Origin of the sequence: Flavobacterium cupreum (genome assembly GCF_003996965.1) — a bacterium.
Classification (GTDB): domain Bacteria; phylum Bacteroidota; class Bacteroidia; order Flavobacteriales; family Flavobacteriaceae; genus Flavobacterium; species Flavobacterium cupreum.
The window spans coordinates 57,672-173,014 of sequence record NZ_QWDM01000011.1 but is presented as its reverse complement, the minus strand read 5'-3'; the positions used below and the strand labels follow the sequence as shown (position 1 = coordinate 173,014).

Sequence of the window (115,343 nt, the reverse complement as noted above, 5' to 3'; positions counted from 1 at the left end):
TAGTATTAATCTTACTTTTTTTGTTTTAATTTCTTAACTTGACTCAAAAACATGAGACATAATTATAAGAACTTAAAGATTTGGCAAATTGGAATTTCAATCGCTAATGATATCTCGGATTTATTGTTAGAATTTCCAAAACATGAAAGATATGATTTAAGTTCTCAAATTAGCAGATGTTCTGTTTCAATGCCTAGTAATATTGCTGAAGGTTCTTCAAGAACAGATAAATCTTTCAGTCATTTTTTAGACATTTCTCTAGGCTCCTCATTTGAACTAATCACGCAATTATTAATTGCTACGCATAGAAAATACATAAACAAAATACAATTTAACCAATTAGAAATTAAAATAGAAGAATTTCAAAGAATAACAATGAGCTTCCAAAACGGATTGAAGTAAAGTCTATTCTCTATATTCTATTTTCTTTTCTCTAAAAAGAATAAAAAATGGCAGATACAATCGAAAAAAACGTAACCCGTGGTGGTCAGTTTTTAGTTAAAGAAACAAAATGCGAAGATGTCTTTACACCAGAAGATTTTTCGGAAGAGCAGTTAATGATGCGTGACTCTGTAAAAGAGTTCGTAGACAAAGAATTATGGGCGCATAAAGATCGTTTCGAGAAGAAAGATTATGCGTATACAGAAGCTTCTATGCGTAAAGCAGGTGAATTGGGACTTTTAGGAGTTGCCGTTCCGGAAGAATACGGTGGATTGGGAATGGGATTCGTTTCTACTATGTTAGTTTGCGATTACATTTCGGGTGCTACAGGATCTTTCTCAACTGCTTTTGGTGCACATACCGGAATCGGGACAATGCCAATTACCCTTTATGGATCTGAAGAACAAAAGAAAAAATACGTTCCTAAACTGGCTTCAGGAGAATGGTTTGGAGCTTATTGTTTAACGGAACCAGGTGCAGGATCTGATGCTAACTCAGGAAAAACAAAAGCCGTTTTATCTGAAGACGGAACGCACTATAAAATTACAGGACAAAAAATGTGGATTTCAAATGCAGGTTTCTGCAGCGTGTTCATCGTTTTTGCCCGTATTGGTGATGATAAAAATATTACAGGTTTCATCGTAGAAAACGATCCGTCTAACGGAATTTCCATGAATGAAGAAGAGCATAAATTAGGAATCCGTGCTTCTTCTACGCGTCAGGTTTTCTTCAACGATACAAAAGTACCGGTTGAAAACATGTTGTCTGAAAGAGGAAACGGTTTCAAAATCGCTATGAATGCTTTGAACGTTGGTCGTATTAAACTGGCAGCAGCTTGTCTGGATGCACAACGCAGAGTGACTTCAAATGCTGTAAAATATGCTAACGAAAGAATTCAGTTTAATACTCCAATTTCATCTTTTGGAGCGATCCGTTCTAAATTAGCTGAAATGGCAACGAATGCCTACGCCGGAGAAAGTGCTTCTTACCGTGCTGCAAAAGATATCGAAGACAGAATTGCTGCCCGTGAAGCGGAAGGAACTTCTCATCAGGAAGCCGAATTGAAAGGTGTTGAAGAATACGCTATCGAATGTTCTATCCTTAAAGTAGCAGTTTCTGAAGACGTACAATCTTGTGCTGATGAAGGAATCCAGATTTTCGGTGGAATGGGATTCTCTGAAGACACGCCAATGGAAAGTGCCTGGAGAGATGCCCGTATTGCCAGAATCTACGAAGGAACAAACGAAATTAATAGAATGCTTTCTGTAGGTATGTTAATCAAAAAGGCTATGAAAGGTCATGTTGATTTATTAGGACCGGCTATGAAAGTTTCTGAAGAATTAATGGGAATTCCATCTTTCGACACGCCTGATTTCTCTGAATTATTTGCGGAAGAAAAAGGAATCATCGCTAACCTGAAAAAAGTTTTCTTAATGGTTGCAGGAAGTGCCGTTCAGAAATACGGACCGGATTTAGATTCTCACCAACAGTTATTAATGGCTGCTTCTGATATATTAATCGAAGTATATATGGCAGAAAGTACTATTCTTAGAACGGAGAAATTAGCCAAAAATCAAGGTGAAGCTAAAGTACAGGAGCAAATTGCAATGGCAAAATTATACTTGTATAAAGCGGTAGATATCGTAAACTCAAGAGGAAAAGAAGGAATCATTTCTTTTGCTGAAGGTGACGAGCAACGTATGATGTTAATGGGATTAAAACGTTTTACAAAATATACAAACAATCCAAATGTGGTAGCTTTAAGAGAGGTTATTACTTCTAAATTAGTAGCAGAAAACGAATACTGCTTCTAATACAAAAATAGTTTTTAGCTTTTAATTTGTTTAAACCCGCACTTGTCCGAAACAGTGCGGGTTTATTTTTGATTTTTTTTACCCTAATTTTTTTTACCATATTGCAGAGGCGCACAGCAGTGCGTCTAAACAATGACGAGACGCACTGCTGTGCGCCTCTACATTATCTTTGAGATCATTTCACAAATCTTTATTAAAATTACATTTCTGTTACATATCTGATAGTGAATTTTCAATTCTAATGTTTTATATTTAGCATTTCAAAAAACTAATAGCTTAAAAATGAAACAGATTAACCTGATTGCCTTATTTTTTCTGTGCTTGTGTGCCACAAATACGTTTGCGCAAAAAAATAAAAAAATGGACATTATTGCCTATTACACCGGTGATGATAAATTGATTAACGAATACGAAGTAAGTAAACTGGACCAGATTATTTTTAGTTTCTGTCATTTAAAAGACGGAAAACTAAGTGTTGATTCTCCTAAAGATTCTACTACCATTAAATATTTAGTTTCTTTAAAAACCAAAAATCCACAGCTTAAAATTGTTTTGTCACTTGGGGGCTGGGGAGGTTGTGAGCCTTGTTCTGCTGCTTTTTCAACAGCTGAAGGCAGATTGAAATTTGCAAAATCGGTAAAAGAAGTAAGTACCTATTTTAAAGTAGACGGTTTAGATTTAGACTGGGAATATCCTGCCATTGAAGGACTTCCGGGACATTTGTTTCAGGCTGCTGACAAACCTAATTTCACCGAATTAATCAAAATCTTACGTTCTACTTTAGGCAAAAAATACGAACTGAGTTTTGCGGCCGGAGGATTTCAAAAATATTTAGACGAATCTATAGACTGGAAAGCTGTCGCTCCGTTAGTAAACCGCATTAACATCATGAGTTACGATTTGGTTAACGGCTATTCTAAAGTTACCGGACATCATACCCCGTTATACAGTACCAATCCGAAAGAAGAATCGACAGACAGAGCCGTAACCTATTTATTAAATCAGGGAGTTCCGGCAGAAAAATTGATTATTGGCGGAGCTTTTTATTCCAGAACATGGAAGAATGTTGAAAACGTAAACAACGGTTTATATCAGCCCGGAGAACATATTGAAGGGGTCAATTTTAAAAACTTCGCCTCAACGTATACAGAAGCCAATGGATGGAAATCTTTTTGGGATGAAAAGGCAAAAGCACCCTATTGGTACAATGCAGCATCCAAAACATTTGCTACATCAGATGACATTCAATCAATAAAAGCAAAAACCGAATATGTGAAAGCGAAAAAACTGGGCGGAATAATGTTTTGGGAACTTACTCTGGACAGTCCTCAAAACGGAATGGTCAATGCCATCTATGAAGTTAAAACTGCAAAATAGATTCATTTAAATAAATAATAAACGGCTGCAATTTTAAAATTACAGCCGTTTTTATTTTCTGTACAAACTATAACTACATTTTCGTTTCCGGTGCCTTAATTTCACCATCGTAAGAAATGGAAGCCCTGTTATTACTGGTAACAGACACATTTGTTCCGCCATCATAAAAAACAGTAAACAAAAGATTATAGACATCATCTTTACCTTTTACAATCATTTTTACGAGGTAGCTTTTTTTCTTCTTTTCTATCGTAATATTCTCCGGCTTTCCTTCAAATTTTATACCTCCGTCAGAAGATCCGTAAGCAACTTTATAAGCACGTCCAAAAAACGGCAGATCACAAACCACATTCTCTTTGGTAACTTTTATAGTGTACGTATTGTAATCGAGAATAATCATTCTGTACCCTAACGGATTGGCCTTCTCAGCATTGAAAACAAAATTCTTTGACGTAATGAGGTTTTCGGTTTCTTTCTGTTTTTGAAGCTCTCTTGCTGCCCTAAGCTCTTTTTTAGATTTTTCCTGCGCGGGAACAGCAAAACTTAAAAAGCAACATAGCACTAATGAAAAAAATGATTTAGCTTTCATAAAACAGATTTATAGGATTACTTAAGAAAACAAGGATAAAAACATTCCTCTTTATCACTTTAAATACTAAACAGCAATGAATTAGAAAATTATATTTCAGCTTTTTTGAATAAAAACCGATACGAATTTAGGCAATATTTTTGGCTTCCTTTCTCAAAAAATACTTAAATATGGCTTCGAGTTTTAGAATTTTTTTAACTTTTGGCTCCAAGTTAATCGGTATTTTTATGTTAAATTTACTTAATCTTTAATTTAAAAGCCTTCCATATGAAAAAAGTAATTCTTTCTTTCGCTATAATTACTGCCTTAATAATTGGCTGTAAGACCAGTACAAAATCAAATGACGCCAAAACCCTGACGGTTAATTTAGAACCTAAAAGCAATAGTACTGTAAGCGGTACTGCTACTTTTACGGAGAAAAACGGCAAAGTAACTTTTGTAGCAAAAGTGGCTGGTCTGGAACCAGGTGTTCACGCCATCCATATTCATGAAAAATCAGACTGTACTGCTGCGGACGGAAGTTCTGCCGGCGGACACTGGAATCCTACTTTTAAAAAACACGGAAAATGGGGTTCAGCCGAATACCATAAAGGTGATATAGGAAACTTTACCGCTGATGCAAAAGGAAACGGAACGATTACTTTAACCACTGACGAATGGTGCGTTGGCTGTGGTGATGCCACAAAAGATGTATTAGGAAAAGGTTTAATCGTACACCAGGGAACAGATGACTTTACGACACAGCCTACGGGAAATGCCGGAGGAAGGGTTGCCTGCGCCGGAATCATCAAATAAAAAAACAATAACCACTATTTTTCACAAAATCTAGTGGTTATTTCATTTAAAACTAATCTTAACACAAGAAAAAGATATAGCTTTGCATCCTCAAACTAAAGTTAATGATTAACGCATCGGCATCAGGCTGGATAGATAAATTTTTTAGCGAACAAAAGTTTTCAGAAGCTATTCCTTTTGAGACTATCGATTCGTTTTATTATAAAGTCAGGGAAACCGGCTTTATCTATGGCCATATCATATCTATAGATTCCCAGATTCCTATTCCGATAAAAGGCTGGTTTAAAACTGAAATTTCGAAAGTAGCCCTTTTAAACACTTTATACAATGTTTTTTGTTTAGAGAAAAGAAACTCTGAGCCCAAAAATTTTATCACTGAAGCCTTAAAATTCTACAAACAAATGAATCCGGAAGGATTTAACCTGTTTAAAATTTTACTTCCAAAAGATACTCCTTCATTTGCTTTAGAAAACATTATCGATGAGAGGGTTCAGACCAATGACAGCATTATAAGTAAAAACTTCTCGCATCTGGTAACCAACGCTTTATTATTTATAGATGTATTGGCTTTCAGGCAATATTTAGCGCATGGGGAAATTCCCGAAAAATATTTGAAGCGAATTGAAGAAACGGTTCTTGGCATTGTTGCCTTGGCCTTAAAAACAAAACCCGTTAAATCGCAACATGACGATTTACTGATTAAACTTTTCGAAGCTTCCATACGCTATTCAAAATTCTCAAAAGTTACAGTAGATACTTTAGAGACCCTGCAACTCGGGTATTTCAGTAATAAACTCGAACAGTATTATTTAATAGACATGGCCGGAATGGCGCTGTGGAGCGATGGTGTCGTAGAAAACGAAGAAGCCTATTTCCTGTATTCCTTGGGTTCCATGATGGGTGTTTCTGACGATTTTGTTACCCAAAGTATTGACACTACCCATACTTTTATTACCACGCATAAAAAGAAAATTCCTTATTTTAATTACTCTAATCCGGTCAAACACTTTTATGATCAGATGACGCATACCGTTGTAAAACTGATTGTAAGGAATAAAAACCGATTGGTTAAGGAAATTGTTCAAAGCAAAGAACTAATGGTTCTGCTGGCGTATTCGACAACCAGGGACCTGGATGCCAAAGAAAAGAAAAAGGTAAAAAAACAATTGCTGGATATCTGCAAAACGATTCCGTCATTAACGATATTTCTGCTTCCGGGCGGCAGTTTGTTACTTCCGATTTTAATCAAGTTCATTCCAACTTTATTACCGTCTGCTTTTAATGAAAATCTGGACGAAAACGAATAAAAAAAATCGCCCCTTTGAGGCGATTTTTTTTATTTATATTTTAAAGATCCAATTGGTAAACTGCATCAAGTTCTTCATTCGAACTTATATTTACATCCAAATCGGTTACAAAACCTGAATTTAAACCGTAAACCCATCCGTGAAGCATTAGTTCCTGACCATTTTTCCACGCTCCCTGTACAATCGAGGTTTTTGCCAAGTTGTAAACCTGTTCTTTAGCATTAATTTCAACAAAAGCATTAAAACGCTCTGTCTCGTCTTCAATTGAATTTAGGTATTTGTCGTGCAAACGGTATTCATCCTTAATATGACGAATCCAGTTATCAATAATTCCAACAGACTGGTTACCCATTGCCGCTTTTACACCACCACACCCGTAATGTCCGCAAACAATAACATGTTTTACTTTTAGTACGTTTACCGCATAATCTAAAACACTCAGCATATTCATATCAGAGTGCACTACCATGTTAGCGATGTTTCTGTGTACAAAAACTTCACCTGGTTTAGCACCAATAATTTCATTTGCAGGAACACGGCTGTCCGAACATCCGATCCATAACAATGGCGGAGTTTGGCCTTTGGCTAAATCTGCAAAATAATTAGGATCTAAAGCCAATGATTTTTCAACCCACTCTTTATTATTTTCTAATAATTTGTTATAAAACTCTCTCATTATTTTTTTATTTTTTTGAACGGTATTTCTAAATGATTAACATTTCAAAATAACTTTACTGTAAAGTTACCCTATTATTGCTACATACTCCCTTTAGAAATACCTTTATATGTTTAATTTTTAAAATCTTCTTTTATCACTTCTTTTTTAACCAATGCTCTCTTGGCAACATCATAATAATGTTCGATCGACACGTGGTTATTAATATCCGGTGAATTTTCCAACTGATAGGCTTTCTTGAAGCCTTTTAGTTTTACTTTGATATTTTCATCCACAGCGCGGGTTTCCTTAAACTCACGAATCAAATCCAGAACATCATGTGCAATATACTCCGTATCGTGTGCATTAATGATTACTTTAGAATTTTCCGGAATTTCACTCAATGTCAACTTAATAGCCGCTTTATTCAAAAATGAAACTTCTTGTGCTAAGTCGATATGAATAACATCTCCGTCTTCGTATTCTTCTTTTTTGAAACTGTACGCTCTTTTAAGGTTACCTCTCAATACGAAAATAATACTGATGATGATTCCCAAAGCAACACCTTTCAATAAATCTGTAGCGACTACAAAAACTAAAGTGGCAATAAATGGAACAAACTGATATTTTCCTTTTTCCCAGAAATGCAGGAACGTTGCCGGTTTTGCTAATTTATACCCAACCAAAATCAACACAGTGGCTAAAGTTGCCAGTGGAATTTTATTCAAAATTGTCGGTATAGACAAAACGCTGATTAGTAAAAGCACCCCGTGGATGATGGCCGACATCTTAGATTTTGCTCCTGCATTGTTATTTGCAGAAGATCGAACCACCACTGAAGTCATTGGCAGACCACCTAAAAGTGAACTTAAAATATTACCAATTCCCTGAGCTCTAAGTTCCACATTGGTATTGGTGTAACGTTTCTGAACATCCATTCTGTCAGCAGCTTCAATACATAATAGGGTTTCGATAGAAGCCACAATAGCAATAGTAACAGCGACAATCCACACCTGCGGATTCGTTACCGCAGCAAAGTTGGGCATAATCAAAATAGATTTAAATTCATCAAAAGATTTTGGAACCGGCAAAGAAACCAAATGTTCTTTGGCAATTGCCAGCGAGCTTCCTGAAGAAACAAAAATCTCGTTAAGAACTACTCCGGCAATAACAGCGATAAGTGCGCCCGGAACTAATTTTAAGTTTTTCAGGAACGAAATCTTATCCCATGAAATTAGTATGACCAAAGAAACCAGGGAGATCACCACTGCGCCTAACTGAATGTGGTTTAACAGATCAAACAGAAACGAAAAAGTATTACTTCCGTCGTTTTGAATAAAAGCCTGATCCCCTTCAAAATCGGCATCGTAACCAAAAGCGTGTGGCAATTGTTTTAAGATGATAATGATTCCGATACCTGCCAGCATCCCTTCGATAACATTGGTTGGAAAATAATTTGAAATACTTCCGGCTTTTAAAAATCCTAATGCTAACTGAATTAATCCAGCAATAAAAACAGACAGTAAAAACACATCGAAAGCGCCAAAATCAGTAATAGCGGTTAAAATAATAGCTGTCAGACCAGCTGCCGGTCCTGATACACTAATGTGGGACTGGCTTAAATAGCCTACTACTATACCACCAATGACACCTGCGATAATTCCGGAAAATAACGGAGCTCCTGAAGCCATTGCAATACCTAAACACAATGGAAGAGCAACCAGGAAAACCACTAAACCTGAAGCAAAATCAGATTTAAGGTTGGCAAAAAGATTAATTTTTTTTGTCATAATACAATACTAAAAATGGATACATTAAAGATCTGCTGCATTTACGATAAATACAGTTGGTTTAAAATAATCGGAAGTATTATGCCAAGTTGGGAGGAGGAGCAAAAATGCTTGGGGAGATATTATCTAATTTTACAATATTGCCAGATAATATGATTTTAGACTCGTTAAAAACCGGCGTAACCAGTTCATGCTGAAATATAGCTGCATAAACTGCTGCTTTGAGTTCTTTATGCGCTTGCTCTTCTTCAGAAAAACTGAAGGCTATAGCTGTATTACTGCTTTTTTTTATTACCGTAACAATAGTTGGGGTTGACAAAAAAGCAATAAATATGAATAGTAATATGCGAGCGATTAATTTCATTGAGGCAAAAATAGCGTTAAACGAATAAAATCAAAGCCTGAAGGCAAAAAATTTATACAAATTTAACATTCATAAAAAATCAGAATGACAAAATTTCATCATTCTGATTTCAACTTATTTATAATGAGAATTTTACAACGTCTCTTCTAACCAGGCATTCATCATCCAGATGGTCTTTTCCTGCTCCGCAATGAAATCACTCATCATAGAATTTGTTCCCTCATCATTAATTTCACCTGATTTGTTCAGGATTTCTCTCTCGATTTTTAGTAAGTCAGATAAAGAATGTACGATTAACTGCACCGCTTTTTCATCATTGGAGATATTTTTTCCTATTGCCAATTTGTTATTTTTGATATAATCTTCAAAAGTATGAAGCGGGGTTCCGCCAATAGTTAAAACTCTTTCGGCTATCATATCAATTTTTAACTGCGCGTCTGTGTACAATTCTTCGAATTTCACATGAAGATCAAAGAAACGTTTCCCTCTGATGTTCCAGTGAATTCCTCTTAAGTTTGATAATAGACCTGAAAATTGGACAATAATATATTTAATTCTTTTACTATTGCTTCTGACTCTTTTACCGGTAATCCTAAAATATTTGTTTTCATAATCTTGTTTTTTACAATAATTTACTACAAACCTATAGTAAGTTCCTTAAATTTTATATCAATAAAAATTATATTTTCTTATTTTTGCATCAAAAAATACTATCAACATGACGATAACTCAATTACAATATGTGTTAGCTGTTGCCGAACATAAAAATTTCACCCTTGCCGCAGAAAAATGTTTTGTAACCCAGCCTACATTAAGTATGCAAATTCAGAAAATTGAAGAAGAACTTAAAATCCTGATTTTTGACAGGACTAAAAAACCGATACAGCTTACCGATATTGGACAAAAGATTGTCAATCAGGCCAAAAATATTGTAAACGAAGCCGACAGGATTAAAGATATTGTAGAACAGCAAAAGGGTTTTATTGGCGGGGAATTTCGTCTGGGAATTATTCCCACCATCATGCCGACACTTTTACCCATGTTTTTAAATAATTTCATTAAGAAATATCCAAAAGTAAAACTACTGATTGAAGAGTTAAACACAGATGAAATCATTACAAAATTAAAAAATGGCCATTTGGATGCTGCAATCGCCGCAACTCCGCTGGAAGACGAAAAGATCAAAGAGATCGTTTTGTATTTCGAGCCGTTCGTGGCTTACATACCGGAGCATCACGCCATTTTTGAAAAAACAGAAATTGAAGTTTCCGATTTAAACCTGAATGAAATACTTCTTTTACAGGACGGACACTGTTTTAGGGACGGAATTTTGAATTTATGCAAAAATGGTTCTGACAGCGACCAGAATAATTTTCAGATTCAAAGCGGAAGTTTTGAAACCCTTATAAAATTAGCAGACGAAGGCCTTGGTACAACGTTACTTCCGTACTTGCACACCTTAGACTTAAAAGATTCCGATAAACTGAAACTGCGTAACTTCAAGGAACCAAAACCGGCCCGCGAGGTAAGTTTAATTTACCCGAAAAGCGAATTAAAAATGCAAATCATTGACGCGTTAAGATCCACAATCGCCGGAGTTGTAAAAGGAGCCATTGTTTTTCAGAATGTTCAAATCATTAGTCCGCTACAAAAGAAATAAAAATAAAAAAGGAGCCAATTGGCTCCTTTTTTTATACTTTGATGAGTAGTAAACTTTGTTTTAATTCTGGCTTTTCAATAATGAAATTTAATAACCATTCCTGTAATTGTTCCATTTCGTAAGGTAACAGTGTTTTGATAGCTTTTTCTAACTCTTTGCAGAAAAGTATCGGATCGAAACTCACTCTTTCAAGTATTGATTTCGTGTAATCAAACATCATTTTTGACATAATAAAATAAGATTGTTGGGGTTATCTCTATTTTTAAACTTGAGCAAATTTAAACAAATATGATATATAAACACTGATTTTAACTTATTATTTTAAAAACTTTAGTAACGAATACGTTTTCTTAATATGTATAAATCAATTTAGAATGATTATAAACAACTCGCTCAGACCTTTTTAAAGGCACGGAACATTTCTCTTTTCCCCGGGGGACCAGCTAATTTTTCTACCGTAAATCCAACAGCAATCATACTTCTTTTAACAACTCCTCTTGCAGCGTAAGTAACCAAAACACCATCAGGCTTTAAACTATCGTACATTTTCTGAAAAATTTCGGTGCTCCACAGTTCAGGCTGTACCCTGTATCCGAAGGCGTCAAAGTAAATCAAATCAAAAATTTCAAAATCGTTTATTTCATCAAAAAATTGTTTCCTTTTGGTTAACGAAAAATCCGAACTGATGCTGATCTCCTTATTCCATTCACTTTCATGCATTTTTGCAAAGACATCTATAAAAGCATCGGCCTGTAATTCAGAGACATAATTCATTTCCAGAACCTCACTTGCATCCACCGGATAGGCTTCTACTCCAACATAATTTATTTTTTGCTGTTTTTGAATGCCTTCCAGAAAAGTAATAAAAGCGTTCAGTCCGGTACCAAAACCTATTTCCATAATAGTAACCGGATTATGCTCAAATAAGGAAAGTCCGTTTTTAATAAATACATGTTTTGCTTCCTGAATGGCCCCGTGCTTAGAGTGGTAACATTCATCCCATTCCTTCAAATGAATTGTGGTTGAGCCGTCTAGCGTTTTAATTATTTCTCTTTTCACCTTTTTAAGAATTTACGATGCGATTTTGCTGGTTTTCAAGTTGATTTAGGAGTCAAATTTAGTCAAAACAAATGCGTAAAGCCTTAAAAATCGATGGTTTTTTCATAAATTCTTTATAAAACTATGCCAATTATTTGAGTTTGTTATAAGATAAATAAATCTCAGTCAAACGAGGTAATTAATGCAGTTTTAGTAAGTAAATTATATATTTTTACTTAATTTTGCATTTGTTAAAAACTATTTTACACCAGATCATTACTTTAGTTTTTCTATCGAAATGAAAATTCTATAAAACCTTTACATTATTATGAGTACAACTCAAACAAGCAAAATTGAAATCAGAAAAGCTACTTCGTCAAAAATAAGCGCAGTTGACTTTGAAAACCTAAGCTTTGGCTCTGTTTTTACAGACCATTTATTTGAATGTGATTTTAAAAATGGCCAGTGGCAGACTCCTGTCATTAAGCCTTATGCTCCAATTTTGATGGATCCTTCTTCAAAAGTCTTCCATTACGGACAGGCGATTTTCGAAGGTATGAAAGCTTATAAAGATGAAAACAATGATGTCTGGTTGTTCAGACCTGACGAAAACTTCAAGCGTTTCAACAATTCTGCTGTACGTATGGCTATGCCTGAAGTGCCGGAAGATGTTTTTATGGAAGGTTTGAATGAATTGCTGAAATTAGACCAGGAATGGATTAAGAGAGGAAACGGAAGCAGTATGTACATTCGTCCTTTTATGATTGCAACCGGTGCCGGTGTGGTAGCAAACCCTTCTGATGAATATAAATTTATGATTTTACTTTCTCCTGCACAATCGTATTATGCCGGTGAAGTAAAAGTTATTATAGCGGAACATTACAGCAGAGCTGCCAATGGCGGAATCGGGGCTGCAAAAGCTGCCGGAAACTATGCTGCTCAGTTTTACCCAACCAATCTTGCCAACAAAGACGGATTTCAACAAGTAATCTGGACCGATGATGCCACGCACACAAAACTGGAAGAAGCAGGAACAATGAACGTTTTCTTCAGAATAAACGATACTTTACTGACTGCTCCGACCAGCGAAAGAATTTTGGACGGTATCACCAGAAAAAGTTTAATCGCTATGGCTGAAAAAGAAGGATTGAATGTAGACGTTCGTCCTGTGATTGTTTCAGAACTGGTAGAAGCTGCGAAAAACGGATCACTGAAAGAAATTTTCGGAGCCGGAACCGCTGCTGTTATCAGTGTTATTAAAGGATTCTCTTATCAGGATGTATACTACGAAATGACACCAATTGAAAACTCTTATGCTTCCCTTTTAAAAGAAAAGCTAACAAGTCTTCAAAACAAGCTTTCCGAAGATACTTTTGGATGGACGGTAAAAGTGCAATAAGCAAATAACCACTTAAATATAAAAAACCCGACAAATTTTAAAATCTGTCGGGTTTTGTTATAATTATAGTAGTAATTAAATAATTTATAATTCAGCCTTTATAGCCCTTTCCTATTTTAAGAAAAAATAATTATTTATCAAAAAAACGCCTTCACTTTCTATAAATACTATAACTCTTTCTCTATTACTGAGACATAATTAGGTGCAACCTGAATCACTTTTTCAGCTAATTCCAGTGTATCATCCTTCCACCAATATTCATGATACTTTTCAGGATTTTTAAATTCATAGATCGCTATTAATCCTAAAAGTGCACATGGGCTATCTGCTAAGAAATCCCAACCATCTTTTTCTGCCCAATACAAATCCCCCATAACATCTTTCTCTATCCATATTCGATAGCCTTTTTTTACTAAAATGTTAAAAGCAGTATTATGTACATTTGAATATTCTGACAAGACAGGCATAACTGTTTTTTTTTATAAATAATATTAAATTCGATAAAATTCTTAATTTACATTTTGCAAAAAAAATAAGACTATTCATTCAAATATAAATAAAAAATTTACAAATACAGTATTACTAAGAAATAACTACGATTAAGTTAAAATCACTAATAAATTTTAAACTACTAAGGATTTTTTATAACAGTTTCGAAAAATCCGGTTTAAAATAATTCGGGCCTTTCATAACTTTTCCATCTTCCCTGTAAATAGGTTTTCCATCTTCGCCAAGCTTGCTCATATTACTGCGCTGAATCTCATCAAAAACAGCTTCGATTTTATCCTGCAAACCGTGCTCGATAATAGTGCCGCACAGAATATACATCATATCTCCCAGTGCATCAGCGATTTCAACTAAATCATTTTTCTGAACCGCATCAAGATATTCCTCATTTTCTTCTTTCATCAGATTATAGCGAAGGTATTTTTTGGTCTCGCCTAAATCTGCAATCGGTGTTTCGCTGTGCCCTATCTTAAAAGCAGTGTGGAATTCCTTAACTGCATCTATTTGCTTTTTCATGATTTTATTTAATTAATTGAACTACCAAATTAGTAACTATTCCTATACAATTCTCTAAATTTGTCAAAAATAATTTCAACTATGTTTAGTCAAGGACAATTAATATTCGCGCTCTGTTTTTTTATTGCATTTGTAATCGTAATGGTATTTGCTTATCGAAAAGATCTGGCATTACACAGAATTTTCTATAAAGGAAATTACAAAGTACTGATTGGTTTCCTTCTTTTTATTGCCATATTATTTGTCATCAAAATATTTTTAAAAAGGTAATTATCAATTTTTTCCTTATATTTAGAAATCAAAAATAAACCCCGGAGATTTTCGCTTATTATTTTCAAATTGTTGTATTTAAACCTGATTTGATCCGAATAGAAGCAAAAAGTGTTATTTAAATTTTATGCGGCCCGCAGGACTAGTAATAAAATTTATAACTTTACGACACCAAACAACCTACCCAATGAAGATTTTAAAATATCTGTTTCTTTTAGCGTTACTAAGCCTAGTTGCCCTTACAGTTTTTGTAGCTACTCAAAAAGGAGATTTTTCAATAGAAAGAAGTAAAGTAATCAATTCACCCCGAAATACGGTCTATAATTATGTAAATGATTTTAGAAATTTCCAGGATTTTGAATCATGGTCCGTGGAAGATCCAACGATAAAAATGTCATTTCCTGCAAATACCATCGGAAACGGAGCCTCGTTTTCCTGGGAAGGCACTGAAGGAACAGGGAGTTCGGTTACCCTAAAAACAAAAGAAGGAGAAAAAATTCATCAAAAAATGACTTTTAACGGAACCGAAGCAGATGTCAACTGGACTTTCAAAGACACGCTGGCCGGTAAAACAAAAGTGACCTGGAAAGCCAAAGGAACCATGAGCTTTATGTTTAAAATTTATACCGCACTAAATGGCGGGTCTGATAATGTGATCGGAACTGTTTATGAAAAAAGTCTTGTAAATATTGATAAAAACCTGAATTACGAAACTAAAACTTATGCAATTAAAGTCAATGGTGTTGTAAAGAAAACAGAGACACCGTATATTAAACAGACTTTTACGAGTGAAATTGAAAAAGTAAACAAAAACGCCAGAGTTGTAATTCCGAAACTGCTGCACTTTAGTGAGACAAATGGGCTAAGCACGAACGGAAAGCCATTTATCATTTACCACACTTACAATACAGCAACCGGCTTGGCTAAAATCTCGATTTGCCTGCCGATAAATAAAGATATTTCAATAAGCGCCGGAAGTGATATTTTATCCGGAAAACTAAATGGTTTTGAAGCGGTAAAAACAACCTTAACCGGTGATTATTCACATACAAATGAAGCAATTGCAAAAACAAGGGCTTTTATAAACAACGAAAAAATCGTTCCGGATTTAAGCTGGTCTCATCTTGAGATCTTAACCGTTAGCAAACTGGATACAAAAAGTCAGTCTAAGTTACTGACTGAAATCTATTTTCCGGTACAACCTAAGGTAGTTCCGGCTGCGACTGTCCCGGTTTCCACACCGCAAACAGAAGGAGCCACAACTACTCCTGCTACTGTAAAACCGAATACGACTGTAAAACCTAAAAAACCTGCTTCTCCGCCGCCAACAACACCTCCGGCTGAACAGGAAGAATCAGAATTCTAAAAAAGGATAAAATCCGATTAAACCTTTTGTTTTAAATTCATTCTAACCAGATAAATCAACAAGTTTGACAAACGAGAAGGAATTTATAGCACAATTATTAAATCCACAAACGCAGAACACAGCGTTTCAAAAACTCTTGTCCGATTATCAAAGGCCGTTGTATGCTCATATTCGAAACATTGTTCTGAATCATGATGATGCCGACGATGTGCTGCAGAATACTTTTGTAAAAATTTTTCAATATTTAAAGAATTTCAAGGGAGAAAGCAAGCTTTTTTCCTGGATGTATCGTATTGCAACCAATGAAGCTTTGACTTTCCTGAACCAGAAAGCAAAACTAAGCGGTCTAACCTCTGAGGCTTTGCAAAATAAAACGATCGAAAATTTAAGAGCCGATGTTTATTTTGACGGAGATGAAATACAATTGAAACTCCAGAAAGCGATAGTAACATTGCCCGAAAAACAGCAACTGGTCTTTAAGATGAAATATTTTGAGGAATTAAAATATGAAGAAATCGCAGAAATCCTGGGAACTTCCGTCGGTGCACTGAAAGCATCTTACCATCATGCCGTAAAAAAAATTGAATTATATGTTACGTCAAATTAAACCTTTTGTTATAAAACATATCTTATAGACATTATGAAAGCATTTAAATTAGAAAACGAACCGAAGATAACGACAGGATTCAAAACGCCTGAAAATTATTTTAATACTCTTTCGGAGAAAGTTTTACAGCAAATTAATGAAAGAGAAGTAAAAGTGATCCCTTTTTACAAACGCAAAAAGGTCCTTACCATGCTTGCTGCGGCCGTGATTGTTATTGCCCTGATGATTCCGATCGTAAACAACTATAACAACACCTCAAAAGAACTGGACGAAAACACCTTAGAAACATATTTAGCGTATCAGTCTAATCTGAATCAGTATGATTTAATCAACCAGCTTGACACCAAAGATATTGAGTCGCTTAATAAAAATGTGGCACTTGAACAGGAAACACTGGAAGACATTTTATCTTCCAATCCAAATATTGAAAATCTAATTTCAGAATAAAACAAAAACTTAAAAATATGAAAATCAAAAATATATTTCCGCTACTTCTGTTTTTAGTTAGTTTTTCCTTTTATGCACAAAGTGATAAAACAGATGAGAAACGCGAAAAAATCAAAGCTTACAAAGTCTCTTTTTTAACAACAGAACTTGAACTCACGTCTACAGAAGCGGAGAGATTCTGGCCTATTTATAATGCGTTTGACGACAAGCAATTTGAATTGCGCCACGACAAGATGAAAACGTATTTACGCAAACTGGATGATGACAATATCAATTCACTTTCAGAAAAAGAAGCGGCAGCATTACTTTCACAGATTGAAAGCACAGATAAAGAATTATATCTTTTACGTGAAAAATACATGACGAATCTTAAGAAAGTACTTTCAGCAAAAAAAATACTGAAGCTTAAAAAATCAGAAGATGATTTTAACCGAAAATTACTAAAACAATATCGGGATAAAGCGGCTAAAAACTAATAGCACAAGAAACAACAGCGATAAGGACCCTATATAATAATACTTACTTTATTATTTAGGGTTCTTATTATTTTAATTGAAATGCAATCTGGCTAACTTATTATAACCTGCTGCAATTGCCGTATTTTTATTGATAAAACGAATGGTAAAGAATTTACTGTCATTTGACAATTCTTTCCAGGAAACACCTCCATCTGCAGAATACTGAATACCTCCTGCACCAACACAAACCAGTTCTTTAGCATTTCCTCCTGGCACATATTGTATACAGGAAGCATAGCCAAAACCCTGATCCTGGCCTATTAGCTCCCAGGTTTTTCCGCCATCTTTAGTAAATGCCTTATTATCTTTCTTATGCTCGGGAAGTTCATAGTCTCCACCGGCAATAAACCCATGTTTGGAATCGTAAAAATCAGCTGTAAAAATACCCGTCATGGTTTTCCCCTGAACTATAGGCGTATCCATAACTTTCCATGTTTTTGCTTTATCCGGAGAATAAAAAACGCGTGCCTTTTTTCCTCCCGAAACCAGCCAGGTATCGTTTCCTTTAATGACTATATTTGAATTACTGGCTGCAAAAGCGGCTTCGCCTTTGGCATTTGTAGGCAATTTATCGGATAATAATTTTGTCCAGGTTTCCCCTCCGTCGCGGGTAACAATAATCGAAAAAGTATCTTCTGTAGGATCTCCGATTGCAATACCTTCTTTATCGTTCCAGAATTGCATGCTGTCGTAAAATACTTTCGAATTGACTTCTTTGTAAACTAATTTTACTTTTTGGGTCTTTTTCGACACCTGATACAATAAGGCAGGATTGGCAACACTTAATAAAAAAATATTTTTGGAAGTCTGGGCAATACTTCTGAATTCCAATTTTAAAGTATCACGATAAATATGATCTTCAAATTTTTCTTTTGTCCCTAAATCATACCATCCAAAACGGGAATTATCCCCTCCGTACCATACCTTATCTTTGTCTATTGAAATGGCTCTGATACTAATTTTATCCTGAAATAAAGTTTCTATTTGTACTGAGGTGAAGTCAGTGTTTACGACATCTTTTTCATTATTATTCAATGTTTTAAAAGACATAAATAAAACAAAAGCACCCAAAAATAAAATTACTTTTTTCATATTAATCACTTTTTTTTCTTGCTAAAATACAATTAATTATAACATATAAAATATGTTTTGTTTTTTTTTCTGGCACAGTAATTGGATACCTCCCCATATTAATCTTAATATGATTTGTCATGAAATCGAAACTACTTTTTATAGCATTACTAGCCATAGGTTTTACTACAGTTGAGGCGCAAAGCCAAACTACTGTTTATGCAAAAAATTCAGACATAAGCGACAATTTAGACCTAAGGGCTGTTGCCTCAATATTTGGAGAATCGGCCAATCTTCAGGATTTCGAAAGACGCCTGAATGACCCTAAATATCAAATCTCTAACCTTGACTTAAATGATGATGAAGAAGTGGACTACCTGCGCGTAATCGAATCTGTAGAAGACAGGACCCACGTTGTTATCATACAAGCCGTACTGGATCGTGATGTTTATCAGGATATCGCTACTATTGATATCGAAAGAGACAACTCCAATAAAGTAGTTGTTCAGGTGGTAGGAAACTCTTATTTGTATGGGGATAATTACATTTATGAGCCCGTTTACAATGTAGCTCCGGTAATTTACACGTCATTTTGGATCACTAATTACAGACCTTATTATTCTACATGGGGCTGGAACTACTATCCGACTTATTATACCGCGTGGAGACCTTACCCTATTTACAGATACAGAAGAAATATCAATGTTTGTATCAACGTAAACAACCATTACAATTATGTAAATACAAGAAGAAGTTACAGGGCTCCGGCGTTGTATCAGACAAGACGTTCTTACGGATATGAAACAAGACGTCCCAATTATAGTTTTTCTCAAAGACATGCCAATACCAACAACAGGTACGAATTAGATCAGAGACGTGTGGCAACCAGAGAATCCAGCAGAAACCAGAATGTTAACAATACCAACAGATACAACTCCGGAAGAACAACTGGTACCGATAACAGAAACACTGATAACAGAAACACTGACAATAGAAACGTCTCAGCGACCAGACCAAATTCAGACAGAAATTATAATACCAATCGTGCAACACCAACCGGAAGAGATAATGCAGCAAATGTAAATACACCTTCAAGAGTTGAAAACACACAAAGGAATGAAGTGAGAAGAAATCCGAATGAAAACAATTCGAGAGTGTATTCTGAAAACAGGGGAAATGCTAACAGACCTGCCCCGGTGCAACGAACGGAAGCTCCAAGAACCAGTTCAGAAAACAGAGGAGGTTACGAAAACAGAGCAAACAGCTCACGAGCACAGGCACCTCAAAGAGCTGAATCTCCACGAGTAAACCAGGAATCAAGAGGCAGCCAGCCACAAAGAGAAAACGGTTCAGGGTCAAGAGGCGGAAACAGAAGAGGTTAATTCTGTTCCTTAAATATCTAATAAAAATCAAAGCACAATTTTACGATTGTGCTTTTTTTTATCTTTTTAATTTTAATTGACGCTAATTTATTTTAAAACAGTAAATTTGCAACCGTCTTTTATAAAAACATACATGAGCGCAGCGCATAAAAACTTACACAGTAAGTTGTCTATTGGAGGTTTACTAATCACATTAGGGATTATTTATGGAGATATTGGTACTTCTCCTTTATATGTAATGAAAGCCATTCTGGGAGAACACATTATTAGTGCTGACATTGTCTTAGGAGGCATTTCATGTGTTTTCTGGACATTGACATTACAGACTACAATAAAGTACGTTCTCATCACCCTTAGCGCCGATAATCACGGTGAAGGAGGGATTTTTGCATTGTATGCATTAGTCAAAAAAACCAAAATAACGTGGCTCATTGTACCGGCAATTATCGGAGGTAGTGCCCTGCTCGCAGATGGGATTATCACGCCGCCAATTTCGGTTTCATCGGCTGTGGAAGGAATAAAAACCTATTACCCGCAGATCAATACTATTCCGATTGTTATTGGAATTTTATTTGTTCTCTTTACCATTCAGCAATTTGGAACTAAATTAGTCGGTAAATTCTTTGCTCCGATGATGCTAATATGGTTTACCATGTTAGGAACTTTAGGAGTGATTCAGATTTCAAATCACCCTGAAGTTATAAAGGCACTTAACCCTTATTATGCCTATCACCTATTACAAATACATCCTGAAGGCTTTTTTGTTCTTGGACTGGTATTTTTATGTACAACCGGAGCAGAAGCATTGTACTCAGACATGGGGCATTGCGGAAGAAAAAACATCCGAATCAGCTGGATTTTTGTTAAGCTTACCTTAGTATTAAATTATTTTGGTCAGGCTGCTTTTTTGATCCATCATGAGGGTCAGACACTACAGGCTTTAGGAGGAGAAAACGGGAATCCGTTTTATCTGATTATGCCGGACTGGTTTCAGCCGGTGGGAATTGTTATCGCAACTTTGGCAGCCGTAATTGCTTCACAAGCCTTAATAAGCGGGTCCTTCACTTTGATCAATGAAGCCATGCGACTTAATTTCTGGCCGAAAGTAAAAATCAAATATCCGACCGAAGTAAAAGGTCAATTGTATATTCCGTCAATCAACTGGTTATTGTTTTTCGGTTGTGTTGGAATTGTCCTTCATTTCGAAAAATCAAGTAATATGGAGCATGCGTATGGTCTGGCAATTGTGTTATGTATGATCATGACCACTATTTTGCTGAACTATTACCTGATCATGAAACGTATTAAGTTAATTTTCATGGTACCATTAATTACGATTTACTTACTAATTGAATTTAGCTTTTTGATTGCCAATGTTACTAAATTTGCCGAAGGCGGTTATGTAACTTTAATCATTGCAGCTGTTTTAATTTCGATTATGACGATCTGGTATCTGGCCAAGAAAATCAATAAAAACTATACTAAAATTGTCAAAATTGACGACTATAAAAAAGTATTGATGGAATTAAGCGAAGACTTATCTATTCCAAAATATGCTACGCATCTGGTGTACATGACCAATGCGAACCGTGTGGACGAATTAGAACAGAAAGTAATGTACTCTATCCTGCAAAAACGCCCGAAAAGAGCTGATATATACTGGTTTGTACACGTTAACATTTTAACCGAGCCTTACAAAACACAATATAAAGTTACCGAAATTGCAAAAGACGATATTTACAGGGTCGATTTTAATTTAGGATTCAGGGAACCAACCAAAATAAACCTGATGTTCCGTGAAGTCATCAGGGATATGGTAAAGAATGGCGAAGTAGATATTACCAGCCGATATGAGTCTTTAAACAAAAATAATATTATCGGAGACTTTAAATTTGTATTGTCTGAGAAATTCCTTTCGAATGACAACGACTTAAGATGGCACGAAAACATCATCATGAACTCTTATTTCTTTATTAAAAAATTAAGTTTATCTGAAGAAAGAGCTTTTGGTTTAGACAGCAGTTCCGTAAAAATAGAGAAATTCCCGATGGTGCTTCATGCCCCGGAAAATATTGGATTAACGCGAATTATAAAATAAAGTTATTTCAAAATAAATTCAGAAAAACACTCTTTTAAACTTTATTAGAGTGTTTTTTTTTCTTTTTAGTGAAAGTCAAAATAACAATCAAAATTAAAAATTTAACTTTCAATCAATTAATAGTACCTTTGCAACTCAAATAATTAAAATGAGATTACACAGAAATTTAGTTTATACTACCATCGATTCCTTAAATGCGATCTTCAATGAAGGAGAATATGCAGACAAAGTGGTAGCAAGAGCCTTAAAAAAAGACAAACGTTGGGGAAGTTCCGACAGGAAGTTTGTTGCTGAAACGATATACGAAATTGTTCGTTGGAAACGATTATACGCAGAAATTGCCGAAGTAAAAGAACCTTTTGACAGAGATAATCTGTGGAGAATGTTTGCGGTTTGGGCCGTTCTTAGAGGATACCCTATTCCGGATTGGAGACAACTGGAAGGAACACCGGAAAGAAAAATCAAAGGTCGTTTTGACGAACTTTCTAAAATCAGGGCCCTGAAAGAATCTATTCCGGACTGGATGGATGAACTGGGAGTTAAGGAACTTGGCGAAAAAGTCTGGTCAACCGAGATTGCTGCACAAAACCAGCCTGCAAAAGTTATTTTAAGAACCAATACACTTAAGGGAACGAAGGAAAACCTGAGAAATACCCTGATGGATTTGAATATTGAAACAGAATATTTAAAAGATCAGCCGGAAGCTTTAGTTTTAAAAGAAAGAGCAAATGTATTTTTGACGGACGCTTTTAAACAAGGGCTTTTTGAAGTTCAGGATGCAAACTCACAGCTGGTGGCCGGTTTTCTTGATGTAAAACCAGGAATGCGTGTTGTTGATACTTGCGCAGGAGCCGGAGGAAAAACATTGCACATTGCTTCTTTGATGGAAAACAAGGGACAACTGATTGCAATGGATTTATACGAAAGCAAATTGAAACAATTGAAATTAAGAGCAAAAAGAAATGGCGCTTTTAATATTGAATACCGTATCATTGACACTACAAAAGTGATCAAAAAATTGCATGAAAAAGCTGATCGTGTCCTGATAGATGCTCCCTGCAGCGGTTTAGGAGTTTTGAAAAGAAATCCTGATGCCAAATGGAAACTCCAACCTGAATTTATCGATAACATCCGTAAAGTTCAGGCAGAAGTATTAGAAAGCTATTCTAAAATTGTAAAACCAGGCGGAAAATTAGTGTACGCAACTTGTTCTGTTTTACCATCTGAAAACCAGGAGCAGGTAGAAAAATTCTTAAAAACTGAAATCGGAAAGCAATTTACATTCGTAAAAGATCGTAAAATTCTGGCCTCAGAATCTGGCTTTGACGGGTTTTACATGGCCTTAATGGAACGCAAAAATGCTGTTGCTATAGAGGAGTAAATACAATAAGCACAAAATAGGAAAGCCTTTAGAAATTAAATCTAAAGGCTTTTTTTTATTGTTTTTTCATTATGTAAGTTATATAAGTTCATTTAATAGAAAAACTTAAACTTGCGAAGTATAATCCCTGCAGCTCAACATTGGCAATAATAGTTTCATTTTTATAAATCAGAACACAAAAACAGCAAAAACTGCTTAAATGAACTTATATGGTAAACTAGTCGAGGCTGCGCTTACGCAATAACTTTCCGTTTTCGTTTTCTTTAAACTTTGGAACAAAAACAATTTCTTTTGGTTTTTCATACTTGCCTAAACCATCAAAAAAATCAGTTGGAAAATCCTGTTTTTCGCCTTCGATAACCAGAATCAGTTTTTCGCCGAGAACAGAATCCGGAATTCCTGTTACAAAAAATCTTGACTTAATTCTGTCAAGTAATTTAGCCTCTATTTGTTCCGGAATGAGCTTCACTCCTCCACTATTAATGACATTATCGATTCTTCCTAAAAATAAAAACTGGTTTTCCCTTACAATCTCAACCAGATCATTGGTAACCACCGGATCTTCGGACATAACCGGAATCGTAATCACCAGACAACCACGGTCATCCTGCTCTATTTTTACGTTGGGCAGCACTGTAAAAACGTTCTCTCCAACTTTTCTGGCGGCAATATGCGTAATGGTTTCCGTCATTCCATACGTTTCGTACACCTCGGTTTTCAGGGGCAGTACTTTTTCTTCAAGCGCGGCATCCATTTTAGCACCACCCACAATTAGTTTCTTTACATTTTTCAATGCTTCAATCGAATTTTGGACCTGCAGAGGCACCATCGCCACAAAATTATATACCGTTGTGTTTAAAGCTAAAGGCGTTGTACCCGGAGTCACAATATCCAGATCAAGACCTAAAATCAAACTTCTTACGAGCATCATTTTCCCTGCTATAAACTGAACCGGTAAACACAATAAAGCTTTGTCTCCAGGCTCCAAAAGAAAAAAATCCCCTGTAGCTAGAGCGGAATGGATCATAGCGCGTTTTTCCAGACGAACCAATTTGGGAAGCCCCGTTGTTCCGGAGGTTTTCATTTCGATGAATTCCTTATTGTCGAACCAGTCCAGAAGAAATTCACCAATAGCCTGCTCGTTTGAATCTCCTTCTTTGATATAACTGTAAGCGACACGGCATAAATCTGCCGCGTTGAGATGATATCCGTTTATCTTAAAATAATTATGGACATTATTATGTGTTAATTCTAACATGAAAGTTTTAATTTGATGATTTTACAATACTAGTTTTACCTGTTAATTTTTCTTTCCAATTGTTCCAGCCATATTTTTTAGTAAAAATAAAGAGCAGAATCGGGTAGATAACCACAATAGGCAAAATCACGTCGAAACCAGCAGAAGGTTCGGACATATCTTTGAAAACAGAATGCGTCTGAAAAACGGACCAGTCGGAAGTAACTAACAGCGCCCCAATCAGGTTATTGGCAGCGTGAAAACCTAATGATAATTCAATACCTTCATCCATCAGTGTCAGAATGCCTAAAAAGAAACCTGTACCGATGTAATATATCATAATCACATAACCCATTTTAGCGACTTCAGGATTAAAGATATGCATGGAACCAAAAATCAGAGAAGTCAGCACTAACGGAAACCATCTGTTTTGGGCCAGATTAGCAAACCCCTGCATCAGATAACCTCTGAAAACATATTCTTCTGTACTGGTCTGTATCGGAATCAATATACTACCGATAACAACGAGAATAAGAAATGGAACTAATTTAAAATTCCACACAAAATTTTCAGGAGATTTAAAATATACTACTAAAAAACTAATCACAGAAAAAAACGACCATAATCCAAAAGAAAACAAAACCCGGGACCAGTCTATTTTACTGCGGGATGTTGTTATGGACAAAAGAGTCTGATGATGCAGGTACTTTACCACAAAATAAATTCCGGCGAAAGCAAAAGCGAAAGAAATCATTATCAAAAATAACGTCAAATTGGGTTCAAACATTTTTAAAGCAGCATCACTGTCCGTTGGAAAAGATTTATTTGAATTGAAAGTTTTGTAGAGAACCGCAATAGAAAAAGGAATCTGGCCAATAAATGAAGCAGTAATAATAAAAACAGATCCTAAAAGATATTTCCAGAATTTATTTTCGGGTTTAATTCCTTGTTCTAAAAACATATGTATAAAAGTTTAAAAATGAGAATTCAGTTTAATAAGTAAGTCTTATTTTTGGTATTGCTAAAATACCGAATTTTTTACTTTAACTATCCTGTAATAAATTAAAAAAATAAAATGATAGAAATTTACCATAATCCGCGTTGCGGAAAATCAAGAAACTGTCTTGCCTTTTTGGATCAGTCCAATCAGGATTACAAAATCATTCCGTACCTGACAGAAACACCTTCCTCTGCTGATTTAAAATCCTTACTTGGGAAGCTAAACTTAAAACCCCTTCAATTAGTGCGGGTTAAAGAAAAAATCTGGATCGAAAATTATAAGGAAAAAACAATGACTGATGATGAAATCATTCAGGCTATGGCCGATCATCCCATCTTAATAGAACGTCCGATTGTGATAAAAGACGGAAAAGCCATAATTGGAAGGGATCTTGATGTGGTAGCTTCTTTTTTAGATTGATTATAAAGAACAGCATTAACATTTTTTTGTGACTTTTCTCTTTAAACCAAAAGCTAAATTTGCGGTCTAAGAAGAAAAAGAAACCAAAAAAAACAAATGAAACAAATCAAATTTGCTGTATTACTTGTATTGCTTTTTACAAGTTTTTACAACTATGCACAACAACCGTCCTCTGGCAGCAACAAGGTAAAAGTTACCGGAAAAGTTTTCGAAAAGGTAAGCAGACAACCATTGGAGTATGCTACAATTTCGCTTATGGCCCCAAACGATACTAAAGTTATTGCAGGTGGAATTACAAATCCAAAAGGAGAATTTGAAGTGGCTGTTGCTCCGGGAACTTACGATATAAAAATTGAAGTTATTTCGTTTAAGGCAACCGAAATCAAACAAAAAAACATTCAGGGTGATACCAATCTGGGAGTGGTAAATCTTTCTGAAGATGCCGCACAACTGAACGAGGTTGTTGTTCGTGCAGAAAAATCTACCGTAGAAATAAAACTCGATAAAAAAGTGTACAATGTGGGTCAGGACATGATGGTAAAAGGCGGAACTGTAAGTGACGTTTTGGATAATGTGCCTTCTGTTTCTGTCGATACCGAAGGAAATGTAAGCTTAAGGGGAAGTGATAATATCAGGATTTTAATTGACGGAAGACCTTCAAATGCCATCAATGTAGCCGAAGCTTTACGCCAGCTGCCTGCCGATGCGATTGACAAAGTAGAAGTTATTACCAATCCGTCTGCGCGTTATGATGCCGAAGGTGGTTCAGGTTTAATTAATATTATCCTTAAAAAAGGAAAAAACCAGGGCCTTAACGGAACTTTTATTGCTTCTACAGGACTTCCTGAAACCTATGGTTTAAGTGCGAACCTGAATTATAAAACCGAAAAACTAAACTATTTTACGACTGCAGGGTACAACTACAGAACCAATGAGGGTGCCGGTGTAACCAATTCTGAATATTTAAATGAAGATGGTACTACTAAAAGTTATTTAGATGAAGACCGTGATACCAAAAGAATCCGAAAAGGATTTAACGGAAGAGCGGGAGTTGAATGGATTATTAATCCAACCACTTTTTGGACGAATGCCATCAATTACCAAAATAACTCAGGTGAAGACAAAGATTTAATCAACTATAATAATTTTGATGCCAATCGTACTTTCACCGGCAGCACTTACCGATTAAACAAAGGAATTACTGATAGTGATAATATAGAATATACTTCTAATTTAATCAAAAATTTCAACGACAAGGGACACAAACTAACCGCTGATTTATCGATTTCTAAAAATAATGATGATAGCAATAGTGATATTACAGGTACACAAAGATACAACAGCACCCTAAACGATCAGGTACAGAAACAAGTGCAGATCCAGACCGATTATGTGCTACCAATAAGCAAAGGAAGTCAGTTTGAAGCAGGATATAAAGGAAGTTTTAGTAATCTGAACAATGAGTATTATGTTCTTGATCCTCTTGGAGCAACCATTACTAATTTATCTAACACTTTAGAGTATAAAGAAAACATCAATGCACTTTACACGCAATATGGTTTTAAAGTAAACAAATTCTCATATTTATTTGGATTACGCTGGGAAGACACCAATATCGAAGTTAATCTTTTAGATACTAAAGTATTCAATACGAAGAAATACAACAATTTGTTTCCAAGTGCTTTTATTAGTTACGAGATTTCAGATCAGAGCAATTTCTCGGCAAGTTACAGCAAACGTCTTTCAAGACCACGAGGACGATTCATGAATCCTGCTGTCAATTACTCCAGTAATATCAATATTTTCCAGGGAAATCCCGATTTGGATCCTTCCTTAACGGATAAATTTGATCTTGGTTACATCAAACGCTGGGACAAAGTTACTTTTAATACATCAGCTTATTTCGAAAACACCAAAGATGTATTTAGTTTTGTTCGCTATCCAAATGGACAAATGGTCGGCGGAATTCCGGTGATCGTTAACACTCCGATTAACGTAGGGAAAGAACAAAAGTTTGGTTTTGAATTTACTCTTAACTACACCCCGTATAAATGGTGGAGATTAAATAGTAATTTCAATCTTTATAATGTAAAAACAACCGGAGAGAATACCTATACTGATATCGTAACCGGAAATCTTATCACTCAGGATCTGGACAATCAGGCTAATTCCTGGTTTGCAAGAATCAGTTCAAAAGTAACTTTGCCATACAAAATTGACTGGCAGCTGACTTCTATGTACAACGGTTCTCAAAAAACAGCACAGGGTAAAAATTTAGGGCAATTCGGAATGAATACTTCTTTCAGTAAAGATGTCTTAAAAGATAAAGCAACGATTGCTTTTAACGTGAGCGATATTTTCAACTCCAGAAAAATGAAATCCTATACCTATCTGGATGAAGTGAATTCATATAGTGAATTTCAATTCCGTAAACGTCAATTCAACTTATCTTTTACGTATCGTTTTAACAAAGCCAAAAACGAAAGAGATAAAAATGCTGCTCCGAAAGAAGGAGGAAATGAAGGCGGTGGAGAATTTCCGGGATAATTGGAGTTAAACTTTCAAAAAAATTAAATTCCAAATTCCAATTTTCGAATACTTAATTATAAAGTTTTAGAAAATTGGAATTTGGAATTTTTTTATTGAAGTTTGAATTCTTTCTATAGGAATTTGCATTTTTCGAAATAAAAAAAAAAGGACTCGTAAAAACGGGTCCTTTTTTTATGAAATCAATTTAATATTTAATTGATTGTTCTTGCTTTTTCTTTGCTCTCATTTCTTTGAACATTTCCCAGCTTGCTCCCGTAACCCAATAAGATACGAAACCAACTAAGAAGAACATTAACCAAAACCCTATAGTTAGAATGGTTAAGAAAAGTAAAAAACCTAAGTACTGTGAAAATTCAAACATGTTTTCCGGAATTTTTGAATGTAAGCACAAATGTAGCTTTTATATTTTTCCTTGCCAATAAAAACCAAATCAATTTTTATAAAATCACAATTATCCGTATATTTAAACTCATTTTAAATAAGGGCTTTTTTTTTAGTTTTCAGTCTCGGTCTCATTTTGCAGTTGTAGCAGCAGTCGCAGTTTACAGCCTTAGTGTTCTCAGATCACATTTTAAAGAATACATTTTACAAATATATTATACAATCAAACAAATGAAATACAGAATAGAAAAAGACACCATGGGAGAAGTTCAGGTCCCGGCCGATAAATATTGGGGCGCGCAGACAGAACGTTCCAGAAACAATTTCAAAATAGGACCTTCGGCATCTATGCCAAAAGAAATTATAGAAGGCTTTGCTTATTTAAAAAAAGCAGCTGCGTATGCCAACTACGATTTGGGTGTTTTGCCCCTCGAAAAAAGAGATGCCATTGCAGCAGTATGCAACGAAATATTAGAAGGAAAATTAGACGATCAGTTTCCGCTGGTGATCTGGCAGACAGGTTCAGGTACGCAAAGTAACATGAACGTAAATGAAGTAATCGCCAACCGTGCGCAGGTTCTTAAAGGTTTTCAGATTGGTGAAGGAGAGCAATTCATAAAAGCAAATGATGATGTCAATAAATCACAATCCTCCAATGACACTTTCCCAACCGGAATGCATATCGCCGCTTATAAAATGATTGTAGAAACCACCATTCCGGGTGTCGAAAAATTAAGAGATACATTGCATGCAAAAGCAATAGCCTATAAAGATGTAGTGAAAATAGGCCGTACCCACCTTATGGATGCCACGCCGCTTACCTTAGGCCAGGAAATATCAGGTTACGCTGCCCAATTAACTTTCGGATTAAAAGCATTGAAGAATACACTGTCTCATTTAGCTGAAATTGCACTCGGAGGAACAGCGGTAGGAACAGGACTTAACACTCCGGAAGGATATGACGTGAAAGTAGCGGAATATATTGCGAATTTCACCAATCATCCTTTCGTTACTGCTGAAAATAAATTTGAAGCTTTAGCAGCGCATGATGCTATTGTAGAAACACACGGAGCCTTAAAACAACTGGCCGTTTCCTTAAATAAAATTGCGAATGACATCAGAATGTTAGCTTCAGGGCCGCGTTCCGGAATCGGGGAAATTCATATTCCCGAAAACGAGCCGGGATCCTCCATAATGCCCGGAAAAGTAAATCCGACGCAATGTGAAGCTTTAACCATGGTTTGTGCACAAGTGATCGGAAACGATATGGCCATTGCTGTTGGTGGTATGCAGGGGCATTATGAACTGAATGTTTTCAAACCTGTTATGGCTGCCAATTTCCTTCAGTCAGCCCATTTACTGGGAGACGCCTGTGTTTCATTTGATGAACACTGCGCACAGGGAATTGAGCCTAACCACAAACGTATCAAAGAATTGGTAGACAATTCACTGATGCTGGTTACCGCGCTAAATACCAAAATCGGATATTATAAAGCCGCTGAAATTGCTCAGACCGCACACAAAAACGGCACAACCCTAAAAGAGGAAGCCGTTCGTTTAGGTTATGTAACTCCCGAGGATTTTGATGCCTGGGTAAAACCGAACGAAATGGTGTAAAAAAGTATTCAGTCTCAGTCTCAGTTATCAGTGGTTGGAATGGTAAATTTACACTACCCTTCAAGACTGCAAACTGAGACTGAGACTGAGACTAAAAACTTATTCCCCGTCTACATAATCCTGTAAGTAGCTGAATCTCGGAGTCAGTTTCCCTTTCTCCGTTATTTTGGCTCTTTGCAGAATTCCGTCTTGATCTCCATTGAAGAAAGCGGGAATTACATGTTCCATAAATTGTTCGCCGAAACCTTCACTGGCATCTTTTGGAATTTCACATGGCAGATTATCAACCGCCATTACAACAACGGCACCGGGATGGAAAACATCCACCTCTTTACCTTCAGCCGGCCAATATCCGTAAATTGGCTCTGCAATCGTAGAAGCACGCAAGGTACAGGCAATCGGACCGTTAACATCACAGGAAATATCAGCTACCACTTTTATTTTGCAATCACTGGCATTCAACATTTCCCTTGTCAAAATTACCGGTGCTTCACTGGCGTAAAAATGTCCCGTAAAATAAATATCAGTGACTTTAGTAAATTTTTCAAAATCAGAAACGTAGGCCTCCGGATGTGCCAAAAAATCATTAAAATCAAGAACCTGTCCGTCAATTCTTTTATTGTATTCCAAAACATCCAACTGCACGTAAACCGCTTGTGTATAGTTTTTGGTTAAATAATTTTCAACCGTAATTTCTTTTATTTTTATGGCGTCCAGAATTTCTTTCGCTCCACTTCCTACTTTACCGGTTCCGGTAATCACGAATTTTAAAGGCGGTAAAGTAATACGTTTTAAATGCATAATCAGGGCATCTTTTCCGGCAAGAGTTTCCGCTTTAGGCAATTTAAACAATTCGAATTTTATTCCGAAGGCTCTGATTCCATTATAAACGCCTACCATTCCGGCATATTTTCCAAATCCGATCAGCCTTCTGTTGTTGCTGTCTACGATAGTTTCATGATCGTATAAATCGATATTTTTCTCTAAGATAGCTTTTAAGAGCTTTCTATTATAAGGTTGTTTCTTGATGGTATGGGAAAAAAAGAAATACGATTTATTTGGTATCAAATTTTCTACCGGAACTTCTTTCACTCCAAATAAAACATCGCAGCCGGAAACATCATCTGTAATAGTTATACCTAAACTTTGGTACTGAATATCAGAAAATATTCTAATATCTGAACTTTCAACTTCAACTGTAGCGTCTTTATAAAGCTGTTTCAGTTTTGTCAGTTCATTTGGTGCAAACACTACACGTCTGTCCGGTGGGTTTTTTCTTTCTTTTATAATGCCAAATTTCATTTATATTGGATTAAAGTAAATATTAATATAACTTTTTAAGCTCAATTTGTTTCAAATATAACAAAATAAGTTAAATTTTTGTTGTAATTATATGAATTCAAACAGTTTTATAATGTTAAAAGCTGATGCACAATCAACTACAAAAAAAAGAAGTTAAAAAAAAGTTAAAAACTATATTCTGCAGATTAAAAAATGGCAAATCAAAAGTATTGAATTCTATATATTTGTTTTTAAAGAATGATGAAAATGAGCTTCCTTAAAAAAACAAATATACCACAAATACTTTTTCTAATCTTAGTTTTAGGATCGTGCGGAAAAGATATCAAGAATAGAGAAAAAGAAATTACAACGGTTGAAGATACTTTACCCAAGATGAAACCGTTAGGGCCTGAAAAAAAAATAAGCCAGGCCTATATTAATTCAGTTGCGGGAAGAATAAATCACTTTTATACTAAAAACTGGAAAAACAACAGTATGAACGGCGGTTTTCTGGTAGCCAAAAACGGCCAGATTATCTTTGAAAAATATAATGGTTACGCGGATAAAAATGAAGGAACTACGATAAATGCAGATACTCCGATTCATATTGCCTCTGTCAGCAAAGTTTTGACGGCGACCGCAGTTTTAAAACTGGTCAATGCCGGAAAACTGGATTTGGACCAAAAAGTAAATACTATTCTAAAAACCTTTCCTTACCCGGAATGTACGGTTCGAATGTTACTGAGCCATCGCAGCGGAATGAGAAATTACGCTTATTTTACGGACAGGGATAAATCGGTTTGGGACAGGCACAATCAATTGACCAACAAAGATATCTTAGAGCTTCTGGCAACTAAAGATATTGGATTAGAAGCCAGAACAGGTACCCGTTTTGCGTATTGCAATACCAATTATGCCATGCTGGCGCTTATTATTGAAAAAATAACCGGTCTGACTTATAAAGAGGCCATGACGCAAATGATTTTTAAGCCACTCGGAATGACGCATACTTTTGTTTTCGATTGGGAAAAGGACAGAAAAACAATCGTTCCGTCTTATAAAGGAAACAATGTAGAAATTGGACTGGATTATATGGATGCCGTTTATGGCGACAAAAACATTTTCTCGACTCCGCGCGATTTATTAAAATTTGACCGTGCGAGAAATTCACCTGACTTCTTAAAACCTGAATTGTTAAAACAGGTTTATACCGGTTACAGCAACGAACGTAAAGGCACCAAAAATTATGGTCTTGGAATCCGAATGATCAATTGGGAGACCGGACAGAATTTTTACTTTCACAACGGCTGGTGGCATGGCTACACTTCATCGTACATCCCGTTACAGAAAGAAAACATTACCATTATTGCCTTATCGAATAAATTTACGAGAAACACGTATGCGGTACGTAAACTGGCTCCGGTTTTCGGCGATTATCCGTTTAATTTTAAGGACGAAGAATAAAGAATATTTTTCTGAAAATTTTATTACGAAACTAACTTCAAATAGTATAAATTTGCAAACTCATTTTTGGGGTCGACTGGTTTTGACAGCAAGTCGAATTGAAAAGTAAGCACGTCGAGCATTGAGACCTTGCTCGTAAATATAAGATCTTACAATTTTACACGGCGAAAATAACTACGCTTTAGCTGCATAATCCGAATTATAGTAAGATTAGCCACGTCCCTATCAGATAGGGAAGCTGGATTCTCCTTGAAAGCCTTGGTTTGTGGCGTTCAGTAAAGGGGAACCGTAAAAATAGACCTAGATTTCCATGAGCTTCGGGTGGATTTCGAAATTAAGAAGATAAGTGTTGAGTGGTTGTTCCTGACCTAGCTCAACATCGAAAATCCAATCAGGAAATAAACGCGTAGAAAGCTCTTTAGTTGCTTGTTTGGACCCGGGTTCGATTCCCGGCGACTCCACTAAACAAAATCGCAATTATCAAATACATTGATAATTGCGATTTTTTATTTTTAATTCCTCCCCGGCATTGACCCCTATTTCATAACTTCCCTTTGTTCATTAATTCTGATTTTTACAGGAATATCCTTTAACACTGTTTGTTACAATTTAGAACACAAAACCAACGTCAATTTGTTACGAATTGCACTAATTTTGACAAACGTAAGATATAAAAACCACGATTTATACTTTCGATTAAAAGCGTTTGCCTGCTCCACAGCGAACAGGATGATTCCCAAAAACAAATAATAATCCTAAAAAGATCATTTTATTGGATGACGATTCATCGCTTTTATAACGATTTGCAACTATAAAAGAAAATTAAAATGGTACATGAAAGAGTAATGGAAAAGCTGGCCATTTTGTCGGATGCGGCAAAATATGATGTTTCTTGTTCGTCTGGTCAGAGTAATAGAAAGAATAAAGACAAAGGACTCGGAAATTCCAGCGGATCCGGTATTTGCCATTCCTACACCGAGGACGGACGTTGTGTGGCTTTACTTAAAATCTTACTGACCAATCATTGTATTTTTGATTGTGCGTACTGCGTCAGCCGAAAAAGTAATGATGTGAAACGGGCTGCCTTTACGGTGCAGGAAGTTGTGGACCTTACGATTGGATTTTACAGAAGAAATTATATTGAAGGTTTATTCCTGAGCTCCGGTATTTTTGACAATCCTGATTTTACGATGGAACGTTTGGTCAGAATTGCCAAGAAATTGAGGTTAGAGCATAACTTTAACGGCTACATCCACCTGAAAGCGATTCCCGGAGCCAGTGACGAATTACTCAAAGAAGCGGGAATGTATGCCGATCGCTTAAGTGTGAATGTTGAAATGCCAACCGAACAAAGCCTGAAATTACTCGCACCTGAAAAAAACCATAGCGATGTCATGAAACCCATGCACTACCTTAAAAATGAAATTGCCGGCCATAAGGAAGAGCGAAAATTAAACTTCAAAGCACCGCTCTTTGCTCCCGCTGGACAAAGTACACAAATGGTTATTGGGGCAACAAAAGAAAGCGATCTTGAAATTTTAGGAATGGCGGATTATTTTTATCAGCAGATGAACATGCGTCGGGTGTACTATTCCGGATATGTACCGATAAGTTACGACAACCGTCTTCCTGCTATCGGGACGCCGGTTCCCATTATCCGTGAAAACCGTCTGTATCAGGCCGACTGGTTAATTCGCTATTATGGTTTTAATGTCAATGAGATTGTCGGATTCGATCAGCCCAATCTGGATCTGGATATTGATCCCAAACTCGGATGGGCGCTGCGTAACCTGAATCAGTTTCCGGTAGATATTAACACGGCTGATCTCGAACTCATCAAACGCATTCCCGGGATAGGCTTTTTAAGCGCCAAAAAAATTGTCGCAGCCAGAAAGTTCAAAAAACTCACTGCGACGGACTTACAGAAAATGGGGATCGCTTATAGCCGTGCTAAATATTTTCTGGCATTTGCATCGCCCTTTCAACTGCAGAAGGATTTTACTGCCATTCAAATCAAGGATCATATTTTAGATGCTCAAAAAAGCAAATACCAAAACGATTTCTCCAATCAACTTTCTCTATTCGGCACATGACACAGGTAATATATGACGGTACTTTTGAAGGATGGCTCACCGCTGTCTTTGAAATCTATGAGTTCAAACTACAAGACATCGTTTTTGCAAAACAGGAACCGGCGACCAGTTTACTTTTTGCGGACACTTATTTTGTGGTAACGGATCCTGAAAAAGCGAAAAGGGTTTCCGATGGCTTAAAAAGTAAGCTTTCAAAGGAGGGATTTAAAAGAATCTACAGCACTTTTTTATCCGAAACAGCACAGTCGGAAGATCTTATGTTTCGATTTGCCAGCTATGTCTTCGCCTCCGAAAAAAACATAGAAGAAGATTTATCCAACACTGAAGTCTGGGGCATCCGGAAAGCGGCCCAGATAACCCGAAGAGAAAGCCACCGAATGAAAGCTTTTGTCCGTTTTAAATTCACTAAAGACGAGTTGTATTATGCCATCATTGAACCGGAGTGTGATGTGCTTCCGGTGATTGAAAATCATTTTAAGAGCCGCTATGCCGATCAGCGCTGGCTTATTTATGATTCGAAACGCAAATACGGCATTTATTACGACCTCGAAAAAGTCTCGACAGTGGAACTGCAATTTAGCGACGATGTAAATTCTGCTAAATTTTTAGCTGAAATTTGTGATCAGGAAGAAGCCTTTTTTCAAAATTTGTGGGTGCAGTATTTTAATAATGTAAATATTGAATCCCGAAAAAATACGCGTCTACACCTTCGCCACATGCCTAAGCGCTACTGGAAAAACCTGACGGAGAAAGTGGCAAACCTCAAAAAATAAAATAATGAGGCGTATGAAAATTAAATTAGAACAATAAAAAAATCTAAAAGCGCTAATTATTCGTACATATAAGAGAGTTGTTTCCAAACATATGCATGATTTTGTTGAAAGTACTTCTAAAAAAATTAACTTTGAAAGAAAAACATGAAAAATACAATGATTAAAATTTTAGTGCTCTCAGCAATTTTTTCTTTTGCCAGCTGTAGTGTAACTTCCGGCAGCCATTCGCACAGTTCTAACGGAAAAGTAAAACGCGTGCCACCCGGACAGGCCAAAAAAATGAACGGCGATAAGAGCGCCAAAAAATACGCTCCCGGACAAAACAAATAGCCCGCCAAACTAGTTTAATCACCCGGTTATTTATCTGAAATCTATTTTTGATTGCTTAATTTTTAACTTCGGCTTAGTTTTTGTTTTTAACCTAAATTATTAATCTAATATAACTATGATTATGAAATCTTTAAAACATTTATTGACGATATTTTCTTTTTTCGCCTTGAGTTTTTCTTATGCTCAGGTATCTGTTAATGTAAATATTGGAACACCGCCTGCATGGGGTCCCTCCGGATACGATAATGCCCGTTATTACTATTTACCGGATCTGGATACTTATTATGATGTAAATACGTCTAATTATATTTATGTAAGTAACGGACAATGGATTCGTGCAAGATCATTACCAAGAGTTTACCGCAATTATGACCTTTACAACGAGTACAAAGTAGTCCTTACTGATTACAGAGGAGACAGACCTTATGACAATTACAAAGTTCATAAAGTAAAATATGGCAAAGGGTACAAAGGAAGTCCGCAAAAAACAATTGGACAAAGACCTGGCAAGGGTAACAATAAACATGACCACGATCACGGTCCCGGAAAAGATAAAGGCCACGGAAATGGTCATGGTAAAGGAAAACACTAAGTTAAAACCATACTATTAAGACTGCAATCCGGTCTAATTCATAAAAGACCTGTAAACAAATTGTTTACAGGTCTTTTTTTATGCCAGAGGTTCACTTAAAATACTTTTCTAATTTGAAATAAGAATGGTAACTTAGTAAAAACCAACTGCAGTACCTGCACGCTGTTCAAAAAAACGCTTAATGAAAATACTCTGGAAATATTTACAGCCCCATCGCAATCTTGTTTTTCTTTCTTTATTACTCGCCGGAATAGCGCAGCTTCTCACTTTGGTAGATCCGGTAATATTCGGAAAAATTATAGATCAGTATGCCACCAATAAAAATAACCTCTCTGAAAATGAACTGCTTTCCGAAATATTGTACTGGCTGGGAATTGCACTCGGAATAGCCGTATTCGCAAGACTAAGTAAAGCAGCACAGGATTATTTTACCAGAAAAGCCGTTGCCGGATTTGGAATGTCTATTTTTAACGATGGACTGAAACAAACGCTCAGGCTCTCCTATCAGGAATTTGAAGAAAGCAGAAGCGGTACTACCCTATCCGTGCTCCAAAAAGTAAAAACAGATTCCGAACGTTTTATCAATTCCTTTATCAACGTCATGTATTCCTCGCTCATTGGCGTTGGGTTTCTTATCTGGTACAGTATCAATAAAAACTGGCTGCTGGTTCCTGTTTTTTTTGTTGGTGTGGTCTTACTGGGATCGCTAACAGGACTGGTTTCGAAAAAAATAAAAGGCATACAGAAATCCATCAACCGACAAACCGATAAGCAGGCCGGAGTAATTACAGAAAGCCTTCGAAACATAGAACTCGTCAAAAGCCTTGGCCTTACTTTCGCCGAAATTAAGCGAATGAATCAGCAGACGTTACGGATCTACAATCTGGAGATGCAAAAGGCAAAAAAAGTGAGTGTCCTTTCTTTTCTTCAGGGCAATATGCTCAATCTCCTCAAACAATCGATTCTTTTTATTTTATTGTGGCTTATTTTCAGGAAGGTACTTACGACAGGCGAACTGATTGCGATGCAATTTATATCGACTGCTATTTTTACCCCTTTGCAGGATTTGGGAAATATGATCATCTTATACAGAGAGGCAGATGCTTCTTTAAAGACTTTTGACCGTTTAATGAACAGGCCCATAGAAACACGCCCTGAAAATTCTATTGAAGTTGATAAACTGGAATCCCTTGAATTTAAAAACGTCATCTTCAAACACAAAACTGCCGGTTACAATGCGATTGATGATATTTCCTTTAAAATCAGCCTGGGTAATACCATTGCCTTTGTGGGACCATCGGGTTCCGGAAAATCTACACTTGTCAAATTGCTCGTGGGGCTTTACATTCCGGTAGAAGGAGCTATTTATTTTAATGAAATTAACTCCGACCAGATCCGTTACAATCCTCTGCGAAGACAAATTGGTTTCGTCACGCAGGATACACAGCTCTATGCCGGATCTATCAAAGACAACCTGCTTTTTGTGAATCCTGCTGCTACCGACGAAGAAATTAATGAAGCCTTAAAGAAAGCATCGGCATCGGCACTAATTGCAAAAGCTTCCCATGGCCTGAATACACTATTAGGAGAAAGCGGAATGAAGCTTTCAGGGGGTGAAAAACAACGCCTTTCCATAGCCAGGGCATTGTTACGTAAACCGCAGCTGCTTATTTTTGATGAAGCGACCTCTGCCCTGGATTCCCTGACCGAAGAACAGATCACGGCAACTATCCGGGAAATTTCGCAAAGCAGAAAACGAATGACCATTTTAATTGCGCACCGTCTTTCTACCATCATGCATGCGGATACCATTTATGTTTTGGAAAAGGGAAAAATTTCCGAAACAGGAAGCCATGAGGAATTGCTGGAGAAAAAAGGCCTTTATTATTCGATGTGGCGCCAACAGGTCGGCGAAAGAAGATAATAACAAGTTGATATGCTGTCAGATGAGGGAGATTTAAATTATATAACAAAGCCGGATAATTATATAAAATTAAAATAGGGATCGTCTGTATTTTTGAAATGTCTTTTAAGAGATAAAAACAGGATTTCACCACAACCTTTATCATAAATACATTCGACCATGGCTTACGCAAATAATGATTTAACCCGCTTTTTAGACGCACAAAACAAATTATATCTTACTGCCTTTTCGGAAATTAAAAAAGGGAAAAAAGAATCACACTGGATGTGGTTTATCTTTCCCCAGATAAAAGGACTGGGTAAAAGCAGTATAGCCGATTATTATTCTATTGCAGATCTGAAAGAAGCGACAGCTTATCTTCAGCATCCTATTTTAGAAAAACATCTCGTCGAAATCGCACAGCTTTTATTGCAATGTAAAAAGAAATCTGCCGAAGGTATCCTTGGGGAGTTAGACGCCCGAAAATTGCGTTCCTCACTTACACTCTTTAGTCAGGTTGAAAATGCAAATCCTATCTTTAAAGAACTTTTAGACACTTTCTTCGCAGGTCATTTAGATCCGTTGACATTGTCTATCGCTCATGCAACGATGCCGGTTCTTGAAAAAGTGGCTTAGTTTACAAGTGAATTGAAATATTCTTAGTCTGATTTTATCTAAAAAACTGAAGTTAATTAAAATTCAACTCTTAACTTTATACCAGGCCGCCAGCAACTTTAGTTACCGGCTTGTATAATTAAAAATTCAGAAAAAAATGACGACCGAAAATAACGATACCCTTTTTCCAAAAGGCAACAAATTACCTAATGACTGGTTTAGCGGAGAAGCTTTTTTAACAGCACTAATCGCGAGAGACAAAAACAACGAATTTTCGGCAGGAAGTGTCAGCTTTGATGCCAAAGCGCGAACTAACTGGCATACACATCCTAAAGGTCAGGTCTTACTTGTTACTGAAGGCCAGGGATATTATCAGGAAAAAAATCAACCGGCCAAGATTATTAAAAAAGGGGATGTGATCAATATTCCGGAGGATGTCGAACACTGGCATGGAGCTTCAGAAAATACAAACATGACCCATATTGCCATTACAAACTACAAAGACGATTTGCAGGTCACCTGGCTTCAGGTTGTCACAGATGAAGAATACCAAAGTGCCATAGCATCAATTAGCAATAAGTAGCCGTAAAATTAGTATTTCAATCGAAATCGGTATGCTTTCGAAAATTAAATTAAGTATTAAGATTTTGCTTTACATATAAACTTAAAAAAACCTGTAAATATATTGTTTACAGGTTTTTTACTTTAAAGTTTGGGCTAATTTTAAAAATTGTACTCATTTTCTCTCTATTTTAGCATAAAGAAATAAATATCAAACCAAAGACACATCAACTACTTACCATATTAAAGCCTGATAATATGAATAGCAATTCCTTATTTCGTCCTGTATTATTGATCGTACTGCTGCTTTTTCTTTCTGATGTAAAGGCTCAGGGAAAGGGTTTTCAGGTACTCTTTACCACTGAAAATGATTTTTTAGCCATTAATAATAAAGATGAAAATTATACCGGAAGTGCCAAATTAGAAGTGCAGTTTGCTGAACTGGTAAAATGGTTTCCTTTTTTTAAATACAAAAAACCGGAAGAATCACTGACGATTCAGCACATTGGCATTGGAGGAACAGCGTACACACCCCAAAATTTAGCAGCATCAGAACCTATAACCAACGACAGGCCTTACGCTTCCCTCATGTTCCTGAATTTCGGAAACACTTCCTATAATCTGGTCACGGGAGCCGTGTTGCAAAGTGAAATTGTCATTGGTGCCATAGGTACTTCCCTGCCCGGCAATGCACAATCTTACATTCATAAACATCATTGGTTCGGATCCACACGGGATGTGCCCATGGGCTGGGACAATCAGATAGGATACAAAGGATCTTTTATTTTTAATTATAATGCACGACTGGAGTATCCCGTCTTTGCGGGACTTAATCCCGATGGAAAATGCAGCTGGCTCCAATTGCGTTTGCGTGCCGGAGCAGAAGCCGGAAACTATACTGCCAATGTAAAAGGAGGAGTAAAAATAAATCTGTTTAATCTAAACAGCGGCATTATGCAGGACTATTCTCCCAGTGTTCCGGGCACTTTTCTAAAAAAAACAAATCTTATTTTTCCTGCCATCCGAATGAATGTTTTTATCACACCTGAAATCAGGGCTGTGGCTTACAACGCTACGTTAGAAGGGTTACTGTTCAGCGATCACAGCATTTATAAAATTCCGCATAGCGATGTCAATCGCATTGTATTTGATGTTAGTGCCGGAGTAAATCTATTGATCAAAGACCGGTTTTATTTAAAATATGCCCTATACGGAAGAAGCAGGGAATATAGCGGAGGTAAAGATTTTCATTACTGGGGCGGCATTTCACTGGGATATTCTCCGGCCCGATGGAATCGATAGGAAATGTTCCTGGCAAGACCTATTTTCCTTTTAACAAAAACCTTCAAATTCATCCTTTCCTGTCTAAAACCGGATAATCCTTTAACAGCTTTCCCTTCTCTTTTTTTGTAATTTTACAGCCATCCAAATCTTCTCTATGAAACGTTCCGGTACGGCAGATCTTCCTTTACATTATGGACATGTTCCTTTATGGCTCGCTGACCGTATGTCAAAACTTGGCTTTGCGATCGTCGAGACCATTGCCATGGAATTTTCAACCTCTGAAGTTATCAGCAAGCTGAGCAATCCGTTCTGGTTTCAGAGTTTTGGGGCAGTTATGGGCATGGACTGGCACTCTTCGGGAATAACGACTTCGGTTTTGGGTGCTTTAAAAAAATCCGTCAATCCACATTCAAAAGAACTCGGAATTTATATCTGTGGCGGAAAAGGCAAACATTCCATGCTCACTCCGAAAGAACTTTTGTTTGTAGGCGAAAGAACCGGGCTTGACGGTAATGATCTGGCGAATTGCAGCAGGCTTACTGCCAAAGTAGACAACACGGCCATTCAGGATGGTTTTCAGTTGTACCAGCATAATTTTATTGTGGATAATAAAGGACAATGGGCGGTGATCCAGCAGGGAATGAACCCGAATTCCAAAACGGCCAGAAGATACCACTGGCATTCCCAGGATTTAAAATCCTTTATCAACGAACCTCATACCTTTATCTATGGCGAAAATCAGGGTTCCATCCTTAATCTTACCGCCGGAACCGCAGAGAAATCCAGGGCTGGTATTTTAGAATTATCGAAAGAATCCCCGACCAAAATCATGAAGGAAATGCAGCATCTCTCTATGCCGTCCCATCACGATGTCAGAATGGAAGATGTTAATATGAAACGACTCGGTGCCATGTTATGGGCGACACACGAAAACAAACCGAAAGATTTTGAGGAACTGCTGCTTCTAAAAGGAATGGGACCAAGAGCCTTACAATCCTTAGCCTTAGTAAGCGAAATTATTTACGGAACACCAACACGTTTTGAGGATCCTGCCCGCTTTTCTTTTGCGCACGGCGGAAAAGACGGTCATCCTTTCCCCGTTCCGTTAAAGATTTACGATGAAACAATTACGACTTTACAAAGAGCAATTAACCGTGCCAAAATTGGCAACAGTGATAAAGTCGATGCGATTCGAAAATTATCTGAAATTTCCCGAAACGCAGAAGAAGGTTTTACCCCAAATACTAATTTTGATGCTTTGATTCAAAAAGAAAGAAACGAATCACATCTCTACGGTGGAAGAACTATTTTTGGCGAGGCCAAACCTCCAAAAACCAAACCTGCAAATCCAGGAAATCAGTTAGAATTGTTTTAGTTTTTTAAAATTTAGAAAAACTAAAAACCGTAATACACTCATAAACAGATCTGTATTTTCAATTTTAACACCCTTCTTACCCCAAACATGGGAATTATGTAAATCACAAAATAATAAAATTATCTTAAAGAGGGTTATATTTATATTGCCTTAATTTTAACATTAAAAAATTTACATTATGAAAAACCCATTTCTAAAAAAGCAGAATATTTTCGTATATCTTTCTGTTTTATTCTTAGCACTTACCCAGTTATCCTGCAATAATGACGATAACAATAATGATGGTGATGACGACGATGATGTACCTGTCGGGACACTTCCTCCGGTAGAAACGAAACCTGCAAACTCCACTTATGCTCCGGCATTTAAAGGACAAACCAGAATTGCCGGGATAAAAACCGAAACAGCTTATACCAGTAAAGTTTTTGCAGAAGGTCTGACCAATCCATGGGGAATGGATAATTTACCTGACGGAAGAATTATAGTAACTCAAAAAGCAGGTACCATGAGAATTGTTACTCAGTCCGGAACTGTTGGCGCTGCGATTACCGGAATATTACCTGTAAATAATGCAGAACAGGGAGGTTTACTTGATGTTGCCGTTGATCCTGCCTTTGCAACGAACAGAATGATCTATTGGAGTTATGCTTTTCAGGGAAGTGGCGGGACTGCTACCGCTGTTGCAAAAGGAAAATTGTCTGCTGATGAAACCAAAATCGAAGGTGCCGTTACAATCTATAAAGCTATTCCGGAATTTAACAGTGCAAAACACTATGGCTCACGTTTAGTCTGGGATGCACAGGGAAATCTTTTTGTGAGTACAGGAGAACGTTCTGAACTGGAATCAAGACCTTTGGCTCAAAAGTTAGATGCTGCTCTGGGTAAAATTGTACGTATTACCAAAAACGGTGAACCTGCTGCGGGAAATCCTTTTATCGGACAAACTGGAGTTTTGCCTGAAATTTATTCCTACGGACACAGAAATCCTCAGGGACTTGCCATACATCCTGTAACCGGAGAACTTTGGGAGTCAGAACATGGTCCGCTTGGAGGTGATGAAATCAACAGAGTTGCAGCTGGCAAAAATTACGGCTGGCCAACCATTACCTATGGTCTTGAATACAGCGGTGCAAAAATCGGGGATGGTATTACAACCAAAAGCGGTATGGAACAACCGGTTTATTACTGGGATCCTGTAGTTTCGCCAAGCGGAATTACTTTTTACTCAGGAAATTTAATTCCGGAGTGGAAAAATAATTTATTTGCTGCTGCATTAAGCGGTCAGCATGTGGTACGACTTGTACTTAAAGACAATGTGGTAGTGGCCGAAGAAAGATTACTTACAGCTGCCAACAGCCGTTTTAGAGATGTCTTAGAAGGAAAAGACGGCGCTTTGTATGCTGTTACAGATGGTGCAAATGCTAAAATCTATAAAATTGCAAAATAAGAAGAACAATTTATCAGAGATGAAGAATGAAGTTTTTCATCTTTGATCAATGACCATAATCATTAACTGAAAAGTCTTTTTATGTACTTTTCAGTTTTTTTATTTGGATATATGTATTCAACTACGTAGTTTTGTACCTATATCTAATCTGAAATAAAAATGGAAATAAAACTTATCCAGAATGAATATGAAAAAGAAATCGTTGATTTGATTTTAAATATTCAGCAGAAGGAATTCAATGTGCCGATTACCCTTGAAGATCAGCCCGATTTATTAAACATCAAAGACTTTTATTTCGAGTCGGGAGGCTGTTTCCTGGGTGCTTTTATTGATGGAAAACTGGTGGGGACTATAGCTTTGGTAAAATTCAGTGCAGAAGCCGGAGCCATCAGAAAGATGTTTGTGCGAAAAGAATTCAGAGGAAAAGAATATAGTATCGCCCAGCAACTATTGGAACAATTAATACAATATAGTGAAGAAAACGGCTTAAAAAACTTATATTTAGGAACCGTTACTATATTACAGGCTGCATTGCGATTTTATGAAAGGAATAATTTCATTACCATCCCAAAAGAAACACTACCGGATGATTTTCCAATAATGAGACCTGACAATGTGTTCTGTCACTTACAACTAAATCAGACCAAATGAATATAATTGATGAAATAGGAACTCTTGCGCTGTCAACCCGATTACAGCGCTTAAGTGAGCAATTGCGTAAAGATGGTGCTTTGGTTTATAAATCTTTTGATATTGATTTTGAGCCTAAGTGGTTTCCTGTAATTTATACTTTACATATCAAAGAAATGCTGAGCGTGGTTGAAATTGCAAACGAAATTGGTTATTCTCACCCTTCGACGATCAGTTTACTGAAAGAGCTTGAAAAACTAAAAATCATCAGTTCTAAAAAAGATAAATCAGACGAGCGAAAAAGATTAATTGTGCTGACTCCAAAAGGAAAAGAACTGGTTGAAAAAATGCAGCCGGTGTGGACGGTCATGAAAAACACGCTGGCCGAAATTGCTGATAACCAAAACAATCTTTTAAAAGCCATCGAAGAAGCCGAACAAAAATTAGCGACACAAGGCTTTTTTCAGCGTGTTTCGGAGCGCAGCAGGTAAATATTACAGTTTACCTGTTATTTTTTTTCTATGGTTGTGACCCCATTTTGCCAGTGATTCGATCACTTCTTTTAAGGTATGCCCATATTCCGTCAGCTCATATTCGACCGTTATGGGCTGTGTGTTTAAAACCGTTCGCGTTACTAATTGGTTTTCTTCCAGATTTTTGAGTTCCCTGCTCAGCATCTTACCCGAAATGCCTTCCACTTCCCTTAAAAGATCGGTAAATCGTAAAGTATTAAAACAAAGGGAAGCAATAATCGAAATCTTCCATCTTCCGTTGAGAATATCCATGGCATCGTGCACAGCCATGATGTTTTTGTTGCATTTTTGCTGGTCGTGTTCTGGCTCTTTTATCATAGTATGTTAGTTAGTTACCCCGATGTCACAGTTACTTTTGGTAATCAGATGACAAAAATAAACTTAAAGTCTTTACTTTTGACAGGAATTTTAAACTTTAATAAAAATATGGCCTTAATAGAAGCACTTCAGTGGCGTTATGCTACCAAAAAAATGAACGGACAAATTGTTCCGCAGGAGAAATTAGATTATATCCTTGAAGCAGCAAAACTAGCTCCTTCCTCATCCGGTTTACAGCCTTATCAGATTTTCGTAATTTCGAATAAAGAATTACAGGAAAAAATCAGGGCTGTCGGTTTTGACCAGAGTCAGATTACTGATGCATCGCATGTATTGGTTTTCGCAGCCTGGGATAGCTATTCTTTGGAAAAAATTTCAGCGGTATTCGACAGAACCGTTAAAGAAAGAGGATTACCGGCAGAAGCCATGGACGATTATAAAAAAATGCTTTGGGGAATGTACGAGCCTCTTGGTCAGGAATGGCATGCTATTCATGCAGCAAAACAAGCTTATATTTCGTTTGGTCTTGCCATCGCTGCCGCTGCTGAGCAAAAAGTTGATGCGACTCCTATGGAAGGGTTTGTGCCTGCTGAAGTAGATAAATTATTAGGCCTGAACGAACTTGGTCTTAAAAGTGCTGTCATTCTTACGCTTGGTTACAGAGATGAGGCAAACGACTGGCTGGTAAACATGAAAAAAGTGAGAACTCCACAAAATGAATTCATAACAGAAATTAAATAACTACTGATTTCTGCTTTATTAAAAATGCTTTTGAAATTGCTTACACGGCACTTTCAGAGGCATTTTTTTTATTTATCAGTTTAGCTCAGGACCACTGTTATCCGAATTCTATGTATTTTAAAACATTGTCCGAATCTAAAGGTTATTTTTTCAATATGACTTGAATTGCCTCCTGCTTTAGCTGGAGGTTCAAATGAACTCCTTTCAAGGCTTTAGCCAAATAAAACTATAGGTCTCAATTCAAAACTCTTTTCGGAATTCGGCTAAAGCCAGCACTGCCTTATTAGAACCTCCGGCTAAAGCCGGAGGCTATTAATTTTATATCTAACACCACGCCAGACCCGATTAAAGCAGCAACTTAACAAAATCAAAACACTGAATTACAATTACTTAATATTTGTTTATTAAATATTTTACTATATTTAAACAATTTTGATTTTTCCTTGACAATACATGAAATATCAATAAAAAATAGCGAAATACCATTATTCAAAAAGTAGTAAAAGCTGCAATATCCCCATTTTACACGTTCTTCTATCTGGTCTGATCTTTGTCTGATTCGATGATCGTTAAATCAACCAGAAAAACTGAGCAGTAAGGATTTTATTTTTTCAGGAGAAATCCCCTTTAAAAACCGACTCATCTTTTTCCAATCTTTATAATATAATTATGAAAAAATTTTATGAAACAGAGACCCATTTTGCTGATACGGGCGATCGAAAGATTGCATATCGTTCGTATGGCAAAGGAAAAACGATCATTTTTGTAAACCGTTTCCGAGGAACTCTTGATACCTGGGATCCTTTATTCATTACAATGATGGCTAAACGATTTAATGTCATCACTTTCGATTACTCCGGAATTGGTTCTTCCGGCGGGACTATGGCGCCCGACATTGCGATTGTAGCGAAGGACATTAAAGATCTTGCCGACTGGCTGAAGCTGGGCACTTTTATGGTTTTAGGATGGTCTTACGGCGGACTGGTCGCTCAGGCCGCTACTTTATTGTATCCGAATCTGGTCACTCATGCTATTTTGCTGGGAACCAATCCTCCGGGTCAAAATGAGGTTCCGTTTGAGCAGGCTTTTCTGGATGCTGCCCTAAAACCACTCAATGATTTTGAGGATGAAGTCGTTTTGTTTTTCGAACCGAAATCAGAAAGAAGCCGCGCCGCTGCAAAAGCTTCGCACGAAAGGATTCATAAAAAAATAGATGTCAAAAAGATTCCTTCGACTATGGATGTTTTTCAGGTGTATTTCGCAGGTGGAGACGGTTTTCGGGAAGATGTTTTAAACTTTAGGGAACAGCTTAAAAAAACAAAAACACCGGTGCTGGTTATTTCGGGAGATCATGACATTAGTTTTGCGGTAGAAAACTGGTATCCTGTCATTAATCAAATGGTTAATGCACAGCTGATCGTCTATTCTGAAACGGGTCACGGACCGCAGCATCAATATCCGGAACTGACTACCAAATACATCATTAATTTTGTGAAATATATGCATTAAAAAAGAGGAAGTTACCGCTTCCCCTTTTTATTCAAATGACGTCAAATGTGACATGTTTGATATATTTTCTGTTGTAGGTATACAAAACGTGAATTTTTCCGTCTGTGGTCTGTATAATGGCGGGATAACTGAACTCTCCACCCTTCTGGTTTTCGAGATCAAAGAGCTTTTCCATACCATTCCGTCTGAAGAATATTCCACGTCCAGGATATTACGTCCGTTAAACCAGTCTTTTCCCTGCGGCAATGGATTATTGACCAGTAAAAAAGCTTTTTTGGATAACGTTAAAGCATCAATTCCTGAATTGGAATTTACCACATTGAGACTATCCGTTTCCGCCCAGTTTTTTCCATTGTCTTTTGACCAGCTTGTTATTATTTTATTGTGTTTGCTTCGCGATAACATCTGAATCGTGCTATTGGAGTGCACTAAAAACGTGGGCTGAATTACATCAAACTGTTTTTTGTCTTCCACCGCTATTTTCTCCCAGGTATCGGTTGCTTCTGTGTACGTTTCTACATGTACCCGCCATTGGTTGTTTTCGGTACTTTCTGTACTGCTGCCGCATAAAATAACGCCAGGAACCACCTCAACTGGTTTGTTTTTGATTGGACCGAGAATTCCTTCGGGCAGGTACTTTGCGGCACTCCAGGTCGCTCCATTATCTTTCGACGTAATGATGGCGCCGAACCATTCTCTCGGATTTTTTCCGACTTTATAAAACAAATACAAATGATCACTTTTGCTTTTGAATAATACCGGATTCCAGCACGGCAACGTATCACCTTTGATAAGGGCAGGCTGAATCAGATTCTGAGGTACGGACCATTTTTTGTCTTTATACAGCGAAAAATAAATTCCCACGTCTTTTGCGCCTTCATATTTCCCACCAAACCACGCCGCCATAAGCTGATTGGGCTTAATTTCGACAAGAGTTGCCGCATGGCTGTTATGGGTAACAGGTTCGGCGGCAATATAAGTGTCCGTGATATTTGCTGCCTGCAAGTTTTTCTTCGGTACGGAAGTACAGGAAACACCAAGCGCCAGAAATAGAATTACTATAGGTTTACATTTTAAAATCATTTTTAATTTATATTTTCAGTTTCTGAGGTTTCAAGTTTCATGTTTCAGGTTTCAAGTTTCATGTTTCAAGTTTTCACCCACATCTCCCATTTTCTCATTCTCAAATTATCTCATTCTCAAATTATCTCATTATCACATTATCACCAAATAGCAAAAGGAGAGTTACCTCTCCTTTTTGCCTTGTTAAGTAACGAATCCCTTAAACTAAACTTTACTTAAACTGCTTATTTTGTATCCCACCAAAGTTTGGTTCCTCCGGAATCAGGACCACCCAATTTTGAGATAGCATCTCTTACGGCATCTCTGTTTGATGAATATTCATTGGTTACAAAGATGACACGTTTCATTAAGCTTTTCCCTACTCCGGCGTCCAGGTTGTCTGTATTCAATACCGGGTAAATAACTTTTGCATCACTTCTTCGTAAGTCAGCCCATGCTTCCCAGGATTCAGGGAATATTGCTAAATATTTCTGAACTGCAATTTGTGTACGCTGGTTCGCTACAGAAGCATCCCATGCTACAGGAAGTGTTACAGGAACAGTTTGTAAACCTAATGTTGGATACGTTGCTGCCACATTTGGCACGCTTGGTTTAGAGGTTCCTGAGATATAGTTACTGATAGTGGTGGCATCAGTTATCCCCCATTGTCTCAATGATAAAGCGATACCCTGCTCGTACAGGCTTTGCGCAGTACCGCTCATGTTCCATCCGTTCAATGCACCTTCGGCTCTGCTTAAATAGTTTTCAGAAGCCATGAAGACTTCAATGTTTTTGGTTTCACTAAGACTTCCATTAGCACCACTTCCTAATACGTCATTATTGAACATAGAGAATTTAGTAGTTCCAAACTGGCCTTGTAAACCTCCAACCGGTCTTCCCTGATACACACCTGTATCAATTGGAGAGAACCATTTTGCCAATCTTGGATCACCATATCCTACCAAAAGACTTTCCATTGAAGCGGTCATATAATACCCCCAGGCATTTACAATCATATTCATGTTGTTTGGGGTAATATTACTCACTTTAAAAGTAGCACTTTGCTCATTCGTTTCTATAACACCTGCCGCTACTGCAGCTTCCGCCTGAGTTTTTGCTTTTGCAGGATCAATATCCGAAATTCTCAAGGCCAATCGAAGTCTAAGACTGTTTCCGAATTTTTTCCAGTTTTGTACATTTCCGGAATATATTCTGTCATTAGGCTGAAGTGTACCCACTGTTGTTGCCGAAGTAGCATTTAAGGTAGCATTTGCTTCGTCTAACAGTTTAAAAAAGTCTGCATAAATAAATTCTACACTATCATAAGGCACTTTTTCCTTATTGTTCCCTGCTTCTGTGTAAGGAATCGGACCGTAAGCGTCTGTCATTTGATTGTACATGAATACTTTCCAGATTTTTAATACGGCAAGAGCGTCAGCATTTCCTGCAGATGCTTTGATCGCATTGTTTAAGGCCGGTACCGCAACGGTGTAGAATCTCAACCATCCGCGTCCTTCATAACCATTTACAAATGCATTTCTTTCTGTACCATATCCACAGCTTAAATATTGTGTAAAAGTAGAAGGCAAGATACCTGTTGCAATACCCCAGGTTCCCTGATCATCTACTCCCGGTGAAGAGTAAGATCCGTTGTGGATTCCGGCATACAATGCTGAGGCAAATGCGGGACCTGCAAGAGTAGGATCTAACTGATCTTCCGTCAACGTATTTTTGTTGGTGTTTATCTCATCAAAATCTTGTGTACAGCTTGAAAAAACACAGAGCATCGACATGACCACTCCTATTGTTTTAATTCTATTATTTTTCATATTTTCTCTTTTTTAAATTAAAATCCAAACTTCACATTCACACCATATTCTCTCGTTGAAGGAATATTGAAAGACTCGATACCCTGTAAGTTACCTGTACCCGCTCCTGCTTCAGGATCAAAGTATTTCGCTTCGTTTAAGAAGAAAAATAAATTTCTGCCCACTATTGAGAAATCGATATTAGCAAAACCACTGTTCAACAACATACGTTTTGGCAATGAATAACCAAATACAAGTTCTCTTAATCGGATGTTTGTCGCATCGTAAATAAAAGGCTCTGCTACCGGTGTTCTTTGGCCGATGGCTGTCCAGTATTGTTCAGCTGTAATACTTGTCGTATTTTGAGAATACGTTCCGTTTCCATTCGAAACCACACCAGGTACCACAATACCACCTTCTCTTCCGGCTAAAGTTACATCACTTACTCCTAAGCCGGCTTCTCTTGCCTGACTATAAGAAATCACTTCTCCTCCAATTCTGAAATCCACAAGGAAACTTAGCGAAAAATCTTTGTATCTGAAATTATTTTTAAAACCAGCGGTCCAGTCCGGATTGAAATTACCGGCACGAACGCTAAAATCATCTGTTGCCAAAGGGATACCTGCAGCGTTTACAATAATCTGACCGTCAGGGCTTCTTTGGAATCCTTTGATGTATAAATCTCCGTACTCTCCTCCTTTGATTACTTTACTTCTCACTAACCTTCCTTCACCAATAACCAATTCTTCTCTGTTATCGTAAATAGACGTAATTTTTGATTTATAAGACGCGTAATTCGCCATAATATCCCAGGAGAAATTTTCGGTCTGGATTGGTGTTGCCGTAAGAGTCAGCTCGATACCTTTGTTTTCGATGTCACCACCGTTTAACACTGCTCTTGATTTTGAAGAAGATTCAGGCGTATTGATATAGAAAATCTGATCTGAAGTTTTGGTCTGGAAATACGTAAAATCTAATCCCAAACGGTTTTTAAAAAATCTCACGTCTGCACCAAACTCTGTAGAACTTGACATTTCAGGTCTAAGGTTAGGATTTGCAGCTGTAGTCTGAGAATATAACATACCACCGTTACCACCAATATAAGATAATTGTGAACTTGTCTGATAAGGATCTGTATCATTACCCACTTTTGCGTAAGAACCTCTTATTTTAGTAAAGCTGATCACTTCCGGCAAAGTGACCATATCTGATAGTACAGCAGAAAGACCTACTGAAGGATAAAAGAATGATCTGTTTTGTGACGGTAATGCAGAAGACCAGTCATTTCTTGCTGTTAAATCTAAGAACAGGTAATTTCTGAATCCGATTTGAGAAAACCCGTAAACGGAATTAACTTGTTTTTCTGACATGGTTGAAACAGACTGAACTGTCGCTACATTGATCAAAGAAAAATAGTTTCTTTTACTTAAAACCCCACCGGAATTTAATGCTGAGCTGGATTGTTTCAACATGTTGGCACCGGCATTAAGACCAATTGTAAAATCGCCGAATGTTTCTTTGTACGAAAGTAATGCATCTGTATTAAACTCACTTACGGTTTCATATGACTCACTATAGGAACCTAAGTTGTTGTTAAATGCTCTTGTTGCATATCTGTTTCTGACTAATTTATTCGTCATTTGATCTAAACCGGTTCTCACCTGTAGGCTTAACGTATTTGTAAGGTCATATTTAAGAGAGGCAAGACCAATAAATCTGTTTCTTTTGTCTTTACGGGAATCATCACGTAAGGCAGACCAGTATGGATTTCCACCAGGAGAACCTGCTTCGTCTATGAAATAGTTTTGTTGCAATTGTCCTGCAGCATCCGTGTATTCAAAATCTTTGTACTCGTTAAACTTAATACTACGAGGCAATAAATAAGCAGAGGTACCAATAGACTCTTCACCGGTTCTTAATAAATTATCGATGTTCTGAACGATGTAGTTTGTTTTTACATCCAAAGAAAGTTTGTCTGATAATTTACTGGTCAGTCTTAGGTTCAGGTTATGTCTGTCTAAAGCATTACCGCCCACAATACCTTCTGCACGAGTGTTTGTGTAAGAGAAATATCCCTGAGCTTTTTCATTTCCTGTGGTAACAGACAGGGTATTAGCAAGGTTATACCCTGTTTTATAAAAGTCAATAACATTATCCGGTTGTGGTGTATAACTTGTAGTTGCCGGACCTGCGTAATTAGGATTACGGGCTAATTGCCAGGCTGAAACCTGACGTCCGTCCAGTTTTGCTCCCCAGCTTGATACAGAAATCGGATTGTAAACTCCTCCGTCTCCCTGACCGTATTCGTTTTGGAAATTGGTTAAGTTATAAGCGGAAGAAGCCATAAAATTAGAAGACAAGGAAATCGAAGTTTTTCCAGCTTTACCCGATTTAGTCGTAATGATAATAACACCATTACTCGCTCTGTTTCCGTAAAGAGCTGCTGCAGAAGGTCCTTTAAGAACCGTCATAGAAGCAATATCTTCCGGGTTGATGTTCGAAATACCATCAGGCTGAGTGGTTCCTCCCGTATCAATATCAGGATTACCAGTGGTAGTTCCGTTACTGATTGGCACACCATCCACTACATAAAGCGGCTGGTTGTTCCCATTAAGGGATCTATTTCCCCTAAGTGTTATTCTTGATGAACTTCCAACCCCGTTTGAAGTAGTCGAGAAGTTAAGACCTGCAACTTTACCGGAAAGTGAGTTGGCAACGTTTAGTGATCTTGCTTCTGAAAGCTCATCTACAGCAATATTCTGCGCAGAATAAGTAATCGATTTTTTCTCTCTTTTAATACCAAGAGCGGTTACGACTACCTCGCCTAACTGGTTGGTGTCTGCGCCCATCGTAACATTGAGGGTAGTCTGAGTTCCAACAGGGATTTCTTTTGTAGCTGAGCCTACATAAGAGAATACTAATACTGCTGACTGGTTTGGAACATTAATACTGTACTTCCCATCAAAATCTGTTGACACACTGGCTTTTGTTCCTTTTACCACAACATTCGCTCCCGGGATTGGAATTCCGCTGGAAGCATCTGTGATAGTCCCTTTTACTGTTGTTTGTGCCTGCAGACTTTGAAATCCGAACAGGCAAACTACCAACAGTAATTTTAGTACATCTTTAATCATATAGTTGTTTTTTGAGTTAATAACATGTTAAATTTAATAATAGGGTTTGTTAACTAATCATTATTTCGACAAATGACAATTTTGAAAAGGTGTACGTTACACATTTATAAAAACCCTCATTTTTTCATAGTTAAAATCCTTACTTTTTCAACCATAACATGTTATTAATCCAAACGATTCTTCAAATTCTTAAACGTATTCTTTACGAAATACTTAAATCATTGAATATCCTCTTTTTTCAATACAACTATTAATTGATGACCTTGAAGCTTTGTTTTTGCAGATCTGTTGAATTTCCGCCGACCATAACTTCAAAATCACCCGCCTCCACCACGCTTTTCATTTCTTTGTCCCACAGACTTAATTCGTCAGCTGTTAAAACAAATTCTACCTGTTTGGTTTCTCCTTTTTTAATGAATACCCTTTTGAACCCCTTCAATGTTTTCTTCGGAGTAGTGACGCTGCTGTATACATCATCGATATACAATTGTACTACTTCATCTCCATCATAATTTCCGGTATTTTTTACATTTACGGTAACTTTAAGTTCTCCGGTACTTTTAATGTATTTATTGCTTAACGTAAGATTTGAATATTCGAAAGTCGTGTAACTTAACCCATATCCGAAAGTATAAAGCGGATTTTCGCTTTCGCTCACGTATCGGTGAATCGCTGATGGTTTCTGGTTGTAATATATAGGTAGCTGCCCGACAGATTTAGGAAATGTAATTGGCAGTCTTCCGCCGGGATTGTAATTTCCAAACAGCACATCGGCTACGGCTTTCCCTCCGGCTTCACCTGGAAACCAGCCTTCTACGATAGCAGGAATATTTTCGCTGATCCAGTTTACGGAGAGCGGACGGCCGTTTAACAATACACAAACGACCGGAGTTCCTGTTTTCTGAATTGCTTCTATCAGTTCCTGCTGCATGCCGTGTAAATCCAAAGAAGCTACATCCCTGTTTTCTTCTACCAGTTCGTTCGATTCTCCTAAAACCACAATAGCAACATCGGCTTTTTTAGCAGCATCGATCGCAGGCTGTAAATTCACTCTTTCTAAATTCCAGCGCAGGTGGGCTCTGGCTCCCCAGCCTCCTTCCCACATTTCTATGCGGACTTTGTATTTTTTACCGGCTTCGATATTTTTGGGCGTGGTCACCATATTCGTGGCTCCTTTGGTCCAGTTGTCAATCACCAGCTGATCGTCAATCCACATTCTGATTCCGTCATCGGAACTTAGCCCCAGCCAGCCGTCAAATGCTTTTTCCGATTTTATAAAACCCGTCCAGCGAATCGAAAAATCATCATCTGCAACGCCGTCTCCCGGAGACCACGGCCAGTCGAATTCCAACTGACTGTCGATACGGGTCAGTGCCGGGCTTCCTTCTAAATTTCTATTATTGAAATATTCTCCTTTTAATCCGTTTTGAGATTCATCCGGCGTCAGCAAATAGGCTTTCGGAATGACCTGTCCCATTACGATCAGCGGTACACCTTCCTCATAAATTACGTTTGTCTTGGCACCTGCCACTTGTTTGATCCCTTCTAAAACCGTAGTTCCGATTTTGTTTTTTACGGCATATCCGCCTAATCTCGAGGCATTGGCATTTGGACCGATCACGGCCACTGTTTTGATATCTTTATTTAAAGGAAGCGTATTGTTTTCGTTTTTCAGCAAAACCATCGATTTAAGTCCTGCTTCTAAAGCAACAGCCTGATTTTCTTTGGTATGAAAACGGTCTTTGATTAAGTTCGTTGCCGTATAAGGATTTTCAAATAATCCCAGTAAAAATTTCAGACGCAAAACACCTCCCGCAGCACGGTCGATATCGTCCATGGTTAGTTTTTTTTCATTCACCAGTTCAATCACTGTTTTTTGCCAGAACTCGTTCGTAAAATCATAGAACTGCATATCGACACCAGCCTGAATGGCTACACGAATACTTTCTTTTGGAGAATCGGTCACATTATGCGTAGTCTGAAGGTATTTGATCGCTCCTAAATCGGAAACCACAATTCCTTTAAACCCCCATTCTTTTCGAAGAACATCTGTCAGCAGCCAGTGGTTTGCCGCGCAGGGAATTCCGTCTAATTCCGAATAGGCACACATGGTTCCTAAAGCACCGCCTTTTCTGAATGCTTTTTCAAACGACGGAAGATGATCTTCACGGGCCGAACGTTCTCCCACTAAAATCGGCGAAGAATTTCCTCCCGCCTGCGGAATCCCGTGTACCGCAAAGTGTTTCGGTTCTGCAATTATAGAACGGTCTGATTTTAAATCATCACCCTGCATTCCCTTTATAAAGGCCAGACCAATTTCGCTGTTTAAATAGGCATCCTCACCAAAAGTTTCGGCAACCCTTCCCCAGCGTGGTTCGCGGCCTAAATCTAAATTTGGACCTAAACCAAAATGTACGCCGTGTGCTCTGGCTTCGGTCGCAATAACTTGCCCGACTTTACCGATAAGATTGGTATCCCAGGTGGCTCCAAGACCAATATTCATTGGGAAAGCGGTGCTTCCGTCATCCAAATAGCCATGCAGCATCTCACACATAATAAGTGCCGGAATTCCCCATTTGTTCTTTTTAATCACCTCGCTCTGCAAATCGTTGATCATTTTTGCCGATCGTGGGTAAATGTCATGGATTGCCCCGATTCCTAAATTTCCAATCTTAACATCGGACTTTGATTTGGAAAAATCTTCTTTTTCCTTGAAGTATTCGCCTTTGTACATGTCCATCTGCCGTACTTTTTCCTCCAGGCTCATTCTGCCTAACAAATCTTTTACACGATCTTCAACAGGTGTTTTTGCATCCTGATACGGTAATTTTTTCTGTGCATACCCTTCGCTGTAAAAACTAAAAGCCATTACGAAAATAATGGCTGTTTTTTTCATTCTTAATCTTAACATAGTTGTGTTGTTTAGTTTTGTATCACTTTTAGTGTTTTTCCATTCACAAAATCATCATGAGAGATAAAATAACCCGGGAGTTTTTTTCCGTCTAATTCAATTGTTTTGATTTTGCCATCGGTATTTTTTTCCCTTTCAATTACAATACTTTTATTTTTATAATATTTTGAATCCAGTTGAATCGTTATTTTATCAAACATCGGTGTGGTAATCGTATAGACCGGATCGCCGGGTGCTATCGGATAAATTCCCATCATGGAATACACCAGCCAGGCCGACATGGTTCCGGTATCGTCATTTCCGGGCAGGCCTTTGGGTTGATTCTGAAAATAGTTCCTCACAAGTTTTTGGACCATTTCCTGACTTTTCCATTCGTCGCCTTTGATATAATTGAACAAATACGGATACGCGATGTCGGGTTCGTTGGCCATGTCAAATTGTTTGCTGTCAAATACTTTTTGCAACTGGCTGCTAAACGCCTTCTCACCACCCATTAATTGTATCAGTCCCCTGATATCATGCGGTACCATAAAAGCATATTGCCAGGCATTCCCTTCTATAAAACCAATATTTTCTTCAAAATTAGCTCCGGCAACAGGATCAAAGGGTTCGTACCATTTTCCGTCTGCCGTTCTCGGGCGCAGTAATTTTAAATTTTTATCGAATAATTTTCGGTACGATAGGGAACGGTTTTTAAAACGTTTCTCGTCTTCTTTTTTGCCTAAGGCTTTCGCCAAAAGAGCAATCGAATAATCGGACGCGTTGTATTCCTGTGTAGTAGAAACCGGTCCACGGTGATTGGTGCTCAGATAGCCTTTTTCGATATATTCTTTCAGTCCGGGACGCAACGGATTATTTTCGACCTGATCTGCTCCTTTCAGCATGGCGCCGTACGCTTTTTGAACATCAAAATCACGGATTCCTTTTAAGTAGGTATCTGCAATCACAATACTGGCGGGATCTCCGACCATGGTAAACGTTTCCGTTGCATTTAATTCCCATTTTGGCAACCAGCCGTTTTCATCATACATTTCGAGCATGCTTTTCACCATATCCGACTGTTGCTGCGGATAGGCCAGAGCCATCAGCTGATGCAGATTCCGGTATGTATCCCATAATGAAAATACGGTGTAACGGGTATTTTTGGTTGTCCCGACTTTCCCTCTTTTGATTTCCGGATATTCACCGTTATAATCATTTAAAGTATTGGGATGAATTAAAGTATGATACAGCGCCGTGTAAAAAATAGTCTTACCTTCTGTTGATCCGCCTTCGACCAGAATTTTCGAAAGTTCGGTATTCCATTCATCATAGGTTTCTTTATAAACCGCTTCAAAGGATTTATTTCCGGTTTCTTTTTCTAAGTTTTCACGGGCATTTTCGATGCTTACATACGAAACCCCAATTTTCACCTCAACGGTTTCTTCTTTGTCAAACTGATACGAAAAATAAGTTCCGATGCTGTCCCCAACGACCATTTTGGTGGTGTTTTCCATCATTCTGGCTTTCCCGTTATAGGTCATCCATTGGGCTTCTGTGCCTTCATATTTTGATGGTTTCTTCCAAACGCCAAACTGGTCGGCGGGTTTAGAAAATTTCGCCACAAAATAGACCGGATACGCCGCTTCGGGACTGTTATAACAAAAAGAACCGACACTTCTCATCCCTTCAATTTCTGAGGGAGACACTACTTTTACCATTGCTCCTTCTTCGTTGGTTAAACCCAGACCAAGATTTAAAAGCACATTCGATTTTCCTTTTGGGAAAGTAAATTTACTGACCCCTGCTCTTTTTGATGCCGTAAATTCTGCTTTTACGTTGTATTTGTCAATATTGACGCTGTAGTAAGCGGCCTTAGCCACTTCGTTTGAGTAGGTGGAGCCGTAAGTGAGATGATTGATTTCTACGGCTCCTGTTGTTGGCATTAACAATATAACCCCTAATTCGGGACAACCTACTCCACTTAAATTGACCTGACTGAATCCGGTCAGGAATGTATTTTCTTTTACATATGGGTTAGACAGCCACTGACTGTCTTTTTCTAATTTATTCTGCGATCCGGCTACGTTAAACGGGCTAATACTCGCCATTCCTCTTGGCGCAATCGGTCCCGGAAAAGCAGCTCCGTAATTTGAAGTTCCAATAAACGGATTTACAAAATCTGCCGGTTGCTGTGCAAAAACAGCTATGCTAAAAAACAGCATGTAAAAAAAACATGCTGTTTGTATTGTGATCCTTTTATTTAAAACCATATTCTAATTGCTATCGGTTAATGGCTTCCACTTTTAACGTCCAGGCTTCTTTTGCTGGTAAATTATTTCTTAAGCTTTCCGGAATTACAACTTTGAATCCCTGCGCTTCTTTGATCCATTTTAAGGCTGTTTTTGAACCCAACATGGTGATTTTGGTTCCTTTTTTAGGATTGATTGCTTTTACCACCACTTCCGCAGGAATTTTTGTTTCTCCTTCTTTCGCCAGATAAAACAGGAATACGTTTCCGGCTTTATTTTGCGTCATGCAAATGTTATTTTCCTTGAAAGGCTCGATTGGTTTGGTATTATAAATCCCGGAACTGTTTACTTTCATCCAGTCGCCATAGGCCTGCAGTAAATCATAAGCCCCCTGCTCCCATTCGCCTTTGGGGCTTGGAGCCACATTCAATAATAAGTTTCCGCCTTTTGCCACAACATCAATCAGCATGTGGATTCCTTCTCTTCCGGTCATGTATTTCGCACCCGGACTATACGACCATCCCCCGCCGGAAGTAATACAGGATTCCCATGGATAAGGCAATGTTTTTTCCGGAACACGGTTTTCCGGCGTTAAATAGTTTTGGTTTTTTCCGTGTACGGCTCTGTCGACCACGATTAATCCCGGTTGTTTTTGACGTGCTTTTACAACCAGTTCATCCATTTTTGGATCCTGATCTACGACCCTGTGTTTGATAAAACCATTTTTGGATTCGTTTTCAGCAAACTTTTCGTCGTAGTTTTCTTTTAGGTTTTGCTGGTCTCTTTTTCTCACCCATCCGCCATCTAACCATAAAATATCAATTTTACCGTAATCGGATAATAGTTCTAAGATTTGGTTGTGCGTGAAATCAACATATTTCTGCCATTTCTCCGGATATAATGCCGGATCGTAGTTTACATTTCTGTCGAATGGCGGAAAGTACGGATCCCAGTAATTTTCGTTATGCCAGTCCGGTTTGGAGAAGTACGCCCCAACGGATAAGTTTTCGTTTCTAAAAGCATTAAAAACTTCTTTGGCAATATTCGCTTTTGGATTTGTACTGAACGCACATCCGGCGTCTGTTACTTTATAATCGGAGTATTTGGTGTCAAACATATTGAAACCGTCATGGTGTTTCGTGGTAAAAACCATGTATTTCATTCCGGCATATTTAGCGGCTTTGGCCCATTTTGCAGGGTCGAACTTTATCGGATTGAATGTTTTTTTCAGGCCTTCGTATTCTTTTACATACGCGTTGTAATTACCCGGATTGCTTCCTTTTTTACGTTCACACCATCCATAATCTTCCGGGCAGATCGACCAGGATTCTACGATTCCCCATTCGCTGTATGTTCCCCAGTGCATGAGCAGACCAAATTTTTCGCCCTTCCAGGTGTCTAAATTTTTTAATACCAACGGATCGGTTTCCGGCACGTATCTTTCATCTTCGTAAATGGCTTGTGAAAACATTTGAACCGAAAATAAAATGGCGATTATGAATATTCCTCTTTTCATTTTTACTCTATTTATCATGTTTTATTTATTCTTTTAATTCACTAAAATTTCATCGACAAACAACCACGAGCTTTCTCCTTTCGGGCTCTTTTTTAAATTGCCTGCGATTACTTTTACATATCTGGCATTTTGTTTCGCAAAACTGATTTTAAAATCTTTCAGTTCCGAAGCAGGATTTACAGCATACGGACGCGCTATTTTTCCAACTTCTTTGTATTTGATGCCGTCACTGGATACCAGCACTTTCAGGAATAGGGGAAAATTAACCCCGGCGCCCTGGCTTTCGAGCGTTCCGATCGTTACTTCTTCGATACTTTCGACTTGATCAAGATCAACGACAAGTTCCATATCATTGACCAGCCAGGCCTGCCATTGCCCGTCATGGAAGTTTTTGCTTCCCCTTATGGCATTGACCATCTGAAAAGGGCCGTCTCCTTTGTAATTCTGATTAAAAGGCGTTAGATAATTCACTTTACGTCCCACTCCCTTGTGGAATACGATGCTGTCTGTGAACGTTTTTCCAACCGGTTTATCATTTTGAAATAAGGATGCTTTTAAAACCGTTGTTTCGGTAAACGCAATCGGACTTGTGTATTTTAAGGCATTATGATCGATATTTTTATTGCCTAAAACATAACGGATATCCGGGTTTGGAAATTCATTTTTTAAAGTCACATTAATTTTCTTCTGAGACATGTCTGCCGCTGATGAGGCCGTCACCAGATAAGCACTTTTTGCATAGTTGATTCCGAGATGGTCATAACGTCTTAATAATGAAGCTAATCTTCCGGTAAAATCTACCCAATTGCGACTTTCTTTCGTGCTCCATAAGGTTTCAGACAAAGCGGCTAATCTTGGAAAAATCATATATTCGGAATTTTTTGGCCCCGGTAAATGCTCTGCCCATAAATTCGCTTGTCCGCCTAATACATGTGCCGCTTCCTGAGGCGTCATTCCGGGAACAACAGGATCAAATTTGTACACTTCATTGAGTGGATTATAGGCATCAAAAGCAATGGGTTCTTCGTTTTGCGGGCCCTGGTAAAAATTAAAATAGCAAGGCGTTTCCGGCGTCATAATAACATCGTGACCTTGTTTTGCCGCATCGATACCGCCCTGTGTTCCTCTCCAGCTCATCACGGTTGCTTCCGGAGCTAAACCTCCTTCTAATATTTCATCCCAGCCAATGATTTTTTTGCCTTTCGAATTGATGTATTTCTCCATTCTTTTTACAAAATAACTTTGCAATTCGTGGGTGTTTTTCAAACCATTGTCTTTCATTCTTTTTTGGCAGTTCGGACATTTTTCCCAATTGGTTTTGGTGGCTTCGTCGCCTCCGATATGAATGTATCTGGAAGGAAAAATGGCAATGACCTCATCGATTACGTTCTGTAAAAATTCAAAAGTCGATTCCTTTCCGGCACAATAAATATCGGTAATAGGCCATAATCCGCCTGACGGAACTCCGATACGCTGATCGAAACACGCCAGTTCAGGATAAGAAGCAATCGCACTGCTGACGTGTGCCGGCATTTCGATTTCGGGAATAATTTCGATGTTTTTGGCGGCGGCATATTTTACGATTTCTTTTAATTCTTCCTGAGTCAGAAATCCGCCGTAAGTTCCTTTTTCATCCGGATTTACGGTAAGTCTGGCATTCCAGCTTGTGTTTTCCTGATCTACTCTCCAGGCTCCTACTTCTGTGAGTTTCGGGTATTTTTTTATTTCGATTCTCCAGCCCTGATCGTCTACCAGATGCAAATGCAGCACATTCATTTTGTGCATAGCGAGACGGTCGATAGTCTGCAGGATATATTTTTTATCAAAGAAATGGCGTGACAGATCCAGCATGAGTCCTCTCCACTGAAAACGCGGCTGGTCATTTATGGTAACAGCCGGAATTTCCCATCTGGCAGAAGTCACCACATACTGACTTTCTATCGCTTCGGGAAGTAATTGCCTGATACTTTCCAGGCCGTAAATAAAACCGGCATTTCCTTTCGCAGTAATAGTGATGCTTTTTGAATTTACGTCCAAAATATACGCTTCATTTTTTAAAGCCGGATCAACTTTGAATTGTACAAAGTTATTCGCCTGAATGGCAGTGGCGATTTCAGGTTTCCAGCCTGCAGCGGTTTCAAATTTCTGAATTAAAGCACTGGAGGCTTCTTTTTGAAAATCACCGCTGACCACAAATTTAGTTTCTTTGGAAAATTTAAAAACACCTTCTTTTACCACCAGCTGTGTGGGTTTCGGAATGATTTGAATATCTTTTTCGGTATAGGTTTTCTGACTGTAACCTGAACTTAAAACAGCCAGGAAGAGTATGACAAGGAATGGTTTTAATATCCTCATAATGAATTATTTTAGGGATGGTGTTATTTTAAACTGATACTGATAGGTTTTGTCTCTCAGGAGATATTTCTCCATTGGCCATGCCTGCCAGCTGTCGATACCGCCAACGCCCATTTGTTTGTAATCAATTTTTAAAGTGGTTAAATCTCTTTCTTTCAATTCGGCAGCGTGTCTCTGGTCTTTTTGCAGTCCGTCATCCAGGTCTTCGTTTAAAAAGTGCAAAGCCGTTGTCGCCAGTAACTCATTTGAGGTAACCGTTATTTTCAACTTCTCATTTGACAGCTCGAGCCAGCGAACATCCGTTTTATTTCCGGTTTCCTGCGGACGGATGTACGGATAATATTGCTCTGAAACCGTTTGATTGTAAAGACCAACCTGTGCACTGTAATTTCTGTCGATATAATTTTCGTGCGGCCCTCTTCCGTAATAGCTCAGCGTACTGAAATCTTTCGGCAAAATGATTTCCATCCCAAATCTTGGCAATACAGGAGTTTCTTTTGTCTTATCAATGTTCAGCTGTTCTTTTACGCTTAGTTCTCCGTTGCTGTTAATTTCATAATTTAATTCTAAAGTCGAAGAAACGGCTGGCAGATTATAGGTTGCTTTTACTAAAATGGTATTGTCTTTTGTAACGGAATACACCCAGTTTACCAATACAGGATTCTCTGTAGCATCTTTCCAGGCTTTTAGTTGTATCTGAAGATTCGCTCCGAAATCATTATCATTTGGGGATCTCCAAAAGTTGGGACGCAATTGATAGCCGTCTTTTAAAACAGGTTCGTTATTGAATATATACCCATTCAGAAATCCTGTCTTTTTATCGAAAGTTATAGTCGCTTTATCACTTTTAAATACGGTGCTGTTTGTTTTTTTCTCAACTGCAATTTTTCCTGTACCTTCAATTTTAATATCACTTTTCCATGTTCCTTTATAAGCTAATTGCTCTGTCGCAATTTGGAAACCTTTTGGCAAAAACGGCTCGTCCTGTTTTAAGTGATAGGTGATATTTACAAAAGCTTCCTGAAATTTTTTGTCTCCTACTTTAATTGGCAACGTATAGGTTTTTGATTGATTGGGATCAATGGCCAGATAATCGATAACGCCTGTGTCTTGCTTGATTCCGTCTAAAAACAACGTCCACTGCAAGGTTACATTGCTTAAGTCTTTAAATGAAAATTCGTTGTAGACTTTTATCGTTGCAGTGGCCTGATTATCCCAGGAAGTCAGGATATTCTGCATTACATTTCGCATTTCCAAGGCATGCGGATTTGGTTTTCTGTCTACTGTAAAAACGCCATTATTCACGAAGTTGTTGTCACTTTTTACATCTTTTGGTCCAAAATCGCCACCGTAGGCCAAAATACGGGTGCCATCAGCTGTTGTTTTATACACCGACTGATCGATCATGTCCCAGATAAATCCTCCCTGAAAGTTTGGGTATTTACGGATCACATCCCAGTAATCTTTAAAATTTCCCATGGAATTCCCCATAGCGTGTGCATATTCGCACTGAATATAAGGTCGTGACGGATTTGGATTGGCCAGAATGTATTCTTCCATTTTGTTGGGTGAACTGTACATCGGATCGATAATATCAGAGTCCCATTCAAATTTCAGGTCTTTTCCGTCCCAGGCTCCCGCAGTCGCTCTTTCGTACTGAATCGGTCTTGATTTATCCCTGTTTTTAATCCACAGATAACCTCTGTAAAAATTATAACCGTTTCCGGCTTCATTCCCCATACTCCAGATAATTACCGAGGTGTGATTTTTATCCCTTTCGATCATACGCTGCATGCGCTGGATGTGTGCCAGTTCCCAATCGGGTTTGTTGCCTAATGTTTTGGTAATATCATAGCCCATTCCGTGTGATTCTATGTTGGCTTCATCAACCACATAAATGCCGTAGGTATCGCATAATTCGTAGAAATATTCATCGTTTGGATAATGGGACATTCTCACGGCATTGATATTAAATTCTTTCATTAATTTAACATCTTCTTCCATGCGTTCTCTTGAAATCGTTTGTCCGGTTACCGGATCCACTTCATGTCGGTTTACCCCTTTTATGTAAATGGCTTTTCCGTTTACCAGAAGCTGTCCGCCTTTGATTTCTACTTTCCTGAAACCCACATTCTGACGAATGACTTCGACCACTGTTCCTTTTTTATCTTTTAAAATAAAATGGACCTGATACAGGTTCGGAATTTCAGCACTCCATTTTTTAGGATTGTTTACCGCGAAATCAAAAGTTTGTTTTTCGCTTAAAGCGGAAATATTTTTTGAAGTGACGATTTTAGCACCGTCTTTTAACTGAACCTCTAAAGTATAGCCTTCTTTTTTATCTAAGCCTGTAAATTCCGTAGCAATTTTAAGCGTTCCGTTTACATAGGAAGCATCTAGATCGGGAATAATTTCGTAATCTTTTAAGTGCGCTTTGTTTCGGGCCACCAGATAAGAATCCCTGGTGATTCCGCTCATTCTCCACATGTCCTGACATTCTAAATACGAACCGTCACTCCATTTCATTACTTTTAAAACGATGTTGTTTTTACCGGTTTTTACATATTTGTTCAAATTGAATTCAGAAGGTAATTTTCCGTCTTCGCCATAGCCCACATACACCCCGTTGACCCAAACCGTAAGATTTGATTTTGCGGTACCCACATGAAGAAAAATATCTTTTCCTTCCCATGATTTATCAATCGTAATTTCTCTTCTGTACACTCCCGTCGGGTTGTAACTTGTGGGAACAAACGGCGGATTGGGTTTCATTAAATAATCAAAATCATAAGTGGTGTTGACATACACCGGATATCCGTAGCCGTTTACATCCCAGCTTGCCGGAATTCTGAAATTATCCCAGGCCGCATCATTAAAAGTACTGTTTTCGTATCCCGTTGGTAAATTACCCGGGCTGTCGACGTATTTAAATTTCCAGGTCCCGTTTAGATTGAGGTAGTTTTTAGATTCTTTCCAGTCATTTTTAGCAGCCAGTGCTTCATTTTCAAAAACATAATAAGCAGCATGCATGGGCTCCCGGTTCTCTTCGTTTATTTTTTCATTCTGCCAAAAGGGAACTTTTTCCTGTGCGTTAACCGTCAGCATTGTAGTAAGGAATAATGATACTATGGATATTGTTTTTTTCATCTTTGTTTTTATTTGAACACATAGCCCGATAGCTATCGGGATAGATTTTAAAAGTCTAAAAAATGGTATGGCCTTTATTTAAATCTTTGTGAGAGAAAAAATCTATGTTTCTATGTGTTTAAAATTTATTTTCTGCTTGTCATTTCGACGTAAGGAGAAATCACATAAAGTGAAGACATACAGTACGTCGCTCTCTGGATGTGATTTCTCCTTACGTCGAAATGACATAACAAGTGCCTTTATAACAAATCGTCAAACTTTGTCGATCACCTAGTGTGATTTACTTCGCCTGTTCGCATCGCTCGAGTCTCCTTCGGTTGAAATGACAAACAGGTATTATTTATCCCACGACATTTTAAACTTCGCATCTTCCATTCGGTGTCCTTTTTCCTCGTCAGAAACGGCGTAGTTAAATCCGGATCTTAAGCTGTAACCGGCATGTTCCCCGTTTTTATTCAGGGCGATAAATCCGACCTGCAGGTATTCCATGTCTTTATGGTTTTTATGTTTGTTGTAAATACGTTCTGTAATTTCCTTGCAGGCATCAAAAGGTGATTTTCCCTGACGCATCAATTCGACTACCATGGCGCTTCCGGCAGTTCTGATTACTGCTTCACCTAAACCCGTTGCGGCAGCAGCTCCTACTTCATTATCAAGAAAAAGACCCGCGCCGATGATTGGGGAGTCACCGACGCGACCGTGCATCTTCCAGGCAGCTCCACTTGTGGTACAGCCTCCGGACAGATTACCGTCTTTATCTAACATTAGCATGCTTATGGTATCGTGATTTTCTATATTGATAACCGGTTTATATTTGGAATCTTCCAGCCATTTTTTCCAGTCTTTTTCAGATTCCGGCGTCAGTAGATTCTCTTCCTTAAAACCTTCGGCCAGTGCAAACTGAAGTGCGCCCTGTCCGGCCAGCATCACGTGAGGTGTATTCTGCAATACTCTTTTGGCTACCGAAATCGGATGCATAATGCCTTGCAGAAAACAAACCGAACCACAATTGCTGTTATGGTCCATGATGCAGGCATCCAAAGTTACTTTCCCTTCGCGATCCGGATATCCACCATAACCAACACTTCGGACATTCGGATCTGCTTCAGGAATTTTCATACCGGCTTCAATGGCGTCTAAGGCTGATTTTCCGGCTTGTAATTCTTTCCAGCTTTCCTGATTGGCAGGTAAACCATGGTTCCATGTTGAAATGATCACCGGTTTTTTTTGCTTTTTTATTGGATTTTCTATTTCTGTTTCTTCTTCTTTATTTTTTGCAAATCCGCTATAGCCTAAAACCGAACTTAGGGCCAGTGTGCCTAAAGTTGTTTTTTTTATAAAATCTCTTCTATTTGACATATGTTTACTTTTTAAATGAAATATACCGGAAAAATACTATTTTAAACTGGCTTTTGTTGCAGCGATGGTCTTTAAATTACCATCGGATAATGCATTCCCGTCAAAGAAAGAAACCCCTGTTGCACAGTTCTTTTTTGCCAGTAAAATGGCTTCCTTAAGTTCGGCATCTGATTTTAATCCCGGGATATAAATTCCCGTATTGATTTTTGTCTTTTTTCCTTCTAAATCAGTAACTCCCTGTTTTGTCGCATAACCCACCCAGTCAATTTGCTCGTTATAAAAACTATGGTAAATCATTGGATATACCTCATCGATATTCCATTTATCCCAACGCTGGCGCACCATGTGATCCGCCATTTCAGGATAAGGGAATACGGCTGCCGTTAATTTTACATGGTGTTTGTGCGCAATTTTATAAGCATCATCAACGACTGCTTTTATCGCATTTAGCCTGAAGTTTTTCCACTCCATGTCAATGGCCGTGTTGTGGCTTGTTTTTGGATTTTTATGATGTTCTTTTTCGAATTTACTGACACAGGCGTCACAATAGCAGAAATCAAATTGCGGTAATTCTTCGTCCTGCACCAAATTGTATTTTGGAAGTAAACTGATCGGCAAAAAGATGTCCGGAAAACGAATGTAGTCCAGATGTACACTTTCGATGCCTTCTACTTTAGCCAGACCTTCTACAAGGCCCAAAACATGCGCTCTGGATTCTTTTTTTGTCGGACAAAGCCATTGGTAATAGTCTACATAAGGGCGATTGTCAAAACAGGACTTTCCGTCTTTACTGACCTGATACCAGTCCGGATGCTGTAAGGCTACAGAATCGTTGGGGCGGTTCATGGCCATAATCCAGGCGTGTACTTTTAGTCCTTTTTCTTTGGCTATTGGCACTAATCTTCCTAAGAGTTTGGGATCGGTATTGGTATTGATCAAAACCTCATCGATACCGCCATCTTTGTATTTTTTGAATTCTTTGGCGTACTCTTCATCGGTTCTTTTGGCGTCGGCAGTAATCCATACCCCAAATTTAAAAGTAGTTTCCTCCTTTTTGGCACACGAAAAAAGACTTAAAGCCCATATAAAAAGTAATAGTTTTGGTAGTTTCATAGTCGGTTTAGTTGGTTATAATTTTACCATCTTGTCTGATAATAAATGTTTTATCTGAAAATGGACTTTTTATTGCAATATTAAATCCGGTGGCGTGGTTTTCCAGTTTCGGTTTTAAAACTTTAGTGTCAAGGCTAATCGGTTCTTTCGTTAGATTTGCCAGAGACGTTGCCCATGTATTGTTCTTTTGATAATATTCTTTTTGTGCCCTGTAAAGTGAGTACAGTTCCCATTTTACTTTTTCATCCTGCGGGATGGTAAAACTGTCTTTTCCTTCTTTGGAAGAAAAATAAACATAGCCCCATTTTTCCGGTTCATGCATATTGATGACGCCCATTGGCGACCACACCCAATTGTACTCCGGTAAAAATTTACCATCTGTACCTTTTTTGCGTTCGTACCCTTTTTCGGTTAAGGTGTGCTGCCAGTTTACTCTGGAAAAATTAACGCGCCAGAATTTATCTGCGGGTACATTTTTGTCAAAGTAAGACGTTTTATAAGATGCCCAGGGAATGGCCATTTCCAACACCCAGCCTTCATCAGTATCGTTGGGGTTATTCAGCGTTCCTTTGATTTTTACCGCGGATTTCAGCCCCGGAATATTCCAGTCGTTTAAAACAACATTATCATTTTCTCTGTAAGGTTTTGACAAAAACAGATCCCAGGCGGTATTTAATGCATTAATTTCTAATTCGTAATAATTAAAAGTGTCGCTATCGGGGTCAATAAAAACTTCAAAATCATTGTTGTAAAAAATAATCGTATCGCGTTGTTTTAAATTCGCCCAGACATGTGGTTCCTCAACCTTAGCTAAAATATAAAAATTGGTTTCATCCCAGAGCATTTTTACTTTTGTGCCATATTTCGGTTTTACGTTATTTTCGATATCTTCAAAAAGATCCGTCCATTCTGCTTTACTCCAGGCAGCATCCGAATCATCCCCATCAATTACAATTGAATTTGCTGTCTTTGACGCCACATACGTTTTAGGTGTAATCCCCTTGCCTGACTGAGCAAAGCCAGACAAAGAAAAACACCCTGCAATCAGTACCAATAACTTGCTTTTAATTTGCGTCATTTTTTATAAACTGTTATCTTTTGTGAATTGTATTACTTCACTTAATTTACCGAACGCCATGGCCACCACGGTATCAGCAGCACCATAATAAACGGCTAATTTATCTTCTTCCACATCATGCAAAGCGGCGCATGGGAATACCACATTTGGCACATCGCCCACCTGTTCGTAAAGCTCTGCCGGACCTAACAAATAAGGCTGTGTTCTGTATTTTACATTTTCAGGAATATCTGTTTCCAAAAGGGCTGCTCCCATTGCATAACGGAAACCGTTGCAGGTATTGATTACTCCGTGGTACAGCATCAGCCAGCCTTCTTCGGTAAGAATCGGAATTGGTCCTGCTCCCACTTTGGTACACTGCCAGGCACTGTCTTCAAAAGGAGTTGGTTTCATTACGAGTCGGTGTTCTCCCCAGTATTTCATATCAGGGCTGTAACTGATCCAGATGTCTCCAAAAGGCGTATGTCCGTTATCACTCGGACGGCTTAACATCGCGTATTTGCCGTTTATTTTTTGTGGAAATAAAACACCGTTTCGGTTGAAAGGCAGGAAGGCATTTTCGCACTGGAAAAATTCTTTAAAGTCAAAAGTATAACCGATACCAATTGTAGGTCCGTTATACCCGTTACACCAGGTGATCCAGTAACGGTCTTCAATAAATACCACACGCGGATCGTATTTATAAGCCGATTCAATCATTTCTGTATTACCCGACTGCATTACAATTGGTTCATGATTAATATCCCAATCGATACCATTTTTACTGAAACCGGCAAAAATATTCATTTGTACCGCTTTGTTATCACATCTGAAAACACCTGCAAACCCATCTTCAAAAGGTACAACGGCACTGTTAAAAATACTGTTTGAGGAAGGAATTGCATATCGGTCAATAATTGGATTTTCAGAATATCTCCACATTACATCATTACTGTTTTCGGGTCTGTCTTGCCAGGGAATAGTGCTCATTTTTTTATTTTTTTATTTTTTTATTGTTTGTTTATTCTCTCACTTTTGTCATTTCGAGGAACGAGAAATCGCACTAGAAATTCCACAATCTAAATCTCTAAATCTTTGTCAGGTTACGTGTGTGATTTCTCCTTTCAGTCGAAATGACAAACTGTATTTAACGTTGACAAAGCTCTTGCATCTTTTATCTAATCCGCTATTTTTCTAACTTTATCTAACCACGTAAATTTCAAAATTGTTGTCGTCACCAGGAAAACGGCCAGGGCCACGATTGCTTTTGGATAATCTTTGATGATAAAGAATATCGGAAGCAAAATCATACTCGACTGCCATACAATTCCGATGGCGCAATTGAGCATGTCCCTGTAGAAATCATTATTTTTTTCGAAAGTATGATCTTCTAATTTCAATGTTCTGTAGACCGGATTCCACCATCCCCAGGGTCTTACATTGGTATAAAAAGATTTTAAGACTTCCATATCGGTTGGTTTGCTCAGGAAAGTTCCCAAAAGACAGCCTAAGATAGAAAATCCAAATATGACAGGAAACAAATAAATGGCCTGCACTTCCGACAAATCATATAGGAACGATCCGGGTGTGAAATTTCCTTTATTCTGTCCCAAAATAAATTGAAAAGAAGCAACCAGTAATCCGGCAAACATTCCCCAGAAATAGCCCCATCCGTTAAAACGCCACCAGATCCATTTCAGGAAATTGGCTGCGACGTAACCTCCGTATAAAGCACTGGTAATCCATAAGGTCAGCGAGTTGATCGAGTCTGCAAAAAAGCCCATAAAAACCCCAAGTCCCACTACAAGGAAAGAAGAAATCTGGCTTACTTTGATGTAATGTGCATTGGTAGCCACCGGTTTGAAATATTTTTTATAAATATCATTGACAATGTACGCCGGGCCTGCATTTACGAAAGCAGAGAATCCGGACATGAAGGCTGCCAGTAGGCCCGCCAGTAAAATTCCTTTGATTCCAACGGGAATATATAAATTCACCACCTTTGGCATTAGTAATTCTAAATCGGCTCCGGTTAAACCAGTATTGGCATTTAATTCCGGTGCCAAATTCATCAGGGCAATGACCACAATTCCGGTGATTAACAAATACCTCGGAATGAATAAAATCAGATTGGTAAAACCGCTCATATAGGCCGCTTCTTTGACCGATTTGGTCGAAAGAATTCTTTGTAAATCATAACTTGGTGTCGGGCCTGCAATACTGGCAAAAAATCCTTTGAATAAAGTCATGCCTATAAAAGCACCAAACATTTTATAACCTTCAGAATCGATCAGGTGATTGAAGGTCTGAAATTTATCACTCCACTGGGTTTCAAACTGCCAGCCAAAGAAAACATTTTTCCATTCTTCAGTAATAACCGAATTGATCTGAATATCGGTATAATTGATAAAAGCATAACCGGCAATCAGGACACCGGCAATAATCATAATTAAATACTGCACGACTTCTGTGGCTACAACAGAAAACATTCCGCCTTTAACCGTGTAAATTGTAGTTAAAAATATAATAATCAAAGCATAAGACCGCTCTGAAGTCAGCAAAATCAAATCGCCATAATGAAGGGTTAAATCCCACGGAAGAATAATGGTGACAAATTTTCCGATACCTTCAAAAAAGTAAGCAATAAAACCAATGGTCGAAATGATGGCAAAAATAGCCACGATAATATGCGATGCTTTTCCGGCCCTGTCACTTCCAAAACGGGTTAGAATCCATTCGGAGCCCGTCATTACTTTTGATCTTCTGATCCAGACGGCCAGGAACATCATGACAAAAATCTGATTCCAGATCGGCCACAGCCACATAAACATAAAACTTTTTACGCCATACAAAAACAGCACGCCAATCATCCAGGAAGTTCCTGATACATCAAACATTCCTGATCCGTTACTTAGTCCAAGGAAATACCATTTGATGGTTTTCCCGCCCAGGAAATAATCATCTAATCCTTTTGATGCTTTTCGTGAAATCCAGATTCCTATTCCTACCGAGAGCAGGATGTAGGCTACGATAATTGATACGTCAATAATGTCCATTAATTTTATGTTTATTTATTAGTTAGTTACGCTGTTTTTTATTTTTTTATTCCCCAGTTTTTATTAGGCAGGGCTCCCATTACAAAATGAAGTTTCCCTCCTTTTAAAATCTGCTGATGTGTAATTACGGTCTGATCGAATGCAACGCCGTTTAAGGTGGCCGACTGGATGTAGAAATTCTTCGCCGAAACATTTTCTGCCTCGATGACAAAAGTTTTTCCTTCCTGAAGATGAATGGTTGCTTTTTCGAAAATCGGACTTCCTATTTCATATGCTCCCGAAGCCGGATTCATCGGATACAGTCCCATGGAACTGAAAACATACCAGGCCGACATTTGTCCGCAATCTTCGTTTCCGCTCAAGCCATTGGGTGTGGTATTGTATTGGGTATCTAAAATATGACGCACCCAGTATTGCGTTCTCCACGGCTGATTCGCATGATTGAACATATAGGCAATATGATGGCTTGGTTCGTTTCCGTGAGCATACTGGCCGATTAATCCGGAAATATCTGCCGAAACATTATTTCCGGTAATCTCCGAACTTTCGGTAAAAAGCTGCTCTAAACGTTTGGTAAAGATTTCATTGCTTCCATGTAATTTTATAAAATCTTCAACATTCTGAGGCACAAACCAGCTGTGCTGCCAGGCATTTCCTTCGGTGTAATCGGTATGTTCCCTGTGATTGGAATGTTTCGCATCGAAAGGCTCGTTCCAGGACTTCCCGTCTTCAGATTTTCCTCTCATGAATCCTGTTTTCGCATCGAATAAAAACTGGTAGGCTTTAGAACGTTTCAGGAAAAATTGATAATCATCATTTTTGCCCAACGCTTTTGCCATTTGTGCCACACACCAGTCATCGTAAGCATATTCTAAAGTGATTGTAACAGATTCATCTAATAAATTGTACGGGATATAACCGTATTTTTTATACAAATTCAATCCGCGTTCGTCCTGCATCATGGTCGCTTTCATGGCTTCGTAAGCTTTTTCGGCATCAAAACCTTTGATTCCTTTCAAATATGCGTCCACAATAACCGGAATCGAATGATACCCTGTCATGGTATTGGTTTCATTGGCAGACAACGTCCAGACCGGCAATATTTTTTTATTATCATAATACGCCAGCATCGAGTTGACAATATCTGAAGTTTTGTCCGGGGCCAGTAAAGTCAATAAAGGATTTTCGGCCCTGAAAGTATCCCATAGTGATAAGGTCGAGTAAGCGGTATAATCTTTTGCTGTCGCAATCTGATCATCCTCTTTTCTAAACTGACCGTTTTTATCACTATAGGTTACAGGGGCAACCTGAGCGTGGAACATCGCGGTGTAAAAAATTGTTTTTAGGGAGTCGGTCGGGGTCTCGACTTCAATTTTACTTAAAGCTTTATTCCAAATCGAAGCTGCCTGGGATTTTGTAGTATCAAAAGTTGATTTTTCGTCGTCTAAATTGGCTTTGGCATTGGCCACACTAACAGAAGAAAGGGCTACTTTTACCAATAATTCATTCGTATTAGCAGCTTCAAAAAATAATTGTGCGGCTGTATTTTCCCCATCTGCTTTAGTCCCGTTAATGATTTGTTTATTCGCCAGTAAAACGGATTCAGAAATTGGTTTTGAAAATTTTGCCACAAAAAATACTTTCTGGTTTTTAGCCCAGCCGGTACTGAAACGATAGCCGCTTATGGTATATTGATCTTCAATGGCAATTCCGGTTTTTACGGCTTTATCCCAATTAATGGCAAAACCAAGATCGATGACCACAGACTGCGGATCGTTTTTGGTAAAGGTATATTTGTGGAATGCGGTGCGTTGTGAAGAAGTTAATTCTACATTGATTTTAGGATCTTCAAGAAAAACCTGGTAAGTGCCCGGTGTTGCTTTTTCGTTAACATGACTGTATTTTGATTTATAAGGTAATTGATCGCGTGAAGTTGTTTTGGTTGTTAAGTCGAGTTTTTTATTGACAGGCATCAATAAGATATCTGCCAGATCGCCGATTCCTGTTCCGCTGAGGTGTAAATGACTGAATCCGGAAACGATAGAATCGGAATAATGATAACCGGAACACCAGTCCCAGCTCGAAATTCCATTATCGGGACTTACCTGAAGCATGCCGAAAGGAACAGTCGCACCCGGATACGTATGTCCGTGACCGCCAGTTCCTATAAAAGGATCAACATGGCCCACAAAAACATCTTTTTTGCTGTTATTATTATTTAGCTTTATTTTACAGCCTGTAACTAACAGGACAAAGAAAATAACTATAGTAAAGTTCCTCATATAAAACAATCTTAATTTAACTTTAAATTTATATAATTTCCATTTTTATTAAAACTAATTTAGACGGACAACACATAAACTTAGATAAACATCAAAAAAAGTCACAAAATACCACCAATAACATGATTTTAAATTCAGGCAAATTATACCGCATCCAATTGCAATATCACATTATCTTTTGGTTAACTTATTTCGTTTTTAATACGTTTCGCTGGGGCAGCTATTTTAACGATTATGCCTATTCCCTCAAAACAAATTTATTGGGTTTTCCCATACACATGGCACTTTGTTACCTGAATATCCTGATTCTGATGCCCAATCTGATTTATAGAAAAAAATACCTGCTGTATGTTCTTTCTATTTTATCTGCCATCTTTATTATGGTGGTGGTAAAATTCAATATGACCTATTTATTAATCACGCACAATGTCTGGCCTGAAGGACCTGAAACCATAGATAAATTAACGCTCAATTACACGATCGACATGATGATGGGAGAACTTTATGTCATGACTTTTGTAACGGCCATCAAGATTACTTTTGACTTTCTAAGGGAACAAAAAAGGGTAACCGACCTCGAAAAATCGCAACTGGAAACCGAATTACTTTTCCTGAAATCGCAGATTTCCCCACATTTTTTCTTCAATACGCTCAACAACATTTATTCTTTAGCAGTAGAAAAATCAGATAAAACGCCAAAAATTGTGCTCAAACTTTCAGAGCTGATGCGTTATATGCTTTATGACACGAAAAATAAAAAACAAAGCCTGGAAAACGAAATTCTTTGCATTCAGAATTACCTTGATCTGGAACGAATCAGAAACGGGGAAAGGCTCGAAGTAAAAATGTCTGTTTCGGGAGATATTCATGACAAGGAAATCAGTCCTATAATATTGTTGACTTTTATTGAAAATGCATTTAAACACGGCGTAAACAAAAACACCGGAAAAGTCACGATTGACATCAGTTTTAAGGTCAAAGAAAATTTCCTTCATTTTACGATTTCAAACCCTACACCGGAAATTACCGTACATAAAGACAATTTTAACAAGTCAAGTGGTATAGGAATTGAAAATGTAAAAAAAAGACTTGAATTAGGATATAATAAAAATGACTATAAGCTTTCTTTTAAGAATAAAAAGAATATTTTTGTCGTAAAGCTAGTGATTAAGGTATCTTAATTCAGCTTAAACTATTTTTTTATACTATCCCCCCCGGATTCTTTTATAAAGAATAAATACTATACTAAAATGAAAATAAATTGTTTGATTATCGATGATGAGCCATTAGCAATCAATGTTATTAAAAATTACTTAGAGGCCGTCGAAAATTTTGAGGTTGCAGCTACTTTCAGCAATCCCATAGAAGGCCTGAATTTTGTAAAAAACAACAAAGTTGATGTGATTTTTCTTGATATTAATATGCCGGTTCTGGATGGCATCAATTTCATTAAAAGTTTAGAAAACCCTCCGTTACTTGTAATAACGAGTGCTTATAGTCAATTTGCGATAGAAACCTACGAATTAGATGTGCTGGATTATCTGGTAAAACCTATTGAGTTTCCGAGGTTAATGAAAACATTAAATAAAATAAGCAAGAGATTAAGCAGCAGCAGTACTGCTACTCCCCTGGAAAGCAGCACTGAAAGCCCCTTTATTTTCGTTAAGATTGATAAAAAAAGAATGAAAAAAATCTTTTTTAATGAGATCCTGGTGATCGAGAGTTTAAAAGATTATTTAAAAATAAACACCCTGACAGGCAAATATATCATTCACAGCACCTTATCTGATTTTACAGATTTATTGCCCGAAAGAAACTTTTTAAGAATACACCGTTCCTATACCATAGCCATTGACAAAATTGATGCTGTTGAAGGAAACAGTATTGAAATTGAAGGACTTCGCTATGTCATTGGAAGATCGTATATCGATCATGTCAAACAACGAATTTTAAATTCTCCGATGTAAACGAAATACTTATTGAATGTTTAAAAAGCCGTTGTCAAGTTTTGAAACTTTGACAACGGCTTTTTTTTTTGATTTTGATGGAGGAATTACTTTGCGCCCTTCGACTTCGCTCAGGGAGACAAAAATTACGTTGAAAAAATCCACACATAAAAAAAATGCGACCCTAAGGCCGCATTTTCAACATACAGGTAACTAACCAAAATAAACCATTTTAAAAAATAATTTATTGTATTTTAAACCAATGAAAACTAAAAATAATAACGTTTGAATGCTTCAATAGCGGAATAATCTGCTAATCCTAGAGCATGATATTTTTCTGCTGTTAGTCTGTTTCTGTCTTCTACCCTTACCCAGAATTCACGACTGTCGTCTCCCTGAAACATAACTCCGTCTTTCTGAGACTGGTGATAGAAAATAGCATGACGTTTTTTAAGGACCTGATCAGGACTCATTGGAACCGCCATCTCAATCTGATAGGATTCCCACTCATGCCACGCACCGCGATACAGCCAAACCCAGCAATCATCCATATAACTTTTTGTTTTTAGTCTTTTTAAGGCTTCAAACAAACTATCGAGACACACTTTGTGGGTTCCGTGCGGATCTGCCAAATCTCCGGCGGCGTAAATCTGATGCGGTTTTATTCTTTCGATAATATCACACATGATTTCAATATCGGCTTCCGAAAGATTATTTTTCTTTACAGTTCCGGTTTCATAGAAAGGCAGGTCAAGGAAATTGACATTGCTATCCGGCAAGCCCAAATATCGGGTGGCTGCCAGCGACTCACTTCTTCTGATTAATCCTTTTAATTTCCGAACTTCCAATAAGTCAATATCATTGCTTTTTTTGCTTTTCAAAAAGTTGATGATATTTTCAGATTCCACAGAATTGGCATTTAATGCTTTTGAAATTTCAGCAAATTTCAGCGCTTCTTCATTCGAAACTGCAATATTTCCTGAGGTCTGATAAGCGATATGCACATCATGCCCCTGCTCGACGAGCCTGTCAAAAGTTCCTCCCATCGAAATAACATCGTCATCCGGATGCGGACTGAAAATGATGATTCTTTTTCTTTCCGGAGTGGCGCGTTCCGGTCTGTAGGTATCGTCAGCATTTGGTTTTCCGCCAGGCCATCCGGTGATGGTCTGCTGCATTTTGTTGAACATTTTAATGTTCAGGTCATAAGCTGTTCCTTCTTCTGTCAACAGACTCGACATACCGTTGTCGTTATAATCTTTATCTGTTAATTTAAGAAAAGGTTTTTTGGTCAGTTCACTTAACCAGGCAACGGCTTTCAGTTTTAGTTCTTCTGTCCAAACTACCGATTTAACCAACCACGGTGTTTTTACTCTCGTTAGTTCGGACGAAGCTTCTGTATCTAAAACAAATGTTGTGTTGTTGTGCTCTTGTAAATACGTTGCCGGTACGCGTGAAGAAATCTCTCCTTCTATAGTATTCTTTATAATTCCCGCTTTGCTGATTCCCCATCCAAGCAGTACAATCCTTTTGGCATTTTTTACCGTACCAATTCCCATTGTAATGGCTTTTCGCGGTACATTGTCAATCCCCAAAAACGAAGAGGCAGCATCTATACGCGTCAAATGATCCAGCGTGATACTTCTTGTTCCTGAATTTACGTGTGATCCGGGTTCATTAAAACCAATGTGTCCCGTTCTTCCAATTCCTAAAAGCTGAAAATCCAGTCCGCCATATGCTTTAATTTTCATTTCGTAATCGATGCAATATTGCTGTAAATCCTCGTTGCTTATGTTTCCGTCGGGAATATTGATATTTTCCGGAAGAATGTTCACATGATTAAAAAGGTGCTCATGCATAAAGTGATGGTAACTCTGAATATTATTTCGGTCCATCGGATAATATTCATCCAGATTGAAGGTCACTACGTTTGAAAAATTCAAACCTTCTTCTTTATGTAATCTAACTAATTCTTCATAAACTTTAATTGGAGAAGATCCTGTTGCCAGCCCTAAAACGCAAGGTTCATTTAATTCTTCTTTCCGTTGAATTATATTTGCTATTTCCTGAGCCACTAAAACTGAAGCTTCCTGAGACGATTCAAAAATCACATTGTGAATCTTTTCGAAACGTGTTTCCTCAAACTTTCCAGCTTCTTTAAAATGTATATCTTCTTTAATCATTTGATTCTAATTCATTTATTAATATGTTAAAATTAGATATTTATGAATGTAAAAAATTAAAAATTCGACTAATAACGTAAAACCTTCGGCAAAAGACATAATTAGAAACTTTAAAAAAATCAGCGACCAATTAACAACGACCAATGCTATTCGATAACGTTTATTTCCGCTATCGAGACCGACTGTCCTTTTCCGACTGCAGCAAGGGCAACGAAGCGGATGTATCGGGCCTTAACCTCAGCAAATACTTTAAATTGCTCAATCGGATTATTTTTGATATTCGAAAATTCCCCTTCCGATTGTCTGGTCCAGTTTACGGCGTCTGTACTGGTGTAAAATTCGTAATGGGAGATCAGGTTAAGATTGTTTCCTACCTGTTGCGGAACATAGGTAAACCCTTTTATTTTCAGGACAGCTCCCATATCTAAGATGATCTGCTGTGGAAGCTTGTTGGATTCATTACCAAACCCCCAGTCTGTATTTGGGTTTCCGTCTATAATACGGTTTGCAGTAGTAAGATCGCCGCTTGTGGCAGAAATCACTTTCCATTTTTCTTTAGATACTCCGTACTTCGCTGTAGTTATGGCACTGCTAATTTTTTCTTCCTGATTGACGGCAATTGCTTTGATCTGAACTGCTTTATTATATTGGAATGCTCCTTTATATATATTGCTTTTTAGGGTTGGGTTTTTTCCGTCTACAGTATAATAGATGGCATTTCCGGGTTCAGAAGTAATCGTAACCGTTCCGTTTTTATCACGTTGAATTTCTGGGGCACGTACAAATGTTGGCGCATTGTACCCCTCAATATTCGAAATAACCACACTGGCTTTTGAATCGGTAATATTTATTCTAAGGACCGATGCCACTACCCTTTCCAGTCTTAAAATTCGTTTGTAACCAATAGTGGTTTCATTTGCAATAGTTTTCCACTGACCGTCCACTTTGGCTTCCACCGTAAAGGCTTTCACGCGTTGCCCTAACTTTATATATTCCTGAAGCAGGATTCGGTCAATTGCTGTTGGCTGGTCAAAAGTGAATTCAATAGAGGCCGATTTTATCGTGTCATCAGTTGCCCAAAAGGTATCTTTATTGCCATCGATAACATTTTTGGCAGCAAACTCCGCTTTGTTTCCCCTGACATTAGCAGCAGTTACTTTGCTTTTGGATAGTAGTTCTGTTTTAAAATCTGCTTTTATAGTCGCCACTAATTCTTTCAGTCGGGCTACATCATTTTCATGCACCAGACCTCTTCTGTCCACCGGAAGATTCAATAATAAATTAGCATTTCGGCCTATTGATTCATAATAAATATCCACCATTTCATCCAGTGGGCGTACTTTATCATCTTCCACCGCATGGTAAAACCATCCCGGTCTTATGGAGACATCAGCTTCTCCGGGAACCCATTTTTCTCCGTCTTCATGCCCGGACATAAATGCTGTGTAATGTACTTTTCCGGCAAGTTCATCCTTTTGACGCAAAAGGCTCCAGTTTGTTTTTCCGGCGCGGCCTTCTTCATTCCCAATCCATCTGGCTTCAGAAGGTCCTACTCCCCAGACAAGTGTTTTGGGCGCTAGTTTATAGATCATCTTATAGGTTTCATCCCAATTATAATATTCTAATGTATTTATTTTTCGGGTTTCATTTGCCCCTCCGTAATAACCGTCACCGCCGTTGGCACCATCAAACCACATTTCGAAAACATCTCCGTAATTGGTCAGTAATTCTTTCAATTGATTTCTGAAATACGTAATATATTCCGGTTTGCCATATTCAGGGTGGTTTCTGTCCCACGGAGAAAGGTATAAACCTAATTTTAAGTCATACTCTTTACAGGCTGCAGCCAGTTCTTTTACCAGATCACCTTTTCCGTTTTCCCAGGGAGAATTTTTCACCGAACGTTCTGTATAAGCCGATGGCCACAGGCAAAATCCGTCATGATGTTTGGCCACCAGTATAATGCCTTTCATGCCTGCTTCCTTAGCAACGCGCGCCCATTGGCGTACATCCACATTAGACGGATTGAATAATTCGGGAGATTCGTCTCCATACCCCCATTCTTTATTGGTAAAGGTATTTAGCGAAAAATGTACAAACGCATAAAACTCCATTTCATGCCAGTTCACTTGCTTTTGTGTAGGCACAGGACCAAATGGTGCCGGGGATTTCACCAACTCCTGAGATGTAATTGATGGTATTGCAAAGAAAAAAAGCAGCAGCAGAAAAGAAGTTTTAATCAGGTTCATAAGTACTCGGGTGTTTGTAAGCTCATTAAAATTTAAATTTAAAGTAAATTTGTATGCTGTCACACACTATTTCGACCAACAACAATTTTAAAAGAGTAACGGGAAAATTAAGCACTCCATGTCAGAAAAAATTTTGGAATATATAAGTTCAGATTCTACTTTTCACTACTAAATTCAGCGGAAATTATAACACAACTTTTCGCTCTTTTTTCTTGCTTAAATTGACTAATTTTGATAAAAACCTTAATAAAATTAGTTTTATATTAGCAGGATAAAAGCCAGATAGGATTTAAGATTAATTAATCCATTTTAGTAGTCCTAAATTTAAATGCCTGTTATACAAATAAGATGACTGGACCTTTTGACACATTTTAGGTAAAACACATTCCGAATTAATCTAAAAAAGACTTGTTTTTAAAACAAAAATGGCATCACATTAAATTTTACAGTAACAAAATGAAACAAAATTACAATCTTTTACTTGCAGACGATGACGAAGATGATTGTGCTTTTTTTAAGGAAGCGCTGGAAGAACTGCTTTTACCAGTATCACTTGTAACGGTTAATGACGGTGTACAGCTTATGGATTTCTTAGCTGATAAGTCTGCAGAAAATCTTCCTGACCTCCTTTTTCTGGACTTAAATATGCCCAGAAAAAATGGTTTTGAGTGTCTGACTGAAATAAAAAAAATTGAGAGACTTCAAAACCTTGCGGTGATCATCTTTTCGACTTCGCTTGACATGAATATTGTGGATAACGTATATGAAAAAGGGGCACTGTATTACATCCGGAAACCCGGTGATTTTTCTAAATTAAAAAAAGTGATCGGAAATGCACTTGCCATAACTGCTGAGAGTAATTTCAAACAACCTGTAAAAGAGCATTTCATCCTTCAACCATAAATTTTATTTGAATGGGGCATACAAATAACGAGCATTATTTTCTGGCGGGTGGCGGAGAAATGGGCGAACAGATTCGTGCTACGGACTGGAGCAAAACTCCTCTCGGAGATCCTGGAAACTGGCCGAACAGTCTTCAGACCATGGTTACGGTTATGCTGCACAATCCTTTTGGAATGTATATTGCCTGGGGTGAAAAGTACACGCAGTTGTATAATGATGCATTTCGTCCTATTCTTGGCACCAGCAAACATCCTCAGGCTTTAGGAATAAGCTCAGAAATAACATTTTCTGAAATCTGGGAAACTATTAGTCCGATGTTCGATGAAGTAAGGACCGGGAAAGCTGTTAGTTCTCCTGATTTTATGGTGCCTTTAAACAGAAACGGATTTACAGAAGAATGCTATTTTGATTTCTCCTACAGCCCGATTAAAAAAGAAGACGGAGAAGTAGGCGGTATACTGGTGACGGTTATAGAAACTACCGAAAGGAAAAAAACTACCGAAGCATTAAAAGAAAGCAATGCCCGGTTTATCAATAATATCATGCAGGCCCCTGTTGCCATGTGTGTCTTTAGAGGTAAAGACTTTATTGTTGAAATTGCCAATAAACAAATGATTGAGTTATGGGGCGTAAAAAGTGAGGACGTACTCAACAAACCCATTTTTGAAGCATTACCCGAAACCAAAAATCAATATCTCGTAGACGTACTCGAGAACGTTTATAACACAGGCGAAAAATTCATTGCCAACGAACATCTTGTGCAGCTACCGCGAAAAGGCAGCATAGAAAATACTTACATCAATTTTGTATATGAAGCCCTGACAGAACCTGATGGAAACATTTCGGGTATTGTAGCAATAGCGACAGAGGTAACACCACAGGTAATGGCACGTTCCAAAGTCGTAGAAAATGAACAAAAAATCAGGCAATTGGTCGAAAATGCTCCTTTTCCAATTGCGGTGTATGTTGGAGAAGAGATGACCGTTGAACTTGCCAATGAATCAATCATAAATTTATGGGGCAAAGGAAATGATGTTATCGGAAAGTCCTTTAAAGATGTACTTCCGGAACTTGATAATCAGCTTGTATTTGAGCAGATAAAAAATGTTTTTGATACCGGAAAATCTTTTCATACCACAAATACACCTCTTGACCTTACTATAGAAGGAAAACTGCAGACCCATTATTTCAACTACAGCCTGACACCATTATATGATATAAATGGAAATATTTATGGCGTAATGAACACCGGAGTTGACCTTACCGATCTGAACGTTGCCAAGAAAAAAATAGAAGAAAGCGACAAACGTTTCCGTAATACCGTAAAACAGGCTCCTGTTGGAATAACTATTTTGCGGGGTCAGAATTATATGGTCGAAATGGCCAATGAAGCCTATCTCAAACTGGTGGGCAGATCGGAAGCTGATTTTGTCGGCAGGCCGCTGTTCGACTCCTTGCCGGAGGTTAGGGAAACCGTAAATTCACTATTGGAAAGTGTTCTCACAACAGGTATTCCCTACCATGGAAATGAGCTTCCCGTTCCTATAAACCGTTACGGGAAAGAAGAAATCTGCTATTTTGATTTCCTTTATCATCCTTTAAAAGAAGAAGATGGCGAAATTTCCGGAATGATCGTTACCGTAACCGAAGTAACCGAAAAAGTCGAAGCCAGAAAAAAAACAGAACTGAACGAAGAAAGACTAAATATTATCGTAGATGCCAGCGAACTTGGCACCTGGGAACTGAATGTAAAAACCAAAGACTTCCAGTACTCCGAACGATACATAGAAATTGTAACCGGCAACAAAAACAATTTAACGTTAACCCACAGCCAGCTGGTCAAACACCTCCATCCTGATGATCTGCATGTGAGAGAGAAAGCATTCAAAGAGGCTTTTGCTTCGGGATACATACATTATGAAGCACGATTAATCTGGGAGGATCAGTCGATTCATTGGGTAGAAGCCAAAGGAAAAGTGTTTTTTGATTTAAACAACCAACCGGAAAAGCTTTTAGGTACGATTCGGGATATTACGGAAGAAAAACAATATCAGGAAAAAATTGAAGAGAGCGAAAAAAGATTCCGAAATCTCGTTATGCAGTCTCCTGTGCCAAAAGCAATACTCAAAGGCAGTGATTTGGTAATCGAAATGGCCAATGTAGCATTATTGAAAAACATCTGGAAAAGAAAAGAAAGCGACGTTCAGGGAAAAAAAATATTTGATGTATTTCCAGAACTGAAGCAGCAAAAATACGCACGGCTTTTAAATGAAGTTACTAAAACCGGAAAAGTGCATTCCGAATCGGAATCCTTATTATTCATTGAGGGAGAAAATGGGAAACAAAAATTTTATATTGATTTTGAATACGCCCCGCTAAATGAGGCAGACGATACCATTTCGGGAATAAAAATTACCTTAATTGATGTTACGGAAAAAGTAGAAGCCAGAAAAAAAATAGAAGAAAGCGAGAAACGTTTCCGTTCGCTGACCGAAAGTATCCCTCAGCTAATATGGGAAACAGACGAAAAAGGAAATGCTTTGTTTGCATCTGGAAAATGGCTGGAATTCACGGGAATTCATCCGAAAGGGGAAGAAGAATGGAGATCCATGATCCATCCGAATGATTTTGAAGAAAATGCGAAAACATGGAGCCACAGCCTGGCAACAGGTGAACCTTACCGTTGTGATGTCCGTATAAAAAATAAAAACGGAGGTTACCGATGGCATACGGCAATTGGCGAACCCGTTTTGGATAAAGACAATAAAATTATAAAATGGGTTGGTGCTTTTACAGATATCCAGACCGAGAAAGCTTTTACCCATGAATTAGAAAAACAGGTAGCAGAACGGACAAAGGAACTGGAGAAAAACAATATTGATCTCGAGAAAATGAATAAGGAACTTCAGTCTTTTGCTTATATCTCAAGCCATGATTTACAGGAGCCTTTAAGGAAAATCCAGACTTTTGCGACACAAATTATAGAAAGAGAATCTCAGAATCTTTCTGAAATCGGGAAAGACAAATTCCAGAGAATGCAAAATGCTGCCCAAAGAATGCAAACCCTGATTAATGATTTACTTTCCTATTCCAGAACCAGTACTTTGGAAAGGGTTTTTGAAAAAACTGACCTTGCTGAAATCATCAATGAAGTTAAGGAAGATTTAAAAGAAGAACTGGAACAAAAAAACGCTGTCGTAGAAATCATTGAGGGCTGTGAATTAGGGGTTATCCCATTTCAATTCAGACAATTGATTTATAATCTCGTCAGCAATTCTATTAAATTTTCAAAACCGGAAATTACACCGGTCATAAAAATAAAATGTAAAATAGATAAAGGTGAAAACTTTAATAACGAACTTCTTAAAGATAAAAAACAATACTGTCATATAAGTATTTCTGACAATGGCATTGGCTTTGACCAGCAGTACAACGCCAAAATATTTGAAGTCTTTCAGCGTCTGCACGGAAGAGAATTATACAACGGAACCGGAATTGGGCTTGCAATCGTAAAAAAAATTGTGGAAAATCATAAAGGATTTATTTCTGCTAAGGGAGAACTAAATGTTGGTGCCTCTTTTGACATTTATATTCCCTATTCAGAAATTTAAATTAAGGACAAAAAAAAACGGAAACAACTTCACAAGTCGTTTCCGCTTTAATCCCAATCGTTAGATCAGGCTTGAGCTCAAAGTTTTTACTATCTGGTATAAACAGTAATGATACCAGTAGTTTTATCTTTTATTTTTAATTCTTTGTTAGTAAGATTCATGATATCTGAAGTCGTAGTTACACCACCGATAACAAGAGTCAAATCATTATGAGATCTTACGTAAGTACCTGTAGTTTCTACTAAGGCACAGTTAGCACCATCGTAATCACCGATAACTGCTGTATTACTTAATTTTAATTCTAAGTAATCTCTGTTACAACCACTTGCATTTTCAGGAGCATCAACTAATTGCTCACTTCCGTCCGGAGCAACAATACCTTGTTTACTAAGATTGTATTTTCCTTGTAGAGGCACAATTGTTTCTCCTTCATTATCATCGTTACTGCAAGATGTTGCGAACATACCCAAGCCTAAAGCTACTACGAATAATATTTTTTTTAAATTTTTCATGATCTGATTTGTTTAATTATTTATTTGTTTGAATTATATAAGACAAAATTAACAGGAAACAACTTGAGGAATGTTCTACAATTTTTCGATTTTCTTACATAATTTATATTTTAAGATATTTTTGACCTGAAACTTTGCATTATCATCAGGTTTTACTCAGACGTGTTTTTTCCATCTTATTTTCATTGTTTAAAAACAAAATAATAGTTAACTATTTCATAACCTTTACATTACGATTAGTTTATATCTTTTTTATTAATTTGATTAAAACTAAATACCATGAAATTCTTCTCCCTAAAATTCCTGACGTCCTTTAAAGAATGGCTTTTTTTAAGAGCTATGCAATCTACTTTCCTTCATTAATACACTTCATATCATAAAGGAAAGCAGCATTTAAATGAATAAAACAGAAAACGCACTTTTAAATAAAGAACAATTTGGAGAGGATTTCCTGTGGGGAGTTTCCACAGCAGCATTCCAAATTGAGGGAGCACACGACGCCGATGGTAAGGGCGCTTCTATCTGGGATGTTTTTACCTCAAAAAAAGGTAAGATAAAAAATGGCGATCATGCCCTTTCAGCCTGTGATTTCTATAATTACTATAAGGATGACATTGCATTAATTCGTGAATTAAACATTCCTAACTTTAGATTCTCTATCAGTTGGCCCCGAATTATGCCCAACGGAATTCATCCCGTAAACCAATCCGGCATTGATTACTATAACAAAATCATCGATTTTTTATTAGAATGCAATATCGAACCCTGGGTCACGCTTTATCATTGGGATTTACCTCATGCTTTAGAAGAAAAAGGAGGCTGGACCAACCGCGAATCGGTTTCCTGGTTTTCAGATTATACAGAAGTATGCGCACAACATTTCGGCGACCGCGTAAAAAACTGGATGGTAATCAATGAACCGTCTGTTTTTACAGGTGCAGGTTATTTTCTGGGCATACATGCGCCGGGCAGAAAAGGCCTTACCAATTATCTTAAAGCCATACATCACGTCACACTGGCCACAGCCGCCGGAGGAAAAATATTGCGGGAGAAAGTTCCGGAAGCCAATATTGGCACCACCTTTTCCTGTACGCATATTGAACCTGAAACGGAAAAGCCAAAAGATGTAGAAGCTACAAAACGGGTCGATACTTTACTCAACAGAACTTTTATAGAACCTATTTTAGGGCTTGGCTATCCAAAAGAGGATTTAGCTGTTCTTAAAAAACTGAACAGCTATATTATAGGAGATGATTTAAATAATTTGTCTTTTGATTTCGATTTTATCGGCCTGCAATGTTATACCAGGGAAATCGTAAAAGCCTCCTTGCTGACTCCTTATATCGGAGCTGAATTGGTAAGCGCGGAGAAAAGAAATGTAATCGCTACCGAGATGGGCTGGGAAGTCTACCCTCCTGCCCTTTATCATACGATCAAAAGATTTAATGCTTACAAAGGCATAAAGAAAATTATCATTACCGAAAACGGTGCCGCTTTTCCTGACGAAGTCAAAAACGGAAAAGTATATGATATCCGTCGCACACAATACATTCGCGATCACTTAGAGCAATTATTAAAAGCCAAAAAAGACGGCTATAATGTTGAAGGTTATTTTGTGTGGAGCCTTACCGATAATTTTGAATGGGCCGAAGGATACAACGCCAGATTCGGGCTAATCCATATTGATTTTGAAACCCAGAAAAGAACCATCAAACAATCCGGATTGTGGTTTCGTGATTTTTTAGGGCAAAGTATATAAATCGAAAAAGAGGAAAAGAGTTTAATTCTTTTCCTCTTTTATTTTAAAATTAAATGAGGACAATTGCCCTGTTTTTAAAAGTGTGGTTTTCGAGACCATTATAAGCTTCTTCAATGTTTTCAAAAGAAAAATCTTTCGGGTTAACCTCTGGTTTTAGCTGTCCGGAATTAGCAAGCTGAGTAGCATTTTTCATGATTTCTCCATGATGTTCCCTTCCTTCACCGGAAAGAAGCGGTGCTAATGTAAACACGCCCGAATAAGTTCCTCCACGAAAAGAGAGCGGAGCCAGACTATGGGAGCCCCAGCCTAAAATACTCACGACATGTCCGGTATATTTTTTGACTGCCAGAAATGAATTATCCAAAACAGTTCCTCCGACAGTATCCAGAATAACATCAAATCCTTTTCCGTCCGTATAAAGATCAATGTATTCCGCTACGGGGACAGCATTGTAATCAATCGCAGTAACTCCGTACTCTTCTATCTCCTTTAAATTTTCAGCGCTTCCGGTAGCGAATACTTTTGCACCGAAGGATTTCGCCAGCTGAATGGCAATATGTCCGACACTTCCCGATCCGCCGTGAATCAAGAGGGTCATTCCTTCTCCAATTTTTGCCTTATCAACAAGCGCTTCCCAGGCGGTGATAAAGGCCAGCGGAATTGCAGCAGCTTCTTTAAAAGACAAAGAAGCTGGTTTTATGGCCAGCAATCGGGCATCTACGGCAGCGTATTCTGCCAGAGAACCTTGTACCCCGCCAATACCACCCGTCATTCCATAAACCTCAAAAAGCTGTTACGCCCTGACCGACACTTTCGACTATTCCTGCCATGTCAACACCCAGAATTGCAGGAAGTAATACTTGTGCATGCGCTGCATTTCCGGCTTTGATTTTTGTATCCAGCACATTGATTCCGCTGGACTTTATCCTCACCAAAACTTCTCCGTTTGCCGGCATGGGTTTGGGCATTTCTTTAATCTGAAAATTGGACTTAAATTCTTCAAGGAAAGTGCTTTCATATTTTTATATTTTGTATTATTGTTATGATTAAAAATTTCTATTGCAAAATTCTGCAATATTTGACTGTAAATTATTGTAAATTCATGTTCTAAAAGTGTATTTTTTTGTTATGACAAACGATGTATTACATGAACCTTACGAACTGGTTCTGAAAGAATTAACGGAAGAATGCCCAAGAGGCGGACACATGCACAGTTTTTTCGAACTGGCATACATAGTTCAAGGCAGCGGAATACAGCACATTAACAACAATACACTTCCCTACAAAACAGGTGATTTGTTTTTGCTGACTCCCGACGACCAGCACAGTTTTGATTTTGAAGAACCCACACAATTATTTTTCATTCGATTTAATAATTATTACTTAAGCGGGATTTACCAGCAGGAATTATTACAGCGAATTGAAATAATCCTTAAAAATGCATCACACGAACCGGGCTGTGTTATAAAAAATGAGGACGATATTATTATCGTTCAGCCCATAATGGAAGCCATTATCAGGGAACACGGCAACAGAGGATTGTACCACACCGAATTACTCTCACATTACATCAAAACGCTCCTGGTCATCATTGCCCGAAATATTATGATGAGCCTTCCGGAGAAAATCAACGAACATAGTGATCAGAAAGTGGTTCGGATTTTACAATATGTACAGGCCAATATTTATGATCCTGAAAAGCTTAAAGGATTTCACATCAGTAATAAATTCGGAATTTCCGAAACGTATCTCGCGCGTTTTTTCCGCAAGCACACCAATGAGACATTACAGGAATACCAGACCAATTATAAGCTTAAATTAATCGAAAACCGCCTGTTGAATACAGACATGCGTATTAATGAAATTTCTGCCGAATTTGGGTTTACCGATAAAAGTCATTTTAATAATATGTTCAAAAAACACAGGGGCGTAAATCCGACGGAATTCAGAAAGATGTTTTTCGGATTTGGAAATTTTTAAATACTGGTAAAAAAGAAGATTAAACGTACGATGATGCGGCTGGAACACCTTATTTTATTAAAAATTTTGAACTCAGATGAAAATCATTTATATTTGTGGGAATTTTTATACTAATTATAGTGGTATTGATTATAAACGCTATATTTGTTAAACTAAATTTTTAGAAATGGCACAGTCAGCATTATTTTTATCCGGAGAAATTCTAAAACGGGCAAAAGAACAGGACATTGATATTTCTAATATGTCGCTGCAAAAACTTTTGTTCATTGCCAATGGTTTATATCTTGCCAAAAATGGCGTTCCTTTAATTCAGGAGCCTATAGAAGTCTGGCCGTATGGTCCGGTCATAAAAAGCGTTTATCATGAATTTAAAGAATATGGCAACGCAGCCATAAAAAAAATCCCATTGAGTTATTCCCTTAATCAAAACACAGAACTGGATAAAGCTACAGATGATGTGATAGAATTCACTCTGGAAGTAGCCAAAAACCTTAATGCCATACAATTATCAAACTGGACGCACCTCCCTGAGTCTCCGTGGACGGAAGCGAAAAGAAATAATGAAAAAGAAATATCCAACGACTTAATGAGCAGCTATTTCGAGAAATTTGTTAATAAACCAATCAGCGAATAATGGCAAGAGGTTTTAATTTAGGCGGTCTTATAAGCGATGTCACTAATGCGCCAACGAGTTCAGTATCTATTTCTGAGTTTATTTCTTATGAAAAACACCAATCAGAGTTACAAAACTCAAATCAGAACATGGTGGAAAGAAAACGCTATGCAGAATATATTTTTTCTTTTACCTGCATCTGGTGTATGGTGTATCTGTATCTTCTTTATCCTGATGTGGAAAGGTCTTGGAAAACTAAATTTATCTGACGAAATCATTATAACGTTAATTGGTTCTACCACATTAAATATATTGGTTTTCTTTACTCTGGTAACCAAATATCTTTTTAATTCGGAGAAATCAACTTAACGATGAACTGAAAAAGTTATTAAAAACTGGTATTTTGACTTTTCAATAGATTCCGGAGGTTATTTTAAATAAAAAACCTTCCGAAAGCGAACTCTCGAAAGGTTTTGATCTACAACTTAATAACAATTTTTATTTCCAACCACCGCCTAAGTCTTTGTAAACATTGACTGCAGCATTTAATTGGTCTTTTTTCGTTTCGATCAGTTCTAACTTAGATTCCAAAGCATCACGCTGCGTCATCAGAACTTCGAAATAATCTACTCTTGCAGATTTAAACAAGTCATTAGAAACATCGATGGATGTGTTTAAGGCCGTTACTTGCTGTGATTTTAAATCGTAGCTTTTTTCTAAATTACTAATTTTGGAAAGTTCGTTTGAAACTTCGATATATGCATTCAAAACCACACGATCGTAATTGTACAAGGCCTGAAGCTGTCTGGCATTGGCATTACTGAACTCCGCTTTGATTGCATTTCTGTTAATCAAAGGTGCGGCCAGATCACCTGCTAAGGAATACAAAAGCGATTCCGGAAATGTCAGCAGGTAGGAAGGATTAAAAGCATTTACGCCTACCGCAGCCGAAATATCCAGTGAAGGATAAAATTCTGCACGGGCCACTTTTACATCCAGTTTTGCAGCTGTAAGCTCCATTTCTGCCTGTTTAATATCAGGACGGTTTTGTAATAATTGAGACGGGATCCCAGAATTAACAGTTGATGGCAACAAACTTAAAAAGTTGTTTCTATCTCGCTTAATTTCCTGTGGATATTGACCCACCAAAAAGTTAATTCTGTTTTCCGTCTCTTTTATTTGCTGAAGAATATCAAACTCTTTGCTTTTAGAATCCATAACCTCAGCCTGGAATTTCTGAACCCCCAGTTCGGTTGCTCTGGATGCCTGTTTCTGAATCTTTACGATTTCTAAAGCATTGGATTGCAATTCTATAGTTTGTTTTACAATGTCTAACTGGCTGTCAAGCGCTAATAATTCGTAATACGAGTTAGCGATTTCAGCGATGAGATTGGTTACTACAAAGTTCTTTCCTTCTACGGTTGATAAATACCTGCTTACTGCTGCTTTCTTGGAATTACGCAGTTTTTTCCAGATATCTACTTCCCAGTTGGCATAAGCCGCTACCACAAAATCTCCAAGCGGATCCGGTGTTTCTTTACCGGGCTTAATTTCTGTAGTAGCATCACCTGCCCCCTGGCTGGTATATCTTCCCACTTTCTCTACTCCTGCGCCGGCTCTGATACCAACGGTTGGCAAATAAGCCCCTTTTTTGATACGAACATCATTCTTTGCGATTTCAATTTCCTGCAAAGTGATCAGTAATTCCTGATTATTTTTCAGGGCCGTATCGATCAGATTGACCAGATTTTGATCCTTAAAGAAATCATGCCACGGAAGAGCGGCCGTATTTGTTGTATCCTTGCTAGTGGTGTAAGCTTCAGGAACAACTGTTTTGTTTGGCATTTCGGTAGTGGCCTGCGGAGCCTTGCAGCTCACCGCTGCAAGACAAAGACCTAACGCAATACTATATTGTAACTTGAATTTATACATGATTATCATCAATTTCTTCGGTTAATGGATTCTCTTCTTCATTTTTTACCAGTTTGTGTTTCTCTGATATTTTGGCAAAAATGTAATACAATCCAGGAATAACGAATACCCCGCATATGGTTCCTACAAGCATACCTCCGGCAGCTGCTGTACCAATTGTTCTATTCCCAATCTTACCCGGACCAGAAGCAAAAGCAAGTGGCAGTAATCCGGCTATAAAAGCAAATGAAGTCATTAAAATAGGACGGAACCTTGCTTTGGCACCTTCCATGGCGGCTTCTAAAACCGTTTTCCCTGCAGCGTGCCTTTGTATGGCAAATTCTACAATCAATACGGCATTTTTACCTAAAAGACCAATAAGCATTACCATGGCCACCTGAGCATAGATATTATTCTCTAATCCTGTTAATTTTAATAAAAGGAAGGCTCCAAAAATACCGGCCGGTAAAGAAAGGATCACCGATAATGGCAAAATAAAACTTTCGTATTGCGCTGCTAAAACCAGATATACAAATCCCAAACAGATTAAGAATACCCAAATGGCCTGATTTCCCTGTGCTACCTCATCGGCAGAAATACCTGCCCAGTCAATATCATAACCCCTTGGCAATTTCTCGGCAGCTACTTCCTGAATTACTTTAATCGCTGTACCACTACTATATCCCGGAGCGGCACCACCACTAATTTCAGTAGAAGTATACATATTGTGTCTCGTAATCTCTGAAAGACCGTATACTTTTTCTAATTTCATAAAGGCAGAAAAAGGGACCATTTCATCACGATTGTTTTTCACGTAAAGTTTTAAAATATCATCCGGCTGTGCACGGTATTCCGGAGCCGCCTGAACGATTACTTTATAATTAATTCCGTACTTGATGAAACTGATTTCGTAGTTACTTCCCACAAGCGTTGACAAGGTATTCATCGCATTTTCTATAGAAATTCCTTTTTGCTGTGCCAGGTCATTGTCTACTTTCATCATGTATTGCGGGAAACTGGCGCTAAAGAAACTAAAGACATTTGATAGCTCCTTGCGTTTGTTCAGTTCTCTTACAAACTCATTATTGATGGTTTCCATTTTTCGATAATCACCGGAACCCGTTTTGTCCAGCAAACGAAGTTCAAATCCTCCCGCTGCTCCGTATCCCGGTACCGCAGGCGGTTGGAAAAACTCGATATTGGCACCCGGAATATCTTTCGATTTTTCTTCCAGTTCCGTCATAATTTCCTGTACGGATTGTTTTCTGTCGTTCCAGTCTTTAAGATTGATCAGACAGGTTCCCGCATTCGATCCGGTACCTTCCGTCAAAATTTCATAACCTGCAAGTGAAGAAACCGATTTTACTCCTTCTACCGTTTCGGCAATTTTTTGCAATTTCTCGGCAATATTATTGGTTCTTTCCAATGATGATCCCGGAGGCGTCTGAATAATAGCATAAAACATACCCTGATCCTCATTCGGAATAAATCCGGAAGGAACGGTACTACTGATTAACCATGTTCCGGCGCAAAACCCTAAAAGTGCAATAATCGTAACCGCTCTTCTGTTTACAATTGTAGCCAATACGTTTTGGTATTTCCCCTGTGCCAGATTGAACTTGTTGTTAAATCCGTCTATAAATCTGTTTACAGGCGTTTTCTTTTTAGGTTTACCGTGATTATTTTTCAACATCATTGCACAAAGTGCCGGTGTTAAAGTCAAAGCCACAATACCCGAAAGTATAATCGCTGTTGCCATTGTAATCGAAAACTGTCTGTAAAATACTCCCACAGGACCGGACATAAAGGCCACCGGAATAAATACCGCAGCCATCAGGAACGTAATCGCAATAATAGCTCCTGCAATCTCGTGCATTGCTTTTTTGGTTGCTTTCAGTGCCGAAAGATGTTCTTCTTCCATCTTGGCGTGTACGGCTTCAATAACCACAATCGCATCATCGACGACGACTCCAATAGCAAGTACTAAAGCAAATAATGTGATCAGGTTTAATGAAATATCAAAAAAGGTCATGAAGATAAAAGTCCCAACCAGCGAAACAGGTACCGCAATCGCCGGAATAATCGTTGAACGCCAGTCTCCCAAGAAAAGGAATACCACCAATCCTACCAGAATAAACGCTTCAACTAAGGTGTGAATTACTTTTTCGATAGAAGCATCTAAGAATTTAGAAACGTCATAAGAGATTTCATAATCCATTCCTTTTGGGAATTTTTGCTTGATTTTCTCCAGTTTGGCCTTTACATCTTCGATAACCTGATTGGCATTACTTCCAAAAGATTGTTTCAATACAATAGCCGCAGACGGCTTACCATTCAAATTCGAATAAATATCATACATCGAACTTCCGAATTCAACTTTGGCCACATCTTTAAGACGTAAAAGTTCTCCGTTACTATTTGATTTTACGACAATATTCTCATATTGTTCTTTCGTTGTAAAACGTCCGGAATATTTCAGTACATATTCGAAGGCCTGAGATCTTTTACCGGAACTTTCTCCTGTTTTACCAGGTGAAGCCTCTAAACTCTGGCTTGATAATGCTTCCATCACCTCATCGGCAGATATTTTATAAGCTAACATACGGTCAGGTTTCAGCCAGATACGCATCGCATATTCACGTGTTCCCAAAATATCCCCGGATCCGATACCATTTACCCTTTTCAACTCCGATAATACATTGATATCTGCATAGTTGTACAGGAACTTCATATCGGTATTTGGGTCTGTACTGTAAAGATTCACATACATCAGCATACTCGGAACCTCACGGGTGATCTTTACACCTTCCCTAACTACCAATGGAGGTAGTTTGTTTGTAACCGAAGCCACACGGTTCTGAACGTTAATCGCAGCCTGATTTGGATCTGTACCAAGGTTAAATACGACCTGAATACTTGCTTCACCGTCATTTCCGGCATCAGAAGTCATATATTTCATTCCGGGAACTCCGTTTAAAGCTCTTTCCAACGGAATAACAACCGATTTGATCATCAATTCACCATTAGATCCAGGGTAATCTGCCGTAACGTTTACCATTGGCGGCGAAATGGATGGGAATTGGGTGATCGGTAAATTCAATACCGACAATACCCCTAAAAAGACAATAATCAGCGATATCACTATCGACAGTACTGGTCTTTGAATAAATTTATTAAACATTTTTATATTTTTTTAATGATTAAACCAATTAAACCTATTCAGCTTTTAAGCGCAAATGATTCAGTACCTCTTTAGGAGATTGGAACTCATATTTAATTTTATCGTTGTCTCTTACTTTCTGAACGCCTTCCAGTAAGATTTTATCATTTTCAGTAAGTCCGCTGCTTACGACATATAAATCGGGAATTTCACCAGTAATCGTAATTTCTTTTGAACTTACTTTATTGTTTTTATCCACCACAAAAACATATTTTTTGTCCTGGATTTCATACGTAGCTTTTTGTGGAATTACGATAGCATTTCTTAACGGTACAAGCATTTGAACCTGCCCTGTTTCACCATTTCTAAGTAATTTACCTGTATTAGGGAATCTTGCTCTGAAAGCAATGTTTCCGGTTTCATTGTTAAATTCACTTTCGATTACTTCTACATTCCCTTTGTATTTAAACGTATCTCCGTTAGCCAGAACCAAACCTACTTTGGTTTCTGCACGGTCTTTTATATCAGTTTGATATTGTAAATATTCAGGTTCTGAAACGTTGAAATAAGCAAACATCTGACTGTTGTCGGAAAGGCTTGTCAATAATTCCCCTTCATCGATAAGACTTCCTAATTTTAACGGAATTCTGTCGATCGTTCCGTCAAACGGAGCTCTGATTTCGGTAAATGATAAATGAAGTTTTGCTAATGCCACCTCAGCTTTTGCGGATTGCAATTTGGCCTGGGCCACACTTAATTCGTTTTTGGAAACGATGTTTTTATCGGCCAGTAATTTAGAATTTTGCAATTCAATTTCTACTGATTTTTGTTCCGCCTGTGCTTTTAATAATTCCGCCTGATACATGTTTGGCATAATTCGGAACAAAAGCTGGCCTGCTTTTACAAACTGTCCTTCATCAACATAAATATTTTGCAGGAATCCTTTTTCCTGAGCGCGGATTTCAATATTTCGGACAGATTTTATCTGCGAAACATATTGTTTGGTAAACGAAGTATCAATTTTTACAGGATTGGTTACTGTAAATTTTTCAGCTTCTTCTTTTTCTTCTTTTTTTGATGTACAACTGGTAAGGCACAACAAGGCATATAAGCCCGTTAACACGACAATTCTTTTCATGGTATAATAAATGGAAATTAAGCGATTGAATAATGGGAATAGAAACTTTCCCGGTCTGAAAATAATCAGTCGCCAGAATAAAACGTGAAACGTAGAATGAAAAAGTATTTTAAAAATACTGTCCGAACTTATGCATGATCACGCTTATTGGTAACCGATGTATAAAAAGGAATCAGATTCTTAAAACTCTCTGGGTAATATAGATAGGATTTGACTCGCCACAAGATGGCGCTAAGAATTCAAAACGATTATAGGAATTTACAACCAGCTGACGAGAGAGTGTCAAATAGAGTTTAGCTACTAAGCTGTAATTGGCTGTAAAATATTTATTTAAAAGTCCGTCTTTAAGAGTATCGTTACCCAGACATTCTTCATCAAGATCTACATCGGCATCTTCAATTACTGAATTACCCTGATCCTGATTGGTGAATTTTACGCGGTGTCTTTTCTCAAGATTGTGATGAGGGCCCTGGTGAGTTTCAGCATTAAGATATTGCCCTCCGCCAAGCAGAAGGAAATTCATGAATACTAAAAATACTATTAACTTTCTCATTTGAGTGCGAAAGTAATAAAAGATTGGAATAAAAAAAATAAAATAAGAAAGTCTTAACAAGTTGAAAGAAACGAAAACGTTTTCATTTTTTCATTCTGTTAATTTTAGCCTTTACCGCCTGAAAAGATACGACTTAAGACATTGTGAATTCGATAAAAAACAAACTGCATAAATAAACATCAGGTTATTAATCAGGAGTTTAAAAACAGATTATTTAAAAATTCAGGCAGGTTTTTTTTTGATTGCCTGCTCTAAAATAAAATCTCCATTATAGTAAAAATTTTTCCGGATTTTGTAAAAATTTTATACGTATCTGACATTCCAAATTTCTCATAAAATGATTTTTTATCTCTTCTGGCATTGCACCAGACTTTTTTTAATCCTTTTTCTTTGGCCAGTTTTAAAATAAAATGCAATAGTTCAGAAGCAATTCCTCTTCCCTGATAGTCTTCCAAAGTGGCCAATTTTCGAAATTGCATTTCATCACGATCAATAAAACAGGAAACTATTGAAACCAGCTCTTCTTCGATAAAAACCCCAAAATGCAATCCGGAATCATCTTCGTCCAGCTGCACAAATTCAAAAGGCTGAACGGGCCACATTACTTCATGCCTGATGTTCCAGGTTTGCGAGGCTTTAATTGTTCTGATTTCCATACTAATTTGAAAAAAAAGTCCCTTTACTCAAGGGACTTTTTAAATTTTAATTATTTGCTTTTCCAAGTATTATTCGCTGGCGTTGCGTCCAGAAAAATACCATTGTCAACTGTGATTTCTTTAATTTGCTTTTTACTTTTTAAAGTAATTGTCGCCACTTTTTGGTTCTTTTCCCAGATAGCAGGAGTCTGATGCAATGCTTCTTGTGTACCGTCTGCATATACAACATTCACCTCAAACGGAATCGCAAAGCCACCCACATTTTCTATCGAAACAGTTTTGGCATCTGCACTTTTAACGGAAAGATCGATGTAATTATTCGTGAAAAACCAGTTGTTGAAAAACCAGTTCAGGTTCTTTCCTGAAGCACTATTGATCGAATTAAAATAATCCCACGGAATTGGGTGTTTGCCATTCCAGTTGTCCATGTAGGCGTGCAATGACTTTTTGAACAAATCATCACCCAACAGGTCTTTTAAAGCGATATAAGAAAGAGAAGCTTTACCATAGGAGTTATTTCCGTAACCCGGTCCTGAAACCTGCGTAGACATAGAAATAATCGGCTGATCTTCTTCTGTTGAAGGATCGTTGATGTATTGCGCAACCCTGAATTGTTTGTAAAATTTATCGGCAGCTTCTTTTCCGTGTTCTGCCGTTCCGATTAGATATTCGAAGGTGGTAGCCCAGCCTTCATCCATAAAAGCGTAACGGGTTTCGTTGATTCCCATGTAAAAAGGAAAATAAGTATGTGCCACTTCATGATCCTGTACCAGTTGTGCAAAAACAGGATCCCCCATTTGAGAATCATTACACATCATTGGATATTCCATGTCGGCAAATCCCTGAAAAGCGGTCATTTTTGAAAAAGGATACGGAACTCCCGGCCAGTTGTTCGAAAACCAGTCTAAGGCATATTGATTGTTTTTTACTGAAGCTACAAAATCAGTTCCTTTTACATCATACGCTGCCTGAACACTCGCACGGCGATTTGTTTTTTTGTCAACCAAAACGCTGCTGGCATCCCATAAGTAATGATCACTTAGTCCGAAACAGACGTCTGAAATATTTTTGGCTTCAAATTTCCAGGTATTCCAGTCGTTTTGTTTGGTAACAGCACCACTTTTCATTTCCTGCTCGTTAGCGATATGAAGCACTTCATCGGTTGTATATGATTTTTTCAAACGTGCTGAAAATTCCGGATTCAAAACTTCATCCGGATTCAATAAATCTCCGGTACCGTAAACCACATAATTTTTGGGTGCTTTAACCGAATACGTATAGTCATTAAAATCATTATAAAACTCCTGACGATCGGTATGTGGCAATCGGTCCCAACCGTTGTAATCATCAAAAACGGTTACTCTCGGATAACTATACGCTACAAAGAAAGTAGTATTGTCAATTTGTCCTTCTCTTCCGCTTTCTTTAGATAAAGGGTAATTCCAGTCGATATTGATAGTGATTTTTGAATGTGGAGGGATCGCTTTTTTAAGTTTTACATTCCCTACCGTACCCCAGCTTCTGGCGTCTTCTTTATAAACTTCGCCTTCCACCTTCAATAAAGTGATGGTTAGTCCGTCACTTAAAAAATCATCACTGACAGATCCGCCGCGTGGAGAAGATGGTTTATGAAGATTGTTTACAAAACGGATTGGTAAATTTCTCAAACTATCAGGACTGTTGTTTTCATAGATGATGGTTTCAGTCCCGCTCACTACTTTGGTAGCTGCATTCACCGTAAGATCCATAGTATACTTACCATGATTCTGCCAGTATTTTTTCCCGGGCTTCCCGTCTGCTGAACGAGTGCCTTTTGCATAGGCTTCTTTGATATTCCTTGGCATATAAAGCTCTTGCGAAAAGCCGTATTGCATTAAAAACAGAAAACCAAACAGTAGTAATTGGTGTGCTTTTTTTCTCATAGTTTTTATAAATTGATGATTTAGTCGATTACAATATTAGAAGCTTTATTTAAATTATGTTACATTTTATCTAAATAATATTTTTCGTCGGTTTCTGATTCCATCCAATTCTAAATGTTGCAGTTTTGGATGAAGAAAAAAATACAGACCTATTTTACAAAAGATAAAAAGAAACTCAGAACCTCAGCATCTCAGAAGCTCAGCAACTCAAAAAGAAAAAACCGCCTTTTTCAAAAAAGAAAAAGACGGTGATCTACAATTAATATATAACCCTGAAACTACAAAATATAATCGGTATTAATGAAATTCGATTCCTTGCTGTTCAGCAATTCCTGCAGGATTTCATTATTATAAGCGATATCTTTTGAAGCTACGAACGTACGAATAGAGAAAGAACGCAAGGCATCCGGGATACTTAGGGTACCTACTGCAGAATCTTTACGTCCTGTAAAAGGAAAGGCATCCGGACCTCTTTGGCAGGAACTGTTCAGATTTACCCTGCAAACTAAGTTTACCAAGGAATCGATAAGCGGTGCTAAAGTTTTGATATCTTTTCCGAACAAACTTACCTGTTGCCCGTAATTTGATTCGGCCATATCATCAAGAGGTTCATCAATATGTTTAAAAGAAATAATGGGCACTACAGGTCCAAATTGTTCTTCGTGATACACTCTCATTTGTTTATTTACAGGAAATAAAACGGCCGGAAAAATATAATTCTCGGTATGTTTACCTCCTTTTTCGTTCAGGATTTTTGCTCCTTTTGAAGTTGCATCATCAATTAAACCCTGAATATATTTTGGTTTCTCTGTTTCAGGAAGCGGTGTTAGTGCAACACCTTTTTCCCATGGATTTCCGAACAGCAATCCGTCTACTTTTTCGGAAAAACGTTTGTTAAATTCTTCTGCAATAGATTCATGTACATATAAAACTTTCAAAGCCGTACAACGCTGACCGTTGAACGATAAAGTTCCTGCAATACATTCCTGAATCGCCAGATCCAAATCGGCATCCGGTAAAATAATCGCGGGGTTTTTAGCTTCCAGGCCTAAAATCAGACGTAATCTGTTTTTATTCGGATGCTGATCCTGTAAGGCTATTGCTGATTTGCTGTTTCCAATTAATGCCAAAACATCAATTTTTCCGGATTTCATGATTGGAGAGGCAATTTCGCGACCTCTTCCGTAAACGATATTAATAACACCTTTAGGAAAACTGCTTCTAAAAGCACGTAATAATGGTGAAATACATAAAACGCCATGTTTTGCCGGTTTAAAAATAACCGTGTTCCCCATAATCAAAGCCGGGATCAGCAATGAAAAAGTTTCGTTTAAGGGATAATTATAAGGTCCAAGACACAAGACAACACCAAGAGGTCCGCGGCGAATCATGGCATTGACGCCCTGCACTTTTTCAAAATGCGAACTGCGTCCGTTTAATTCTTTATAACTGTCAATTGTATCCTGAATATATTCAACTGTTCTGTCAAATTCTTTTTGCGAATCGCCAAGGTTTTTTCCTATTTCCCACATCAGAAGTTTTACCACTTCTTCGCGGGTATCCTTCATTTGTCTTACGAAATTTTCCATGCATTTAATTCGGTCAGCGACTTTCATCGTTGGCCATAAGCCCTGACCTTTATTGTAGGCACCATTGGCAGCCTCAACTACTTCAGCAGCTTCTTTCTCTCCCATAAACGGAATGGAACCTAATAAGGTCGGCGTATATTTTTCTGTAGATGAAATGGTAGAAAAAACAGGTGTGGTCTGCCCTGTCCATTGTTTTAGTTCCCCATTTACAAGATAGGTATCCTGATTGATAAGGGTTTTAATCTGAAATTCTTCGGGTATTAAACTCATAGTCCGGTAATTTATAATTTGGTTATTAATAGCGTTTGAAAAGAAAAAAGAGGCTTTTCAGGCCTCTTCATTTTTTTATGGATTTACGGTTTCGCCTTCCCAGTCAAGGATTCCGCCTAATAAATTATAGGCATTTTCGATTCCTAACTCGTTCATAACCTGACATGCTTTCGCACTTCTGGCTCCGGAACGGCAGTACACGTAATAATTTTTGTTTTTATCTAATTCTTCGATTTCGTAAATAAAACCTTGTCCTTTATTAATATCAATATTAACGGCATTTTCGATATAACCGTCATTAAACTCGTCCTGAGTTCTTACGTCAAGTATAACTGCATTCTCGTCAGCAGCCAGTTGGGCAACCCAATCTTCTTGTGATAAATTCATAATAAATGTGTTTTTTGTAAAATTACGACGTTTCTGTTAATTAAAAACGTACCAAATGCGATTTCGATTATTATTCTCAGAAAACGTTTTAGAGAAAGGATTATAATCAGTGAATTACAAATTTACTCACTATTTTCAAAAATCCAGTCTATAAAATCGATAGAAAATAGGATTTTTTCATTTGCCTAAATAGTTTCTAAAAATAGTTTTCCGGTAATTAATGCCAATCCAATCTGCTATCTTTGTATAAATTTAGTTGTTTTAATTTTAATTTGATAAAAATGGTTGTTACGAATTAGTTCATGCTGAATTGTGAAATTATTTTTTTGCCACAGATTAAGAGATTATAATGATTAAAAAAAGTTGCCACGAATTTCACTAATTTTCACTAATTGATTTCGTGCTAATTCGTGAAATTGCTTCGCTTTTCGCTGTTACCTGGTCGTAGCAATAAAATAGATTAAGAATTTATATTTATTAAAAAATAGCTGCCACTAATTTCAACTAATTAATTCGTGCTAATTCTTGAAATTAGTGGCAAAAAATAAATCAAAACAATTGTAAAAATCCGTTCAAACCGTAAAATCCGTGCCCAATAAACAATCAAACCATGCAAAACTTACTTAAAAATATATTTCCCAATTTCTCCAGCGAACTTATTTCGACTATTGAAGAAAACGGAAGCCTGCAGGATTTTGAAGCCGGAACCATTCTAATGCGAACGGGACAATACATTAAAAACACGGTTTTGATTACCAAAGGAAAAATCAAGATTTATCGCGAAGGCGAAGATGGAGGAGAATTCCTGATGTATTACCTGCAGCCCGGACAAGCCTGTGCTATTTCGATGATTTGTACCGCCAAAAGCGAAAAAAGCCAGATTATGGCCAAAGTGGTCGAAGATGTTTCGGTGATGATGATTCCGCTGCAAATGATGGACAAATGGATGATGGAACACCGGTCCTGGTACGAATTCGTCATTGAAACCTACAGAAGCCGCTTTGAAGAAGTCCTTGAAGTCGTTGACAATATCGCCTTTCGCTCTATGGACGAACGTTTGGAATTTTACCTCAAAAGACATTCCGATGCCTGTGGCTGTTCTGAAGTAAAGCTTTCGCACCAGGAGATTGCAACCGAACTCAATACCTCCAGAGAAGTGATTTCCAGATTACTCAAAAAAATGGAACAGCGGGGTCTGGTGAAACTCAACCGCAATCAGATTGAGCTTTTGAAATGAAATTATTTGGTCGCGGAGTTTACGGATTAAGTGGGTTGCCACAGATTAAAAGATTATATTGATTTTTCTTTATCTGCGAATATTAAAAAAACAATTATTCTACCTCAAAAGAAAAACCCGCGTAAATCTGTCCTATCCGTAAAATCAGTGTGCAAAATAATCCAATAATTTTTTAATCTGGGGCAAAAATGGCCTTGTGTGATAAATGTTACTGTAGGTTTCTATTTAACGAAGCACCTTTGCATAAAAACATGTAATGGAATATTTAGGATATTTTGCTTCAATCATCATCGGAATATCACTAGGCTTAATCGGGGGTGGAGGATCTATTCTGACCATCCCGATTTTGGTCTATTTATTCAAAGTAAATCCCGAGCAGGCTACTTCTTATTCTTTGTTTATTGTCGGACTGACCGCCATGTCCGGAAGTTACAGCCATTATAAAATGGGAAACCTCAAACTCAAATCGGCGTTGTATTTTGCGATTCCGTCTGTGATTTCGATTTTGATTATCCGCGAAGTTATCTTTCCTCAGATTGCTTCGACTTTATTTTCGATTGCTTCCTATTCGGTTTCAAAAGATTTCCTGATTATGATAATCTTTTCAGTTTTGATGATTACAGCAGCCATTTCGATGATTCGAAAAAACAAACCTGAAATAAAAGCAACGGAAACCAATTACCTTCAACTTAGCTTCATTGGATTTGTAGTCGGAATCATCACCGGATTTCTGGGTGCCGGCGGAGGATTTCTGATCATTCCTGCCCTGCTCTTTTTCGCTAATTTACCTATGAAACAAGCCGTAGGAACCTCATTATTAATTATCTCAATCAATTCTTCAATCGGTTTTGGAGGTGATTTATACATTGGTACTCCCATCAATTATCCTTTTTTATTGGGCATCTCTGCAATGGCACTTTTGGGAATGTTCATCGGCAGCCGGCTTTCCAAAAAAATTGATGCTGCCAGACTAAAACCTATTTTTGGCTGGTTTGTTCTGGTGATGGGATTTTATATTATTACTAAGGAGGTTTTGTTTTAAGATTTATTTCTCTCCCAGATTTGCTTCGCCAGTTCGCTATTGCTCGGGTTGCGGATATGGTAGATTTTTTTTGTCTTCTTTTTGTGTAATCTTTGTCAAAGATGAAACTAAAAAATCCGTTTATTCCTGAGAGCAAACGGATTTTGATATTTTGGGCGTTCCCTTCGGTCGGGCTATTCGCTAAATCTTTTCCTTGCTAAAGAAGCAAGAAAAAGGATGTCGCTCCTATCCCTAACGCAAATTCACGTGAACTTAAGTCTTTTATATTTCTATTTATTCAAAAGTTTTTCAAGATATTTTACTTTTTCTTTTTCTGCATTAGCTACTTCTTTTTCAGCCAGAACCAAACGTTCGTAAAGTTCGACCATTTTATCTAAAGGATTGAAATTAAAAATAGGACCAGATGCACCCTGACCATTGCTATTACTGACACTATTGTCGTAAAAGTTATTAAAAAAATTAAAAACTGATTCTTCCGAAAAGTTTTCAATTGCTTCTACTGTAACTCCAAGAACTTTTGCAATTTCTACAAGTCTTTTAGTATCAACTTCTTCATTTCCTTCAATTCCCGAAACAGTTTGCTGGCTTACGCCAATTGCTTCTGCAAGCGCTTCCTGTTTCATTCCTCTAAGCTCTCTGATTCGGCTTATATTGCGTCCGATATGTTTTGGTTTTGTTGCTGTGCTCATAGTTCAAAGATATTTAAAATTCTTAAACGAATTATTAATATAGTAAAATACAACATTCTTTCGATAAGTTACACTTTTGTATTTCGATGCTCAAAAATACAATTTTTCGTGCAAAAAATAAAAAATTCAATAACAGGAATAATCCCATCATTGAATTTAATAACTTTTCTATTTCAATAAAAGTTCACTTAGCGTTGTCCACCGGCAACAGCGATAGTTTCACCATTAATCCAGTAAGAATCATCAGAACCAAGAAATACAGCCACTTTTGCAATATCTTCAGGTTGACCTGCACGTCCTAGTGGTGTTTCAGAAACATGCCATTTTTCTGCATCTCCATTCATAACTCCGGAACTATGAGAACCTTCTGTTTCTATCAATCCGGGATTAATAGAATTGACACGGATTTTCTTCGGACCAAGTTCTTTAGCAAGAATACGGGTCATGGCATCAACTGCATATTTGGTTTGAGTATAAATCAAAGAAGTTGGCATATCAAGCGTTGATACGATCGAACCGGTATTAATGATTGCACCGCCTTTATCTCCAAATAATTTTACCGCTTGTTGAATCGTCAATATACTTCCCAGCACATTAATGTTGAACATACGGTGAAAAGATTCTTCCGTAATATCGTCAATACCCGCAAAGCTATAAACACCTGCATTGTTAACCAGTATATCAAGTTTACCAAATGTTTTGGCAATCTCTTCAAAAATACGTTTTACATCAGCTGCTTTTTCCACATTACCTTGTATTGCAATCGCTTTTCCGCCATTACTGGTAATTTCCTTAACGACTTTATCAGCGCCGTCTTTGCTGCTTGCATAATTAATAACCACTGTCGCGCCCTGATTGGCATATTCTTTAGCGATTCCTGCACCTATACCTTTTGATGCACCTGTTATTAATGCTACTTTCCCCTCTAATTTTCTTAAATTTTCCATCTTTGTTTTGCTAATTATAATTGTTAATTAATAAGGCAAAGTTGGGTATTTCGTAAGGTTGAAAAGTTGAAGTATCTTAGGAAAAAAGGTTGAACTACTTCAACTTTTCTTCTTCACTTTTTCATTACGTATTTTCGATAAAAACTCTGTGGTCATATTAAGATAAGACGCAAGAGCGTATTGTGGAAGACGTTGTGCAACCTTTGGGAACTTTTCCAGAAACTCACTATAGCGCTGTTCTGCATTTTGTGTAAGCATTGCAATAATGCGACGTACATAGAATGCAGCAGATTTTTCGGCCATTAAACGAAATAAGGTTTCCAGGTTATGAGTGGAAGATTTTAATTTTTGTTCGGCTTCATGATTTATCTGTAAGATCACACTATCTTCTAATGCTACAATAAACATAGTCGCCGGAGTTTGGTATATATAACTATTATAATCGGCTATCCACCAGTCTTCAATCGCAAACTGAATTGTATGTTCCGTACCTTTTTCATCTACAACATATGCACGAAAAGCACCTTCAAGTACATAAGTTCTTTGTTTGTTCACAAATTCCGGTTGTACGATAAACTGTCTTTTCTTTATTTTTCGCACTTTAAACTCAGACAGCAAGGCATCCATTTCGTCTGGTAATAAGATGACTTTCTTATTAATATTTTCAATAAATGATGTCAGGTCTTCCATGTAATTTTAAATTATGATTTATATTCTGCCCCACTACTTTGACAAAATTATCGCAAATTAATATCAGTCCAAGAAATTAAGATTGTTTGTTTTGGCGTTTTCGCCGCGGCGAACGGGCTATTCGCTAAGCAAACTTAGGCAAACTAGAAATTTCGAATTTATAAAATTGAATAGAAAACCGAATAAATCTTCCTGGCTTAGCCAAATATACAGCTCATTTTCGGCTAAAGCCAACTTCACTCAAAAATTAAAAACCGCTGGTTAAAACCAACGGCTATTGCTATAAATAATTCGTGAAAATTCGTGAAATTGGTGGCTAAAAAAACAAAACAACTTAATGCTCCCCATACCCCACATCATCCATTTTCCCATTAAAAACACGGTACTGAATAATAAAATAAATAATGACCAGAAACAGCGCGACAAAAAACCAGCTCAGTCCGGCGTTTAATCCGTAAGCTCCGGCGGCGGTATTGTAAATGGTTAAAGATGGATTTACTTTATTTGTTGAAGGCAAAACATTTGGAAAAATAGAAACGGCAGTCGAAGCAAATCCGCCAACGAGAAATAAAGTTGAGAATATAAAACCTTGTCCGTCTTTTTTGTATGAACGCACTTTGAACAAGCCTAAAATCCCGACAAAAGTCATCACAGGAAAAAACCAAAGAACCGGATTTTCGACAAAATTGTGAAAAGGTTCCGGCTCAATAAAATGCCAGATCTGCAACGAAATACAAACCAAAACCAATAAAACAATATTCAGTTTAAAAACCAGATTTTTAAGCTGTGGATTCAAAGACGAATTGGTTTTAAAGATAATCCAGTTGGCGCCGTGAATCGTTAAAGCTACCACGCTCACAATGCCAAGAAATAAGGTAAACCAATCGATAATTCCCAATTCATTGGCTTGCGGACTGAAAGTCGGATTCCACAAAGGCAAAAAGAAATAATGTGCTTCCTGAGTCGAAACGCCGTTGGTCACCATTCCGAGATTGACCCCGCGCACGATGTTTCCCAAAGCAATCCCGAAGAACAGCGCAAGAAGCAGACTCGCGATTCCGAAAGCCTTGTCCCAGATTGTTTCCCACATCGGATGATGTACCTGTCCGCGCATTTCCAAACCAATGGCACGGAAAATCAACAGCCATAAAATCATAATCAGCGGCAGGTAAAATCCGCTGAAAGAAGAAGCATACAGAGTCGGAAATGCGAAAAACAATACACCTCCGGCCGCAATAATCCAAACTTCGTTGGCATCCCAAAACGGACCAATAGCGCTTGTAATTGCTTTTTTATCTTTTTCTGTTTTAGCCAGAAATAAATGAATAATTCCTGCTCCAAAATCATAACCGTCCAAAACAATGTAAACGGCCAGAATTCCCATTAAAACGACGTACCAAAAAAATTCCATACTTATATTTTTTCTGTTGAAAGTTCCACATGATGAGGCCCTTTATTGATAATTTTTCCAATCAAAAGCAAAAACAGCATTCCGAGTAAAAGATACAATCCGATAAAACCCAATAAGGTAAACAAGGTATTTCCGGACGAAACTGTTGGCGATGCCCCCGCAGAAGTACGCAATAAATTATAAACCAGCCAGGGCTGTCTGCCCAATTCGGCGGTGTACCAGCCTGTAGTATTGGCGATATACGGAAACGGCATCATAAACATCAGCGACCATAAAATCCATTTGGTCTGGTATAATTTTCCCCGAATTAACTGAAAAAGTGCCAAAACCATCAAACCAATAAACAAAGTCCCGAGACCGACCATAATATGATAGGCATAATATAATCCGGAAATATTGGTCGGATGCAGATCTTCTTCGAACTGATCCAGTCCTTTTATTTCCTGTTCCCAGTTTCCATATGTCAGGAAACTCAAAATATTGGGAACGGCAATTTTATTATCCAGTTTTTTGTCTTTTACGTCGGGCTGACCGATTAAAACAATTTCAGAACCTTTTTTCTCGGTATGAAAAATTCCTTCCATTCCGGCAAAAGTCACCGGTTGGTATTTCACTACATTTTTGGCCAGTAAATCTCCGGTTGGAACTGCCACAATAATGCTCGAAATCAATCCGAAAATGACTCCCGTTTTAAGAAACAATCTTCCAAAAGAAACATTTTTCTGACTCAGAATATAGAAAGCACCGATTCCGGCCACAACAAACGAACTTGTTACCAAAGAGGCGGCCTGATTGTGCAGATAAGAAGGCCATAACCACGGATTGAGGAATAAAGCTTTAAAATTGGTCAGTACAAATTTTCCGTTTTCCAGAATTTCATAACCAACCGGATTCTGCATCCAGGAGTGTGTGGCTATAATTAAATAGCCGCTGGTCCAGGAACCGATCATGATTAATACTCCGGTTACAAAGTGCCATTTATGTCCCAGTATTTTTTCGCCAAATAAAAATATCCCCAAAAAAGAAGATTCCAGGAAAAACGAAAACATCCCCTCCATTGCCAGTGTCTGACCTATAATTCCACCCGTCAGTTCAGAGAATTTGGCCCAGTTGGTTCCGAACTGAAATTCCATTGGGATTCCGGTTACGACACCCATGGCAAAATTCAGGGCAAAAATTTTCATCCAGAAATGCGTGGCGTGATTGTATTGTTCGTTTTTGGTTCTTAAATATTTCCACTTAAAATAAACAATGATCAGCGAAAGACCCATTGTAAGTTGCGGAAAAAGATAGTGAAAAGTAATCGTGAAGGCGAATTGCATTCGGTCATAAAAAAGCATTTCTTCCATGAGTGGTATTTTAATTATGAAGTCCCACAAATTTACCCATTAAAACCCAAATTAATGACCTTAAAAAAAAGTTTATCGCCCGATATTTGTTAAACTTTTCAACAATTTAATATGTATAAATAACACTTATGCCTGCAGCAATTTTGCCAAAGTTTGCCATTTCGACAAAGGAGAAATCTTCACGAGAAGCTCGCCAAAGATTGGAATCTGATTGTAGAGTTCCATAAAGAGATTTCTCCTTCGTCGAAATGACAGAAATAACAGGATTGTGTATAGATGTACGTATGAAATATAGCCCGCGATTGAAACCGCGGGAACGCAATGCATAATCACAATATGTTTGCTGCGGTTGAAACCGCAGGCTATATTGTGATTATGTTCGCTATATTTGATTATTTCTTCAAAATTCCTTTTTCGACACTTTCATTTATCAGGCCTTCTGCGTATGTCCATAAAGTCTCGGAGCCTTCTTTGATCACACTCTTTTTTTCGTAAACTTTTTGGTACCCTACGCCAAACTCTTTCCACGTGCCGCCGTTGTTGGAGGTGTTTTGCAGTAAAGGCTCTAATCTGTCCATCGATTTGGCAAATTTGGCTTCGTTGGTTTCCCCGGCTTCAAATTCTTCCCAGATTTCAATAAAGGCATCGGCTTGTTTTTTTGGAAGCAGGCCAAAAATGCGGTTCGCGGCCAAACGCTCTGCATCCGTATTCGAATGACTGATTAGCAAATCATATAAAAAAACATCCCCGGCGTCGATTTCTACAATATCATGTATCAAAACCATTTTCACCACTTTCAAAACATCAATTGGTTTATCGGAATGTTCGGCCAGAACAATCGCCATCAGTGCCAGATGCCAGCTGTGTTCGGCATCGTTTTCATTTCGGTCACTGTTAAACAGCTTCGTTTTCCGCTGAATGTATTTTACTTTATCAATCTCTTTTATAAAAGCAATCTGATCCAATAAGTCCTTTGTATTCATAATAAATGATTTTTGTAGTGTTGTAAAATTACGCAGATTTTTTTTTCTACCATGTAAGTGATGTAAGTTCATTTAAGCTTTGAGCACAGGAAGTGAAACCTTAATTTTATTTAAATAACTTTATATAGATTTTTTTTCTATCCTATAAGTTACTAAGCTTAATGCAAATTACGCACTGCCTTAAATGAACTTAAATCACTTATATGGTAAAAATTCCATTTCTGTAACATTAGTCACTTATTCTTTAGAAAAACCGAGTTATCTTTGTAAACCATTATTTAGATTCCCAAATCATGAAAATTGAACAAATTTACACCGGATGCCTTGCACAGGGTGCTTACTATATAACTTCAGACGGTGAAGCTGCGATTATTGACCCGTTAAGAGAAATTCAGCCGTACTTAGATCGTTTAGAACGTGATGCCGTAAAATTGAAATATATTTTTGAAACGCATTTCCACGCTGATTTTGTTTCCGGACATATCGATTTAAGCAAAGAAACTCAGGCGCCAATTGTTTACGGACCTAATGCTGCCTGCGAATTTGACTGCATTTCCGCGAAAGACGGACAGGAATTTAAAATCGGAAAAATTACGATTAAAGCCCTGCACACTCCCGGGCACACCATGGAAAGCACCACCTATTTACTGATTGATGAAAACGGAAAAGACCATGCGATTTTCTCCGGAGACACTTTATTTATCGGAGATGTAGGAAGACCGGATCTGGCACAAAAAGCAGCCGGAATGACACAGGATCAGTTGGCCGGAATTTTATTTCATTCTCTAAGAGATAAAATCATGACTCTGGCAGACGATGTCATCGTATATCCTGCACACGGAGCCGGAAGTGCCTGTGGAAAAAACATGAGCAAAGAAACTGTTTCGACAATCGGAAATCAAAAAGCAACCAATTATGCTTTACGTGCCAATATGACCGAAGCTGAATTTATTACCGAAGTGACTGACGGATTATTGCCTCCCCCAGCCTATTTCAGTATGAATGTAGCGATGAATAAAAACGGTTATGAAAGTTTTGAATCGGTTTTGCATAACGGAATGAAAACCATAAAAGCCGAAGAATTTGAAGCTGTAGCCGAAGAAACCGGAGCTTTGATTCTGGATACCAGAAGTGCTGCCGATTTTAGCAAAGGGTTTATCCCGCAATCTATTAATATCGGAATCAATGGTGATTTTGCACCCTGGGTGGGAACTTTAATTGCTAATGTAAAACAACCTATTATACTGGTTACCGAAATTGGTCTGGAAGAAGAAACGGTAACACGCTTAAGCCGTGTTGGGTTTGATTCCATTATTGGACATCTGGAAGGTGGTTTTGAAGCCTGGCAAAAAGCCGGTTTTGAAATTGATACTGTTAACCGAATTACCGCTGCACAATTTGCAACTGAATTTAAAATTGACGAAGACAAAGTAATCGACATTCGTAAAGAAACCGAATACGCTGCAGAACATATCGATGAAGCTTACAACAAACCATTGGCTTTTATCAACGACTGGGTAAAAGATATTAATCCGAACGAGCATTTTTACCTGCATTGCGCCGGAGGTTACCGCAGTATGATTGCAGCTTCTATTTTGCAGGCACGCGGGTTTAGAAATTTTTCAGAAGTGGAAGGCGGTTTTGGGGCGATCTCGAAAACTGAAATCCCAAAATCTGATTTTGTTTGCCAGAGTAAGGTTCTGAAAGCTTAAAATAATTTTAGAAATGAAGCCAAATTATTACAAATACTGGGAAACTTGCGTCGAATTTATTGAAAAAGGAGAAATTGAAAATGCTGAAAATTTTGCTCTAAATATTGCATCTACGTTGACGGTACCTAAAGATTTGATTAATAAAATAATAACAGTTAATCTAAAAAGCTACGAAAAAAAGATCGAAGAAAAAATGCCTGACTGTATTCAGCGTGCTAAAATTGAAAATTCGGATGCATTATGTCTTTATTACAGCTTAGATAATGGTTGGGACAGTATAATGTATATTTGCAAAAACTACAGTAAAGGAACAGGAGACTGGATAAGTAATGACTACACAAGCATTATTGATATTGGTAAAGCCAGAGGTTTCTCCGGAATTTTTAAAAAAAAGGCAGAATCAGCATTTTTTACTGATAAAATTAGCTCAGGAATATGTATTTTACTGATGTTGAGAACTACAATTGCCTTTTATAATGTGGCAAAAAAATTCAAAGATTGTGGATTAAAACTTTGTATTACAGCGACAGAAAGTGATTTTGTTAGAGTAATTTAGTAACTCTATTAACAAAAAGCACAACACGAGTATAAAATCAAATATTTAAGCGATCAAAAGTTTATTAATTAAGTAATTCTAATAGTAAAAAATGAGCATAATAGAAATTTTGAGAGAACCATGGCCTTGGTACGTTTCGGGTCCGTTGATTGGGTTGACTGTACCTGTTTTGTTGCTGATCGGCAATAAGTCATTTGGAATCAGTTCCTCTTTGCGACATATTTGTGCGGCTTGTATTCCGGCAAATATTTCATTCTTTAAATACGACTGGAAAAAAGAAAGCTGGAATTTATTTTTCGTTTTCGGAATTTTCCTTGGCGGAGTGATTGCAGCTTATTTTCTTTCAAATCCAAATCCGGTTGAAATTACCGCCAAACTTTCAGCGCAATTAGCTACTTACGGAATAACGGATCGTTCGGGATTAATGCCTAAAGAACTTTTCTCGTGGGAAAGTTTAATGACACTTCGCGGTTTTATTATGATTGTTGTCGGTGGATTTTTAGTAGGTTTTGGAACACGTTATGCGGGTGGCTGTACGAGCGGACATGCAATTATGGGAATTTCAAATTTACAATGGCCTTCATTAGTTGCGACCATCTGTTTTATGATTGGCGGTTTTTTTATGGCCAATTTGATTTTACCTTATATTCTTTCACTTTAAAATTTCAAAAATGAATCATTTAGAAAATCAAAATACAGACACAGAAGGAATCAACGGAAGCCAATTGAAAGATTCCGCATTATCAAACCTGAAATATGGTATCGTTGGAATCTTCTTTGGAATTATTTTCGTAAAAGCAGAAATCATCAGCTGGTACCGCATTCAGGAAATGTTTCAATTACAATCCTTCTTTATGTACGGTGTCATTGGCAGCGCGGTCGTTGTCGGAATTATATCCGTTCAGCTGATCAAAAGATTCAATATTAAAACCATTCAGGGCGAAAAAATAGAAATTCAGCCGAAGACCTTTAATAAAGGACAAATCTATGGCGGACTAATGTTCGGATTTGGCTGGGTATTGACAGGAGCTTGTCCCGGGCCTTTGTTTGCGCAAATCGGGACCGTAGTTACTGTAATTGTGGTCACTCTGGTCAGTGCCATTGCAGGCACCTGGTTTTATGGTCTTATTAAAGACAAACTGCCTCATTAATACCTTAAATAGTTAGATTAAAAAAATGAGCTTAACAGAATTACAATTAAGAAAAGCAAATCTTTCAGAAGTACCTCAAATTTGGGAAATTATACAAGATGCTATCGAACAAAGGCGTTTAGAAGGAAGCAAACAATGGCAAGACGGTTATCCAAACGAACTTTCAATTACAAATGACATCAATACTGGTTTTGGCTACGTTCTTACCGAAAACGAAACCATTTTATGTTACGCAGCCATTATTTTCGACATAGAACCCGCTTACGAAGAAATAGAAGGCCAATGGCTTACTAACGGTGATTATGTTGTGGTACATCGTGTGGCCGTTTCAAAACTGGCAAAAGGAAAAGGTATCGCTACAAAACTCTTTCAAAAAACAGAAGATTTAGCAATCCAACAGAAAGTGTATAGTATTAAGGTAGATACTAACTTTGATAACACTCCAATGTTGAAAATCCTAGACAAACTAAACTATACGTATTGTGGTGAAGTCTATTTTAGAGGGGCGGCACGAAGAGCGTACGAGAAAAAGTTAGCTTAAAATAAATAAAGTCAGTTATGACGAGAAACCCGACAGTGTTTAAAAACCTGTCGGGTTTTCTCGTATCGTACACCCGCGTGAGGGATAGAAGCAGTCCGCCGCAACGGAGCGTATAGCCCGACAGCAGACCGATGAGAGGGCGTATAATCGCCAGGTAAATTTGCCCTCTCATCGGTCTGGTGGCACGCCCCTACTCTATTTTAGATTTCTGAGTTTAGATTTTTGAATTTTAAACTTTTATTTCAATCAAATTTTGCATTACTTTTATACTAATTTTATAGAGTTAGTGAAATTAAAAAATACCCGTTAATTTAATTAACAAAAAATTAACATAACATTTGTATATACAACTATCAAAAGTTATACATTTGTATATACAAATTATACACTTACGACTATGACAATTGAAGAGGTTATAAAAAGTACAGTTAAGATGGATAATGCGAAGAAAGTTATTCTGAATATCATGTACACACAAAATGTGATTCAGGATCATTTCAACGAGTTGATAAGACCGTATGATTTGTCCGGAGAGCAATATAATGTACTGCGTATATTGAGAGGCCAAAAAGGAAATCCTGCCAATATGTGTATGATACAGGAACGTATGCTGGCC

General features: G+C 37.7%; 94 protein-coding genes, 1 other RNA gene and 1 pseudogene (1 of these 96 only partly in view). 49 read left to right on the top strand and 47 right to left on the bottom strand.

The genetic code is table 11. The annotated features are described in order from the left end of the window. Window positions 1-51 precede the first annotated feature (51 nt). The 3 genes from D0817_RS17185 (at window position 52) to D0817_RS17175 (ending at window position 3,632) form a co-directional block, all read left to right on the top strand. Entirely contained in the window at window positions 52-402 is a 351-nt protein-coding gene (locus D0817_RS17185) for a four helix bundle protein (protein ID WP_127339605.1), read from the top strand. A 47-nt stretch (window positions 403-449) separates the two neighbouring features. Then, window positions 450-2,255, top strand: a complete 1,806-nt coding sequence (locus tag D0817_RS17180) for an acyl-CoA dehydrogenase FadE (RefSeq protein WP_127339604.1) — start codon at window positions 450-452, stop codon at window positions 2,253-2,255. Between the two features lie 282 nt (window positions 2,256-2,537). Then, window positions 2,538-3,632, top strand: coding sequence for a glycoside hydrolase family 18 protein (locus D0817_RS17175; protein WP_127339603.1), 1,095 nt, complete (start codon window positions 2,538-2,540; stop codon window positions 3,630-3,632). 73 nt (window positions 3,633-3,705) lie between these two features. Here D0817_RS17175 and D0817_RS17170 read toward each other — a convergent pair whose 3' ends face one another. Then, entirely contained in the window at window positions 3,706-4,221 is a 516-nt protein-coding gene (locus D0817_RS17170) for a DUF4251 domain-containing protein (protein WP_127339602.1), read from the bottom strand. Between the two features lie 267 nt (window positions 4,222-4,488). Here D0817_RS17170 and D0817_RS17165 point away from each other — a divergent pair, with 267 nt between their 5' ends. Together D0817_RS17165 and D0817_RS17160 are read left to right on the top strand one after the other, a co-directional pair. After that, window positions 4,489-5,016, top strand: coding sequence for a superoxide dismutase family protein (locus D0817_RS17165; RefSeq protein ID WP_127339601.1), 528 nt, complete (start codon window positions 4,489-4,491; stop codon window positions 5,014-5,016). Window positions 5,017-5,120: 104 nt separating this feature from the next. Further along, entirely contained in the window at window positions 5,121-6,323 is a 1,203-nt protein-coding gene (locus D0817_RS17160) for an LETM1-related biofilm-associated protein (RefSeq protein ID WP_127339600.1), read from the top strand. 40 nt (window positions 6,324-6,363) lie between these two features. On the opposite strand, the gene can is transcribed toward D0817_RS17160, so the two are convergent. From can to D0817_RS17140, 4 genes and pseudogenes are all read right to left on the bottom strand, one after another. Then, window positions 6,364-6,999 (bottom strand): carbonate dehydratase, encoded by a 636-nt coding sequence (can, locus tag D0817_RS17155; protein WP_127339599.1) that lies wholly within the window; start codon window positions 6,997-6,999, stop codon window positions 6,364-6,366. Window positions 7,000-7,112: 113 nt separating this feature from the next. Next, entirely contained in the window at window positions 7,113-8,768 is a 1,656-nt protein-coding gene (locus D0817_RS17150) for a SulP family inorganic anion transporter (protein WP_127339598.1), read from the bottom strand. A gap of 79 nt (window positions 8,769-8,847) precedes the next feature. Continuing rightward, window positions 8,848-9,132: a hypothetical protein gene (locus tag D0817_RS17145; RefSeq protein ID WP_127339597.1), complete on the bottom strand. Its 285-nt coding sequence runs from the start codon at window positions 9,130-9,132 to the stop codon at window positions 8,848-8,850. Window positions 9,133-9,264: 132 nt separating this feature from the next. Further along, window positions 9,265-9,743: pseudogene (locus D0817_RS17140) on the bottom strand (Dps family protein). Between the two features lie 107 nt (window positions 9,744-9,850). Here D0817_RS17140 and D0817_RS17135 point away from each other — a divergent pair. Beyond that, complete coding sequence (locus D0817_RS17135; protein WP_127339596.1) at window positions 9,851-10,792, top strand: LysR substrate-binding domain-containing protein; 942 nt, start codon at window positions 9,851-9,853, stop codon at window positions 10,790-10,792. Between the two features lie 31 nt (window positions 10,793-10,823). Here D0817_RS17135 and D0817_RS17130 read toward each other — a convergent pair whose 3' ends face one another. Beyond that, entirely contained in the window at window positions 10,824-11,021 is a 198-nt protein-coding gene (locus D0817_RS17130) for a hypothetical protein (RefSeq protein ID WP_017496117.1), read from the bottom strand. A gap of 164 nt (window positions 11,022-11,185) precedes the next feature. Continuing rightward, complete coding sequence (gene mnmC2 / locus D0817_RS17125) at window positions 11,186-11,851, bottom strand: tRNA (5-methylaminomethyl-2-thiouridine)(34)-methyltransferase MnmC2 (protein WP_127339595.1); 666 nt, start codon at window positions 11,849-11,851, stop codon at window positions 11,186-11,188. Between the two features lie 307 nt (window positions 11,852-12,158). On the opposite strand from mnmC2, the gene D0817_RS17120 reads away from it, so the two are divergent. Beyond that, window positions 12,159-13,229 carry a branched-chain amino acid aminotransferase gene (locus D0817_RS17120; RefSeq protein ID WP_127339594.1) on the top strand — a complete coding sequence of 357 codons (1,071 nt, stop codon included), beginning with the start codon at window positions 12,159-12,161 and terminating at the stop codon, window positions 13,227-13,229. A 167-nt stretch (window positions 13,230-13,396) separates the two neighbouring features. On the opposite strand, the gene D0817_RS17115 is transcribed toward D0817_RS17120, so the two are convergent. Together D0817_RS17115 and D0817_RS17110 are read right to left on the bottom strand one after the other, a co-directional pair. Further along, window positions 13,397-13,696, bottom strand: a complete 300-nt coding sequence (locus tag D0817_RS17115; RefSeq protein WP_127339593.1) for a hypothetical protein — start codon at window positions 13,694-13,696, stop codon at window positions 13,397-13,399. A gap of 175 nt (window positions 13,697-13,871) precedes the next feature. Further along, window positions 13,872-14,252 (bottom strand): pyrophosphohydrolase domain-containing protein, encoded by a 381-nt coding sequence (locus tag D0817_RS17110; RefSeq protein ID WP_127339592.1) that lies wholly within the window; start codon window positions 14,250-14,252, stop codon window positions 13,872-13,874. Between the two features lie 457 nt (window positions 14,253-14,709). On the opposite strand from D0817_RS17110, the gene D0817_RS17100 reads away from it, so the two are divergent. The 4 genes from D0817_RS17100 to D0817_RS17085 all read left to right on the top strand — a co-directional run bounded on the left by D0817_RS17100 (window position 14,710) and on the right by D0817_RS17085 (window position 17,418). Beyond that, window positions 14,710-15,888, top strand: a complete 1,179-nt coding sequence (locus D0817_RS17100) for an SRPBCC family protein (RefSeq protein ID WP_127339590.1) — start codon at window positions 14,710-14,712, stop codon at window positions 15,886-15,888. Window positions 15,889-15,952: 64 nt separating this feature from the next. Further along, on the top strand, window positions 15,953-16,495 hold the full coding sequence (locus D0817_RS17095; RefSeq protein ID WP_127339589.1) for an RNA polymerase sigma factor: 543 nt from the start codon (window positions 15,953-15,955) through the stop codon (window positions 16,493-16,495). Between the two features lie 33 nt (window positions 16,496-16,528). Then, a complete protein-coding gene (locus D0817_RS17090) occupies window positions 16,529-16,942 on the top strand; it encodes a hypothetical protein (protein WP_127339588.1) in 414 nt (137 codons plus the stop codon). Between the two features lie 17 nt (window positions 16,943-16,959). After that, window positions 16,960-17,418, top strand: coding sequence for a sensor of ECF-type sigma factor (locus D0817_RS17085; protein WP_127339587.1), 459 nt, complete (start codon window positions 16,960-16,962; stop codon window positions 17,416-17,418). Between the two features lie 72 nt (window positions 17,419-17,490). On the opposite strand, the gene D0817_RS17080 is transcribed toward D0817_RS17085, so the two are convergent. Next, a complete protein-coding gene (locus D0817_RS17080) occupies window positions 17,491-18,552 on the bottom strand; it encodes a WD40/YVTN/BNR-like repeat-containing protein (RefSeq protein ID WP_127339586.1) in 1,062 nt (353 codons plus the stop codon). Window positions 18,553-18,671: 119 nt separating this feature from the next. On the opposite strand from D0817_RS17080, the gene D0817_RS17075 reads away from it, so the two are divergent. The 3 genes from D0817_RS17075 (at window position 18,672) to D0817_RS17065 (ending at window position 23,392) form a co-directional block, all read left to right on the top strand. Next, window positions 18,672-19,913: a hypothetical protein gene (locus D0817_RS17075; protein ID WP_127339585.1), complete on the top strand. Its 1,242-nt coding sequence runs from the start codon at window positions 18,672-18,674 to the stop codon at window positions 19,911-19,913. 133 nt (window positions 19,914-20,046) lie between these two features. Further along, window positions 20,047-22,011 (top strand): KUP/HAK/KT family potassium transporter, encoded by a 1,965-nt coding sequence (locus D0817_RS17070; protein WP_127339584.1) that lies wholly within the window; start codon window positions 20,047-20,049, stop codon window positions 22,009-22,011. A gap of 148 nt (window positions 22,012-22,159) precedes the next feature. Beyond that, complete coding sequence (locus D0817_RS17065) at window positions 22,160-23,392, top strand: RsmB/NOP family class I SAM-dependent RNA methyltransferase (protein ID WP_127339583.1); 1,233 nt, start codon at window positions 22,160-22,162, stop codon at window positions 23,390-23,392. 217 nt (window positions 23,393-23,609) lie between these two features. Here the strand turns inward: D0817_RS17065 and D0817_RS17060 are convergent, their stop codons facing one another. Together D0817_RS17060 and D0817_RS17055 are read right to left on the bottom strand one after the other, a co-directional pair. Continuing rightward, window positions 23,610-24,650 carry an AMP-binding protein gene (locus tag D0817_RS17060; RefSeq protein ID WP_127339582.1) on the bottom strand — a complete coding sequence of 347 codons (1,041 nt, stop codon included), beginning with the start codon at window positions 24,648-24,650 and terminating at the stop codon, window positions 23,610-23,612. Between the two features lie 7 nt (window positions 24,651-24,657). Beyond that, window positions 24,658-25,590 carry a CPBP family intramembrane glutamic endopeptidase gene (locus D0817_RS17055; protein WP_127339581.1) on the bottom strand — a complete coding sequence of 311 codons (933 nt, stop codon included), beginning with the start codon at window positions 25,588-25,590 and terminating at the stop codon, window positions 24,658-24,660. Between the two features lie 114 nt (window positions 25,591-25,704). Between D0817_RS17055 and arsC the strand changes: the two genes are divergently transcribed. The 3 genes from arsC (at window position 25,705) to fumC (ending at window position 30,597) form a co-directional block, all read left to right on the top strand. Next, on the top strand, window positions 25,705-26,049 hold the full coding sequence (arsC, locus tag D0817_RS17050; RefSeq protein WP_127339580.1) for an arsenate reductase (glutaredoxin): 345 nt from the start codon (window positions 25,705-25,707) through the stop codon (window positions 26,047-26,049). 96 nt (window positions 26,050-26,145) lie between these two features. Further along, entirely contained in the window at window positions 26,146-28,596 is a 2,451-nt protein-coding gene (locus tag D0817_RS17045; RefSeq protein WP_127339579.1) for a TonB-dependent receptor, read from the top strand. Window positions 28,597-29,211: 615 nt separating this feature from the next. Continuing rightward, window positions 29,212-30,597: a class II fumarate hydratase gene (gene fumC / locus D0817_RS17040; RefSeq protein WP_127339578.1), complete on the top strand. Its 1,386-nt coding sequence runs from the start codon at window positions 29,212-29,214 to the stop codon at window positions 30,595-30,597. A gap of 99 nt (window positions 30,598-30,696) precedes the next feature. Here the strand turns inward: fumC and D0817_RS17035 are convergent, their stop codons facing one another. Further along, window positions 30,697-31,899, bottom strand: a complete 1,203-nt coding sequence (locus tag D0817_RS17035) for an NAD(P)-dependent oxidoreductase (RefSeq protein WP_127339577.1) — start codon at window positions 31,897-31,899, stop codon at window positions 30,697-30,699. Window positions 31,900-32,139: 240 nt separating this feature from the next. Here D0817_RS17035 and D0817_RS17030 point away from each other — a divergent pair, with 240 nt between their 5' ends. The 14 genes from D0817_RS17030 (at window position 32,140) to D0817_RS16965 (ending at window position 45,436) form a co-directional block, all read left to right on the top strand. Beyond that, window positions 32,140-33,342, top strand: a complete 1,203-nt coding sequence (locus D0817_RS17030) for a serine hydrolase domain-containing protein (protein WP_127339624.1) — start codon at window positions 32,140-32,142, stop codon at window positions 33,340-33,342. A 68-nt stretch (window positions 33,343-33,410) separates the two neighbouring features. Beyond that, window positions 33,411-33,806, top strand: a transfer-messenger RNA (tmRNA) gene (ssrA, locus tag D0817_RS17025). Between the two features lie 363 nt (window positions 33,807-34,169). Next, on the top strand, window positions 34,170-35,435 hold the full coding sequence (locus D0817_RS17020) for a putative DNA modification/repair radical SAM protein (RefSeq protein WP_127339576.1): 1,266 nt from the start codon (window positions 34,170-34,172) through the stop codon (window positions 35,433-35,435). Next, a complete protein-coding gene (locus tag D0817_RS17015; protein WP_127339575.1) occupies window positions 35,432-36,208 on the top strand; it encodes a TIGR03915 family putative DNA repair protein in 777 nt (258 codons plus the stop codon). Before D0817_RS17020 ends, D0817_RS17015 begins: the two co-directional genes overlap by 4 nt. A gap of 144 nt (window positions 36,209-36,352) precedes the next feature. Next, window positions 36,353-36,538: a hypothetical protein gene (locus D0817_RS17010; protein ID WP_127339574.1), complete on the top strand. Its 186-nt coding sequence runs from the start codon at window positions 36,353-36,355 to the stop codon at window positions 36,536-36,538. A gap of 121 nt (window positions 36,539-36,659) precedes the next feature. Then, window positions 36,660-37,130 (top strand): hypothetical protein, encoded by a 471-nt coding sequence (locus D0817_RS17005; RefSeq protein ID WP_127339573.1) that lies wholly within the window; start codon window positions 36,660-36,662, stop codon window positions 37,128-37,130. Between the two features lie 181 nt (window positions 37,131-37,311). Next, window positions 37,312-39,054 (top strand): ABC transporter ATP-binding protein, encoded by a 1,743-nt coding sequence (locus D0817_RS17000; RefSeq protein WP_127339572.1) that lies wholly within the window; start codon window positions 37,312-37,314, stop codon window positions 39,052-39,054. A gap of 159 nt (window positions 39,055-39,213) precedes the next feature. Continuing rightward, window positions 39,214-39,669: a DUF1810 domain-containing protein gene (locus D0817_RS16995; protein WP_127339571.1), complete on the top strand. Its 456-nt coding sequence runs from the start codon at window positions 39,214-39,216 to the stop codon at window positions 39,667-39,669. Window positions 39,670-39,805: 136 nt separating this feature from the next. Then, complete coding sequence (locus D0817_RS16990) at window positions 39,806-40,231, top strand: (R)-mandelonitrile lyase (RefSeq protein ID WP_127339570.1); 426 nt, start codon at window positions 39,806-39,808, stop codon at window positions 40,229-40,231. Between the two features lie 236 nt (window positions 40,232-40,467). After that, window positions 40,468-41,511, top strand: a complete 1,044-nt coding sequence (locus D0817_RS16985; RefSeq protein WP_127339569.1) for a lipid A deacylase LpxR family protein — start codon at window positions 40,468-40,470, stop codon at window positions 41,509-41,511. Between the two features lie 136 nt (window positions 41,512-41,647). Then, the gene (locus D0817_RS16980; protein ID WP_127339568.1) at window positions 41,648-42,868 is read left to right on the top strand and encodes a DUF763 domain-containing protein; all 1,221 of its coding nucleotides are present in this window, start codon (window positions 41,648-41,650) and stop codon (window positions 42,866-42,868) included. Between the two features lie 178 nt (window positions 42,869-43,046). Next, entirely contained in the window at window positions 43,047-44,315 is a 1,269-nt protein-coding gene (locus D0817_RS16975) for a PQQ-dependent sugar dehydrogenase (protein ID WP_127339567.1), read from the top strand. Window positions 44,316-44,474: 159 nt separating this feature from the next. Further along, complete coding sequence (locus D0817_RS16970) at window positions 44,475-44,966, top strand: GNAT family N-acetyltransferase (protein WP_127339566.1); 492 nt, start codon at window positions 44,475-44,477, stop codon at window positions 44,964-44,966. Next, entirely contained in the window at window positions 44,963-45,436 is a 474-nt protein-coding gene (locus tag D0817_RS16965) for a MarR family winged helix-turn-helix transcriptional regulator (protein WP_127339565.1), read from the top strand. Before D0817_RS16970 ends, D0817_RS16965 begins: the two co-directional genes overlap by 4 nt. Before the next feature lie 3 nt (window positions 45,437-45,439). On the opposite strand, the gene D0817_RS16960 is transcribed toward D0817_RS16965, so the two are convergent. After that, on the bottom strand, window positions 45,440-45,796 hold the full coding sequence (locus tag D0817_RS16960) for a winged helix-turn-helix transcriptional regulator (protein ID WP_202866490.1): 357 nt from the start codon (window positions 45,794-45,796) through the stop codon (window positions 45,440-45,442). A gap of 108 nt (window positions 45,797-45,904) precedes the next feature. On the opposite strand from D0817_RS16960, the gene D0817_RS16955 reads away from it, so the two are divergent. Both D0817_RS16955 and D0817_RS16950 read left to right on the top strand, forming a co-directional pair. Next, window positions 45,905-46,537 carry an NAD(P)H-dependent oxidoreductase gene (locus tag D0817_RS16955; RefSeq protein WP_127339564.1) on the top strand — a complete coding sequence of 211 codons (633 nt, stop codon included), beginning with the start codon at window positions 45,905-45,907 and terminating at the stop codon, window positions 46,535-46,537. 669 nt (window positions 46,538-47,206) lie between these two features. Next, window positions 47,207-48,046, top strand: coding sequence for an alpha/beta fold hydrolase (locus tag D0817_RS16950; protein ID WP_127339563.1), 840 nt, complete (start codon window positions 47,207-47,209; stop codon window positions 48,044-48,046). A 27-nt stretch (window positions 48,047-48,073) separates the two neighbouring features. Here the strand turns inward: D0817_RS16950 and D0817_RS16945 are convergent, their stop codons facing one another. The 14 genes from D0817_RS16945 to D0817_RS16880 form a co-directional block, all read right to left on the bottom strand. Next, complete coding sequence (locus D0817_RS16945) at window positions 48,074-49,129, bottom strand: sialidase family protein (RefSeq protein ID WP_238160899.1); 1,056 nt, start codon at window positions 49,127-49,129, stop codon at window positions 48,074-48,076. A gap of 224 nt (window positions 49,130-49,353) precedes the next feature. Next, window positions 49,354-50,937, bottom strand: a complete 1,584-nt coding sequence (locus tag D0817_RS16940; RefSeq protein WP_127339562.1) for a SusD/RagB family nutrient-binding outer membrane lipoprotein — start codon at window positions 50,935-50,937, stop codon at window positions 49,354-49,356. 17 nt (window positions 50,938-50,954) lie between these two features. Next, the gene (locus D0817_RS16935) at window positions 50,955-54,050 is read right to left on the bottom strand and encodes a SusC/RagA family TonB-linked outer membrane protein (RefSeq protein WP_127339561.1); all 3,096 of its coding nucleotides are present in this window, start codon (window positions 54,048-54,050) and stop codon (window positions 50,955-50,957) included. Between the two features lie 250 nt (window positions 54,051-54,300). Further along, window positions 54,301-56,961, bottom strand: coding sequence for a glycoside hydrolase family 3 N-terminal domain-containing protein (locus D0817_RS16930; RefSeq protein WP_127339560.1), 2,661 nt, complete (start codon window positions 56,959-56,961; stop codon window positions 54,301-54,303). Between the two features lie 11 nt (window positions 56,962-56,972). Then, window positions 56,973-59,165 (bottom strand): GH92 family glycosyl hydrolase, encoded by a 2,193-nt coding sequence (locus D0817_RS16925; RefSeq protein WP_238160898.1) that lies wholly within the window; start codon window positions 59,163-59,165, stop codon window positions 56,973-56,975. A gap of 58 nt (window positions 59,166-59,223) precedes the next feature. Next, window positions 59,224-60,708, bottom strand: a complete 1,485-nt coding sequence (locus tag D0817_RS16920; RefSeq protein ID WP_127339558.1) for an alpha-L-fucosidase — start codon at window positions 60,706-60,708, stop codon at window positions 59,224-59,226. 33 nt (window positions 60,709-60,741) lie between these two features. Beyond that, on the bottom strand, window positions 60,742-63,063 hold the full coding sequence (locus D0817_RS16915; protein WP_127339557.1) for a beta-N-acetylhexosaminidase: 2,322 nt from the start codon (window positions 63,061-63,063) through the stop codon (window positions 60,742-60,744). A gap of 6 nt (window positions 63,064-63,069) precedes the next feature. Next, complete coding sequence (gene lacZ, locus D0817_RS16910) at window positions 63,070-66,210, bottom strand: beta-galactosidase, LacZ type (RefSeq protein ID WP_127339556.1); 3,141 nt, start codon at window positions 66,208-66,210, stop codon at window positions 63,070-63,072. Window positions 66,211-66,546: 336 nt separating this feature from the next. Then, entirely contained in the window at window positions 66,547-67,569 is a 1,023-nt protein-coding gene (locus D0817_RS16905) for an isoaspartyl peptidase/L-asparaginase family protein (protein WP_127339555.1), read from the bottom strand. Window positions 67,570-67,605: 36 nt separating this feature from the next. Then, window positions 67,606-68,682, bottom strand: coding sequence for a putative glycoside hydrolase (locus D0817_RS16900; RefSeq protein WP_127339554.1), 1,077 nt, complete (start codon window positions 68,680-68,682; stop codon window positions 67,606-67,608). A gap of 7 nt (window positions 68,683-68,689) precedes the next feature. Then, entirely contained in the window at window positions 68,690-69,760 is a 1,071-nt protein-coding gene (locus D0817_RS16895; RefSeq protein ID WP_127339553.1) for a carbohydrate-binding family 9-like protein, read from the bottom strand. A 3-nt stretch (window positions 69,761-69,763) separates the two neighbouring features. Further along, a complete protein-coding gene (locus D0817_RS16890) occupies window positions 69,764-70,729 on the bottom strand; it encodes a glycoside hydrolase family 130 protein (protein ID WP_127339552.1) in 966 nt (321 codons plus the stop codon). A 188-nt stretch (window positions 70,730-70,917) separates the two neighbouring features. Further along, window positions 70,918-72,795, bottom strand: a complete 1,878-nt coding sequence (locus D0817_RS16885) for a sodium:solute symporter family protein (protein WP_127339551.1) — start codon at window positions 72,793-72,795, stop codon at window positions 70,918-70,920. 38 nt (window positions 72,796-72,833) lie between these two features. Beyond that, on the bottom strand, window positions 72,834-75,077 hold the full coding sequence (locus D0817_RS16880) for a GH92 family glycosyl hydrolase (RefSeq protein ID WP_127339550.1): 2,244 nt from the start codon (window positions 75,075-75,077) through the stop codon (window positions 72,834-72,836). Window positions 75,078-75,199: 122 nt separating this feature from the next. Here D0817_RS16880 and D0817_RS16875 point away from each other — a divergent pair, with 122 nt between their 5' ends. Further along, window positions 75,200-76,258: a sensor histidine kinase gene (locus D0817_RS16875; RefSeq protein ID WP_127339549.1), complete on the top strand. Its 1,059-nt coding sequence runs from the start codon at window positions 75,200-75,202 to the stop codon at window positions 76,256-76,258. Window positions 76,259-76,327: 69 nt separating this feature from the next. Next, a complete protein-coding gene (locus tag D0817_RS16870) occupies window positions 76,328-77,044 on the top strand; it encodes a LytR/AlgR family response regulator transcription factor (protein ID WP_127339548.1) in 717 nt (238 codons plus the stop codon). Between the two features lie 248 nt (window positions 77,045-77,292). Here the strand turns inward: D0817_RS16870 and nagB are convergent, their stop codons facing one another. After that, the gene (gene nagB, locus D0817_RS16865; protein ID WP_127339547.1) at window positions 77,293-79,206 is read right to left on the bottom strand and encodes a glucosamine-6-phosphate deaminase; all 1,914 of its coding nucleotides are present in this window, start codon (window positions 79,204-79,206) and stop codon (window positions 77,293-77,295) included. A gap of 146 nt (window positions 79,207-79,352) precedes the next feature. Continuing rightward, a complete protein-coding gene (locus D0817_RS16860) occupies window positions 79,353-81,455 on the bottom strand; it encodes an alpha-L-fucosidase (RefSeq protein ID WP_127339546.1) in 2,103 nt (700 codons plus the stop codon). Window positions 81,456-81,911: 456 nt separating this feature from the next. Here D0817_RS16860 and D0817_RS16855 point away from each other — a divergent pair, with 456 nt between their 5' ends. Continuing rightward, complete coding sequence (locus D0817_RS16855; protein WP_127339545.1) at window positions 81,912-82,358, top strand: response regulator; 447 nt, start codon at window positions 81,912-81,914, stop codon at window positions 82,356-82,358. 11 nt (window positions 82,359-82,369) lie between these two features. After that, entirely contained in the window at window positions 82,370-85,969 is a 3,600-nt protein-coding gene (locus D0817_RS16850) for a PAS domain S-box protein (RefSeq protein ID WP_127339544.1), read from the top strand. An 89-nt stretch (window positions 85,970-86,058) separates the two neighbouring features. Here D0817_RS16850 and D0817_RS16845 read toward each other — a convergent pair whose 3' ends face one another. Beyond that, window positions 86,059-86,481, bottom strand: a complete 423-nt coding sequence (locus D0817_RS16845; protein ID WP_127339543.1) for a lipocalin family protein — start codon at window positions 86,479-86,481, stop codon at window positions 86,059-86,061. A gap of 397 nt (window positions 86,482-86,878) precedes the next feature. On the opposite strand from D0817_RS16845, the gene D0817_RS16840 reads away from it, so the two are divergent. After that, on the top strand, window positions 86,879-88,240 hold the full coding sequence (locus tag D0817_RS16840) for a GH1 family beta-glucosidase (protein ID WP_127339542.1): 1,362 nt from the start codon (window positions 86,879-86,881) through the stop codon (window positions 88,238-88,240). Window positions 88,241-88,289: 49 nt separating this feature from the next. On the opposite strand, the gene D0817_RS16835 is transcribed toward D0817_RS16840, so the two are convergent. Further along, entirely contained in the window at window positions 88,290-89,012 is a 723-nt protein-coding gene (locus D0817_RS16835; RefSeq protein WP_202866489.1) for a zinc-binding dehydrogenase, read from the bottom strand. Window positions 89,013-89,022: 10 nt separating this feature from the next. Beyond that, complete coding sequence (locus tag D0817_RS26100; protein ID WP_202866488.1) at window positions 89,023-89,208, bottom strand: alcohol dehydrogenase catalytic domain-containing protein; 186 nt, start codon at window positions 89,206-89,208, stop codon at window positions 89,023-89,025. A 160-nt stretch (window positions 89,209-89,368) separates the two neighbouring features. Between D0817_RS26100 and D0817_RS16830 the strand changes: the two genes are divergently transcribed. The 3 genes from D0817_RS16830 (at window position 89,369) to D0817_RS16820 (ending at window position 91,202) form a co-directional block, all read left to right on the top strand. After that, the gene (locus D0817_RS16830; protein ID WP_127339541.1) at window positions 89,369-90,220 is read left to right on the top strand and encodes an AraC family transcriptional regulator; all 852 of its coding nucleotides are present in this window, start codon (window positions 89,369-89,371) and stop codon (window positions 90,218-90,220) included. Window positions 90,221-90,386: 166 nt separating this feature from the next. Next, window positions 90,387-90,854, top strand: coding sequence for a Panacea domain-containing protein (locus D0817_RS16825; RefSeq protein WP_127339540.1), 468 nt, complete (start codon window positions 90,387-90,389; stop codon window positions 90,852-90,854). A gap of 87 nt (window positions 90,855-90,941) precedes the next feature. Continuing rightward, window positions 90,942-91,202 carry a hypothetical protein gene (locus D0817_RS16820; RefSeq protein WP_127339539.1) on the top strand — a complete coding sequence of 87 codons (261 nt, stop codon included), beginning with the start codon at window positions 90,942-90,944 and terminating at the stop codon, window positions 91,200-91,202. A 129-nt stretch (window positions 91,203-91,331) separates the two neighbouring features. Here D0817_RS16820 and D0817_RS16815 read toward each other — a convergent pair whose 3' ends face one another. From D0817_RS16815 to D0817_RS16780, 8 genes are all read right to left on the bottom strand, one after another. Further along, window positions 91,332-92,765 (bottom strand): TolC family protein, encoded by a 1,434-nt coding sequence (locus tag D0817_RS16815; RefSeq protein WP_127339538.1) that lies wholly within the window; start codon window positions 92,763-92,765, stop codon window positions 91,332-91,334. Next, window positions 92,758-95,925, bottom strand: a complete 3,168-nt coding sequence (locus D0817_RS16810) for an efflux RND transporter permease subunit (protein WP_127339537.1) — start codon at window positions 95,923-95,925, stop codon at window positions 92,758-92,760. The genes D0817_RS16815 and D0817_RS16810 overlap by 8 nt, the downstream gene beginning before the upstream one ends. 34 nt (window positions 95,926-95,959) lie before the next feature. Beyond that, window positions 95,960-97,042 carry an efflux RND transporter periplasmic adaptor subunit gene (locus D0817_RS16805; RefSeq protein ID WP_127339536.1) on the bottom strand — a complete coding sequence of 361 codons (1,083 nt, stop codon included), beginning with the start codon at window positions 97,040-97,042 and terminating at the stop codon, window positions 95,960-95,962. A gap of 172 nt (window positions 97,043-97,214) precedes the next feature. After that, window positions 97,215-97,595, bottom strand: coding sequence for a hypothetical protein (locus tag D0817_RS16800; RefSeq protein WP_127339535.1), 381 nt, complete (start codon window positions 97,593-97,595; stop codon window positions 97,215-97,217). A gap of 251 nt (window positions 97,596-97,846) precedes the next feature. Then, window positions 97,847-98,251, bottom strand: coding sequence for a GNAT family N-acetyltransferase (locus D0817_RS16795; RefSeq protein ID WP_127339534.1), 405 nt, complete (start codon window positions 98,249-98,251; stop codon window positions 97,847-97,849). A gap of 50 nt (window positions 98,252-98,301) precedes the next feature. Beyond that, complete coding sequence (locus D0817_RS16790; protein WP_161568440.1) at window positions 98,302-100,173, bottom strand: M1 family metallopeptidase; 1,872 nt, start codon at window positions 100,171-100,173, stop codon at window positions 98,302-98,304. Window positions 100,174-100,451: 278 nt separating this feature from the next. Beyond that, on the bottom strand, window positions 100,452-102,032 hold the full coding sequence (locus D0817_RS16785; RefSeq protein ID WP_127339533.1) for an NADP-dependent glyceraldehyde-3-phosphate dehydrogenase: 1,581 nt from the start codon (window positions 102,030-102,032) through the stop codon (window positions 100,452-100,454). 75 nt (window positions 102,033-102,107) lie between these two features. Beyond that, a complete protein-coding gene (locus tag D0817_RS16780) occupies window positions 102,108-102,419 on the bottom strand; it encodes a rhodanese-like domain-containing protein (protein ID WP_127339532.1) in 312 nt (103 codons plus the stop codon). Window positions 102,420-103,029: 610 nt separating this feature from the next. Between D0817_RS16780 and D0817_RS16775 the strand changes: the two genes are divergently transcribed. Both D0817_RS16775 and D0817_RS16770 read left to right on the top strand, forming a co-directional pair. Further along, window positions 103,030-103,656 (top strand): Crp/Fnr family transcriptional regulator, encoded by a 627-nt coding sequence (locus D0817_RS16775; protein WP_127339531.1) that lies wholly within the window; start codon window positions 103,030-103,032, stop codon window positions 103,654-103,656. Window positions 103,657-103,912: 256 nt separating this feature from the next. After that, window positions 103,913-104,698: a sulfite exporter TauE/SafE family protein gene (locus D0817_RS16770; RefSeq protein WP_127339530.1), complete on the top strand. Its 786-nt coding sequence runs from the start codon at window positions 103,913-103,915 to the stop codon at window positions 104,696-104,698. 269 nt (window positions 104,699-104,967) lie between these two features. Here the strand turns inward: D0817_RS16770 and D0817_RS16765 are convergent, their stop codons facing one another. From D0817_RS16765 to D0817_RS16740, 6 genes are all read right to left on the bottom strand, one after another. Then, entirely contained in the window at window positions 104,968-105,387 is a 420-nt protein-coding gene (locus tag D0817_RS16765) for a helix-turn-helix domain-containing protein (protein ID WP_127339529.1), read from the bottom strand. Window positions 105,388-105,575: 188 nt separating this feature from the next. Then, a complete protein-coding gene (locus D0817_RS16760) occupies window positions 105,576-106,334 on the bottom strand; it encodes a glucose 1-dehydrogenase (RefSeq protein ID WP_127339528.1) in 759 nt (252 codons plus the stop codon). A gap of 99 nt (window positions 106,335-106,433) precedes the next feature. After that, on the bottom strand, window positions 106,434-107,024 hold the full coding sequence (locus D0817_RS16755) for a Crp/Fnr family transcriptional regulator (protein ID WP_127339527.1): 591 nt from the start codon (window positions 107,022-107,024) through the stop codon (window positions 106,434-106,436). Between the two features lie 334 nt (window positions 107,025-107,358). Beyond that, the gene (cydB, locus tag D0817_RS16750; protein WP_127339526.1) at window positions 107,359-108,435 is read right to left on the bottom strand and encodes a cytochrome d ubiquinol oxidase subunit II; all 1,077 of its coding nucleotides are present in this window, start codon (window positions 108,433-108,435) and stop codon (window positions 107,359-107,361) included. 2 nt (window positions 108,436-108,437) lie between these two features. Further along, on the bottom strand, window positions 108,438-109,784 hold the full coding sequence (locus D0817_RS16745) for a cytochrome ubiquinol oxidase subunit I (RefSeq protein ID WP_127339525.1): 1,347 nt from the start codon (window positions 109,782-109,784) through the stop codon (window positions 108,438-108,440). A 392-nt stretch (window positions 109,785-110,176) separates the two neighbouring features. Further along, window positions 110,177-110,767: an HD domain-containing protein gene (locus D0817_RS16740; RefSeq protein ID WP_127339524.1), complete on the bottom strand. Its 591-nt coding sequence runs from the start codon at window positions 110,765-110,767 to the stop codon at window positions 110,177-110,179. A gap of 293 nt (window positions 110,768-111,060) precedes the next feature. On the opposite strand from D0817_RS16740, the gene D0817_RS16735 reads away from it, so the two are divergent. The 6 genes from D0817_RS16735 to D0817_RS16710 form a co-directional block, all read left to right on the top strand. Beyond that, complete coding sequence (locus D0817_RS16735; protein WP_127339523.1) at window positions 111,061-112,479, top strand: MBL fold metallo-hydrolase; 1,419 nt, start codon at window positions 111,061-111,063, stop codon at window positions 112,477-112,479. 13 nt (window positions 112,480-112,492) lie between these two features. Then, window positions 112,493-113,035, top strand: coding sequence for a hypothetical protein (locus D0817_RS16730; RefSeq protein ID WP_127339522.1), 543 nt, complete (start codon window positions 112,493-112,495; stop codon window positions 113,033-113,035). A gap of 91 nt (window positions 113,036-113,126) precedes the next feature. Beyond that, window positions 113,127-113,696 carry a YeeE/YedE family protein gene (locus D0817_RS16725; RefSeq protein ID WP_438590673.1) on the top strand — a complete coding sequence of 190 codons (570 nt, stop codon included), beginning with the start codon at window positions 113,127-113,129 and terminating at the stop codon, window positions 113,694-113,696. A gap of 10 nt (window positions 113,697-113,706) precedes the next feature. Further along, entirely contained in the window at window positions 113,707-114,186 is a 480-nt protein-coding gene (locus tag D0817_RS16720) for a DUF6691 family protein (protein ID WP_127339521.1), read from the top strand. 25 nt (window positions 114,187-114,211) lie between these two features. Then, on the top strand, window positions 114,212-114,727 hold the full coding sequence (locus tag D0817_RS16715; protein ID WP_127339520.1) for a GNAT family N-acetyltransferase: 516 nt from the start codon (window positions 114,212-114,214) through the stop codon (window positions 114,725-114,727). Window positions 114,728-115,124: 397 nt separating this feature from the next. Next, window positions 115,125-115,343, top strand: partial view of a MarR family winged helix-turn-helix transcriptional regulator gene (locus tag D0817_RS16710; RefSeq protein WP_127339519.1) — the 5' end (the start) only. 246 nt of this gene lie beyond the right edge of the window; the window shows 219 of its 465 coding nt (coding positions 1-219); it begins with the start codon at window positions 115,125-115,127; its stop codon lies off the right edge, out of view.

Coding starts and splice junctions, on each gene's coding strand:
- D0817_RS16890 (WP_127339552.1), bottom strand. CDS start 70,729: ATGAGCACTATTCCCTGGCAAGACAGACCCGAAAACAGTAATGATGTA.
- D0817_RS16945 (WP_238160899.1), bottom strand. CDS start 49,129: ATGATTTTAAAATGTAAACCTATAGTAATTCTATTTCTGGCGCTTGGT.
- D0817_RS17075 (WP_127339585.1), top strand. CDS start 18,672: ATGAAATCGAAACTACTTTTTATAGCATTACTAGCCATAGGTTTTACT.
- D0817_RS16965 (WP_127339565.1), top strand. CDS start 44,963: ATGAATATAATTGATGAAATAGGAACTCTTGCGCTGTCAACCCGATTA.
- D0817_RS16765 (WP_127339529.1), bottom strand. CDS start 105,387: ATGAGCACAGCAACAAAACCAAAACATATCGGACGCAATATAAGCCGA.
- D0817_RS17100 (WP_127339590.1), top strand. CDS start 14,710: ATGAAGATTTTAAAATATCTGTTTCTTTTAGCGTTACTAAGCCTAGTT.
- D0817_RS16955 (WP_127339564.1), top strand. CDS start 45,905: ATGGCCTTAATAGAAGCACTTCAGTGGCGTTATGCTACCAAAAAAATG.
- D0817_RS17065 (WP_127339583.1), top strand. CDS start 22,160: ATGAGATTACACAGAAATTTAGTTTATACTACCATCGATTCCTTAAAT.
- D0817_RS16785 (WP_127339533.1), bottom strand. CDS start 102,032: ATGAGTTTAATACCCGAAGAATTTCAGATTAAAACCCTTATCAATCAG.
- D0817_RS16930 (WP_127339560.1), bottom strand. CDS start 56,961: ATGTTAAGATTAAGAATGAAAAAAACAGCCATTATTTTCGTAATGGCT.
- D0817_RS16740 (WP_127339524.1), bottom strand. CDS start 110,767: ATGAATACAAAGGACTTATTGGATCAGATTGCTTTTATAAAAGAGATT.
- D0817_RS17070 (WP_127339584.1), top strand. CDS start 20,047: ATGAGCGCAGCGCATAAAAACTTACACAGTAAGTTGTCTATTGGAGGT.
- D0817_RS16800 (WP_127339535.1), bottom strand. CDS start 97,595: ATGAGAAAGTTAATAGTATTTTTAGTATTCATGAATTTCCTTCTGCTT.
- nagB (WP_127339547.1), bottom strand. CDS start 79,206: ATGATTAAAGAAGATATACATTTTAAAGAAGCTGGAAAGTTTGAGGAA.
- D0817_RS16960 (WP_202866490.1), bottom strand. CDS start 45,796: ATGATAAAAGAGCCAGAACACGACCAGCAAAAATGCAACAAAAACATC.
- D0817_RS16770 (WP_127339530.1), top strand. CDS start 103,913: ATGGAATATTTAGGATATTTTGCTTCAATCATCATCGGAATATCACTA.
- D0817_RS16935 (WP_127339561.1), bottom strand. CDS start 54,050: ATGATTAAAGATGTACTAAAATTACTGTTGGTAGTTTGCCTGTTCGGA.
- D0817_RS17165 (WP_127339601.1), top strand. CDS start 4,489: ATGAAAAAAGTAATTCTTTCTTTCGCTATAATTACTGCCTTAATAATT.
- D0817_RS16905 (WP_127339555.1), bottom strand. CDS start 67,569: ATGTCAAATAGAAGAGATTTTATAAAAAAAACAACTTTAGGCACACTG.
- cydB (WP_127339526.1), bottom strand. CDS start 108,435: ATGGAATTTTTTTGGTACGTCGTTTTAATGGGAATTCTGGCCGTTTAC.
- D0817_RS17030 (WP_127339624.1), top strand. CDS start 32,140: ATGAAAATGAGCTTCCTTAAAAAAACAAATATACCACAAATACTTTTT.
- D0817_RS17110 (WP_127339592.1), bottom strand. CDS start 14,252: ATGAAAAAGCAAATAGATGCAGTTAAGGAATTCCACACTGCTTTTAAG.
- D0817_RS16795 (WP_127339534.1), bottom strand. CDS start 98,251: ATGGAAATCAGAACAATTAAAGCCTCGCAAACCTGGAACATCAGGCAT.
- D0817_RS17175 (WP_127339603.1), top strand. CDS start 2,538: ATGAAACAGATTAACCTGATTGCCTTATTTTTTCTGTGCTTGTGTGCC.
- D0817_RS17060 (WP_127339582.1), bottom strand. CDS start 24,650: ATGTTAGAATTAACACATAATAATGTCCATAATTATTTTAAGATAAAC.
- D0817_RS16940 (WP_127339562.1), bottom strand. CDS start 50,937: ATGAAAAATAATAGAATTAAAACAATAGGAGTGGTCATGTCGATGCTC.
- arsC (WP_127339580.1), top strand. CDS start 25,705: ATGATAGAAATTTACCATAATCCGCGTTGCGGAAAATCAAGAAACTGT.
- D0817_RS17010 (WP_127339574.1), top strand. CDS start 36,353: ATGAAAAATACAATGATTAAAATTTTAGTGCTCTCAGCAATTTTTTCT.
- D0817_RS16860 (WP_127339546.1), bottom strand. CDS start 81,455: ATGAACCTGATTAAAACTTCTTTTCTGCTGCTGCTTTTTTTCTTTGCA.
- D0817_RS16775 (WP_127339531.1), top strand. CDS start 103,030: ATGCAAAACTTACTTAAAAATATATTTCCCAATTTCTCCAGCGAACTT.
- D0817_RS16980 (WP_127339568.1), top strand. CDS start 41,648: ATGAAACGTTCCGGTACGGCAGATCTTCCTTTACATTATGGACATGTT.
- D0817_RS16745 (WP_127339525.1), bottom strand. CDS start 109,784: ATGGAAGAAATGCTTTTTTATGACCGAATGCAATTCGCCTTCACGATT.
- D0817_RS17020 (WP_127339576.1), top strand. CDS start 34,170: ATGGTACATGAAAGAGTAATGGAAAAGCTGGCCATTTTGTCGGATGCG.
- D0817_RS16950 (WP_127339563.1), top strand. CDS start 47,207: ATGAAAAAATTTTATGAAACAGAGACCCATTTTGCTGATACGGGCGAT.
- D0817_RS16835 (WP_202866489.1), bottom strand. CDS start 89,012: ATGACGGGTGGTATTGGCGGGGTACAAGGTTCTCTGGCAGAATACGCT.
- D0817_RS16780 (WP_127339532.1), bottom strand. CDS start 102,419: ATGAATTTATCACAAGAAGATTGGGTTGCCCAACTGGCTGCTGACGAG.
- D0817_RS16715 (WP_127339520.1), top strand. CDS start 114,212: ATGAGCTTAACAGAATTACAATTAAGAAAAGCAAATCTTTCAGAAGTA.
- D0817_RS16730 (WP_127339522.1), top strand. CDS start 112,493: ATGAAGCCAAATTATTACAAATACTGGGAAACTTGCGTCGAATTTATT.
- D0817_RS17185 (WP_127339605.1), top strand. CDS start 52: ATGAGACATAATTATAAGAACTTAAAGATTTGGCAAATTGGAATTTCA.
- D0817_RS16815 (WP_127339538.1), bottom strand. CDS start 92,765: ATGTATAAATTCAAGTTACAATATAGTATTGCGTTAGGTCTTTGTCTT.
- D0817_RS16885 (WP_127339551.1), bottom strand. CDS start 72,795: ATGGACATTATTGACGTATCAATTATCGTAGCCTACATCCTGCTCTCG.
- D0817_RS17180 (WP_127339604.1), top strand. CDS start 450: ATGGCAGATACAATCGAAAAAAACGTAACCCGTGGTGGTCAGTTTTTA.
- D0817_RS16830 (WP_127339541.1), top strand. CDS start 89,369: ATGACAAACGATGTATTACATGAACCTTACGAACTGGTTCTGAAAGAA.
- D0817_RS17005 (WP_127339573.1), top strand. CDS start 36,660: ATGAAATCTTTAAAACATTTATTGACGATATTTTCTTTTTTCGCCTTG.
- D0817_RS17145 (WP_127339597.1), bottom strand. CDS start 9,132: ATGAAATTAATCGCTCGCATATTACTATTCATATTTATTGCTTTTTTG.
- D0817_RS17170 (WP_127339602.1), bottom strand. CDS start 4,221: ATGAAAGCTAAATCATTTTTTTCATTAGTGCTATGTTGCTTTTTAAGT.
- D0817_RS16995 (WP_127339571.1), top strand. CDS start 39,214: ATGGCTTACGCAAATAATGATTTAACCCGCTTTTTAGACGCACAAAAC.
- fumC (WP_127339578.1), top strand. CDS start 29,212: ATGAAATACAGAATAGAAAAAGACACCATGGGAGAAGTTCAGGTCCCG.
- D0817_RS17015 (WP_127339575.1), top strand. CDS start 35,432: ATGACACAGGTAATATATGACGGTACTTTTGAAGGATGGCTCACCGCT.
- D0817_RS17080 (WP_127339586.1), bottom strand. CDS start 18,552: ATGAAAAAAGTAATTTTATTTTTGGGTGCTTTTGTTTTATTTATGTCT.
- D0817_RS16825 (WP_127339540.1), top strand. CDS start 90,387: ATGGCACAGTCAGCATTATTTTTATCCGGAGAAATTCTAAAACGGGCA.
- D0817_RS16735 (WP_127339523.1), top strand. CDS start 111,061: ATGAAAATTGAACAAATTTACACCGGATGCCTTGCACAGGGTGCTTAC.
- D0817_RS16895 (WP_127339553.1), bottom strand. CDS start 69,760: ATGACGCAAATTAAAAGCAAGTTATTGGTACTGATTGCAGGGTGTTTT.
- D0817_RS17130 (WP_017496117.1), bottom strand. CDS start 11,021: ATGTCAAAAATGATGTTTGATTACACGAAATCAATACTTGAAAGAGTG.
- D0817_RS17035 (WP_127339577.1), bottom strand. CDS start 31,899: ATGAAATTTGGCATTATAAAAGAAAGAAAAAACCCACCGGACAGACGT.
- D0817_RS16985 (WP_127339569.1), top strand. CDS start 40,468: ATGAATAGCAATTCCTTATTTCGTCCTGTATTATTGATCGTACTGCTG.
- D0817_RS16845 (WP_127339543.1), bottom strand. CDS start 86,481: ATGAAAAATTTAAAAAAAATATTATTCGTAGTAGCTTTAGGCTTGGGT.
- D0817_RS16970 (WP_127339566.1), top strand. CDS start 44,475: ATGGAAATAAAACTTATCCAGAATGAATATGAAAAAGAAATCGTTGAT.
- D0817_RS16850 (WP_127339544.1), top strand. CDS start 82,370: ATGGGGCATACAAATAACGAGCATTATTTTCTGGCGGGTGGCGGAGAA.
- D0817_RS17135 (WP_127339596.1), top strand. CDS start 9,851: ATGACGATAACTCAATTACAATATGTGTTAGCTGTTGCCGAACATAAA.
- D0817_RS16805 (WP_127339536.1), bottom strand. CDS start 97,042: ATGAAAAGAATTGTCGTGTTAACGGGCTTATATGCCTTGTTGTGCCTT.
- D0817_RS16875 (WP_127339549.1), top strand. CDS start 75,200: ATGATTTTAAATTCAGGCAAATTATACCGCATCCAATTGCAATATCAC.
- D0817_RS17150 (WP_127339598.1), bottom strand. CDS start 8,768: ATGACAAAAAAAATTAATCTTTTTGCCAACCTTAAATCTGATTTTGCT.
- D0817_RS16870 (WP_127339548.1), top strand. CDS start 76,328: ATGAAAATAAATTGTTTGATTATCGATGATGAGCCATTAGCAATCAAT.
- D0817_RS17085 (WP_127339587.1), top strand. CDS start 16,960: ATGAAAATCAAAAATATATTTCCGCTACTTCTGTTTTTAGTTAGTTTT.
- D0817_RS17000 (WP_127339572.1), top strand. CDS start 37,312: ATGAAAATACTCTGGAAATATTTACAGCCCCATCGCAATCTTGTTTTT.
- D0817_RS16760 (WP_127339528.1), bottom strand. CDS start 106,334: ATGGAAAATTTAAGAAAATTAGAGGGGAAAGTAGCATTAATAACAGGT.
- D0817_RS16880 (WP_127339550.1), bottom strand. CDS start 75,077: ATGAGGAACTTTACTATAGTTATTTTCTTTGTCCTGTTAGTTACAGGC.
- D0817_RS17055 (WP_127339581.1), bottom strand. CDS start 25,590: ATGTTTTTAGAACAAGGAATTAAACCCGAAAATAAATTCTGGAAATAT.
- D0817_RS16855 (WP_127339545.1), top strand. CDS start 81,912: ATGAAACAAAATTACAATCTTTTACTTGCAGACGATGACGAAGATGAT.
- D0817_RS16990 (WP_127339570.1), top strand. CDS start 39,806: ATGACGACCGAAAATAACGATACCCTTTTTCCAAAAGGCAACAAATTA.
- D0817_RS16925 (WP_238160898.1), bottom strand. CDS start 59,165: ATGCTGTTTTTTAGCATAGCTGTTTTTGCACAGCAACCGGCAGATTTT.
- D0817_RS17120 (WP_127339594.1), top strand. CDS start 12,159: ATGAGTACAACTCAAACAAGCAAAATTGAAATCAGAAAAGCTACTTCG.
- D0817_RS16820 (WP_127339539.1), top strand. CDS start 90,942: ATGAAAAACACCAATCAGAGTTACAAAACTCAAATCAGAACATGGTGG.
- can (WP_127339599.1), bottom strand. CDS start 6,999: ATGAGAGAGTTTTATAACAAATTATTAGAAAATAATAAAGAGTGGGTT.
- D0817_RS16920 (WP_127339558.1), bottom strand. CDS start 60,708: ATGAAAAGAGGAATATTCATAATCGCCATTTTATTTTCGGTTCAAATG.
- D0817_RS17045 (WP_127339579.1), top strand. CDS start 26,146: ATGAAACAAATCAAATTTGCTGTATTACTTGTATTGCTTTTTACAAGT.
- D0817_RS16755 (WP_127339527.1), bottom strand. CDS start 107,024: ATGGAAGACCTGACATCATTTATTGAAAATATTAATAAGAAAGTCATC.
- lacZ (WP_127339556.1), bottom strand. CDS start 66,210: ATGAAAAAAACAATATCCATAGTATCATTATTCCTTACTACAATGCTG.
- D0817_RS16915 (WP_127339557.1), bottom strand. CDS start 63,063: ATGAGGATATTAAAACCATTCCTTGTCATACTCTTCCTGGCTGTTTTA.
- D0817_RS16975 (WP_127339567.1), top strand. CDS start 43,047: ATGAAAAACCCATTTCTAAAAAAGCAGAATATTTTCGTATATCTTTCT.
- D0817_RS17160 (WP_127339600.1), top strand. CDS start 5,121: ATGATTAACGCATCGGCATCAGGCTGGATAGATAAATTTTTTAGCGAA.
- D0817_RS16790 (WP_161568440.1), bottom strand. CDS start 100,173: ATGAGAAAAAAAGCACACCAATTACTACTGTTTGGTTTTCTGTTTTTA.
- D0817_RS16725 (WP_438590673.1), top strand. CDS start 113,127: ATGAGCATAATAGAAATTTTGAGAGAACCATGGCCTTGGTACGTTTCG.
- D0817_RS16810 (WP_127339537.1), bottom strand. CDS start 95,925: ATGTTTAATAAATTTATTCAAAGACCAGTACTGTCGATAGTGATATCG.
- D0817_RS17115 (WP_127339593.1), bottom strand. CDS start 13,696: ATGCCTGTCTTGTCAGAATATTCAAATGTACATAATACTGCTTTTAAC.
- D0817_RS16720 (WP_127339521.1), top strand. CDS start 113,707: ATGAATCATTTAGAAAATCAAAATACAGACACAGAAGGAATCAACGGA.
- D0817_RS16840 (WP_127339542.1), top strand. CDS start 86,879: ATGAATAAAACAGAAAACGCACTTTTAAATAAAGAACAATTTGGAGAG.
- D0817_RS16900 (WP_127339554.1), bottom strand. CDS start 68,682: ATGAAACTACCAAAACTATTACTTTTTATATGGGCTTTAAGTCTTTTT.
- D0817_RS17090 (WP_127339588.1), top strand. CDS start 16,529: ATGAAAGCATTTAAATTAGAAAACGAACCGAAGATAACGACAGGATTC.
- D0817_RS26100 (WP_202866488.1), bottom strand. CDS start 89,208: ATGCCCAAACCCATGCCGGCAAACGGAGAAGTTTTGGTGAGGATAAAG.